Here is a 109,475-nt window from a genome sequence, read left to right as displayed (position 1 = left end):
CCCCATTCGTCGAGAAAACACCTATTACTTGCAGGAGTTGAGCTATGTCTCTGTCGCGTGAGCAGCATGACCGGTCTGCCGTCACCGTCATCGGGCTGGGGCCGATGGGGCGGGCCCTGGCGGGCGCGTTCCTCGATGCCGGGCTGCGTACCACCGTATGGAACCGGACGCCGGGGCGGGACCGGGAGCTGGTCGTACGCGGGGCGGTCAGCGCCCCTTCGGCCGAGGAGGCCGTTGCCGCCAGTGCGCTGACCGTCGTGTGCGTCGTGAACTACGACGCCGTGGACGCGATCCTGCGGCCCGACGCGGTCGCCGGTGCGCTCAGGGGGCGCACGGTGGTCAACCTGACGGCCGACACCCCGCACCGGGCCCGGGACGCGGCGGCGTGGGCAGCCGGGCACGGCGTCCGGTACCTGGACGGGGCGATCATGACGCCGACCGTGACCATCGGGACCCCGGACGCCGTCCTCATCTACAGCGGACCCGAGGACCTCTACCGCGAACACCGGCCCGTACTCGACGCGTTGGGCGGCACCCACACCCACCTCGGCGAGAAGATCTGCCGGGCGGCGGCCTACGACATCGCGCTGCTGGACATCTTCTGGACCGCGATGTCCGGCTTCAACCACGCCTTGGCGGTGGCCCGGGCCGAAGGGATCACGGCCCGGGAGCTGGCGCCCTTCGCCGCCGGGATCGGCGCCATCCTTCCGGCGATCTTCACGGAGGCCGCGGAGGAGGTGGACCGGGGGACGTTCTCCGGCGAGGGCAACCCGCTCACCTCGGCGGCGTCCACCATGGCCCACGTCATCCATGCCTCCGAGACCCACGGCATCGACGCGGGCGTCATGCGCGCCGCCGAGGGCCTCGCCCGGCAGGCCATCGGGCTCGGTCATGGGGAGGAAGGGTTCCACCGGGTTGCCGAGCTGCTGGGGCGGCGGGGGTGAGCCGCCGCCCTCCGGGGGTCGAGTTGGACAAGTCCCGCCAGGAGTAGGCCACTTGGTGTTCGTACGAGAGCCGCGTCGCCGTTCATACGAATGACAAGCGGCCTTCACACCCGTACGGAATGCCGGGCCCGCCGACGCCCGTTGGTATCCGTATGGCTATCGGAGTAGCACTCAACGCGCGTGACGCCGACAACGAGATCGACTCCACCGTGGAGCTCGCCCGCGAGGCGGCGGCCGCCGGGCTGCGGTCCGCGTGGTTCGGGCAGCGTTTCGGCGTGGACTCGCCCGCGCTCGCGGGCATCGTCGGGCGGGAGGTGCCCGGCCTCCAGGTGGGGACGTCCGCCGTCCCCATCTTCGGCCGGCACCCCCTCCTGGTGTCCAGCCAGGCCCAGACCGCCCAGGCCGCCACCCACGGCCGCTACCACCTCGGTCTGGCCCTCGGCGCCAGACACCTGGTCGAGGGCGGGTTCGGGATCCCCTTCGAGCGGCCCATCGCCCGGCTGCGGGAATTCCTCACCGCTCTACGGCAGTTGACCGAGACCGGCGCCGCCGACTTCCACGGCGAGCTGCTCACCGCGACCACCCCGATCCCCGCGCGCGTCCCTGGTGCCGAGGGCGGGGTGCCCCTGCTCGTCGCCGCCATGGGGCCCCAGGCCCTGCGGGTCAGCGGGGAGCTGGCGGACGGAATCCTGCCCTATCTGGCCGGGCCCCGCGCCCTGGCCGAGCACATCGTCCCGGCCGTCAACGCGGCGGCCGAGGCGGCCGGGCGGCCCGCGCCCCGGATCGTCGCGCTGGTGAACGGTGTCGTGACCGACGACGTCGACGCCGTACGGGAGCGGGTCGCCGAGCAGCTGGCGTTCTACGAGAAGATCCCGTCCTACACCCGCGCCATCGAACTCTCCGGCGGCAGGCGGGCCGTCGATGTGGCGGTGATCGGCGACGAGAAGACGGTCGCCGCGGAGGTGCGGCGCTACCGGGACGCCGGGGCCACCGAGGTGGTCTTCGCGGGGACGGAGGTGGCCGGGGACGCCGATCGGCGCCGCACCTGGGCGTTCCTCGGGGAGCTGGCCGGCTGACACGTCACGGGTGACGGGGTGGCGTCGCCGCTGCCGCGTAGCGGGTGGCCAAGTGCCCGAACGCTGCCGCAAGTTCGGGTGGGCCGATCACCTCGATGTCCGCGCCGAACCTGCCGATCGCGGCGGCCAGCCCGAGCCACGACCAGGAACCGAGGACGAGGCGGCAGCGGTCCGGGCCGAGTTCCTCGACGATCCCTTCGCGGGTGTGGCGCAGGACGTCGGCGGCGGGGAGGCCGAGGATCACCTCTCCTCGGCAGGGCCAGCCGCCGACGCCGTCCTCGGTGGCCGCGGTGGCGCCCCGGAACCGGGCTGTGACGAAGGCCGCCACACTGCCGCCGGGCAGCTCACGCGGGGTGAAGCGGGGGCCGGTGGGGGTGCGCGGGGCGATCCGGTCGGCGCGAAAGGTCCGCCAGTCGGCCCGTTCGAGGTCCCAGGCCACGAGGTACCAGCGCCGGCCCCAGGTGACGAGGTGGTGCGGCTCCACCCGGCGGGGCGGGGGCGGCTGTTCCGGTACCGCGCCCTGCTCCGACATCGGGCTGTAGTCGAAGCGCAGCACCTCGCGCGCGTGGACGGCCGCCCCGAGCGCCATCAGCACGCCGCCGTCCACCTGGGGTTCCGGGCGGGTCGCCGGGCGGTCCACGGCCGTGACCTGGAGCGTGTCGACGCGGTGGCGCAGCCGGGCGGGCAGGACCTGGCGGACCGTGTGCAGCGCGCGGGCCGCCGCCTCCTCGATGCCCGCGCCCGTGGTGGTGGCGATCCGGAGGGCCACCGCCAGGGCCACGGCCTGCTCGTCGTCGAAGAGGAGCGGGGGCAGCTCCGTACCCGCGTCGAGGCGGTAACCGCCGTCCGGGCCCTTCATGGCCACCACCGGATAGCCGAGCTCCCGCAGCCGGTCCACATCGCGGCGTACGGTACGCGGGCTGACGTCCAGCCGTTCGGCCAGCAGCGCCCCCGGCCAGTCCCGGCGCGCCTGGAGCAGGGAGAGCAGCGACAGCAGCCGCGCTGAAGTTTTCGGCATGGCATCCATGGTGCACGGAGTAGCGGACACAACCTGTCCGCTTCTCTTGGGATGGTGGATCCGTGCCCGAGAACGCGTACGAACCGAAAGGCCCGATGACCATGACCTCCTCCCCGTCCACCTCCTCCGCCCCCTCCCCCGCCCTCGACGGCGAGCGCGCCGACCTCCTCGCCGAGCTGGCCGAGGCCCGTGCCGCCCTGATCCGTACGGTGCGGGGGCTCGGCGACGAGCAGATCGCCGAGCGGCCGACCGTGAGCGCGCTCTGCCTCGGCGGGCTGGTCAAGCACGTCGCCTCCACCGAGGAGAGCTGGCTGCGCTTCGTCGTCGAGGGCCCCTCCGCGATGGCCTTCGACCTGCCCGAGGGCGTGACCTGGGAGGACTTCGCGGCCGGGACCGCGAGCGCGTACCCGCAGTGGGCCATCGACCGCCGGAACGACTTCCAGGTGCTGCCCGGGGAGACCCTGGCCGGCATTCTCGCCCGGTACGAGGAGGTCGCCGCCCGCACGGAGAAGGCCGTCGCCGACCTCCCCGACCTGTCGGTCACGCACCCGCTGCCCGACGTCCCCTGGAACGAGCCCGGGGCCGTACGCAGCGCCCGCCGCGTGCTGATCCACGTCATCGCCGAGACCACCCAGCACGCCGGGCACGCGGACATCCTGCGCGAGGCGGTCGACGGGCAGACCTCGACGTGACCCGTCATCCTGTGCCCCGTCATCCCGTGACCCGTACGCCCACCAGACGCCAGAACGCGGGCCGTTCGCCCGTTCTCGGCGTCCGTGCGCTCAACCGGGCAACGCTGGCACGGCAGTTGCTGCTCGGCCGGGCCGACGTACCGCCCCTGGACGCCGTCGCGCACCTCTGCGGGTTGCAGGCGCAGGAACCCCAGGAGCCGTTCACCGGCCTCTGGTCGCGGCTGCGGGGGCTCCAACCAGGCGCGCTGGACGACCTGTTGACCGGCCGGTACGTCGTACGCACCCATCTCATGCGCCGCACCGTCCACCTCGTCACCGCCGAGGACGTCCTCGCCTGGCGGGCCCGCCACAACGCCATGCTGCGGCAGCGCGTGCTCGGGGTCTACCGTCGCGAGCTCACCGGGGTCGACCTCGACGAACTCGCGGCGGCCGGGCGGGCGGTGCTGGCCGACGGCGAGCCCCGCTCCATGGCCCAGCTCGCCCGCGCGGTCGCCGACCGCTGGCCGGAGCCGGGGACGCGGCCGCTCGGCGAGATGCTCGTCGCCGGTGTCCTGCCGATGGTGCAGCTGCCGCCGCGCGGGGTGTGGCGGACGAAGGCGGGGGTGCGCAACGCGCTGGTCTCCGCCTGGCTGGGGCGCGAGATCGACCCGCTGCCCGCGGAGGACGGCTCGGACCCGGTGGGGCAGGAGCTGGTACGTCGCTATCTCGCCGCGTACGGGCCCGCCGCCACCGCCGACGTACGCGCCTGGTCCGGCCTCGCCGGGCTGCCGGGCGCGGTCGCCGCCCTCCGCGGGGAGCTGGTCACCTTCCGCGACGAGCGCGGCCGGGAGCTGCTGGACCTCCCCGACGCGCCGCGCCCGGACCCCGAAACCCCGGCGCCCGTACGGTTCCTGCCCGCGTTCGACAACGCGATCCTCGGCTACGACGACCGCACCCGGATCATCGACGACGCCGACCGGGGCCTGTCGGTCGCCGGTGCCCGGGTCGTCCTGGTCGACGGCCGGGTCTCCGCGACCTGGGACGTGGAGGGGGACATGGGCACTGTGGTGGTGACGCCGCTGCGGGCGTTCTCCCGGGCCGAACGGGACGAAGTCGGCGAGGAGGGCGAGGAGTTGGCGGTGTTCCTCTCCGACGGGGAGAGTCGGCGGGTACGGGTCGCCTCATCGTCGTGAGGGGCCCCGGGCGGCCGGGGCAGGGTGGGCCAGCTCTCAGCCGGGTCTTCCCGTCGCCTCGGCGACGCCCGGGTGGTCCGGTTCGAGGAGCAGTCCCAGCAGGGACCGCAGTTCGCCCTCGCCGCCGGGGCCGAGCAGCTCCGCGGTCTCCGCGGCCAGCAGCCCGACCGCCTCCGCGACCCGCTCCAGCTGGGCGTGCCCGAACTCGGTGAGCTCCAGGGCGTGCCGGCGCCGGTCGTGCGGGTCGCGCCCGCGGTGCACCATCCCGCCCGCGACGAGCTCGTCCACCAGCTGGGAGGCGGCGGGCCCGGTGATGGCCAGCTCCCGGGCGAGGCGCTGCTGCGGGCAGGGGCCGGAGGTGGCGAGGAGGGAGAGCGGGCCGTAGTGGCGGACCCGCAGGCCGGTCCCGGCCAGCTTCTCGTCGCCCAGCCTGCGCAGCCGGTGCTGGGCCTGCGCCACCAGGTGTTCGGTGCTCCGGACGAGGTCCTGGGTGGCCGGCGGGAGCAGCCGCGCGAGCAGGGTGTTGAGGCGGGAGACCTGCTCGGGGGTGAGGGCGGCGGTGAGCCGCGCGTCCCGCTCGGCGACCGCTCGGCGGCCCGCCGCCACGGCGGAGCGGCCCTCGTCGGTCAGGGAGAGGATGTACTGGCGGCGGTTGTCCGGGTTACGGGTGCGGAGCACTTGGCCCCGGGCCTCCAGGCGGTCGACGACGCCGACCATGAGGGTGCGGTTGATGCCGAGGCGTTCGGCCAGGTCCAGTTGGGAGGCCCAGTCGCCGCCGGTCAGCGCGTCCAGGACAAGGAACTCCCGGGAGCCGTCCTCCGGGCCGCCCGAGCAGGCCGCGAACCGGGCGTACACCCGGCGCAGGAGATAGCCGACGAAAGCGGTGAGCGCTTCCGGCAGAGCGCCGGGGACCTCGGCCGTGGCCTCGGTGTCCGGCACGGGGGCTCGCGCCCCGCCGTCGGCTTCGACTCGCACGATCGTCATCTCCCCGCTTGGAACCGGGAGGCCGATTATACGGAGGGCGGCGCGGGCGGCGCGGGCAGCCGGGGCCCTGGACCGGCTGACCGGCTGCCCCCCCTTGCCCCCCCTGCGGCCCAGCCGGTTCAAGCGGGCCACCAAGCCCAGGCAGATCAGCCGCTTCAGACGAGCCCGCCGCTTCAGGCCCCCAGCGCCGCAAGCTCCGCGTTGGCGCGCTCGGTGACCAGGGCGAGGACGCGACCGGCGGCGGCCAGGTCCTCGGTGGGTATCCCGCCCCAGATGCGGGCCGTGATGGGGGCGGTCTCCGCGCCGACGGCCGCGATGAGCTCGCGCCCCGCGTCCGTGGGGCGAAGGTGCACACCGTCGGCGACCAGCAGCCGCTCGGCCAGCAGCTCGTCGAGTACGGCGCGGAGGTCGGCCGGATCCGCCTTGAGGGACCCCTGGACCTGGGCGATGAGGTCGTCCGGCGTCTGCGGGGCCCCGGAGGTGACGGCGGCGCGCAGGGCGATCTGCTGCTGGAACGTGGCACCGTGCCGGGCCAGGACGCTCTCCAGGACGCCGCGGGCGGCGTAATGGGCCAGGCCGAGGCCACGGGCGTCGGCGGGGGGTGCGGCGGAGGCGGCGGCGGTGGTGGTGTATGCGGTCGCGTTCATGGTCTTCTCCCTCTCCGGGCACACACGTCCGGCCGTCGGCAGGCGGCCGGCTCAAGAGGAAGCTATCGTCAACTTGCTTAACCATCAAGAAGATAACCATCAACTCCCCAAGCATTCATCACCCCCGGGCGCCGTCCTCTGCGACCTCGACAACGTGATCCGCTTCTACGACACCGCTCCCCTCGCCGCACTGGAGCAGGCGGCCGGACTGCCGGTGGGCACGACCATGGACATCGCCTACGCCCCCGAGATCGACCTCCCCCTCCTCCTCGGCCGGATCACCCCCGACGCCTGGGTCGACGCCATCACCGACCAGCTCGCCGGCCGCCTCGGCGGGGACACGGACCTGGCCCGCACGCTCGGGCGGGCGCTCGCCTCGGCGCCGTTCCGCGCCGACGCGGAGGTGGTCACCCTGCTGCGGCGGGCGCGCACCCACGTCCCGCTGGTGCTCGTCACCAACGCGACCCTCCAACTGGAGGACGACCTGGCCCTGTTGGGGCTCACGGACCTGGCCGACGCGGTGGTGAGCAGCGCGGTGGAGCGGGTGGCCAAGCCGGACCCGGCCATCTACCGCATCGCCGCCGAGCGGGCCGGCGTACCGGCGGAGCGGTGCCTGTTCGTGGACGACCGGCAGGAGAACATCGACGCGGCCGTCGCCCTCGGCATGACGGGCGCCCTGCACCGCGAACCGGCGGACCTGCGGCGGGCGCTGGGACCGTACGCGTACGAGACCGCGGCGACGGCACCGTAACCCCGGCTAGGCCAGGGCCCGCCCCTCCGGCTCCAGCCCCCTGCGCAGCTGTACGAACGCCTCCTCGGCGGCCTGCACCGCGCCCGCGTACACCGCGTCCGCGCTCTCCCCCGCGTCGATCCGGCGCCAGTTCTCCTCGGCCAGGATCCGCAGGACGGCGATGATCTGTCCGGCCGCCAGCCGTGCGGTCACCCCGCCGCCGAGGGTGCGGGCGAGGGCGGCCTCGAAGCGGCCCTGGTACGCGTACAGGCGGGCCACCAGCGCCGGTGTCCCGTACAACAGGCGGTGGAACGCCAGCACTTGGGGGCGGTCGCAGAGCCCGGTCACCGGGTCGCGGCGGTCCAGGCCGGCCAGGAAGTGGCGGCGCAGCGCGCCCAGCGGGCTCTCGCCGGGCCACCGGCCGGCGACCACCCGGGCCGCCTCGTCCTCGTGGTCGGCGAACCGGTGCAGCGCCAGGTCCTCCTTGGCGGGGAAGTACCGGAACAGCGTCGGCTTGGAGATGTCCGCCGCGGCCGCCACCTCCGCCACGGAGACCTTGTCGAAGCCCCGTTCCAGGAACATGGCGATCGCCGCATCGGAGATCGCCCGGTACGTCAGCTCCTTCTTCCGCTCCCGCAGGCTGACCCGGGGCGGGGCCACCTGATCCGGCTGCTCCCGCCCCACCACCCCGGCGACGCTTCCGCTTCCGTTCCCGCCGACGGCCTTCTCTCCGCTCATGACCATGAAGCGTACGCCCTTGACCTGGACCGGACTTGATGTCGCGAGCACGACAGTACGGGCAGGTCAGCCGCCCCGGCAGGGCACGTCAGGGCGGCCGTCGGGCCAGCCGTCGGGGCGGCTCAGAAGATGTCCGGGCACCAAGGCCGCCGCCCCGTACGGAAGATGGCGTCCGCCGTGCCCGCCGCCCCGGTCCGCAGCTCCTCGGCCCGTCCCAGGTCCGCCAGCCGCCGCGCCGACTCGTCGCCGAGATACAGGGCCGCCAACTCCCCGGCGCCCAGCGCCAGATCGGCGCTCCGGGTGGTCGGGGTGCAGCGCGCGCCCTCGGGCGAGACATCCAGCAGGAAGCGCCCCTGCGCCACGCCCCCTTCGTCCCGGACATCCAGCACGAGCGACGCCTCGCTCTCGTACGTACGGGCCTCCAACGCGCGCTCCACGTCGAGGATCCGCAGCCAGAGCCAGTCCGCGTGCGTGACCGTCCTGGCGGCCCGGGGGTCCGGGAGGAGCTGGGGGAGCAGGTCGTCGGGGGCGCGGTAGCCGGAGCGGACCGTGGTGATCCAGTCGACCGAGCAGAGGAAGTGCCACAGCGCCCGCTCGGCGGCCGGGGTCACCGCGATCAGGTCCCGTACGGTCGCGGTGTTCAGGGGCTGCTTGGCGTCGCCCCACTTGTCGTCGGTGCCGTAGACCAGGAGGCCGTCGACCTCACCGTCGGCGTCGCGGTGGATGACGTAGAACGGTTCCGTCCACTTCTCGTGGGCCGGGATGACGGTCGTGCCCGTGTGCCGCCTCCACCAGCGCTCGCTGCGGCTGACGACGCCGGGGCGCAGCGCCGCCAGCCGGGCGTGCAGCTCGGGGCCGTACTTGCGGACGTCGGCGCCGTCCACCATCTCGATCCGGCCGCCGTCCTCCGGCTGCCCCGACCGGCGCGGGTCGAGGCCGGCGCGGTGGACGGAGACCTCCCACTCGGCGGTCCAGGTGGCGGGGCCGAAGCCGAACCGCCCGTAGATCGGGTACTCGGCGGCGATCAGCGTGGCGACCACCTCGCCCCGCTCCCTGGCCGCCGCCAGGTCCGTGGCCATCATCCGGCTGAGCAGCCCGCGACGGCGGTGCGTCGGCGCCACCGTCACCCCGGTGATCGCGTCGGCCGGGACGGTGGCGCCGCCCACCACGGTCAGCCGCTGGGCGAACGAGCGGAACGTCGCCACGCACCGCCCGGCGTCGAACGCGCCCTGGAGGCGGGTGAGATCGGTGGCGGCCAGCCGGTCCGCGACATCGTCCTCCGCCGGTGAACCGGCGGTGAGGAATCCGTTCTGCACCGCCCGCAGCCAGTCGGGGTAGTCGGACGCGGTCACCGTACGGACGTCGAGGCTCATCCCCCCACGCTAAGCAGGCACGACTCAGAATGTCGCGCGAATTTCCCCGACCTCGACCGCCCCGCCGAGCAGCGGTGCGCGCCCGATCCGGGCGACCACCGGGGCGTCGACGCCGAGCAGTTCCAGCGCCCGGGCCAGGACCGGTCCGAGGGCCCGGGTCGCCCCGTCGTCGATCTTGAAGGCGAGGGCCCGGCCGTCGGCCAGCGCGACCGCCTGCACGGCCTCGGCGCCCATCTTGGAGAGGGTTCCCGGGACCTCGCTCATCAGCCAGGTGTCCGGGCGCCGGGTGCCCGCGACGTACTCCGGGTGGGCGCGCATCGCGTCCGCGACCCGGCGCTCGGCGCTGCCCGGCTCGGCCAGCACGAACGAGCGGAACGCGCGGGCCAGACCTGTCAGCCCGATCGCCATCAGCGGGGCCCCGCAGCCGTCGGTGCCGAGCGAGGCGACCGGCTCGCCCGCCGCCTCGGCCACGACCTGGCCGACGAGGAGCTGGAGCGGGTGGGCGGGGTCCAGGTAGCTCGCGGTGTCCCAGCCGTTGCGGACGCAGACGGCGAGCATCGCGGCGTGCTTGCCGGAGCAGTTCATGGTGATGCGCTCGCGTACGTTCCCGGCGGCGAGGTAGGCCTCGGCGGCGACCGGGTCCAGCGGCAGGTCGGGCGGGGTCTGGAGGTCGTCGGTGGACAGCCCGTGCTCGGCGAGCATCTTGCGTACGAGATCGAGGTGGAACGGTTCCCCGGAGTGGCTCGCGGCGGCCAGTGCCAGCCGCTCCCCCGACAGCTCCAGGCCCGCCCGGAGGATCGCGGCGGCCTGCATCGGCTTGTTGGAGGAGCGGGGGAAGACCGGGGCGGCGGGGTCGCCGAGCGCGAGTTCCACGCTCCCGTCGGCGGCGAGCAGGACCAGCGAGCCGCGGTGGTGGCCCTCGGTGAACCCGGACCGTACGACCTCGGCCAGCACGGGCGGGGCGGGGGCTATCGCGGCAGGGGCGTCGGTGGACGTCATGGTGGCCTTCCGGAGACGGTCGGGACGGGTCGGTACGGTCGATACAGACAGCTGTGTGGAGACCCGGCGCCCGGAAAGACCCGGAGAGATCGGAAGGATCGGCCGGACGGGCGGGGTGCGGGACCCGCCGTCCGGAAGGGTCGCTTCAGGCGAGCAGGTCGTCCACTTGGGCTTCCCCGTCACGGTACCTGCGGGCGATCTCCGCGCTGCAATCGTCGGTCGTGCGCTGGAGCTCGTGACGGCGCCGGGAGACCTGCTGCTCGTAGCGGACCAGGCGGCCCATCGCGTCGTGCAGCTCCTCGTCCGTACGGGCGGCCAGGTCGGAGAGCTCCACCTCGGCCAGGTTCTCGGCGGCGAGCTGCCGGAACTCGTCACCGCGCGGCGTCGTCAGCGTGACGTGCCGGGCGGAGGTGCGGTGCCGGGACGGGGCGTCGGCCAGGATCTCCGAGAGCCGGTCCACCACCGGGGTCTCCGGCACCGGCGCCTGCGGGTCCCGCCTGCGGGCCAGCTCGGCGCGGAGGATGTCGATCCGGCCCTGGACCAGCCGGCGTACGTAACTGAGGTCGGCCTCGTCCCGCTGCGCGTCCCGCCGCAGCGTCCGCAGCTCGGGCAGCCGCAGCCCGCCGAACCCGGCCTCGCCGCCGCCCTGCTCCGGCACGGACGCGAGCCCGGGCAGCAGGGGCCGTACGGGTGAGTGCAGGGTGCTGGTACGGGCGCTGCCGCCGGTGGGTGCGCCCGGTACGGGCCCGGGAGATTGTCCGGCTCCATAGGTACTCATGCTGTTCCGTCCCCTCGACCGGTGCGTCGGCACACCGCCATCGTGCATCGTGCCACCCTGCAAGGTGCCCCCGCCCACACTCTGTACCCGTTCAGCCCAAGATAGGTTGGTCTGTATGCGTGCAGTGGTACAGCGAGTGGACGGCGCGAGCGTCTCGGTGGCCGGGACGGGCGACGATCCGTCCGCGACCGGCGTGGTCGGCGAGATCATCGGCGAAGGCCTGTGTGTGCTGGTCGGAGTCACCCATGGGGACACCCCGGAGAAGGCGGCCCAGCTGGCCCGCAAGCTCTGGTCGGTCCGCATCCTGGAGGGCGAGAAGTCCTGTTCGGATGTGAATGCCCCCCTCCTGGTGATTTCGCAGTTCACTCTCTACGGGGACGCCCGCAAGGGCCGCCGCCCCACCTGGAACGCCGCGGCACCCGGCGAGGTCGCCGAGCCGCTGGTGGACGAGGTGGTGGCCCAGCTGAGGGCGCTGGGCGCGGAGGTGGCGACGGGCCGGTTCGGAGCGGACATGCGGGTCTCGCTCACGAACCACGGCCCGTTCACGGTGATCATCGAGGTGTGAGGCCGTACGGCTCCGGGGGCTACGGGGTTCCTGGGGCTACGGGCTCCGGGGGCTACGGTTCGACCACCGTCTCCTGGGCCGCCGCCGTGTCCCCGGCGATCAGCTCCGCGTCCACCGCCACGTTCCGCTTGACCAGGGCCAGGGCGATCGGGCCCAGCTCGTGGTGGCGGGCCGAGGTGGTGATGAAGCCGAGCTGGCGGCCCTCCTCGCCGTCGGCCGCCAGCCGTACCGGCGTGCCGTGGCCGGGCAGGTGCACCTCGCTGCCGTCCAGGTGCAGGAAGACCAGCCGGCGCGGCGGCTTCCCCAGGTTGTGGACGCGGGCGACGGTCTCCTGGCCCCGGTAGCACCCCTTCTGGAGGTGGACGGCGGTGCCGATCCAGCCCAGCTCGTGCGGGATGGTGCGGTGGTCGGTCTCGAAGCCGACGCGCGGCCGGTGCGCCTCGATGCGCAGCGCCTCGTACGCCAGGATCCCGACGGCCGGGCCGTTGGCGGCGGCGTACGACTCCAGGTCGGCGCGCGGCAGGAACACGTCCCGGCCCTGCGCGGTCTCCCGTACGGCCACACCCTCCGGGACCTGGGCGATGGACCCGGCCGGGAGGTGCACGACGGCGGTGTCCTCGGTGCGGTCGGCGACCTCGACCCGGTAGAAGAACTTCATCGACTCCAGGTAGGCGATGAGGTCGCCCTGCGTGCCGGGTTCGACGTGCATCCACACCGTCGTCCCGTCGTCGACGAGGTACATGGCGTGTTCGATGTGCCCGTTGGCGGAGAGGATCAGGGCCTCGGTGGCCTGGTGCGGGGCGAGGTCGCTGACGTGCTGGGTGAGCAGCAGGTGCAGCCAGCTCAGCCGGTCGTCGCCGGTGACGGTGACGACACCGCGGTGGGAGAGGTCGACGAGGCCGTTGCCGTCGGCGAGGGCGCGTTGCTCGCGGAACAGGTCGCCGTAGTGTCCGGCGACTCCTTCGTCGCGGCCCTCGGCGGCGACGGCGCCGGGCAGGGACAGCAGGGGGCTCTTCATGGAGCCCAGCCTACGACTTGGGCCCGCCGGTCCCCGAGTCGTCCCTCGCGGCCGTGCACGCCTCGCACCGGCCGAAGATCGCGAAGTGCTTCATATCGGTCGCGAAGCCGAAGTCGGCGCGGAGCTTCTCGGTGAACTCGGCGACGACGGAGAGGTCCGCCTCGATGACGTCCTTGCAGTCCCGGCAGACCAGGTGGATGTGGTGGTGCCGGTCGGCCAGGTGGTACGTCGGGGCGCCGTGGCCCAGATGGGCGTGGCTCACCAGCCCGAGCTCCTCCAGGAGCTCCAGGGTCCGGTACACCGTGGAGATGTTCACCCCGGACGCGGTCTTGCGGACCTCGCACAGGATGTCGTCCGGGGTCGCGTGCTCCAGGGCGTCCACGGCCTCCAGGACGAGCTGGCGCTGGGGCGTCAGCCGGTAGCCACGCTGCCGAAGATCGGTCTTCCAGTCGGTGCTCACCACAGGCCCAGTGTAGGACGGGTGAGCACCGGCCAGGGGGCTCGTGCCGTACGGGACCCTCTACTTGAAGAACGCGATGCCGTCGTCGGGCATGTCCTCGAGGTTCCGCGCCATCTCGGCGACCTCCTCGGGGGTGACGACCTTCTTCAGGTGCGCCGACATGTACGGGCGCAGTTCGACCTCGGGGGTCGCCTTCTCGCCGACCCACATGAGGTCGCTCTTCACATACCCGTAGAGGCGCTTTCCGCCGGTGTACGGGCCGGAGGCCGCGGTCCGGGCCACGGCGTCGGTGACCAGGTCGATCTGCGGCTTCTGGTCGGCCAGCTCGCCGTACCAGATCTCGACGACGCCCTGGTCGCGGACCATGACGACCTCGACCTTGCGGTCCTTGTCGATGCGCCAGTAGCCGGACTCCGACTCCAGCGGGCGGACCTGGTTGCCGTCGGCGTCCAGGACCCAGGTGTGGGAGACGTACTCCAGGAAGTCACGGCCGTCGTGGCTGAACGTGACCTCCTGGCCGAAGTTGCACTTCTCGGCGCCGGGGAAGTCGGAAACGCCCGCGCCCGCCCACTTGCCGATGAGGAAGGCCAGCGGGACGAGGTCCGGGTTGAGGTCGGACGGAATCTCGATCATGAGCGGCTCAGACGATCTGTGAGGGGGCGGAACGATCGGGCACGGCGAGGGTCAGCGCTGGCCCTGGTACAGCTTCTTCACGGCGACGGCGGTGAAGGCGAGCACGCCGACGCAGACCAGGATGAGCAGGGCGGTGAAGAATGCCTCAAGCACGGGGGCTCCTCGGAATGAGCGGTATGGCGGCAGTACAGGGCCGGGTCCCAGCCTAATGGGTGGGGGCCCGGCCTTCTCGTCCAGGTAGGGGCCGAACGGCGTGACCACCGCCGCCCGGCCCACCCGTCCCGGACGCGGTCTCGGCCGAGGAGCTGGTTCTGGAGGATCACGGTCCGCTGGAACGGGATCCGCGCCGCCTCCGCCCTGCCCGGCCGCTCGTGGACGATCAGGGCGAGCGTGTCACCGGCCAGGCTGTACGCGTGCCGTGTGCGTGCGTCGCCGTGGGGCGCCTTCTCGGTCAGGACGTACGACGAGATCCCCTCCACCGCCCGCGAGGACTTCCAGGCCGCGTCGAACTCGACCTCTTCCACCCCGGCCGGCGTCCAGGGCATCGACACCCCGATGCCCAGCTCGTCCCGCAGGTGGGTGGCGAAGGCGGCCGAGTTGAACTGGGCCTGGATGCCGTGGCCGACGGCGGTAGCGAGTTCGACGTGCGTGCGGCGCGTCTGCGCGCACAGGTGACTCGCAGGTCGGAGGGGGTGCCCGCCGGAGGATTACAGTTCGGTGTATGCAGAAGAAGCTTGTGATCAAGGTGACCGCCGGGCCCGAAGCCGCCGAGCGCTGCTCGCAGGCCTTCACCGTGGCGGCGGTGGCCGTGGCCAGTGGGGTGGAGGTCTCGCTCTGGCTGACCGGGGAGTCCTCGTGGTTCGCGCTGCCGGGCCGGGCCGCCGAGTTCGAGCTGCCGCACGCCGCCCCGCTGCCCGATCTGATCGACTCGATCCTGGCGGGCGGCCGGGTCACCCTCTGCACGCAGTGCGCGGCCCGGCGCGAGATCACGGAGAAGGACGTGCTGGAGGGCGTACGGATCGCGGGGGCGCAGGTCTTCGTCCAGGAGGCCATGGCGGACGGCACGCAGGCGCTCGTCTACTGAGCCCGGTCCCGTACAGCGGTCAGTACCGCTTCTTCCCGTCCAGCTCGTCCCACCACTCGTCGGACTTCGGGTCGCCGGAGGGGTCGTCCCACCACCGGTCCTCCGGCCCCCGCCGGTTGGCGAACACGGCGGCGACGGGCGGGATCACCATCGCGACCAGGCACATCGCGATGGCCGCGGGCATCGACCACAGGCGTACGAAGGCCCAGGCGGAGACGAAGAGGACGACGCATCCGCCCATCAGGAGGAAGTAGTTCCGCCGGCGTCGGGCGTACATGCCTCCAGCGTAGAACCGCCCAGGGACCTGGCACAGCACGGCGCGAAGGGCCGCACCCCGCGTCAGGTGGCGTCCAACCCCCTGGGGTGCGGCCCTCCGGCCGTTCTGTGCCGTCGTTCGAGCGGCCATGCCGTGGATCAGACGGCGATCGCGACCTCGGAGAGTCCACCGGTCTGCGCGACGACCGTGCGGTCGGCGCTGCCGCCCGGCACCAGGGCGCGGAGCGTCCAGGTGCCCTCGGCCGCGTAGAAGCGGAACTGCCCGGTCGCCGAGGTCGGGACCTCGGCGGTGAACTCGCCGGTCGAGTCCAGCAGACGCACGTAACCGGTGACGGGCTCGCCGTCGCGGGTCACGCTGCCCTGGATGGTGGTCTCACCGGGCTTGATCGTCGAAGCGTCGGGGCCGCCGGCCTGTGCTCCACACATGGGGTTCTGTCCTTCTGGTCGGGTCGTGCGGGTCGGTCGGGTTACTTGTTGGCGCCGAGCTCGATCGGCACGCCGACGAGGGAGCCGTACTCGGTCCAGGAACCGTCGTAGTTCTTGACGTTCTCCTGGCCCAGCAGCTCGTGCAGCACGAACCAGGTGAGCGCGGAGCGCTCACCGATGCGGCAGTACGCGATGGTGTCCTTCGACAGGTCGACCTGCTCGTCCTCGTAGAGGGCCTTGAGCTCGTCGTCCGACTTGAAGGTGCCGTCGTCGTTGGCGTTCTTCGACCACGGGATGTTGCGGGCGCTCGGCACGTGGCCGGGGCGCTGCGACTGCTCCTGCGGGAGGTGGGCCGGGGCGAGCAGCTTGCCGCTGAACTCGTCGGGCGAGCGCACGTCGACCAGGTTCTGGCTGCCGATGGCCGCCACGACGTCGTCGCGGTAGGCGCGGATCGACTCGTCCTGCGGCTTGGCCTTGTACTGGGTGGCCGGGCGCGTCGGGACGGCGTCGGTCAGGTCGCGGGAGTCCAGCTCCCACTTCTTGCGGCCGCCGTCGAGGAGCTTGACGTTCTCGTGGCCGTACAGCTTGAAGTACCAGTAGGCGTAGGACGCGAACCAGTTGTTGTTGCCGCCGTAGAGGACGACCAGCGTGTCGTTGCCGATGCCCTTCTCGCTGAGCAGCTTCTCGAAGCCGGCCTGGTCCACGAAGTCACGGCGGACCGGGTCCTGGAGGTCCTTGGTCCAGTCGATCCGGATCGCGTTCTTGATGTGGTTCTTCTCGTACGCCGAGGTGTCCTCGTCGACCTCGACGATGGCGACCTGCGGGTCATCGATGTGGGCCTCGACCCAGTCGGCGTCTACCAGGACGTCGCTGCGGCTCATGTTGTTCTCCTCCGGGGCAGTCTGCGGCGGGTGGTGCGAGATGCGGAGTGATCGTGCGGGGGTGCGGGTATACACGCGGACGGACGGAGCGTGGCGCGTACGGGGCACGGGGCCGGCCCTGACGGTGGTCGAAGGGCCGAGGGGAGGCGGGACGGAACGAACGCCCCGCTCAGGAGGTGCGACAGAGCATGGCGGCGACGCGGCACAGGTCTACTGCCCGCCGCTTCGTGAGATCCGCCTGTCGCTTCATGGGTCCGATCGTAGGGAGGTACGGGCGGAGATGTCACCGTCGTGTCGCATGGTGAGACGCGATCATCCATGATGCGAGACGACGAGCGGGGAGGCGCGCCGTCCGGCCGGTCCCCCGTCGCCCTTCGGCCGCCGCGCATCTACGGACCGGACGTCGGCGTCTCACTATCCGGATCGTGGGGAAAGGAGCCGGGTTGCGGGCAAGGGGTGGTGGGGGGTCAGCCCGTCAGCGACACGTCCGAGCCGTTCAGCGCGATCTCCAGGCCGTTCTCCGTCACCTGGATCTTCTGGAGCTCCAGGCCCTTCGGCAGACCGTCGATGTCCCCCTGGAAGTCCGTCTTCGTCCGCACCAGCTGCTCCACCCCCGGGATGCCCTCGCCCGGCACCTCGTCCGCGCGCACCTTGATCGTGTGGCCGTCGACCCGGGTCACGGTGGAGACCACGCTGCGGGAGATCGGGCGGCCGAGGATCTCGACCGTGCCGGTGACCTTCACCTTGCCGTCGCCGCCGTACGCCACGGTGACGCCGTCCTCCGCCGCCGCCGTCAGGTCCTCGTACGAGACGACGGCCGTGCCGGTGGCGCGGGCCGCGGTGGCGGTGGTGTAGCCGGAGCCGAGCTTCACGTCGTGGAGCTGCGCCCGCACCTCGCCGACCCGTATCGCGCGGCCCGCGGCCTCGGTCTTCATGCCCTTGAGCGTGACATCGACCCGGTCGAGTTTCGACGCGGCCAGCTGGGTCAGGAAGGGGAAGCCCTTGATCGAGATGTCGGTCGTCCCCCCGCTGCCACCGCTGATGCTGACCCGGTCCTCGGCCTCCGACTCGGCGAAGTGGAGCGCCAGCCGGTCGGCGGCGACGAAGAGGCCGCCGAGCACCACCAGCAGGACCAGCAGTATTCGCAGTGCGCGCATGTGTGTCGTTTCCCCCGCCTCGGCCGTACGGTCAGTGCCCCCAAGTGATCGACGAGTGGCACCACCTCATCGGTTCCCGGGGGCGTGTACCGGCGTTGAGTGGGCGTCAGGCCCGTGGACGCCGGGTGAGGCGCGTCAGACGAGTGCGCGGCCGATCAGGTACACCGCCGGTGCCGCGGCGGTGAGCGGCAGCGCCACCCCGGCCGTCATGTGGACGAAGCGGGACGGGTAGTCGTAGCTCGCCACCCGCAGCCCGATCAGGGCGGCGACACCCGCCGCGAGGCCGAGGAGCGCCCCCTGGCTGCCGTAATCCGTGAAGCCGCCCACCGCGACACCGGCGCCCGCGCCCGCGAGCAGCGCCACCACGACGGACGCGGCACCCGGCAGCGGCAGCGCACGGGCGAGCACGGCGGCCGCGACCGCCACCCCGCCGACCGCCACCGCGTCCCCGGCCGCCGCGAGGTGCCCGGCGGCGAGGACCGCGAGGGCCGCCGAGACGACGGTGGCCATCAGGCCGTACATCCGCTCGTCGGCGCCCGCGTGGCTGCGGAGCTGGAGGACCACGGTGAGCAGCACCCAGACGCCCAGGGTGCCCAGGAGCGCGGCCGGCCCGTGCTCCCGGCCCGCGGCGAGAAGGGCCGCATCGGCGACGAGGCCGCCCGCGAAGGCGAGCGCGATGCCCTGGCGGGCCGGCCACATGCCGTTGAGCCGGAACCAGCCGGCGGCCGTCAGCGCCTGGAGCAGGACGAGCGGGACGAGCAGGGCGTACGGGCCGATGGCCGCGCCGCCCGCGAGGAGCAGGCCGAGCCCGGCGGTGAGCGCGGCGGGCTGCATCCCGGGCGCGATGATCGGCGACCGCCCTTCGGCCCGGGCCCGCTGGGCGTCGGTGATCCGGGCGTTGCCGAGGGTGGTGGGGGCGCTGTAGCCGGTGTCGTCGAGGCCCGGCTGCGGAGGCTGCTGCGTGGCAGGGGGTACGGGGGTGGGTGCGGCGGCGGCCGGGGCCGTCGGTACCTCGGGCGGCAGCGGGAGGGAGCCGGAGGCGCCCTGCGGGGGGAGGTAGGCGGTCTCGGCGGGGGCGGGACGGGGCTGGGGCTGGGGCTGCTGGTAGGGCTGCTGCGCGTGGTGGGGCTGCGACGGCTGGGGCTCCTGGTACCGAGGAGGCTCCTGGTACGGCTGCTGCGCGCGCTGAGGCTCCTGGTGCCGAGGAGGCTGGTGCGCGTGCTGAGGCTGCTGCGGCTGCTGGTGCCCAGGAGGCTGGTGCTGCGGCTGCTGGTACCGGGGCTCCTGATGCTGCGGCTGCGATGTCCCGTACGGGTCCGGCTGCCCGGCCCCGTAGACGCCCGGCTGCCCGAACCCGTACGCGTCAGACTGCGGCTGCCCGACCCCGTAGACGTCCGGCTGCGGCTGCCCGACCCCGTAGACGTCCGGCTGCGGCTGCCCGGCTCCGTAGGCATCCGGCTGCGGCTGCCCGGCCCCGTACGCGTCCGGCTGCTGCCCGTAGGCCCGCGCGTGTCCCTGGTGCTGGTCCTGGCGCTGGTCCCGCTGGATCGTCGGCTGGTACTGCGTGTCCCAGGTCGGCGCCTGCCACGTCTGCGTCGCGCCCTGGTCGTAGCCGCCCGGCTCCTGGGGCAGCGCGGACTGCCCGGCCGTCCCGTCGGGCCAGTGCTGCTGGGGCTGGGGCTGGGGCTGGGGGTCGTACGGGTACGGGTACTGCTGATCGCTGCTGCTCATGGCCTGCGGTTCACCCTCCTGCGAACGGCGGGAGCACCTCGACCGTGCCGCCCTCGGCAAGGCGTACGGTCTCATGCCCACGGGTACCGACGGGGTTGCCGTCGATGAGGAACGAGCACCGCTGGAGCACGCGGCTCAGCTCGCCGGGGTGCCGTTCGCGTACCGCTTCGAGCGCCTCGGCGAGGGTCGCCGCCGCGTACGGCTCCTCCGCGGTGCCCGCGGCGGCCTTGGCCGCAGCCCAGTAGCGGATCGTCCCCGCTGCCATGGCGCCACTCCTTCGGTCGGTTCGTGCGTCAGCTCTCCATGATGGGTCACGCCGACAGCGCGCCCGACGCCCAGTCGGCGATCCGGGCCAGCAGGGCGTCGTCCGCCGCGTTCTCCGCGTGCCCCATCCCCCGCTCCAGCCACAGCTCCGCACCGCCCTCCCCCGCCGCGTCGGCCAGCATGCGCGGGTGGTCCAGCGGGAAGTACGGGTCCCGGTCGCCGTGCACGAGCAGCAGCGGGGCCGGGGCGATGAGCGGGACGGCGGCGACCGGGGAGAGCGGGACGGGGTCCCAGTCCTCGGTGGCGATCCGGGTACGGAATCCGTACCGCCCGACGAGGCGGCCCGAGGGCCGGGTCACCACCCAGTGCAGGCGGCGCATCGGGGCCGTACCCCGGTAGTACCAGCGGGCGGGAGAGCTGACCGCCACCACCGCATCGGCATGCGCGCCGAAGTGCGCCCCCAAGTGCTCCCCCGTGCGCCGTTCGCGCACCGGTACACGGACGGACGTATCCCGTGCCTCGGTTTCTTCCGTATACAGAGCGCCGTGGCGGAGCACCACCGAGCCGCCCATGGAGAACCCGACCGTAACGACCTCGGAGTGCCCCAGGGTCCGCGCCCACGCCACCGCGGCGGCCAGATCCAGCACCTCGCGGTCGCCCACCGTGGAGCGCCCGCCGGACCGTCCGTGCCCCCGGAACGAGAACGTGATCACGGCCGCACGCTGGGAGAACACCCGCGCGGCACGGCGTACGGCGGGGCGGTCGACCGAGCCCGTGAACCCGTGCGCCACCACGATCACGGGGATGTCGGCCACCGCTTCCGGCCCCGCCCCGACACGGGCGTCGAAACCTGCCGTACACGGCTCGTACACCGCCTCGACCGGGACCCCGTCATCGGTCAGCAATGTGGCGAATCGTGGGACCCGCGTGAGCAAGGGAACAGAAGAACTCAGGAATCGACCCTCGGACGCGGAACTCATGTGGGCTATTCTGCTGCGAAGAGGATCCGGGCAATGCAGCCCCCGGGTCCTTTTGTGCTTCCCGGGCGTTGTTACGGAGACGTTTCAACAAGCTCAGCGGTCCCAGGGCGCGGGACCGCACCGTAAAACCTGTATGACGAACGCCGCAGCGTGATCGCGGGGTCATCGCCGTACAGCCGTACGAAGCAGTGCCGCATACTCCCCCGGGTCCGACCCGGGAGTGCCCCTCTCGCAGGGAACGAGGAGGACCGACGTAATGGGCGAGCGAACCGTGCAACACGATCGACCGAACCAGGCAGGTGGGCGGCGATGAGTTCACTGCTGCTGTTGACGAACGCACTCCAGCCGTCGACGGAGGTGCTTCCCGCCCTCGGCCTCCTGCTGCACAGCGTGCGGGTCGCCCCCGCCGAGGGCCCGGCCCTGGTGGACACCCCGGGCGCCGATGTGATCCTCATCGACGGGCGCCGCGACCTCCCGCAGGTCCGCTCGCTCTGTCAGCTGCTGCGGTCCACCGGACCGGGCTGTCCGCTGATCCTCGTCGTCACCGAGGGCGGCCTCGCGGCCGTCACCGCCGACTGGGGCATCGACGACGTCCTGCTGGACACGGCGGGGCCGGCGGAGGTCGAGGCGCGGCTGCGGCTGGCCACCGGCCGGCAGCAGATCACCTCCGACGACTCCCCGATGGAGATCCGCAACGGCGACCTCTCCGTCGACGAGGCGACGTACAGCGCGAAGCTCAAGGGCCGGGTCCTGGACCTGACCTTCAAGGAATTCGAACTGCTGAAATACCTGGCCCAGCACCCGGGCCGGGTCTTCACCCGCGCCCAGCTCCTCCAGGAGGTCTGGGGGTACGACTACTTCGGCGGTACGCGGACGGTCGACGTCCACGTCCGGCGGCTGCGCGCCAAGCTCGGCCCCGAGCACGAGTCACTGATCGGGACCGTACGCAACGTCGGCTACCGCTTCGTCACCCCGGAGAAGGTGGAGCGCGCGGCCGAGGAGGCGAAGGAGCGGCAGGCCGCCCAGCAGAAGCAGCAGAAGGCCGGCGAACCCGTCGCCCGTTCGGAGCAGTCGTCTTCGGCCACGGCGGCGGAAGAAGCCCCGGTAGAGGCTGCCAAGAGGTAGTTCCATCCGCGTAGACTGCCGCGCGTGGCCAAGGTGACGCGGGACGATGTGGCGAGACTGGCGGGGACGTCGACCGCGGTCGTCAGCTACGTCATCAACAACGGACCCCGGCCGGTCGCCCCGGCCACGCGCGAGCGGGTGCTCGCCGCGATCAAGCAGCTGGGCTACCGGCCCGACCGGGTCGCCCAGGCCATGGCCTCGCGGCGGACCGACCTCATAGGAATGATCGTCCCCGACGCCCGGCAGCCCTTCTTCGCGGAGATGGCGCACGCGGTCGAACAGGCCGCCGCCGAGCGCGGGAAAATGGTGCTCGTCGGCAACTCCGACTACCGCGACGAGCGCGAGGTCCACTATCTGCGGGCCTTCCTCGGCATGCGCGTCTCCGGGCTGATCCTGGTCAGCCAGGGCCCCAGCGAGCGGGCGGCGGCGGAGATAGAGGCGTGGGACGCCCGGGTCGTGCTGCTGCACGAGCGCCCCGAGGCGATCGACGACGTCGCGGTCGTCACGGACGACGTCGGCGGCGCGCAGCTGGCCACCCGCCACCTCTTGGAGCACGGTCACGCGTACGTGGCCTGCCTCGGCGGTACGGAGGAGACCCCGGCCGTCGGTGACCCGGTCGCCGACCACGTCGAGGGGTGGCGCCGGGCGATGCACGAGTCCGGCCGCTCCACGGAGGGCCGGCTCTTCCAGGCCCCGTACAACCGGTACGACGCCTATCAGGTGGCCCTCGGGCTGCTCGCCGGCCCGGACCGGCCCCCGGCGATCTTCTGCGCCACCGACGACCAGGCCATCGGGGTGCTGCGGGCGGCGCGCGAGCTGCGCATCGACGTGCCGGGTGAGCTGGCGGTGGCGGGCTTCGACGACGTGAAGGAGGCCGGGCTCACCGATCCGCCGCTGACCACGGTCTTCTCCGACCGCCCGGCGATGGCGCGGGCCGCGGTCGACCTGGTGCTGGACGACTCGCTCCGGGTCGTGGGCTCGCGGCGGGAGCGGCTGAAGCAGTTCCCCTCGGCGCTGGTGATCCGGCGCTCGTGCGGCTGCGGGGAGCCGAACGCTTCGGCGTAACCGCCGGCTCGCGGGCCTTTACAGCGGGCATACGCGGTTCTTCCGGGCTTCTCAGGGCGTACTCAGGCTGCTCTCATGTTCGGTGGCCAGCCTGATGGACATGACGGAGAACCTTCGCCCGAGCGGCGCGCACTCGACGGACCAGGACCCGGCCTCGTACCCCTACGGCAGTACGGCGTACGACGGCGGCAGCACGGCGCACGAAGGCGCGGCGGGCGGTTACCCGCCCCCGCCCCCGTACGCCCCCACCCCCTCCGCGTACGCCACCGAGCCCCCCGCCCCCGGGCACCGCGAGCGCCGGGCGAAGCGGCCGGTGGCGCTGCTGGCGGCCGTAGCCCTCGCCGCGGCCGTGATCGGCGGCGGCAGCGCGGCGCTGGTCGGGCAGCTCACCGACGGCGGGGCCACCGCCACCGGCTCCACCGGCGTGGTCAAGGGCACCACCGTGGCCCAGAGCAGCAAGGGCACGGTCTCGGGCGTCGCGGAGGCGGTCTCCCCGGCCATCGTCGAGATCGGCGCGGCCTCCTCGGCGGGCAAGTCCACCGGGTCCGGGGTCGTGATCACCGACGACGGCGAGATCGTCACCAACAACCACGTCATCTCGGGCGCCCAGCAGATCGAGGTCACGCTCTCCACCGGCAAGACGTACACCGCCGATGTCGTGGGCACCGACCCCGACAAGGACCTCGCGCTCATCAAGCTGCGCGGCGCGAGCGGGCTGAAGACGGCCACGCTCGGCGACTCCTCGCAGGTCAAGGTGGGCGACCAGGTCGTGGCGATCGGCTCGCCGGAGGGGCTGACCGGGACGGTCACCAGCGGGATCATCTCCGCGCTGGACCGGGATGTGACGGTGGCCAAGGACGACTCCGGCAGCTCGGGCCAGGACCAGGGGCAGGGCGGCAGCGGACAGCAGTGGCCGTTCGAGTTCGGCGGGCAGCAGTTCAACGGCGACACGGGCGAGAAGACGACCACGTACAAGGCGCTCCAGACCGACGCCTCGCTCAACCCCGGCAACTCCGGTGGCGCGCTGATCAACATGGACGGTGAGATCATCGGCATCAACTCCGCGATGTACGCGCCCAGTTCCTCGGCGGCGGGCAGCGGTTCGACGGCGGGCAGCGTGGGCCTCGGCTTCGCGATCCCGGTGAACACGCTCAAGGCCGACCTGGACACCCTGCGCGCGGGGAACAACTCCTGACCGTGCGAGGCTGAGACACTCCCGCAGACCGGGCAGACCGGACCGGGACGAGAAGAGAACGAGAAAGAGGACGACACAGCGATGAGCCCCGCCGAAGACGATCCCCAGCGCATCCTGATCGTCGACGACGAACCGGCCGTACGGGAGGCGCTCCAGCGCAGCCTCGCCTTCGAGGGGTACGGCACCCAGGTGGCGGTCGACGGGTACGACGCCCTGGCGATGGCCGAGGCGTACACCCCCGACCTCATCGTCCTGGACATCCAGATGCCGCGCATGGACGGCCTCACCGCCGCCCGCCGCATCCGCGCCACCGGCTCCACCACGCCCATCCTCATGCTCACCGCCCGCGACACCGTCGGGGACCGGGTCACCGGCCTCGACGCGGGCGCGGACGACTACCTGGTCAAGCCGTTCGAGCTGGACGAGCTGTTCGCCCGTATCCGGGCCCTGCTGCGCCGCAGCTCGTACGCGGCGTCGGCGGCGGGCGCGGAGGCCCCGGACGACGACGTGCTCTCCTTCGCCGATCTGCGGATGGACCTGGCGACCCGCGAGGTCACCCGGGGGGAGCGGCGGGTGGAGCTGACCCGTACCGAGTTCACGCTGCTGGAGATGTTCCTGGCCCACCCGCGCCAGGTGCTGACCCGGGAGCAGATCCTCAAGGCGGTGTGGGGCTTCGACTTCGAGCCGAGCTCCAACTCCCTGGACGTGTACGTGATGTACCTGCGCCGCAAGACGGAGGCGGGCGGCGAACCGCGCCTGGTCCACACCGTACGCGGGGTGGGCTACGCGCTCCGTACGGGCGGGAGCGGCGAGGCGTGAGCACGGTGCAGCCCCCGACGGGCGGGGCGCGACCCCCCGCAGGCACCGCGCGGCCCCCGGCGGGCGAGGCGGCTCCCGCCGGGGCCGAGTCGGCTCCCGCCCGTAAAGGGCTCGTACGCCGCTTCCGCACCCTGCCGCTGCGCTCCCGGCTCGCGATGCTGGTGGCCACGGCGGTCGCGGTGGCGGTCGCGGCGGTGGCGGTGGCGTGCTGGTTCGTGACCCGGGCGCAGCTGGAGGACCAGCTGGACGACTCGCTGCGCAACGCGAAGATGGACAACGAGCCGATGCGCGATCTGCTGAGCTCGTGCCTGAGCGGCGGGCAGCTGCCGGCCCAGGAGTTCCCGGGCCAGTACACGGTGCAGATCGTCGCGGCGAACGGCAGCTACTGCACGGCCCCGAACACGACGCCCGTCCCCGCCCAGCCGAGCGATGTCGCCGTGGCGGCCGGCCGGCAGGGCGACGCCCTGCACACGACGGCGAACGACGACGGCAAGGACATGCGGGTCTACACCCGCAAGCTGCCGCCGGTGGTCAGCTCCGGCCAGCAGAACAACCAGCTGGCGGTCTCGGTGGCCCGCCCGCTGAGCGAGATCGACGCACCGCTCTCCACGCTCGCCTGGGTCCTCGCCCTGGTCGGCGGCATCGGCGTGGTCGGCGCGGGTGCGGCCGGGCTGTGGGTGGCGAGGTCGGGGCTGCGCCCGGTGGACGAGCTGACCGAGGCCGTCGAACACGTGGCACGTACGGAGGACCTGACCGTACGCATCCCGGTCGACGGCGAGGACGAGATCGCCCGCCTGTCGCACTCCTTCAACTCCATGGCCGCCCAGCTCGCCTCGTCCCGCGACCGCCAGGCCCAGCTGATCGCGGACGCGGGCCATGAGCTGCGCACCCCGCTGACCTCGCTGCGGACCAACGTGGAGCTGCTGGCGCGCAGCGACGAGACGGGCCGGGTGATCCCGCCGGAGGACCGCAAGGCGCTGATGGCCTCGGTGAAGGCGCAGATGACGGAGCTGGCGGCCCTCATCGGCGACCTCCAGGAACTGGCCCGCCCCGACGCCGCCCAGCCCGGCCCGCTCCAGGTGGTGGCCCTGCACGACATCACCCGCACCGCCCTGCAACGCGCCCGCCTGCGCGGCCCCGAGCTGACGATCACCGCCGACCTGGCCCCCTGGTACGTACGGGCCGAACCGGCGGCCCTGGAGCGGGCGATCGTCAACGTCCTGGACAACGCGGTGAAGTTCAGCCCGCCCCGCGCCACGATCGACGTGCACCTGCACCGGGGCGAGCTGACGGTACGGGACCGGGGCCCCGGCATCCCCGCCGAGGAACTCCCCCACGTCTTCGAACGCTTCTGGCGCTCCCCCTCCGCCCGCCAGCTCCCCGGCTCGGGCCTGGGCCTCTCCATCGTGGCCCGCACGATCCAGCAGGCAGGCGGCGAAATCACCCTCCGCCCGGCCCCGGACGAGGGCCCGGGCACGGTGGCGACGATCAGGATGCCGGGGGCGCCTACGCCGCCGCCGGGGATGTGAGGGGCGCATGACGGACTTGGCCGCACGCCGGTGAAGTGAGCCCAGCCCCGGAAGCCCCGCCCGTCACCCCACCGGGTTGTGCCGGATCAGCGACTCCACCAGCCCGCCCCGCTGGTTCGGGTAGTCCAGCGGGACGATGCCGAGCCCGGTCCACCCGGCGGTCTCGGAGCGCTCCAGGAAGGAGTGCACCTGCGGGTTGAGGCGGTCGGCGTTCCAGCGGGGCGGCATCAGGGCGGCGGTGGAGACGTAGTTCATGTAGAACTTGCCCGGCTGCTGGGCCGCCTTGCGGAACTGGGCCTCGATCTTCGGGTACTTGGCGAACGGCTCCGCCATGTAGTCGTCCTGGATGTCGAAGACGGCCGGATCGCCGTAACGCACCCCGGGCAGCCCGCCGTTGTCGGCCAGCAGCACCACCTTGCCCCGCGCCTGCCCGAGCGAGGGCAGGGCCGGGTCCAGCCGGAACAGCGACCGCCACCCCCGCCCGTCGAGGTAGTCGTCGAAGACCGCCCGGAACGCGGCGTCGCTCTCGGACGAATACTCCTGCTTCACCCGCATCAGCACGGTCTCGCTGGGCCGCTCGGCGAGGAAGTCCCGGCAGGCGATGAGGACATCGCCGAACATCATGTTCTGGAACGCGGCCCCGTGATGGATCGCGAACGACCCCCCGGTGATGCGACACCGTACGTCCAGGAAGCGCACCCCACTGGTCAACTGCTGGGCGATCGTGGTGTTCTGGCACTCCGACCACGGCCCGCCGAACCGCGCCCCCGAGTCGTGCGTACCCGGGATCGTGAGCCGCTGGAGCGCCGTGCCGTCGGGCAGGCCGCCCATCCAGTCCTGCGTCCCCCGGACCGCCTTTCGCGTGGCGGCGACGGCGGGGGCGGCCCCGATGACGGCGGTGGCGGAGACGGCGAGGGCGCCGGCCAGGAAGCCGCGGCGCGTGCTCAGGAGACCTGACGTCGCCGGGGAGTCAGGGGTGGTGGACATGGGGGCGCCTCCGGGGGCCGTGGGGGGCAGGCGGGCCCTAGGATTCTGACGCGCACACGTCATATCGGGAAGAGGGCCGCCCCCTCGGCCTCACCCCGCGTGCTGGTACGCCGGATACGTGACGTACCCCGTGTCACCCCCCTGGAAGTAGGTCTCCGGGTCCTCCGCGGCGAGCGGCAGCCCCGCACGCAGCCGTTCGACCAGATCGGGGTTGGCGATGAAGGCCCGCCCGAAGCTGATGAGATCCGCGCCGAGGCCCAGCCACCGGTCCGCGTCCGGGCGTTCGGCCCGCCGCGCCCCCATGGGCAGCACCGGGTTCATGATGAGAGCGCCCGGCCACGCACGCCGCAGGGCCACCAGGATCTCGTCCTCGGCGGTCGCCTCCAGGTGCACGTACGCGGGCTCCAGCCGCGCCAGCTCCCCCAGCAGTACGGCGTAGAGCTCGGGTACGTCCTTCTCCTCGACGCCCCAGAACGTCCCGCCCGGCGAGAGCCGGATCCCGGTCCGCGCCGCACCCACGGCATCGATGGTCGCCTCCACCGCCTCGACGGCGAACCGTACGCGGTTGGCGACGGAACCCCCGTAACGGTCGGTCCGCAGGTTGGCGTTGGAGGAAAGGAACTGGGAGATCAAGTAGCCGTTGGCGCCGTGGAGTTCGACCCCGTCGAAGCCTGCCTCGACGGCCCGGCGGGCGGCCGCCGCGTACGACTGCGCGTGCTCGGGCACCTCGGCGGTCTCCAGGGCGCGCGGCATCGGTGCGGTCTGGGGCCCGCTCGGCGTGAAGACCTCGCCGACGGCCGGTACGGCGGACGGCCCGACCGGTACGAGACCGTTCGTGTCGGGATGCGAGACCCGCCCGCCGTGCATGATCTGCGCGAAGATCCGCCCCCCGTTCGCGTGGACGGCGGCGGTGACCGGCCGCCACGAGGCGACCTGCTCATCGGTGTGCAGCCCCGGCGTGCCCGGGTTCGACTGCCCGATCAGGCTCGGCTGCACACCCTCGCTCACGATGAGCCCGGCGGTGGCCCGCTGGGCGTAGTACGTCGCCATCGACGGGGTCGCGAGCCCACCGGCGGCGGCCCGGACGCGGCTCATGGGGGCCATCACGACCCGGTTGGGAAGGGCGAGGTCACCGAGCCGGTACCCGGTGAAAAGGGTGTCGGACCGGCTGTCGGACTGGGTGTCGGAGTGGGTCTCGAAATCGCTGTCGACAAGGGTCATACCGAACGTCCTCCTCGTTCCGTGGCGCCCGTGAACCGGACACTGCGGCTACGCTAAAACCTGACATCAATGTCAGAGGCAAGCCCGAAGAGGACGAAGACGAGAAGGACGGACAGCATGCGCATCGGGGAGCTCGCGAAGGCGGCCGGCGTCAGCGTCCGGTCCCTGCGCTACTACGAGGAGCAGGGCCTGCTCACCAGTACGCGCAGCCACAGCGGACAGCGCCACTTCCGGGAAGCCGACATCGACCGGGTCGGCTTCATCCAGCGGCTCTACGCCGCCGGCCTGTCCAGCCGCACCGTCATGGAGCTGCTGCCCTGCGTGGACGCCCCGAGCGAGGCGACGTCCGACGCCGCCATGGAACGGATGGAGCAGGAGCGGGAACGGCTCTCCGCCCACATCGAGGAGCTGATCCGCACCCGGGACGCCCTGGACGTGCTGATGGCCACGAACCGGGCCCACCGCAAGACCCTGCGGCGGACCCCGGCCGTGGCTCAGCCCAGCCGTGAGGTGGCGTAGGCCTCGATGGCGTCACGCTGGTACGCGGCCAGGCCCGGCGCGATGGCCTCGTACGCACCGCGCCACCGCTCGTTGTCCACGCAGCACCGTCCGATCGGGCGGAAGACGGTTCCGGCCAGGGCATCAAGCCGGTCCCGCTCGGCGACCAGCCGCCGGTGGTGCCCGCGCAGGGCCTCCACCTCGTCGACCTGCTCGGCCAGGATGCGGCCTATCTCGGGCAGCCCGACGCCCAACTCCCTTAGAACAAGCATCTGTTGCAGGAGCAGGAGCTGGCGCTCCTCGTAGCGGCGGTGGCCGTTGGCCCCGATCCGGGCGGGCGGCAGGCCGATCTCCTCATACCTTCCGCACGAACGCGTTTCCAGGACCGGCTGTCCCGGCCCTGGTCACGACGGTAGGAGCTGCCGCAACGGCAACTGCAAGCACAGACGCTCCCGCGCTTCAGGCGCGTCAGGCACGTCAGGCGCTCATCATCGAGATGCCGAGCATCCGGGCCCCGGTCTCCGTACGCGGCCGGTGCTCGCTCCCCGGCGCGAACACGACGTACGACCCCGGGCCGTGCCGTTCACCGCCGTCGATCACCTCGCCGCTGATGACGAAGTACCGCTCCTCGGTGGGGTGTTCATCGACCTCGGGCCACTCGGTGCCCGCGGCGAAGTCGATCAGCCAGCCCCGGGCGTAGTCGGTGGCGGGCAGCTTGCGGCGCAGGATTCCGGGGGCCACCTCGTGCGGTTCCACGTCCTCGACATGGATGACGGTCTTGAGGGTGTTCTCCGTGCCGGTACTGGCAGATGTCTCGTTGCTCATGACCCCACCCTGTCGCGGAAGGTGGTGTCCGGGCGAGCCTCACACGCGGCACGGGGCCGGGATGTCCGGCGGTCAACGGCCCTGTCGGCAGAGCGCGCACACGCCGCACGGCGCGTCCTCCGCCGACAGCTCCGCCGCCAGGGCCTCCGGTTCGGCGGGCAGCACGAGGTGCGGGCGGACCACCCACTCGCTCCACCCGTCCCCGTGCCGCAACGAGAACCCGCAGGTCCGGCCTCCGTACAGGGCCCCGAGAGCCCGGACCCGGCCCACTCCCTCGGCCCACCCCAGCGCCGGGCGCTGCCCCTCCGGTAACTCGGCGAGCAGGGCCCGCGCCTCGTCGCGGATGCGCTGGATCGCCAGCTCGGGCGTGGCGGCGGAGTACCGCGCGAAGCAGTCGGGCTCGTCCAGGTCCTCCGATGCGTAGGTGGACCGCTCGCACCAGTAGGCGTACGAGGGTGAGTTGGCGGGTTCCGGGACGTGTTCGAGCATGGCGCGGCCTCCTGGGCAGGACACCAGGGGCGCCCCCTGACCACCGCCGGCGTGACGAGCTGCGGAGAGGGGGCGCCCTGGCTCACGGCTCCCCCAACGGGCGCAGACGAAAGGGGAGTTGACCGCCTCGTGGAGGGGCGGCACATCAGGAAGCTAGCGTGTCGTGCGGACGCGTATCAAGTGTTTGACGTCTAACGAGTGATTCTTGTCGAACCAACAAGTGATACAAAAAAGCGAGCGGCCCCCACCTGCGCCGGTGGGAACCGCTCGCCGCCTGAGCGCGAAGGCTCAGGCGAAGTCGTCGAACTCGCCTTCCTTCGCGCCACCCAGGAACGCCCGGAGCTTGGCCCGGGTCGTGCGGACGATCACGTCGGGGTTGTCGCTCTCACGCAGCAGGATCTCGCCGCCGTGCTCGGCCAGCTCCAGGCAGGCGTTACCCTCGGCGTTCGACGACTTCGACGACTTGCGCCACTGAATTTCCACGTGCTTCACGCCTCACACTTGTTGTGCGACCTCACGAATGAAGTCTCTTGACTTGCGCGGATCAAGAGACAGCCCCTCGACCCGATCCATCGCCGCGCGATAGTTCGCCAGACGCGTCTCGGCGTCCAGGAACGCAGGCCCGGCTGCTGTGTCCGTCAGCACGGTATCCAACTGCGGAACGGGTCCGTAGACATACTGCGTCGAGCTTCCGGTCTCCGGAAAGCCGCCGGCGGCGAAGGGGACCACCCGAACGGTGACATTGTCGCGCTCCGACTCGCGCAGCAAGTAGTCCAACTGGCCGCGCGCGACGCCGGAGTCGCCGTACGTCATCCGCAGCGCCGCCTCATGGATGAGGAACGTGCAGGTCGGCGGGTTCTCCCGGTCGAGGACATCCCGGCGCTTGAGCCGATGGGAGAGATGGCGCCTCTGTCGCGCCGGGGCCGGGGGCGGAACGGTCTCCGCGAGCACCGCACGGGCGTAGTCCTCGGTCTGGAGCAGCCCCGGCAGGTGCATGATCTGCACCGCCCTGATACCCACCGCATGATGCTCCAGCTCGGCCAGATCCATCGCCCCGCTGATGAGGTCGTTGCGGTAGTCCTCCCACCAGCCCCGGCCCCGCTCCTCCGCCATCGCGGCGAGTGCTTCCACGTACGCCTCATCAGGGCACGCATAGCCGCCCGCCCAGTTACGGACCCGATCGCCGCTCACACCGAAGCGCCCCGACTCCGTGTTGCTGATGGTGGTGCGCTCCGTACTGAGCAGGGCGGCGGCCTCAGCAAGCGCCAGTCCCGCGCTCTGCCGCATCTTGCGTAGCTCGGCACCTACGCGACGCTGCCGCGCAGTGGGCGCCTTCCTCGGTGGCATCGGCCCCTCCTCTTGTCGCCTCACAGTGTGACCGGCGCCCTCACGGTAATCCATTCGGTCACTTAAGTTGCCATCTGGGTACGACAATTGCGACCCGCCGCTATGGTCGTGCCCAGCACCGCGCCTCACCTCGGCGAATCGAAGTGGGGCTGCACCGGCGCGCGTTGAAGCGTGCACCCGTACAGCCTCACCACGAGCGAGAGACCGCGCACCAGTTCGCAGAACCGGACCGCATGGGGAGACCGACATGCCCGCTGCAACCCCAACTCCCGTACAGCCGAACCCCCTCGGCGGCGAGAGCTACCGCCTCACCCTGCCGAACACCGCCGCCGCGCCCAGAATCGCGCGCGACTTCCTCACCTCGCTGCTGGGTGTCAGCCGCCACCCCTGCCTCGTCGATGACGCCCGCCTCTGCGTCACCGAGCTGGTCACCAACGCCCACTGCCACACCCGTACGCCCCTGATCCGGGTCCACGTGGCCGTCAACCGGAAGCGGGTCACCGTCGCCGTAACGGATGACGGCGGGCCGGTGCACGAGGCGTTCGGCGTGCTCGGGCCCCGCACGGCTGGGCCGGATCAGGAGCACGGCCGGGGGCTCGCCCTCGTGCAGAGCCTGGCGCTGGCGTGGGGGACGGGCAGCGGGGGCGAGCGGCACCCCGGGCGTACGGTCGTCTGGTTCACGCTGGGGCGGCCGGAGTTGACGGCGTGAGCACGGCGGTGCGGCAGGCGCCGGGTTCAGCCGCCGAGCACCGCCGTCGCGGCGGATCGGCGAGCGGCAGGGACAGGCGCAGGGGCAAGGGCAGGGGCAAGGGCAGGCGTCACGCGTCCCGCTCCGAGCCGGTCATCAAGGCCAGCAGGCTGTGGGGCGCGTGGTCGTCGATCATGATCGTGTAGAAGCCGTCGTCGTCCGCCTCCACCGCTGCGGCCCGGGCGAACATCGCCCGCTCGTGGGCGGCGAGGGCGGCCTCCCTGTCGCCGGGGTGCGCGGCGAGGGCCCGGCCGAGTTCGGCGCCGTCCTGCATGGCCAGGTTGGCGCCCTCGCCGTTCGGCGGCCGGAGGTGAGCGGCGTCGCCGAGCAGGGTCACGCCCGGTGTGCGGTCCCAGTGGTGCCCGGCCGGTAGCGAGAAGATGGGACGCAGGGCCGGCGGGGTGTCGCTTTCGCCGACCAGTGCGGTGAGTTCGGGAGCCCAGCCGTCGAACTCCTCCGCGACCCGCGCGGTGAGGGCTGCGGCATCGGCGGCGTCGAGACCGGTGAACCAGTCCTGGTCCTTCCTCAACTGCGCGTACGTATGCAGGGTTCCGGCGCCCTCCCGGTGGGCCAGCAGTCCCCTGCCCGGTGCGAGCGCGAACAGCGATCCGTCCCCGACCGCTGCCGCGGAGGCGGGATGGCGGGTTTCCGCGTCGAAGAGGAACGTCTCCACGCTGCATACGCCGAAATACTCCGGGGTCGCCCCGGACAGCAGCGGCCGCACCCGCGACCACGCGCCGTCGGCCCCGACGAGCAGGTCGGCCTCGGCGGTGGAGCCGTCCGCGAAGTCCACCCGGTGGCGGCCCGCGCCGAGGGACCGTACCGCCGTGACCTTGCGGCCCCAGCGGACGGTGCCGTGGGGCAGGGAGTCGAGGAGGAGACGCCGCAGTTCGCCGCGCGGCACCTCGGGGCGTTCGCCGGTGCCGTCGTCGGGGAGGTCGAGCAGCACGTTCCCGGCCCGGTCCATGACCCGGTACGCCTCGCGGCCCGGCAGGACGAGCTTGCGGAAGTCTTCGTACAGACCGGCGGCCTTCAGTGCCGCCTGCCCGTTGTGGGGGTGGAGGTCCAGCAGCCCGCCCTGGCGACGGGCGTCCGGCGCGGGCTCCGCCTCGTATACCGTGGCCGCGATGCCGTGGACGTGCAGCACGCGGGCCAGCGTCAGGCCGCCCAGACCCGCTCCGATGATGGTGACCGGTGTCATCATGCTTCCTCCTCGCCCCCTTTCGGGGGTGTTCGGACACTTATTGGATTGTCACTCCAATCACGCTAGCACGGAATTGGATCGTCACTCCAACCGTGCGATGATGAAGCCATGGCAAAGAAGGCGGCGACTGGATCCGCGCGAGCCCCACGGCGGAAGGACGGCCTGTCGAGGGAGCGGATCGCACGCGCGGCGATCGAGATCCTGGACTCCGGCGGTGAGAAGGCGCTCACGCTGCGCGAACTGACCGTGCGCCTGGGCACCGGTTACGGCGCGATCTACCACCACGTCGCGGACAAGAGCGACCTGCTCGCGACGGCCACGGACGACGTCATCGCCCGCGTGATGTCCGGCGTCGTCTCCGACGCGGACCCGCGCACCGCCCTGCGCGGCCTCGCCCTGGGCCTGTTCGACGCGGTCGACGCCCACCCCTGGGTCGGGGCGGAACTCTCCCGCCAGCCGTGGCGGCCCGCGCTGCTGGACTTCTACGAGAGCGTCGGGCGCCTCGTGGCCGCCCTGGACGTCCCCGAGAAGGCCCGCTTCGACGCGGCCGGCACGCTCGTGAACTACGTCCTCGGCGTCGCCGCGCAGAACGCCGCGAACGCACGGCTCCTCGCGGGCGGCGACACGGACCGGGAAGCCTTCCTGGAGGACGCCGCCACGCAGTGGGCGCAGATCGACCCCGGCCGCTACCCGTTCGTGCACGCGGCGGCGGAGCAGTTGGGGGAGCATGACGACCGCGAGCAGTTCCTCGTCGGGGTCGACATCTTCCTCGCCGGGATCTCAGCCCTGCGCTAGAGGGACACGGCGATCGGCGTCAGTCGCCGATGGCGGTTGTGCCGGTGGCTTCCCCCCGGCCACCCGGCCGCACAGCCCCCGGCTCCGTACCGTCCGGGGCCTGCGTCACGGCACCGGCCCCGGCCCCGCCCTCCCCGGCCCCGGATCGGCTCCCCGCCGCCCTCAGCGTCACCGCGGCCGCCGCCCCCGCCAGCAGCCCGAACGTCAGAGCAGCAGGGACACCACCCCCGATGCCTGCGGACAGCTGCACCAGCCCCCACCGCATGCCGGAATCGCTCGCGGTCAGGGCCATCTGCGCCAACTGGCTTGCCAGCAGCCCGAGTACGGTCGCGCAGACCGCGCCGAGTGCCATCGCCGGAACCGTGGTCCGGGTGAGCAGGACGGGCAGCCGCCGCAGCGCCCACCACACCACCACGAGCACCAGCGCGTCGGCCACGCGGTACAGGAACCAGTCCCCGGCCGGCCTGCCCGTCGGGCCCGCCCAGGAGCCCAGCAGCAGCCACTGGCGTAGGAGATCGCCCGGCTCGGCGAGCAGGCCGCTGCCCGGGAACGCCGTCTGGAGGGTGGCGGCCACGGGCTGGTACGAGAGGACGACCAGGGACACGGCGATCACCGCCGTCCCGACGGTGGCGGCCAGGCGGGCGGCCGCCGCCGGGGCCGGGGCCTGCGGGAGCGGGCCGGCGCCCTTGGCGGTGACCCGGGCCGCCAGCACGGCGGCCACCGCGGCGACGAGAGCGGCCAGTACCAGGATCTGCCGCCCGCCGGAGGCCATGCCCGCGAGCTGGGGCAGGAAGCGGTAACTGCCGCGCCCGTTCGCCGCGATGAGCCAGGGCGCGGAGACGGCGAGGGCCAGGGTCCCGGCCGCCACGCCCCAGGCCCAGACCGCGAGCAGCGTGGCGGGCACCCGGCCGTTCACCGGCGGGAGCCTGCGGATCAGCAGCAGCGCACCGGGAACGAAGAAGAGCAGGACCGCCACGAACCGGATCTGCATCCCCGTCGTATACAGCGACAGATAGCGGGAGTTGTCGACCGCCGCCCGGTCCTCGCCGATGCCGAACGTCTCGGCGCCGATCCGGACGGAGGCCGGCGGGTCGTACGACCACGGGGTGAGCCAGTATTCGAGTTCGGCGGCGGCCCGCCCACCGAGCACATCGGCGGTGCCCGGCAGGTGGAGCGCCTGGGTGCTCGCCCCCGCCCACCACAGCAGCGCCGTGAGCAGCAGCCCGCCCACCAGTGCCGGTATCGCCGCGCGCCGGTATTCCATGTACGACCCCCGTCTTTCCCGCCCGCACGCGCTCTCGTCCGCCGTGCATCCCCTGCCGGGGGAGACTACGGGGCGCTGATCACATACGGATCACTGTCTGTACATGGTCACGCAAGGCCGTTCAGAGGCTGCCGCTCGTTCCGGCCACGTTCTCGGTGGGCCCGCCGAAGGCCAGGAACAGGGCGCGCCTGCTGAGCAGCCAACGGCCTTCGGCCTTACGGAAGTTGTCCTCGTAGTGGCCCACCTGCGTCGGGGGCCTCGGCGGCAGCATTCCGCCGGAGTGGCCGTCGACGCGGTACGTCGTGAAGTAGGTGGTCGCCGTCGCCGTCGACGCGGAGGTCAGGGTCACCAGGATGTTGGTGCAGATGCGGCGCGACAGCCGGTCGGCGGGGCGGGCCCCGAAGTACCCGCGCAGCGCGTCGCGGCCTTCGATCCTGCGGTCACCCTCGGCCCACTCCCAGACCCCGTCCGGCGTGAACAGCTCGGCGACCCGGGCGGGTTCACCGAGGTCCAGCTCATGGACGAACTGAACGACCAGGCGTTCACAGGCCCGTTCGGCGGTCAGGCGGTCCAGGGGGTCGATCGGTTCATCAGCCATCGCCCCTTCCTATCCGCTCAACAACCCATGGTCGAACGCTTTTTGTCTACGGGCTGACGCTGCGGCCGCAGTCAGGAATCCCGTCGAGTTGCCCGGCCGTCCGGACGCCGTCCCGGGTCCAGTACGACCCCGGGGGCAGGGCAGCTCCCCGTACCTCCGCGATGTCGAACACTTCCGACGCCCCGTACTCGGGGCCGTGGTCGATGGTCACATCGAGGGCCTTGGGCAGCTCGGACGGCTGCCCCGCCGGGCTGGACGCGCGGTAGGCCTCCCCGCCCCAGAGGGGGAGCAGGCCGCCCCGCCCCTCCTCGGTCAGCGGCTGGTCACCACGCCAGACGAGCCGCTCCGCGTCACCGTCCCAGACCTCGACCCGTCGCACCCGGTCCTGCGGGCACTGGCCGACCTTGACGGTGACCGCGTCCCCGTCGATCCGCATCCCCACGAGTCCGGGGCCGGCGGGATCGGAGAGGGCGTGGACGAAGAACGCCCAGAACCCGAGAGCCATCAGAACGACGAGGGCGGACGCGACCGCCAACGCGGTGACGACGACGGTGCGTTCACGCCGCCGCACCGTGTAGTTACGCAGCTCCGTGGCCTCCAGCGGAGGCATGGGCGGCACTTCCCTTCGTCGCATCCGGCGCGCCACCCTCCTCGCACAGGCCACGGGGCGGGCCTTGCCCACAGTTTCGCCACATCGACGACGCCGCGCACGGTGATGTACGTCACCGAAGCGGTCCTGGGGGTCGGGGCTCGGGGGCCGGGGCTCCGGGTCCGGGGCTCGGGGGCCGAGGCTGGGGGCCGGGGGCTCGGAGGCGGGGGCCGGGGGTCGGGGGCCGAGGCTGGGGGCCGGGGGCTCGGAGGCGGGGGCCGGGGGTCGGGGCTCGGGGGTCGAGGGCTGGAGCTCGGAGGCCGAGGCCGGGGGCGGGGGAGGCCGGGACCCGAGCTTCGGTCCCGAGCTTCGGCCCCAGCTGCGGTCCCCAGCTGCGGAAGCGGGCTCCGTTCACGCTTTCGGATGTACGTCGACGGGGCCCGGGCCCGAAGCTCGGGGCTCAAGACCCGGGCGTCGGGACTCGGGCCCCGAGACCCGAGCGCCTTATTTAACCGGCGGGAATGAATGGGGGGTTGGGAAAACCTCCCCACCTGCCCACCCGGTCACAGCTGGGGAAGTATGACTAATCGTGACAGCTTGCGGCGCAGCGTCACGACTGCTTACGGTTCGAGAACCAAACGACCCCGACACGGTGTTCGTCGCACCAGCGCCGGGGTCTGACCGCAAGATCGTTCCCTAGAAAGCCGATCCCGTGGCTACCCAGCACCCTAGCCCCGCCCTGCACGCGCCCGCATCCTCACCCGCGTACCCGATGGCCAAGCCCGGTTACGGCAAACGCTCCGCCCCGGACCAACACCCCCGCACACGCGAGGACTTCGCCCTCCTGCCGACGCGCGAGCGGTACGTGGCCGGGTTCATCGACCACCTCCCCGAGGCGGCCGCGATGAGCGTGAAGGTCCTCGCCCAGCAGCTCCCGCTCTACGGCCAGCAGGCCATCGGCTCCGCCCTGAAGGCCCTGTCGGTCGCCGGACACCTGCGCCGCGTGCGGTGCGCGGTCGGCCGGGAGGGCCAGGTCCGCTGGGTCTCGCGCACGTTCTGGTCCCGCACCGCACGGGACAACGAGTGGTGGAACGCGTTCCTCGCCACCGAGCGGGCCAGTTTCACAGGCGGTACGTCACCCACCCCTGCACCCACGTCGGCGACCGCTCCCCCGCCATCGCCGTGGATGCCTGAGCCGACGCCCGGCCCCGGCCCCGGCCCCGAGCCTGTGCCCCATCGCGAGCCCGCCCCCGGGTCCACACCCGCACCCACCCCCGTACCGCAACAGCGAACCACCACTTCAGCGCCGCCCCCGCCCCCGCACCCGCCCCGGACCTCGCCCCCGGCCTCCTCCCCCGCCTACCTGGTCCTCGCCCAGCTCGGGCAGGTCGACCGCCGCGTCGGCCTCTCCGCCGAGGACTGTGACGCGCTCGAAGGACTCGCCGCCGCCTGGCTCGAACGGGGCGTCACCGCCGACTACGTCGTCCACGCCCTCACCGCCGGGCTACCCAGCACCGTCGATTCACCCGTCGGCTTCGTCCGCCGCCGCCTCGAAAACAAGATCCCGCCCCACCAGCCCACGACGGGCCCCACACAACCGCCGCCATCCGGCGTTCCGGCCCCCCGCCTCCTGGTCGAATGCACCGAGTGCGCCGCCCCCGGCCGCCCCGAGGCCCTGCCCGACGGCCTCTGCCGCCGATGCCGGTCCGGCACCGAGGCCACCGAGGGGCGCACCCGGGACGACGGAATCCCCGTGCAGCGCGACATCGGCACCTACGTCAGCGAGATCCGCGACCGCCTCAAGCTCCCCTGAGCAGCACCCCCTCGCCCCTCCGGCTGCCGGTGACTCGGAACACACTGCCTCGGGTTCACCGCTCGCGAGGAACGAGACCTCTGGGGGCGGGAGTTAGCCGTGGGCCTGCTCGTGGAAGACGTGAGGGGCGGCAGGCCACCGGCCCACCGCCCCTCACCCGCAGGAGACTTACTGCACGATCGTGATGCGGTCCGTCGCCGGCGGGGCCAGCGGGGACGCGGCCGTGGAGTGGGCCGCGAGGTAGGCGTTGAACAGGTCCAGGTCGGACGGGCCGACCAGCTTGTTCGTGCCCTGGCCGAGGGCCGGGAAGCCGTCGCCGCCGCCCGCGAGGAACTCGTTCATCGCGACGCGGTAGGTGCGGGCCGGGTCGATCGCGGCGCCGTTCAGCTTGATGGAGTCGGTGACCACGCGGGCCGCGCCGGTCTTCGTCAGGTCCAGGGTGTAGGTGAGGCCCTTGGAGACCTGGAGGATCTTCGGGCTGGCCTCGTTGGCGCCGCTGACCTGCTGCTGGAGTGCGGCGACCAGCTGGGCGCCGGTCAGGTCGACGACGTTCATCATGTTGGTGAACGGCTGGACGGTGAACGCCTCGCCGTACGTGACGACCCCGTCGCCCTCGCTGCCGGACGCCTTGTGGACCAGGTCCGCGCGGATACCGCCCGGGTTCATGAACGCGACTTCCGCGCCGCCCTTGTCGGCCGGGGCGAGGCCTTCGAGCTGGGCGTCGGCGATGACGTTGCCGAGGGGCTTCTCGGGGGCCGTGGAGCCGCGGCCGTTGATGTCGGCGCTGATCCAGCCCTGCGGCCGGTTGGCGATCGGGGCGGCGAGCTTGTTCCAGCGGTCGATCAGGCTCGTCATGTCGGCGGCCTTGGGCTGGTCCCGGGTCACGACGTGGTTGGCCGACTTCACCGACGTACGGGCGATGTCCTTGGTCCGCAGGTCGTAGGTGAGCGTGGTGTCCGTGTAGAGCTTGCCGAACGAGGCGGCCGAGGTGACCATGCGCGGCTTGCCCGCCGGGTCCGGGACCGTGCAGACGTACGCCTGGTGGGTGTGGCCCGTGACTAGGGCGTCCACCTTCGGCGTGATGCCCTTGGCGATGTCGACGATCGGGCCGGAGATGCCGTCGCCCGCACCGGGGCTGTCGCAGTCGTAGTTGTACGAGGTGGAGGCCGGGGCCCCGCCCTCGTGGATCAGGGCCACGATGGACTTGACGCCCTTGCGGTCCAGCTCACGCGCGTACTTGTTGATCGTCTCGACCTCGTCGTGGAACTTGAGGCCCTTGACCCCGTTCGCGGTGACGATGTCCGGGGTGCCCTCCAGGGTCACGCCGATGAAGCCGATCTTGACGCCGTTCTTCTTCCAGATCGTGTACGGCTTCAGCAGCGGCTTGCCGGTCTTCTCCTTGGTGACGTTGGCCGCCAGGTAGGGGAAGTCCGCGCCCTTGAACTTCTTGCCCTTCTCGTAACAGCCCTCGACCGGGTGACAGCCGCCGTTCTGGAGGCGGGCCAGCTCGGTGGCGCCCTCGTCGAACTCGTGGTTGCCGACCGCCGAGACGTCCAGCTTCAGCTTGTTGAGCGCCTCGATCGTCGGCTCGTCGTGGAAGAGGCCCGACAGCAGCGGACTCGCGCCGACCATGTCACCGCCGGCCGCCGTGACGGAGTACGGGTTGCCCTTGCGCGCGGTGCGCAGCGAGGTCGCCAGGTACTCGACGCCACCGGCCGGGATCGCCTCGACCGTGCCGTCCGCGTGCGTCTTGTTGACCGTACCGGCGGAACCGGCCGGGGGCTCCAGGTTGCCGTGCAGGTCGTTGAAGGACAGCAACTGGACATCTACGGTACGGGGCTTGTGGCCGTGCCCGTTGCCGTGACCGTGCCCGTGGCCCCGGTCATGGGCCCCGGCCGGCATCGCGGCGACGAGCGCACCCACGGTGGCCAGACCGGCCGCGGCGGCGAGCACCCGCCGGGACGCACGGTTCTTCTGCGGAGTCGCTGACATCGGTCCCCTTGTGTGTCAGTCAGTGGTGTCACTTCTGGAATCCTGCGTGCCGCAGCCTAGAGTCAACGCGCGTAGCGCAACAGGTGTTCGGGGTTACGACCTGGTTGCCATCCGGCCAAATGGACCCACCGGGGCGGTTCGAAGCCCTCCTGTCAGACGTACCCCGCCGCCCACAGCGCGGGCCGGACCGAGGCCGCCGCCGCGAGCACGATGTCGTACGCGCGGGGGCGGGAGAGGCGGGCGGCGAAGCGGCCCCACCGGCTGTCCGGGTCGGCCTCGTCGGCGCGGTCCAGCAACCGGTCCCGGCCGTGGTGGATGAGGAAGAGGCCGAGACAGAGGCCCATCGCCAGCAAGGAGACGAAGCCGAGAACGTCGAACACCGGGTGGACGTGGTCGGCGAGGAAGAGGCAGAGCGCGGCAAGAGCGATGCTCACCATGAGACCGCCGCCCCAGACCCCGCACGCAGCCGGGTACGCGACATCGAGGTCCTCGGAGTCGACCTCCTCACCACGGGGGACCCGGAGGCAGACCTCGCGCTCGTCCGCCCGCTCGTCGGGCGACGGGCGGTGACCGGTCAGCACGTTGAGGGGGAGCGCCCAGCGGGCGATGTACCAGGCGATGTCCATGCGATGCGTTCAGCCTTCTGGAGTGAGCGGAAAGAAAGCCGCCCGCGAGGGGACGATCAGCTCGGGCCAGCCGTGGGCCGCGCCCCGCGGCGCACGTTCCTGACCTCGACGGTACGTTTTCGCCGTCGCCGTCGGCCCCCTTCTCAACCGCCCGCTTCAACCGCGGGTTCTCCGGCGGGAGCGCCCCTTACGGGGACCAGGCCGCCATATGCTTGAGATCCACAGCCCGCCTACGATTCCGCCGAGGACGATGAGAAGGAACGGGACCCCATAAGCCTGCCAGCCGGGCGCCGTGACCACGAAGCCAACAAGGACAACGCCGGCAAGGCCTACCCCTGGTGTCGCGAGCACGACGGGTCGTCACACAGCACGTCATGCGCCAGAGCCGACACGATCGCGGCCTGTGTCCGCGTCTCCTGCCCGATCTTGCCCACGATGTTCGCGATGTGCGCCTTGACCGTCCTGTCCGCTATCCCCAGCTCCTGTGCCAACTGCCTGTTGCCCAGGCCCGTACCGAGCAGGAGAAGCACTTCCTTCTCCCGGTCGGTGAGGCTCTCCAGCCGCCATGCGGCGCTCCTGGGATCGTGCCCCGTACCCAGGTATGGACAAGGTGTTTCCACTACCTCGGACCGTGTGGTCATTCCGGCCCTCCCTGATCTCCGCTCCCTCCAGCAGACCCCCGTGGCCTGGTGACGCCAGAGATCGTTTTCTACCGTACCGCCCGCCTCTGACGTCGGCACGGGCCATTACGAGGGGCCCAACACCGCTTCACACACGCGGCATCACTCTTTCAGGAGGGGCTCTTCCGGAGGGGCGGCCCTGGCCCGGACAGTTGGGGAGTAACGCCCGAAGTCCGACCGGGCAACCACGTCGGCGATCTCCCCGTGCACCGCGCAACGGACGAGCACCGCCTTCTGGGCCAAGGCCACCTTCAGCGCCGCCCCGCACGCGGCCTCCGGCCCCTCCAACGCCCGGTCCGCAGCCGCCAGGGCCGCCAAATCCGCCGCGCCACCGGCCCGGTGACGTGCGGTCACGGCCTGCCCCAGCTCAAGCACGAGAGCGAACACCGCGCACAGGGTCACCGTGGTGACAGCCACCCACACCGTCGCCACCCCTCGGTCCCCTTCCCGAGGCCGCCCTCCATCCGGCCACCCACCCCGGGCCCGGACCCGGAGCCCAAGCCGGAACCGGTCCCAGACTTCCTCCCCGCGACGTTCCCAACGCCCGCAGGCCTCGGGGCTCATCGGCTTCACGGCACCGCACCTCCCACCGTGTCCTCGGCCAGGGCAGCCGCCTCGGCCCGCAGCGTCAGCGCCAGGGCCGCCGGGCCCGGAGTCGGCGCCTCCACCGTTACGCGCCACATCTCCCCGGCCCTCCCCACCGCGACCCGGGCCCCACCGGGCGCGGCATCGCGTGCGGCCGCCAGCACCGCCGCCTCCGGTTCCGAACGGGCCACGGCCCGGGCCCCCGCCCGCGCCGCGTCCACGCACCGGATCTGGGCCGAGGCCGCCGCCAACGCCCAGAGCAGCGCCATGGCGAAGGCCACCAGCACCGGAATGACCACGGCCGCCTCCGCCGTCACCGCCCCGCGATCCCGGAGCCCCCACGTTCTCCGGCGCCGGGCCCCGGCCTCGGAACCGCTGCTCCAATGCCGGACCCCTACCTCAGAACCGCTGCTCCGAGGGCGGACCCCGGTCTCAGGACCCCTGCTCCGGTGTCCGGCCTCGGTCTCAGAGCCCCCGCTCCGGTGTCCGGCCCTGGTCTCAGAACTTCGCATCGAGGGCGCTCTCGATCATGGACTGCATCGCCGACATCACCGGCCCACTGTTGACCACCTTGTAGAGCACCGCGGCGAAGGCGCACGCGGCGATGGTGCCCACCGCGTATTCGGAAGTGGTCATCCCGCAGTCGGACGACCGGCCCGGCCGTCCCGACCACCGTGCGAACCATGTGGCCGACCGACTCGGCAACCACTTCGGCAGCCGCCCACGGCGGAGCTCGCCCACCACGCCTCCTTCCTGTGCCATCTGCTCCGTCAGTTCTTCGAACTTCTTGTTCATGTCGTCCCCCGATGGGCGTCGATCGATAGCGAGCAGGCGTCCGAACGGAGCGCCCGTGAGTGAAAGCCGGGTCGGCTAACCCGTCGCCAGCAGTCCGCCGGCCAGGCCGATGATCACCGGCGCCACCCCTACCGCCAGGAAGGCGGGAAGGAAGCACAGCCCGACCGGCGCGGTGATCAGGACCCCGGCCCGCTGGGCACGGGCCACAGCGGCACCGGCCTGCTCGGCACGCATGGCCTCGGCCAGCCTGGAGACCGGCTCCGCCGCCGGGGCCCCGGTCGATCCGGCCCGATGCAGGCAGCGGGCCAGCGGTCCGGCGCCCGGTATCTCGCCGAGCCGGCCCCACGCCTCGGCGGGCTCCCCGCCGAGGCGGATCTCGGCAGCGGCCCCGGCCAGCCGGTCGCCGACCGGGCCACCGATGGACTCGCCGACCGCCTCCGCCGCCTCGCGGGGCCCGGCACCCACGGCCACGCAGGCCGCCAGCAGGTCGGCGGCCAGAGGAAGCTGCCCGGCGATCGCGGCCCGCGCCTCACGGCTCTCGCCCGGACCGGGCCGGGGTCGGGAACGCTGCCAGCGCCATGTCCCGTACGCCACGGCCGAGCCGACGGCAAACCCCATCAGACCGCCGATCAGGATCCACCCGGACAGCCAGGCCCCCGCCGGAGCAGCCCACCACATGACGTCGGCGCAAGCCCCAGCAGCGCCGACACTGCTCCTGGCACTGGTACCGGCACCGGCACTGCCACCGGCGCTGGCACTGCCCCTGGCGCCGGTACCGCTGACCGCCCCGACACCACCACGCGTTCGGACACCGCCACCCGGCCCAGCGCCCCCACCCGTCCGGACCCCGCCCCCGGTCCACGTGAGGCTGTCCGTCCAGGCCCGCACAACCGCCCTCCGGGACCACCAGCCGACCCCCACGGCCGGTGCAGCCTCCGGCAGCAGTGCGCCCCGGCCACGCACCGCTCGTCTCCGGCGCCCCGCGGCCACACCCAGTACCAGCTGCACCGCGACACCCGACAACGCCACCAGCATCCCCAGGCTGTGGAGAACTTCTCCCGACACGCTCATGGAGCCTCCCCTCCCCGCACGATCCGGCAGGCCCAGAAGAGTCCTGCCGCTTCCAGAAATCCCCCCACCGCCAGGCAGAACAGCCCGCCGGGCGTGTGCAGGAGCACCCGCAGCGGATCCGCTCCGAGCGCGGCGCCCAGTCCCAGCCCCGCCACCGGCAGCAGCGCCAGGACCACGACGGTCGACCAGGCCCCCGCCAACTGGGCTCGCAACTCCTCCCGTCTGCGCCGGTCAGCCCGCAACGCCCTCTCCAGGCGGTCCAGGCCGGCCGCGAGACCGGCCCCGCCGTCCACGGCCACCCGCCAGCACGCGGCCATCCCGGACAGGCCCGCCAGCCCCGGCCCGTCCGCCGCCTGCCGCAACGCGGCGGGCACATCGCCCCCGAAGCGCGCGGCCGCGAGCACGGCGGCCTCCGCGTCCCCGAGCCAAGAACCACCCCCGCCGCTCGGTCCGCCCCTGCCCCGTGGCTCCCCATCCGCCGCGCACTCCCGCAGCCCGGCCAACAGGGCCTGGCCCGGCTCCTGTCCGGCCCGCAGCTCCCCCACCACGGCCCCGCACAACGCAGCCACCATGTCCGCCGCCCGCTCGCACTGCCGCCGCCTGGCACGACCGCGCAGCCACCGGCGTACCAAAGGCACCGCCACGGCTCCGGCGGCCAGCGGCAGCACCGAGGCCCCCAGCACGGCCAGCAGCACCGCCACCGGAACGCACCACCACTCGCGCCGCTCCACGGCCAGCTCGCGGGCCTTGACCAGCCACGACCACCCGCGCCACGCCCGCCATGGCTCAACCGGCCCGTCCACGAACAGGACCCGAGCCCGCCGAACCCCGGGCTCCCGCATCGCAACCAGCCACACCGCCGCGCCCAGGCAGAGGGCCGCCGCATGCGCCGCATGACCCGCCGCCACCTCCGTCACAGCGCACCCCCGATCAGCGACTCCAGCCGTGCCCAGCCCCGCTCCGGGACGAACCCGTCGGCACCCCAGCTCAGGGCCGGCACCGTGAACACCAGACCGGCCGCGTCCCGCTCCAGCACGTGCACGTCGGCGATACGACGGCGTCCGGCCCGGTCCCGTACGAGATGGACCACCACCGAGAGCGCGGCCGCCAACTGGCTGTGCAGAGCGGTCCGGTCCAGCCCTGCGGCGGTCCCCAGAGCCTCCAGCCGGGCGGGAACATGCTCGGCGGCGTTCGCGTGGACCGTGCCGCAGCCACCTTCATGACCGGTGTTCAGGGCGGCCAGCAGTTCCGTCACTTCAACCCCTCTGACCTCACCCACCACCAGCCGGTCGGGCCGCATCCGCAGGGCCTGGCGCACCAGGTCGCGCAAGGTCACCCGCCCCGCGCCCTCCTGGTTGGCAGGGCGGGACTCCAGGCGCACCACGTGGGGGTGATCGGGGCGCAGTTCGGCGGAGTCCTCGGCGAGGACGATCCGTTCGTCCGCGCCGACGGCGCCCAGCAGGCTGGCGAGGAGGGTCGTCTTGCCCGCCCCGGTACCTCCGCTGATCAGGTAGGAGAGGCGGGCCTCCACCATGGCCCGCAGGACCCGGTCGCCACCCGGCGGCACCGTCCCGGCCGCCACCAGCTCCGCCAGCGAGAAGGCGCGCGGGCGCACCACCCGCAGGGAGAGGCAGGTCGAACCGACGGAGACCGGGGGCAGCACGGCGTGCATACGCGTGCCGTCCGGCAGCCGCGCGTCCACCCACGGCCGGGCGTCGTCCAGCCGCCTGCCCGCGACGGCGGCGAGCCGCTGGGCCAGCCGCCGCACCGCCGCCGCGTCCGGGAAGGTGATCCCCGTCAGCTGGAGCCCGCCGCCCCGGTCCACCCACACCCGATCGGGCGCCGACACCAGCACATCGGTCACCTCGGGGTCCGCGAGCAGCGGCTCCAGGACGCCCGTCCCGACGAGCTCACCGCGCAGCTCGGCCGCGGCCCCGAGCACCTCGGTGTCGCCCAGCAGCCGCCCCTGGGCCCGGAGTGCTGCCGCCACTCCGGCAGGTGTGGGCGCGTCACCGCTGCGCGCCAGCCGTTGACGTACGGCATCCAGCAGCGCATCGGTCATGGTGCGCCTCCCCCGGCCGGAGCCGCGGCGGAGCCCGGATCCCCCGTTGCCGCGGCCGCCTGCTCCCAGAACTCCGCGCAGAAGCGGGCCAGCGGGCTGCGGGCGCTGCCGCCGGGCGGCGCTCCGGTGTCCTGGGCGGCCAGGAGGCCGGGTTCCTGGGGCAGTTCGCCGACGAGCGGCAGGCCGATGGCCTGGGCGACCCAGCTCTCGTCCAGACCCGCCGCGTACGGCCCCCGGGCCACCACCCGCACGTCGTCCAGCACCATGCGAACCGTGGACGCCACGCGCTTGGCCGCCGCGACCGCCCTCAGCTCGCCCGGCACCACGAGCAGGCCGAGGTCGATCTGGGCCAGGGCTTCCGCGACGCCCTCGTCCATCCGGCGCGGCAGATCCACGACCGCCACCCCGCCGAGCCGGCGCGCGGCGGCCAGGACCGCCTGCACGGCCTGCGGCGCGATGGCCACCTCGTCGTCACGGCCCCAGCTCAGCACCCGCAGTCCGTGGAGCGCGGGCAGGGAGTCCTCCAGAGCCCCACCACCGAGGCGGCCCTTCGAGTGGGCGAAATCCGGCCACCGCATGCCCTCGGCCCGTTCCCCGCCGAGCAGGACGTCGATTCCTCCGCCCAGCGGGTCCGCGTCGATCAGCATCGTCCGCCGGCCGGACCTCGCCGCGCTGACGGCGAGGGCGCAGGCCAGCGTCGATGCGCCGGAGCCGCCCCTCCCGCCGATCACCCCGACGGTGAGCGCCGGCCTGCCGACGCCTTCGGCCGCATTGGCGATCTGGTCGACGAGCCAGCCCTCCGAGTCCGGCAGCCGCAGCACGTATTCGGCCCCGATCTCGACGGCCCGCCGCCAGACGTCCGGGTCGTCCTGGTCCCGCCCGACCAGCATCACCCCCCGCCTGCGGGTGGCCCCGCGGCACCGCGCGGCCGCGTCGTCGCCCACCAGGACCATCGGAGCCTGCTCCCAGCCGCCCCGTCGCCCGGGCGGCCCGTGATGCACCTCCGGCTCCGCCCCGGCCGCCGCGCAGAGCCGCAGCAGGTCATCCAGCAGCTCCACGTCCTCCGTCACGATCAGCGGTCCGCCACGTCGCCCTTCGGCAACCGTCAGCCCTTCCCGCGTGAGGGATCCAGCCACGATCTCCGCCCCCTTCTCACTGCCCCTTCAGTGCGGTTCGCGGCGATCTCGGAGCGTTTCCGAGATGCGCGATTCCGGTACCCGCGGACTTCGCGGGAGGAATCAACGTGCAGCACCTCGGAAAAACATGTGGATCTTGCTCGAAAACTGTGGACAACTTCGGCGTTGTGAATATCTCCGTCACCCGAACCAGCGACTTCCGGAGCGCAGCCTCGCTGCTACACACTGTGACGAGACGGGGGTCGCGTCGACACCTCGCACGAACGGGCCCCACGGGGCCGGGGAGGGAGGGAAGCGCTGGGCCCGGGCGTCAGAAATGCATCCGGACATGCGACGACCCCCGCCGGGGGGGAGAGCGGGGGTCGTCCCCACGGCCGACTCGGGGGGGAGGAGCCGGACCGGGGTTAGCACGGTCGCGAACGATCCGTGACTTCCATGGTGTACCCGAGGGCCTTCTCAGGCAAACCCACGCGCCGGATTTTACGCCGAATGGCGGCCCCCTATGCTCAACGTTGTGGAAAACTGCTTCTCGCCGCGCACAGCAGCCTTCTTTGACCTGGACAAGACGGTCATTGCGAAGTCATCAACGCTGACCTTCAGCAAGTCCTTCTACCAAGGCGGGCTGATCAACCGCCGCGCCGTACTGCGCACCGCGTACACACAGTTCGTGTTCCTGGCCGGGGGCGCCGATCACGAGCAGATGGAGAAGATGCGTGCCTACCTCTCCGCCCTCTGCAAGGGATGGAACGTCCAGCAGGTCAAGGAGATCGTCGCCGAGACCCTGCACGACCTGATCGACCCGATCATCTACGACGAGGCGGCCACCCTCATCGAGGAACACCACACGGCCGGCCGCGACGTGGTCATCGTCTCGACCTCCGGCGCGGAGGTCGTCGAACCGATCGGCGAGCTGCTGGGCGCCGACCGTGTCGTCGCCACGCGCATGGTCGTCGGCGACGACGGGTGCTTCACGGGAGAAATCGAGTACTACGCCTACGGGCCGACCAAGGCGGAGGCGGTGAGGGCGCTCGCCGTCTCGGAGGGGTACGACCTTTCGCGCTGCTACGCCTACAGCGACTCGGCGACCGACGTACCGATGCTGGAAGCGGTCGGCCACCCGCACGCGGTCAACCCCGATCGCGCGCTGCGCCGCGAAGCCACCCTTCGCGAGTGGCCGATTCTCGTCTTCAACCGTCCGGTCCGGCTGAAGCAGCGGCTGCCCGCCTTCTCGATGCCGCCGCGTCCGGCACTCGTGGCCGCCGCCGCGGTCGGAGCCGCAGCCGTCACCGCCGGACTCGTCTGGTACGCCAGCCGTCGGCGCGCTGCCGGGGCGGCACTGCCCGGCTGAGCCGCCCCGCGGCCTGAGCCGAGCCGCGACCGAGGGGGACGGGGTGCACCCGAGCCGAGGCGGGTGCACCCACGACACCTCACCCATGGATGCCACCGCACCCACGGATACCGGCGCCCGATTCGCCCATGATTGAACATAAAAGTAAAGAAGTGGGGCCAGGGCTTTCCCTTCCCTTGGACCTGGAGTACAAAGGAGTCAACGGCCCGCGAGACCAAGGACATCCGTGAGGATGACCTGTAACGCAGTGACGGCCCCACGGACCGCGCACGAAAGCCGAGCACCCACGCGACGTCGACCCGTCGATTACGGGCCAGCCGCACCAGGTGACGGGCAAAGTACCCGACCTGATGGGCAATTTACGAGGACGCTTGGTAACTGGGCGGACGTGCCAGCGGCGGTACCGCATTCCGGTACCGCCGCAACTCTTTTCCCCGGCCTGCCGTCACCCGCCCGGACTGCCGTCACCCGCTCCGGGGCATCGCCCCCTAAGCCGCGCCGCGCTGAAGGGCCTCGCAGACCGCCGTCGACTCGCGCACTCCCAGTTCGACGGAGCGCCCGCAGTGCGCGATCCATGCGGCCACGCCTTCGGGGGTCCCCGACGTGTACCCCTCGAACGCCGCGACGTACGCCGCCCGCCCCTGTTCCGCATGGCCCACCTCGGCCGGGCAGATGGACTTCGGGTCCAGCCCGCTGCCGATCAGCACGATGCGCTCGGCGGTCCGCGCCACCAAGCCGTTGTGCGAGCCGAAGGGGCGCAGCGCCAGCAGTTCGCCGTGCACCACCGCGGCCGTCACCAGAGCGGGTGCCGCGGTGCCCGCGATGATCAGCTGCGACAGCCCTTCGAGCCGCCCGGCCACCTCGTCGGCGTCGGGGAGCGGCGCTTCGATCAGCGGTTCGTCGACCGGTTCCCCGGCCAGCCGCGGCCGCCCGACCGCGTCGTCGGGCGCGGCCCCGCCGGCCGCCACCAGATGCAGCCGCGCCAGCACCCGAAGCGGCGACTGCCGCCAGATGGAGAGCAGTTGACCGGCCTCCGCGGTGAGCCTGAGCGCGGCCCCGACCACGCGCGCCTCGTCCTCACCGCTGAAGTCGGTGCGCCGGCGCACCTCCTCCAGGTTCCAGTCGGCACCGGCGAGCGCCGCCGAGCCCCGGGAGCCCCGCAGCGCGGCCTCGGCCGTGATCTCGTTGCTGCGGCGGCGCATGACGCGGTGACCGTAGACGCGGTCGACGGCCTTGCGTACGGAGTCCACGGCACAGGGCACCCCGGGCAGGGAACCGAGCGTGGCGAGCGGGTCAGAGGCAGTCGTACTCATAAGTAGCGAGGCTACGCGCCCCCTACACCCGGACCGCCCCCAAGTGGCCATCTTCACGAACATCGACAGCGCAGTGCGATCGACCCACTACCCTAGGTGAACATGAAGATCGCTTTCGTCGGGAAGGGCGGCAGCGGAAAGACCACGCTGTCCTCGCTCTTCATCCGCCACCTCGCCGCCAATGAAGCCCACGTCATCGCCATCGACGCCGACATCAACCAGCACCTCGGGGCCGCCCTCGGCCTCGAGGAGGCGGGGGCAGCCGCGCTGCCCGCCATGGGTGCGCACCTGCCCCTCATCAAGGACCATCTGCGGGGCACCAACCCCCGTATCGCCTCCGCCGAGACGATGATCAAGACGACTCCGCCCGGCGAGGGCTCACGGCTGCTGCGGGTCCGCGAGGACAACCCGATCTTCGACGCCTGCGCGCGTACGGTCCGGCTGGACGACGGAGACATCCGGCTGATGGCCACCGGCCCGTTCACGGAGTCCGACCTCGGGGTGGCCTGCTACCACTCCAAGGTCGGGGCCGTGGAGCTCTGCCTCAACCATCTGGTCGACGGCCCGGACGAGTACGTCGTGGTGGACATGACGGCGGGGTCGGACTCGTTCGCCTCGGGGATGTTCACGCGCTTCGACATGACGTTCCTGGTGGCGGAGCCGACCCGGAAGGGGGTGTCGGTGTACCGCCAGTACAAGGAGTACGCACGGGACTTCGGCGTCGCGCTGAAGGTCGTCGGCAACAAGGTGCAGGGCCCGGACGACCTGGACTTCCTGCGCGCCGAGGTCGGCGACGACCTGCTGATCGGGGTGGGCCACTCCGACTGGGTGCGGTCCATGGAGAAGGGGAGGCCGTCCCGGTTCGAACTGCTGGAGGCGGACAACCGGATGGCCCTGCAATCCCTCCAGGACGCCGCCGAGGACTCGTACGAGCTGCGCGACTGGGAGCGCTACACCCGGCAGATGGTGCACTTCCACCTGAAGAACGCGGAGAGCTGGGGCAACGAGAAGACGGGCGCCGACCTGGCCGCCCAGGTGGACCCGTCCTTCGTGCTCGGCGAGCAGCTCGCGGAAGCGACCGTTCCGGCACCCGCCTGACCCGCGGGCCGCCTCACCCGCCTCGCCCCCGGCCGCCGTCCCGTCACGCCACGCCCTCCCGTCACCCCGGCAACGTACAGACGTACAACCGGGGTGACGGAGAGGCCGCGACCAAGCCGCGTTCCGGGGTGACGGGGAAGGCGGCGACCAGCCCGCGTTCCGAGGTGCCGGGAGGGCGGCGGCTAGCCCGCGTTCCGGGGCGCCGGCTCTCCGGCCTCCGGACCGGCCGCCTTGCCCTTCTCGCCCTTGGGGGCCGCGGCGGCCTGGGCGCCGAGGTAGGTCTTCCACCCCTCCTTGGGCGCCTCACCGACGCCGAGGGTGGCGAGCTTGGCCAGCGCCTGCGGGTCCTGCGCGTCCAGCCAGTCCGCGAGCTGCCGGAAGGAGACGCAGCGGACCTCCTCCTTGGTGCACACCTTCGCGATGGTCTCCTCGATGGCGCGCATGTAGGTGCCGCCGTTCCAGGACTCGAAGTGGTTGCCGATGATCAGCGGCGCCCGGTTGCCGTTGTACGAGCGGTCGAAGGCCTGGAGCAGGCCGTCGCGCATCTGGTTGCCCCAGTAGGTGTGCTGGGAGGGGTCGCCCTGGGTCTTCGTACCGGACTGGTTCACCATGAAGTTGTAGTCCATGGAGAGGGTCTCGAAGGCACGGCCGGGCATCGGGACGAGCTGGAGCGGGATGTCCCAGACGCCGGCCTTCTTCTTGGGCCAGACCTGGTTGCCGACGCCGCTGGAGTCGTAGCGGAAGCCCATGTCGCGGGCCGCGGCGACCATGTTCTTCTGCCCTTCGAGGCAGGGGGTGCGGGCGCCGATCAGCTCCTGGTCGTAGTCGAAGGGGAGCGGGGCCTCGCCCTTCAGCTCCGGAGCATTGGTCTTCCAGTTCTTGACGAAAGCTTTCGCCTGGCTGATCTCGCTCTTCCACTCCTCGACGGACCAGGTGCCCACACCGCCGTCCGGGCCGCAGAAGTGGCCGTTGAAGTGGGTGCCGATCTCGTTGCCGTCCTTCCAGGCGGCGCGCACCTCGGCGAGGGTGTTGCGGATGCCCTCGGTGTCGTTGAAGCCGATGTCGGAACGGCCCGCCGAGTGCTGCGGCGGAGCGTAGAGGGATCGTTTCTCCTCAGGCAGGAGATACACACCGCTGAGGAAGTACGTCATGTTGGCGTTGTACTTCTTGGCGACGCCGCGGAAGTGCGAGAAGAGCTTCTGGCTGTCCTCCCCGGCGCCGTCCCAGGAGAACACCACGAACTGCGGGGGCTTCTGACCCGGCGCCAGGCGTTGGGCGGCCGGCATCTTCGGCTGGGCGCCGGTGAAGGCGGTGGAGCCGTCCCCGATGAGCTTGACGGCGTTCTTCGGGGCGGCCTCCGGAGCGTTCTCCTTCGCGCCGTGAGCCCCCTTCTCCGCGCCCGCACCGGCCCCGCCGGGCGCGGAACCCCCGGATCCCGAGCCCGAACAGCCCGCGAGTACGGCGACCAGCGCCGTGGTCATGACGCCCAGGGCGATCCTCTTCGTGGCGGCCATCATCCGCCCACCCTCTTCCTTGCAGGTTATTTGCGTTGAGTGCCGACACGGCGCGGCCAAACTCGCACGCGGCCCTGCGGGAAGGAGAGCGACATACCGAATGAAAAGCTGCCTATTCACTTGAATGAGTGATGTGCTGACCCAAATGACCCGAATGCGAAGCGCTGAACTTTACTCTCCATTACCATTCATTTACCGAGAGTTGAGAAATCCCGCCGCTGCACGCCGTGACCCACGGCCGCGTCCCTTTACGTCCTCGCGACCGCGCTGCCTCCGGAGGAGACGGGAACATGTCCGCCTGCGCCCCCACTCGTCATGACCCCACGCCCCGCCGTCCGCGCGCCCGCCGCGCCTCGGGGGCGAAGAGTCCTCACAGCCCGCCGCCGACCGGCGGCCGCCGCCTGCGGATCGCGGGCGCGGATGTGTCCGCCTCGATCACCGTGTTCCTCATCGCCGTCCCGATGTCGCTGGGCCTGGCGCTCGCCGTGGGCGCCCCGCTGGAGGCCGGGCTGGTGGCCGCGGCCGTCGGCGGCATCGTCGCCGGGCTGTTCGGCGGCACCCCGCTCCAGGTCAGCGGCCCTTCCGCCGGACTGACCGTCGTCACGGCCGAGCTGATCCAGGTCTACGGATGGCGCACCACCTGCGCCATCACCGTCGGCGCCGGACTGCTCCAGATCCTCCTCGGCACCGTGAGAGCCGCGCGCAACGCGCTCGCCGTCAGCCCGGCGATCGTGCACGGGACGCTCGCCGGCATCGGTGTGGCGATCGCGCTCGCCCAGCTCCACATCATGCTGGGCGGGTCGCCCCAGAGCTCCGTCGTGGCCAACGCCCTGGCTCTGCCGGAGCAGTTGGCCGGGATCGGTGCGGCGGCCCCGCTGATCGGGGCGCTCACCATCGCCGTGCTGCTGCTGTGGCCCCGGCTGCCGGGGCGGGTCGGCCGGACGGTGGGGAGGATCCCGGCCGCGCTCGCCTCCGTGGTGATCGCGACCGCGGTGGCGGCCGTGGCGACGCCGGGCCTCGCCCGGGTCGACCTCCCGTCCTGGCGGTCGCACGCCCTGCCGGAGCTGCCCCAGGGGCCCGTTCTCGCCCTGGCCACCGCGGTGTTCACCGTGATGCTGGTGGCCAGTCTGGAATCGCTGCTCGCCGCGGTGGCCGTGGACAAGCTGGCCGCCGACCGCGCCGGAGAGCCGACGCCCGCACCCACCGCTCCCCCCACCGCGGCCCCCGCCTCCCCCGCCGCCGTCCCGCCCCAGCGGTCCGACCTGGACCGCGAGTTGCGCGGTCAGGGTGTCGCCAACACGGTGACCGGCCTGCTGGGCGGACTCCCGGTGGCCGGGGGCGTGGTGCGGGGCTCGGCCAATGTGCGGGCCGGGGCGACCGGCCGCGCCTCCACCGTGCTGCACGGGGTCTGGGTGCTCATCGCGGCGGGCCTGCTGGTCACGGTGTTCGAGTGGATCCCGCTGGCCGCGCTCGCCGCCCTGGTGATGGTGGTCGGGATCCAGATGGTGAGCTTCGCGCACATCCGTAACGTCCATAAGTACCGGGAGTTCCCCGTCTACGCGGCCACGGTCGCCGGTGTCGTCGCCTTCGGCGCACTGGCGGGCGTCGCGCTCGGGGTGGCCGTGGCCGTGATCGTCTCGCTGCACCGGCTGGGCCGCACGAAGATCACCGTGACCGAGCAGGACGGGCGCCATGTGGTGACCGTCCACGGCCAGTTGACCTTCCTGGCCGTCCCCCGGCTCACCCGGACCCTGGGGCAGCTGCCGCCGGGCGTCGACGCGACCGTCGAGTTGGACGGCTTCTTCATGGACCACGCCGCCTATGAGGCGATTCAGTCCTGGCGCGGCGCCCAACTCGCCCAGGGCGGCCGGATCGCCTTCACCGGCCGGTCCGGCAGCCGCATCGCCGAGCCCGCCGCCGCGGCCCACTCCTGCTGCCGCCCCTGGACCCCGTGGCGCAACCACCGCTGCCACGACCGCCCCGCGGACCACGTCGGCGCCACCACCGACACGCTCACCAGCAGCGATTCCGGCGCCTCCCCCGTCCCAGGGGCCGGCCGGAAGGCCGGCGCCCATCGGCTGCTGAGCGGCCTGAGCTCGTTCCAGCGGAACACCGCGCCCCTGGTCCGCGACGAGCTGGCCCGGCTCGCCTCCGAGGGCCAGGCCCCCTCCCAGCTCTTCATCACCTGCGCCGACTCCCGCCTCGTCACCAGCATGATCACCTCCAGCGGGCCGGGCGACCTCTTCACCGTGCGCAACGTCGGCAACCTGGTGCCCCCGCCCGGCACCGTGTCGGCCGAGAGCGGAGACGACTCGGTGGCCGCGGCGATCGAGTACGCGGTGGAGGTGCTGCGCGTCGAGTCCATCACCGTCTGCGGGCACTCCGGCTGCGGCGCCATGCAGGCGCTGCTCAAGGGCGAGCCGGAGTCCGGTCCCCAGAAGCCGCGGACCCCCCTGTGGCGCTGGCTGCGCCACGGTCTGCCGAGCCTGGAGCGGATGGCGTCGCGCCGCCACTCCTGGGCGCGGATCTCCGGCAGACTGCCCGCCGACGAGGTGGAGCAGCTCTGTCTCACCAACGTGGTCCAGCAGTTGGAGCACCTGCGGGCGCACGAGGCGGTGGCCCGGCGGCTCGCCGAGGGGACGCTCCAGCTGCACGGCATGTACTTCCACGTCGGCGAGGCGCAGGCGTATCTGCTCACCGAGGAGTCCAGCTCCGGGACGGGCCCCGACGAGGTCTTCGACCGGGTCGGCACGGGAGAACGGGAGCGCACCGGCGTCTGACACGAGAGCAGCCGCACCAGGGCACCTGAACCGGACAGCCCCCGGGTCCGTGAGACCTGATGACCCCGCTCCGCGCCGTACGGCAGGAAGAGCAGTCGTACGGCAGGAAAGCAGCACAGAGCGCCAGAACCGGCAGGGCGACTTTGCGCCACACGTCGTGAAGACGCGTCGTAAAGCCGTCCTGACCAGCGGAGCGGGATCATGCTTCCATACACGAAGACACAGGTCTAAACCAATTCCCGGCAGACACTTGTCACCCGGCTCCGCGCCTGATGAGCTATGCCCCGGGACACAACGGACACCCTGGGACTGGGAGAAGTCGTGAGCAACGAGAGCCTGTCCAACCTGCTTCGGGAAGAGCGGAAGTTCGCTCCACCTGCTGCTCTGGCCGCCAACGCCAACGTCACCGCAGAGGCGTACGAGCAGGCCGCGGCGGATCGGCTGGGCTTCTGGGCCGAGCAGGCCCGCCGCCTGACGTGGGCCACCGAGCCGACCGAGACCCTCGACTGGAGCAACCCGCCCTTCGCGAAGTGGTTCGCGGACGGCAAGCTGAACGTCGCGTACAACTGCGTGGACCGCCACGTCGAGGCGGGCAACGGCGACCGGGTCGCCATCCACTTCGAGGGCGAGCCCGGCGACAGCCGCGCCATCACCTACGCCGAGCTGAAGGAAGAGGTCTCCCGCGCCGCCAACGCACTGACCGAGCTGGGCGTCAGCAAGGGCGACCGGGTCGCCGTCTACCTGCCGATGATCCCCGAGGCCGCCGTCGCGATGCTGGCCTGTGCCCGCATCGGCGCCACGCACTCGGTGGTCTTCGGCGGCTTCTCCGCCGACGCGATCGCCACCCGTATCCAGGACGCGGACGCCAAGGTCGTCATCACTGCCGACGGCGGCTACCGCCGCGGCAAGCCCTCCGCGCTCAAGCCCGCGGTCGACGACGCCGTCTCCCGTATCGACAGCGTCGAACACGTCCTCGTGGTCCGCCGCACCGGTGAGGACACCGCGTGGACCGAGGGCCGCGACGTCTGGTGGCACGAGATCACCGCCCGGCAGTCCGCCGAGCACACCCCCGAGGCCTTCGAGGCGGAGCAGCCGCTCTTCATCCTCTACACCTCGGGCACCACGGGTAAGCCGAAGGGCATCCTGCACACCTCCGGCGGCTACCTCACCCAGGCGGCGTACACGCACCACGCGGTCTTCGACCTCAAGCCGGAGACCGACGTCTACTGGTGCACCGCCGACGTCGGCTGGGTCACCGGCCACTCGTACATCGTCTACGGGCCGCTGGCCAACGGTGCGACCCAGGTCATGTACGAGGGCACGCCCGACACCCCGCACCAGGGCCGCTTCTGGGAGATCGTGCAGAAGTACGGCGTCACGATCCTCTACACCGCGCCGACCGCGATCCGTACGTTCATGAAGTGGGGTGACGACATCCCCGCCAAGTTCGACCTGAGCAGCCTCCGGGTCCTCGGTTCGGTCGGTGAGCCGATCAACCCCGAGGCGTGGATGTGGTACCGGAAGAACATCGGCGCCGACAAGTGCCCGATCGTGGACACCTGGTGGCAGACCGAGACCGGCGCGATGATGATCTCGCCGCTGCCGGGCGTCACCGAGACCAAGCCGGGATCCGCCCAGCGCGCCCTGCCCGGGATCGCGGCCACCGTCGTGGACGACGAGGCCAACGAGGTGCCCAACGGCGGGGGCGGCTACCTCGTGCTCACCGAGCCGTGGCCCTCCATGCTCCGCACCATCTGGGGCGACGACCAGCGGTTCCTCGACACCTACTGGTCGCGCTTCGAGGGCAAGTACTTCGCGGGCGACGGCGCCAAGAAGGACGAGGACGGCGACGTCTGGCTGCTCGGCCGGGTCGACGACGTCATGCTCGTGTCGGGCCACAACATCTCGACCACCGAGGTCGAGTCCGCGCTCGTCTCCCACCCGTCGGTCGCCGAGGCGGCCGTGGTCGGGGCGAACGACGAGACGACGGGCCAGGCCATCGTCGCGTTCGTGATCCTGCGGGGCACGGCGACCGCCTCGGACGAGCTGGTGGCGGAGCTGCGCAACCACGTCGGCACGACGCTCGGCCCGATCGCCAAACCCAAGCGCGTGCTCCCGGTGGCCGAGCTGCCCAAGACCCGCTCCGGCAAGATCATGCGCCGCCTGCTGCGCGATGTCGCCGAGAACCGCGAGCTGGGCGACGTCACCACGCTCACCGACTCCTCGGTGATGGACCTGATCACCACCCAGCTGCCGTCCTCGTCCTCCGAGGACTGAGCAGGCCTTCCCGAACGACCGATAAAGAACTCTTTGTACGGCTCCGATGGGCATCCGGCACCGCGCCGGATGCCCATCGGTGCTCCCGTACAGTGAAGGACGTGCTGCCGGCGACGTCGTCGCGGCACGACACCGCCGTAGTGGCGGAGTGACGGAAAAAATCTTCACAGGGGCGCCGGGAAGTCTGGTCGGCACGGTCATCAGCCATGGCATCATGCCGTTCCCCACCCGGAGGTTCCCCCTCGTGGCACCGCCCACCCCTGCCCCGCCCCGCCGCACCCTGCTCGGCAGGCTGCCCCTCCCCGAGCGCACCTATCTGGCCGACGCGCTCCGCACCGAGACCGTCGGCGGCCTGATCCTGCTGGCCGCCGCCGTCACCGCCCTGATCTGGGCGAACACCTTCGACGGCTCGTACGCCGACGTCAGCGGCTTCCACTTCGGCCCGGCCTCGCTCGGCCTGGATCTCTCCGTGGCGCACTGGGCTGCGGACGGGCTCCTCGCGGTCTTCTTCTTCGTCGTGGGCGCCGAGCTCAAGCGGGAGCTGGTCGCGGGCCAGCTCCGCGATCCCCGGGCGGCCGCCCTCCCGATCGTGGCGGCCCTGTGCGGCATGGCGGTGCCCGCGCTCGTCTACACGCTCACCAACGTCGTGGGCGGCGGTTCCCTGGCCGGCTGGGCCGTGCCCACGGCCACCGACATCGCCTTCGCGCTCGCCGTCCTCGCGGTGATCGGCACCTCGCTGCCCGCCGCCCTGCGGGCCTTCCTGCTCACGCTCGCCGTCGTCGACGACCTCTTCGCCATCCTGATCATCGCGGTGTTCTTCACCGACGACCTGAATTTCCTGGCGCTCGGCGGGACCGTCCTCGGCCTGGCGCTCTTCCACCTGCTCCTGCGCTTCGGCGTCCGGGGCTGGTACGTCTACGTACCGCTCGCCCTGGTCATCTGGGGCCTGATGTACAACAGCGGCATCCACGCCACGATCGCCGGTGTCGCCATGGGGCTGATGCTGCGCTGCACCCGGCGCGAGGGCGAGGAGCACTCCCCCGGTGAGCGCATCGAACACCTGGTCCGCCCGCTGTCGGCGGGTGTCGCCGTACCGCTCTTCGCCCTGTTCGCCGCCGGGGTCTCCCTCAGGGGCGACGCGCTGGCGGGTGTCTTCACCCGGCCGGAGACCCTCGGGGTGCTCCTCGGGCTCGTCGTCGGCAAGACCGTGGGCATCTTCGGCGGTACCTACCTCACCGCCCGGTTCACCAAGGCGGAGCTGAACAAGGACCTGGCCTGGGCGGATGTCTTCGCGGTCGCCTCGCTGGCCGGTATCGGGTTCACCGTCTCGCTGCTCATCGGCGAGCTGTCCTTCGTCGGCGACGCGGACACGGTCAACGAGATCAAGGCCGCCGTACTGCTGGGATCGCTGACCGCGGCCGTACTCTCCTGCGTACTGCTCAGGCTCCGGGTCCGCAGGCACCGCGAGCTGTACGAGGCCGAGGAGCGGGACGAGGACGGATCCGGGGTGCCCGACGTCTATGAACAGGACGATCCGGGGTACCACCAGCGGATGGCCGCGATCCATGAGGAGAAGGCGGCCGAACACCGCCGTCGCGCCGAACAGGCGGGGGCAGCGCGCAACAAGCCGGACAGTCCGGCATGATCTGACATCGGATGTGTCGAAGACGGAGAGGGAGTCAGGGATGAGCGACCCCGGCAACTACGTGGGCAGCGCGGACCGCAGCATCGGGCAGCTGGTCGCCTCGGCGACGGCCGAGATGTCCGCGCTGGTGCACGACGAGATCGCCCTGGCGAAGGCGGAGGTGCGCCAGGACGTCAAGCGCGGGGTGATCGGCAGCGTCGCGTTCATCGTGGCGGGCGTGCTGCTCCTGTTCACGATGCCGATGCTGAGCTTCGCCGCCGCGTACGGCATTCACAACCTGGGCCTCGGCCTGGCCTGGTCGTTCCTGATCGTGGCCGGCGGATTCGTCCTTCTGGCGGCACTGCTCGGGCTGGTCGGCTGGCTGAAGTTCAAGAAGGTCAAGCCGCCGGAGAAGTCCATCGCCTCCGCCAAGCAGACCGCCGCCGTCCTGCAGAAGGTGAAGCCGCACCCGCGCCCGGCCATCGAGGCCGACGCGATCCTCAAGCGCTCCGGCTCCAGCCTCGCGGCCGGTACGGGCGTCGAGAGCCTCCCCGGTAAGGACAAGGCCGCCGCTGTGGCACGCTCGTCCACATGACGGTTCCCGATTCCAGCGCATTCGGCCCGGCGGGGTCGGCGAGCCCGCAGGGTTCGGCCGGCCCGGCGGGCTCATCGACGAGCCCGGCCGGCTCCGGAGGCCCCGTACGACTCGACGGCCCCTGGACCCACCGTGACGTGGCGGCCAACGGGGCACGGTTCCACATCGCCGAGATGGGCGAGGGGCCGCTGGTCCTGCTGCTGCACGGGTTCCCGCAGTTCTGGTGGACCTGGCGCCACCAGCTGCCCGCGCTCGCCGAGGCGGGTTTCCGGGCCGTCGCGATGGACCTGCGCGGGGTGGGCGGCAGCGACCGGACGCCGCGCGGTTACGACCCCGCCAACCTGGCCCTCGACGTCACCGGGGTGATCCGCTCCCTCGGCGAGCCGGACGCGGCGCTGGTCGGCCACGACCTGGGCGGCTATCTCGCCTGGACGGCCGCCGTGATGCGGCCCAAGCTGGTGCGCCGGCTCGCCGTCTCGTCGATGCCGCACCCGCGCCGCTGGCGCTCCTCGATGCTGTCCGACTTCGCGCAGTCGCGGGCGGGTTCGTACATCTGGGGCTTCCAGCGCCCCTGGCTGCCGGAGCGTCAGCTCGTCGCGGACGACGCCGCCCTGGTGGGCCGGCTGGTCCAGGAGTGGGCCGGGCCGCGCACGCCGGAGTTCCCCGACGAGGAGACCCTGGCCGTCTACCGGCGGGCCATGAGCATCCCCTCGACGGCGCACTGCTCCATCGAGCCGTACCGCTGGATGGTCCGGTCGATGGCGCGTCCGGACGGGGTCCAGTTCAACCGCCGGATGAAGCGGCCCGTGCGCGTGCCCACGCTGCACCTGCACGGATCACTCGATCCGGCGGTCCGCACCCGGAGTTCGGCGGGGTCCGGCGAGTATGTCGAGGCGCCCTACCGGTGGCGACTTTTCGACGGTGTCGGTCACTTCCCCCACGAGGAGGATCCGATCGCCTTCTCCACCGAACTCATCAACTGGCTCAAGGATCCTGAGCCCGACCGGTAGCCGAGCACCCGCCCGGGGCACACCTGTCCGACGAACAGCCACTTGCCTGCCGCATAAGCCAATTGGCTGACTCGCGCACGATTACCGACCTTGGGTCACGGGCAGAGGTCGGGGTATGGGCTGGACGCACGACTTCACTGACGAAGCACGCAACCGCCGCTCCACCGCGACAGCAGGTGCGAGCACTCATGAGGGGGGCGGCCCCCTGGGCCGGGTGCACGATGTGCAGGACCTTCATCATCACCGGCTCGGGAATCACCGGCTCGGGATCTCGCGCATCCTCCGCCGCCGGGCCCGCTGGGTCTCGGCGCGGCTGCGCCACCCCCGTAGCTGATCTCTCCTGACAAGCCGTCCCCCGCCGATCCGCCTGTGTGCTGATCGGCGGGGGTTTTCAGGGCTTCACCCGCTTCAGGGCTTCAGCCGCTTCGGGGCTCCACCCGCCTCAGAGGGCGCAGCCCTGGCTGTCGACCTGCTGGTTGGCCGAACGGCCGATCTCGATGTCCTCGCGGATCTCGTCGGCCGTCAGCGCGTAGCCGGTGTCCGGGTCGTCGAGTGACTTGGCGAACACCACTCCGTACACCTTGCCGTCCGGGGTGAGCAGCGGGCCGCCCGAGTTGCCCTGGCGCACGGTCGCGTAGAGGGAGTAGACATCGCGCAGGACGGTGCCCCGCTGGTAGATGTCGGGGCCGTTGGCGTCGATACGGGCGCGGACGCGGGCGGAGCGCACGTCGTACGCGCCGTTCTCCGGGAAGCCCGCGACGATCGCGCTGTCGCCGCTCCGCGCGTCGTCGTCCGTGCCGGTGAACTCCAGGGGCGTGGCCTTGAGGTCGGGGACGTCCAGGACCGCGATGTCGCGCTGCCAGTCGTAGAGGACCACCTTCGCGTCGTACAGCCGGCCTTCGCCGCCGATCTGGACGGTCGGCTCCTCGACGCCGCCGACGACATGGGCGTTGGTCATCACCCGGCGGTCGGAGAAGACGAAGCCGGTGCCTTCGAGGACCTTGCCGCAGCTCGGAGCCGTACCGACGACCTTGACGATGGACTTCTTGGCGCGGGCGGCGACCGGGCTGCCCACCAGCGCCGGGTCCGGGGGCTTGACCTCGGTGATCGGCTCGTTGGCGAAGGGGCTGAAGACCTGCGGGAAGCCGTTCTGCGCGAGGACGGAGGAGAAGTCCCGGAACCACGGCGGCGCCTGTTGGGGCATCACCCGGGAGATCCCGAGCAGGACCGAGGAGTTGCGGACCTCCTTGCCGAGGGTCGGCAGCGAGGTACGGGCCAGCGGCAGGGCGATCAGCCAGGCGACCAGCAGCATGGCCACCACGTTGACCAGGGCGCCGCCGGTCGCGTCCAGCGCGCGGGCGGGCGACCACGTGATGTACCTGCGGAGCTTGTTGCCCAGGTGGGTGGTGAAGGCCTGGCCGACCGAGGCGCAGATGATCACGACGACGACCGCGCCGATGGCGGTCGCGGTGGAGACCTCCGCCCCCTCGGTCACCCGGTCCCAGATGATCGGCAGCAGGTAGACGGCGACGAGACCGCCTCCGAGGAAGCCGGTCACCGAGAGGATGCCGACGACGAAACCCTGTCGGTAGCCGATGACCGCGAACCACACGGCGGCGAGCAGCAGCAGGATGTCCAGCACGTTCACCGTCAATAGCCTCGCAGTTTCGTCACCTGGCCCGTCGGGGGTGACGGGGTCCGGGCCCGGCCCGGTACAGCGCAGCAGGACAGCCAGCGTGTCATGTGCGCCAGTCGAGCGGCACCTGTCTGGCCCGGTCCCACGGGCGTTCCCAGCCCGAGTAGTGCAGGATCCGGTCGATCACACCGGCCGTGAAACCCCAGACCAGGGCCGATTCGACCAGGAATGCCGGGCCGCTGTGGCCGCTCGGGTGGACGGCCGTGGCCCGGTTGGCCGGGTCCGTGAGATCCGCCACGGGAACGGTGAAGACCCTGGCCGTCTCGGCCGGATCGACCACTCCGACCGGGCTGGGCGCACGCCACCAGCCGAGGACGGGCGTCACGACGAAGCTGCTGACGGGGATGTAGAGCCGGGGCAGCACGCCGAAGAGCTGGACGCCCCGGGGGTCGAGGCCGGTCTCCTCCTCGGCCTCGCGCAACGCGGCCCGCAGCGGCCCCGTGGTGGCCTGGTCGCCGTCGTCGGGGTCGAGGGAGCCGCCGGGGAAGGACGGCTGGCCGGGGTGCGAGCGCAGGGTGCCCGCGCGCTCCATCAGCAGCAGCTCGGGACCGCGCGCCCCTTCACCGAAGAGGATCAGGACGGCGGACTGCCTGCCCGCCCCGCTCTCGGGCGGCAGGAAGCGGCTGAGCTGCTGCGGGCGGACGCTGCGGGCGGCCTGGGCCACGGGGTCCAGCCAGGCGGGCAGGCCTGTGGTGGTCACGTCGACGGCCGGGCGGGTGTCGGCGTCCGCGTGTGTGTCCGTGTGCATGTGCGTGTGCGTCATCGGCACCCCCCTCGTTGCCCTGGTTTCACAACGCCTGTCGTCGGCCATTTCGTTCCGAGCCATTTCGTGGTTCGTCGGGAGGGCGCTCGGTGCGGCGTCCCCTCATGCGGCTCCCAGTGCGGGAGCGGGCTTGCCCGGGAAGTCGGCGGGCGGGCTGAGCCGCTGGCCCGGGTAGCCGCCCATCTCGTACTTCAGCAGCTTCCTGGCCTTCTCCGGGTCGGTCTCCCCTTCACCGTACGAAGGACAGAGCGGGGCGATGGGGCAGGCGCCGCAGGCCGGTTTCCGGGAGTGGCAGATGCGGCGGCCGTGGAAGATCACCCGGTGCGACAGCATCGTCCACTCGCTCTTCGGGAAGATGTCGGCGATCACCGCCTCGACCTTCACCGGGTCCTCCTCGTCCGTCCACTTCCAGCGCCGGACCAAGCGGCCGAAGTGCGTGTCCACGGTGATGCCGGGGACCCCGAAGGCGTTGCCCAGCACGACGTTGGCGGTCTTGCGGCCGACGCCGGGCAGCTTGACCAGGTCCTCCAGACGGCCCGGGACCTCGCCGCCGAAGTCGTCCCGCAGGGCGGCGGAGAGGCCCAGGAGCGACTTGGTCTTGGCCCGGAAGAAGCCGGTCGGCCGGATCAGCTCCTCCATCTCCTCCGGAACGGCCGCCGCCATGTCCTCGGGCGTCGGGTAGGCGGCGAAGAGCGCGGGGGTGGTCTGGTTGACCCTCAGGTCGGTGGTCTGGGCGGAGAGGACCGTGGCGACGAGCAGCTCGAAGGGGTTGCGGAAGTCCAGCTCGGGATGGGCGTACGGATAGACCTCGGCGAGCTCCCGGTTGATCCGGCGGGCGCGGCGGACCAGCGCGAGGTGCGACTCGGCCTTGGGGATCTTCGGCGCCTTGGGCGCTTTGGGCGCCTTGGGTGCGGTTCCGGTCTTCGACGATGTCACTGCGGGCCTCCTGGCCGTCTCACGGACCGCTTTGCCGGTCCCTCCAGGGAGCCATTTGCGGCACTCTCCGGGCGAACCGGGGGGTGTTCGCCCACAGCGGAAACACGCTTCGCCGACACCCCATCAGCCCCCTCGGCCCGTGTACTCCCCGGCATTCTGGACACCCGGCCAGCCTAGAGCCAGCCACTGACAACCGCCCCGGTCACCGCATATCCACCCCCGATCGGCCCCCTGCCGTAGGGACCGGCACGCCCGTGCGTCAAACTGGTTTGTGATTGATCGCACTGTTTTACCGTCCGGCATGATGGGGACCACGGTTCCCTGAACAGGCCGACAAGGAGAGAACTCGTGGACGACGTTCTGCGGCGCGCCCCGCTTTTCGCGGCGCTCGATGACGAGCAGGCCGCGGAGCTCCGCGCCTCGATGAGTGAGGTGACCCTCGCGCGCGGCGACGCGCTTTTCCACGAGGGCGACCAGGGTGACCGCCTTTACGTGGTCACCGAGGGCAAGGTGAAGCTCCACCGCACCTCGCCCGACGGGCGCGAGAACATGCTGGCCGTGCTCGGCCCCGGCGAGCTGATCGGTGAGCTCTCGCTCTTCGACCCCGGCCCGCGTACGGCGACCGCCTCCGCGCTGACCGAGGTCAAGCTCCTCGGCCTCGGCCACGGCGACCTTCAGCCCTGGCTCAACGCCCGGCCCGAGGTCGCCACCGCGCTGCTGCGCGCGGTCGCCCGGCGCCTGCGCAAGACCAACGACCAGATGTCCGACCTGGTCTTCTCCGATGTGCCGGGCCGTGTCGCCCGCGCCCTCCTGGACCTGTCGCGCCGCTTCGGCGTGCAGTCGGAGGAAGGCATCCACGTCGTGCACGACCTCACCCAGGAGGAGCTGGCCCAGCTGGTCGGCGCCTCCCGCGAGACGGTCAACAAGGCCCTCGCGGACTTCGCGGGCCGCGGCTGGCTGCGCCTGGAGGCCCGCGCGGTCATCCTGCTGGACGTGGAGCGGCTGGCGAAGCGCTCGCGCTGACCCGTCGGGTGATGTGACCTGCTGAACGGAAGGGCCCCGCGCCGACCGGACGTACTCCGGCGGACGCGGGGCCTTCCTGTTCACGCAGGGCCTTCCCGTTCACGCGTGGCCCTTCCGTTCACGCGGGGCCTTCCTGTTCACGCAGGGCCCTTCAGTTCACGCGGCTCCCTGTACGTTCACGCGGGCGCTCAGGACGAGCTAGATGAGCCCGTGCCCCGCGAGGTACTCCAGCTGCGCCCGTACCGACAGCTCGGCGGCCGGCCACAGGGAGCGGTCCACATCGGCGTAGACCCGGGCCACCACCTCCGACGGCGTACGGTGACCGGCCTCGACCGCCGTCTCGACCTGGGCCAGCCGGTGCGCACGGTGGGCCAGATAGAACTCCACGGCCCCCTGGGCGTCCTCCAGGACGGGCCCGTGGCCCGGCAGCACCGTGTGCACGCCGTCGTCCACCGTCAGCGAGCGCAGCCGCCTCAGCGTGTCCAGGTAGTCGCCGAGCCGCCCGTCCGGGTGCGCGACCACCGTCGTACCGCGGCCCAGGATCGTGTCGCCGGTCAGCACCGCCCGGTCGGCGGGCAGATGGAACGAGAGCGAGTCGGCGGTGTGGCCCGGCGTCGGGACCACCCGCAGTTCCAGGCCGCCGGTGGTGATCACATCGCCCGCCCCGAGGCCCTCGTCCCCCAGTCGCAGCGCCGGGTCCAGGGCCCGTACCTTCGTCCGCGTCAGCTCGGCGAACCGCCCGGCGCCCTCCGCGTGATCAGGGTGGCCGTGCGTCAGCAAAGTAAGGGCCACGCGACGCCCCGACCGCTCCACCGCGTCGATCACGGCCCTCAGGTGTCCGTCGTCGAGGGGCCCCGGGTCGATGACGACCGCGAGATCGGAGCCGGGCTCGGCGACGATCCAGGTGTTCGTGCCGTCGAGTGTCATCGCGGACGGGTTCGGTGCGAGGACGTTGACCGTACGGGCGGTCGCGGGCCCGGAGGCCACGGTCCCGCGCGGCTGTCCCGGCAGGGCGGCTGCGTCGCTCACGCCGCGCCCCCGTCCCCGCCGGGCGCGGGTTCCCCGCCCGCCGTCGGTACGTGCTTGGTGAACTCGTCGTGCCCCGGCCAGCTCAGCACCAGCTCATCCCCCTCCAGACGGGCCTGCGCGAGTACGGGAGTCAGGTCCTGGACGTCCGCCGCCCCGAGCGCCTCGGCGGCCGTCCTGAACGGCGTCAGGGCCCGCAGCGTCGACACGGTGGGCGGCATCATCAGCAGCTCGCCCAGGTCGTAGCGGCGGGCCGCCTCCGCCGGGGCGATCCACACCGTGCGGTCCGCCTCCGTGGAGACGGCCCTGGTGCGCTGCCCTTCGGGGAGGGCGGCGACGAAGAACCAGGTGTCGTACCGCCTCGGCTCGAACTCCGGGGTGATCCAGCGCGCCCAGGCGCCCAGCAGGTCCGAACGGAGCAGGAGCCCGCGCCGGTCCAGGAACTCCGCGAAGGACAGATCGCGGGCGACCAGCGCCTCACGGTCGGCCTCCCACTCGGCCCCGGTCGTATCGCTGACCACCGTCCCGGCGGTCGGACCGGCCAGCAGGACACCCGACTCCTCGAAGGTCTCGCGCACCGCCGCACAGACGATGGCCTGCGCCTCGGTGACCGTCGCCACGCCGAGCCGGACGGCCCAGTGCTCCAGGGAGGGCCCGGCCCACCCGATCAGCCGGTCGTCGTCGCGCGGATCCACTCCGCCACCCGGATAGGCGTACGCGCCTCCGGCGAACGCCATGGAGGTCCGCCGGCGCAGCATGTGCACCACGGGGCCGGGCGTCGCGGCCTGAGGCCCCGGATCGCGGAGCAGCATCACGGTGGCCGCCCGCCGGGGTGTCACGGCCGTCAGCTCACCGGCGGCGAGCGCCCGGATCCGGTCGGGCCATTCCGGGGGGTACCACTGACCTTGGGACATGGCCGGAGGCTATCCGGAACCGCGCCGATGTTCGAGAGGCTCCGTGATCATCACAGCTCCCCGACATGCCCCGTACACACCCGGTCCGGCGCCGTACACAGCCGATGCCACCCCTCACGCACACGATCCCGCCCGGTCGCGGGGACCGGACGGGATCGGGAGGAACATCGAGATGGTTGGTACGGCGTACGGCTTACGGCTCAGGCGTCGACGAGTTCGACCTGGACCTCGACCTCGACCGGGGCGTCCAGCGGCAGCACGGCGACGCCCACGGCGCTGCGTGCGTGCACGCCCTTGTCGCCCAGGACCGCGCCCAGCAGCTCGCTCGCACCGTTGATCACGGCGGGCTGCCCGGTGAAGTCGGTGGCCGAGGCGACGAAGCCCACGACCTTCACGACGCGCTTGATCCGGTCCAGGTCACCGGCGACCGACTTCACGGCGGCCAGGGCGTTGAGCGCGCAGGTCTTCGCGAGCTCCTTCGCCTCGTCCGGCGTCACCTCGGCGCCGACCTTGCCGGTGACGGCGAGCTTGCCGTCCACCATCGGCAGCTGGCCCGAGGTGTACACGTACACCCCGGACTGCACGGCCGGCTGGTACGAGGCCAGCGGCGGCACGACGGCGGGCAGGGTCAGGCCGAGCTCGGCGAGCTGGGCCTCGACAGCGCCCGCCACTAGCCCTTCTCCCGCTTCAGGTAGGCCACGAGCTGCTCGGGGTTGTTCGGGCCGGGAACGACCTGGACCAGCTCCCAGCCGTCCTCGCCCCAGGTGTCCAGAATCTGCTTGGTCGCGTGCACGAGAAGGGGCACGGTCGCGTATTCCCACTTGGTCATGGGCCTGACTGTAACGCCTGGCACGTACGGTCCCGTGCGTAGCCCGGGGCCGGACTGGTTAGGCTCGAATACGTGAGCAGGTTCCAGGTCGTCAGCGGCAAGGGCGGTACCGGTAAGACCACGGTCGCCGCCGCCCTCGCGCTCGCCCTCGCGACCGAGGGCAGGCGCACCCTCCTCGTCGAGGTCGAGGGCAGACAGGGCATCGCCCAGCTCTTCGATTCCGACGCGCTCCCCTATGAGGAGCGCAAAATCGCCGTCGCGCCCGGCGGCGGTGAGGTGCACGCGCTGGCGATCGACGCCGAGCAGGCGCTCCTCGACTACCTCCAGATGTTCTACAAGCTCGGCGGCGCCGGGCGGGCGCTGAAGAAGCTCGGCGCGATCGACTTCGCCACCACCATCGCGCCCGGGGTCCGGGACGTCCTGCTGACCGGCAAGGCGTGCGAAGCCGTACGCCGCAAGGACAAGCAGGGCCGCTTCGTCTACGACTACGTGATCATGGACGCCCCGCCGACCGGCCGCATCACACGCTTCCTGAACGTCAACGACGAGGTGGCGGGGCTGGCCAGGATCGGCCCGATACACAACCAGGCCCAGGCCGTGATGCGGCTCCTGAAGTCCCCGCAGACCGCGGTCCACCTGGTGACCCTCCTGGAGGAGATGCCGGTCCAGGAGACCGCGGACGGCATCGCCGAACTGCGAGCCGCCGACCTTCCCGTGGGCCGCGTCATCGTGAACATGGTGCGTCCGCACCTGGTCGACGAGGAGACACTGCGGACCGCCGCGACCGGCCGCCGCAAGGAGATCGCCAAGACGCTGACCCGCGCCGGGGTGACCGGCTCCGCCGCCCTAGTACGGCCTCTGATCGCGCAGGCCGCCGAGCATGCCCAGCGGGTCGGCCTGGAGCGTGAGCAGCGCGCCGTCCTGGCCGGGCTCGGCCTGCCGACGGCCGAGCTGCCGCTGATCGGCGACGGGGTGGACCTGGCCGCGCTGCACGACCTGGCCACGGAGCTCCGTAAACAGGGCGTAGGGGAAGAGGCGGACGCATGACGCAGGCCACGGACACCCCGGAGCCGGACCTCGGGACGGCCCCCGGGCTGGACACCGACGCGCTGCTGGACGACCCGGGCATCCGGATCGTCGTCTGCTGCGGCTCCGGCGGCGTCGGCAAGACCACGACGGCCGCCGCCCTGGGCGTACGGGCCGCCGAGCGCGGCCGGAAGGCCGTCGTCCTCACCATCGACCCGGCCCGCCGGCTCGCGCAGTCCATGGGCATCGACCAGCTGGACAACGTCCCGCGCCGGGTCGAGGGCATCGCGGGCGAGGGCGAACTGCACGCCATGATGCTGGACATGAAGCGCACCTTCGACGAGACCGTGGAGGCGCACGCGGACGCGGAGAGGGCCCGCGCGATCCTGGAGAACCCCTTTTACCAATCCCTGTCGGCCGGTTTCGCCGGTACGCAGGAGTACATGGCGATGGAGAAGCTGGGGCAGCTGCGGGCGCGCGACGAGTGGGACCTGATCATCGTCGACACCCCGCCCTCACGCTCCGCGCTGGACTTCCTGGACGCGCCGAAGCGGCTCGGCTCGTTCCTGGACGGGAAGTTCATCCGGCTGCTGATGGCGCCCGCGAAGGTGGGCGGCCGGGCCGGGATGAAGTTCCTCAATGTCGGTATGTCGATGATGACCGGGACGCTGGGCAAGCTGCTGGGCGGTCAGTTCCTGCGGGACGTACAGACGTTCGTCGCCGCGATGGACACCATGTTCGGCGGCTTCCGCAGCCGCGCGGACGCCACGTACAAGCTGCTCCAGGCCCCCGGTACGGCCTTCCTCGTGGTCGCGACGCCGGAGCGGGACGCGCTGCGCGAGGCCGCGTACTTCGTGGAGCGGCTGGCGGCCGAGGACATGCCGCTGGCCGGTCTCGTCCTCAACCGGGCGCACGGCAGCGAGGCCGCCAGGCTCTCCGCCGAGCAGGCGCTCGCCGCCGCAGAAAATCTTGACGACGCCCGCATTGTGGATCAGGGGGCCGGGAAGGCTGGCCTTGGTGACCGGGAGGCCCCCGACCCGGCGGTCACCCACCCCGGAGCCACCGCGCCGCCGCTCTCCCCCGAGCCGGAGCACACTCAGCACAAGAACGCCGAAGAACACGACCACAGCCACGATGACAAGCACGAGCCGCATGCGAAGAACACGACGGACGGCACCGCCGAAACCCCTGTGGACATCGACGAACTGACGGCCGATCTGCTGCGCCTGCACGCCGAACGCATGCAGGTCGTCGCACGCGAACAGCACACACGCGACCGCTTCACCGAGCTGCACCCCGAGGTCCTGGTGACCGAGGTGGCCGCACTGCCCGGCGATGTGCACGACCTGGACGGCCTGCGGGCCATCGGCGACCGCCTGGCGTCCGGTTCCGACCCGGCTCCGGCCGGAGCTGCGTAGCCCCCCACAGCTCCCTGCCCGAGCGACCCGGCCCGCCTCAGGGGCCTAGCCCACAGCGGCGTACGTCTCGTGCAGTTCGTCGTCCTCCAGCCCGATCACCGCGGGCAGCATGCCGGTGGACCGCTCGTACTCACTGCGTGCGGTCTCCAGCAGGCGGCGCCAGGACGTGACGGTGGGACGACGGCGCAGCAGTGCGCGGCGCTCCCGCTCCGTCATTCCGCCCCACACGCCGAACTCGACGCGATTGTCCAGCGCGTCGGCCAGGCACTCGGTCCGCACCGGGCATCCGGTGCACACCGCCTTGGCCCTGTTCTGCGCTGCCCCTTGTACGAACAGTTCATCCGGATCGGTAGTGCGGCAGGCTGCCTGCGCACTCCAGTCGGTTACCCAGCCCATGCCGGCGCCGTCCTCTCCCGAATCGAGGCTCCCCCACGGCGGTAGCGGCATATTCACCGCTGCCAGTTGAGGACGTTACGGAAGGTGGGGACAGCACAACACCCCCTTCGGGCCCAATCTTGAATGGTCCGAACGGACTATGCGTATGCGGCAGATCACCCAGGGGAGTGAGGGGAAGACATGCGTGACTAACTCCGCGAAAACGGGACAGTACACCCGAATGGCAACGGACGTTCAGTGACACACGGGGCGATTTCGGGGGCGCCGTGATGTGCGATTCACCTGTGCGTCGGCCGGGAGAAGAATGACCAGAAGAGGTGCATGGGGCGGCAGGGGGGTTGATACGGAACCGGACTGCTGTGACAGTTGAGAGCAGCTTAGGCCAAGGCCTGCACGCCTGTCCGGCGAATGAGAAGGTAGGCGCCTGACGTGCGCCTGCCGGCCTGTGCACCCGTCTGGGTATCCGTATGCGCACCCGTCTGTGCACCGCGGCCCGTGGTCGTATCCGTCTGTGCACCGCGGCCCGTGGGCCCGCCATATCCGGTGTGCCGTCCGCATCCGGTGTGCCATCCGTATCCGGTGTGACGTCTTTTGCCCCGGGTCCGCCCCGCGGCCACGCCCTCGCTCCGACCTGCACCCTCACCCGGATGTCACGGTCTGGTACTCGAACGCTCCGAGAGGCCCCTGCTCCTACAGAACGCTCATAACTACGGATTAGGCTGCCCTCATGCCAAAGAAGCGCTCGGGCGGGGGTCTCACCACGACCCAGCAGGCCGCCAAGTTCCTCGGTGTCGCCGCGCTCTCCGGAGCTGTCCTGGCAGGCATCGCGCTGCCCGCAGCCGGAGCGTTGGGGCTCGCCGCCAAGGGGACGGTCGAAGGATTCGACGAGATCCCCTCCAACCTGAAGACTCCGCCGCTCAGCCAGCGGACCACGATCCTGGACCGCGACGGCGGACCGATCGCGACGGTCTACTCGCGCGACCGCACCGTGGTCCCGCTCAAGGACATCTCCCCGTACATGCAGGACGCGATCATCGCGATCGAGGACTCCCGCTTCTACGAGCACGGGGCGGTCGACCTCAAGGGCATCCTGCGCGCGATGAACCGCAACGTACAGACGGGCGGGACCGCGCAGGGCGCGTCGACCCTCACCCAGCAGTACGTGAAGAACGTGTTCGTCGAGGAGGCGGGCGACGACCAGGAGAAGGTCGCGCAGGCCACCCAGCAGACGCTCGGCCGCAAGGTCCGTGAGCTGAAGTACGCGATCCAGGTCGAGGAGGAGCTCGGCAAGAAGAAGATCCTGGAGAACTACCTCAACATCACCTTCTTCGGCCAGCAGGCGTACGGCGTCGAGGCCGCGTCCCAGCGGTACTTCTCCAAGCACGCCAAGGACCTGAAGGTGGAGGAGGCCGCGCTGCTCGCCGGCATCGTCCAGTCGCCGACCCGCTACGACCCGGTCAACGACACGGAGGAGGCCACCAAGCGCCGTAACACCGTGCTGACCCGGATGGCCGCCACCCGCGCCATCTCGCAGGCCGAGGCCGACAAGGCCATGGAGACCCCGATCAAGCTGAAGGTCAGCAAGCCGAAGAACGGCTGCATCACGGCCGTCAGCGGTTCCGGGTTCTTCTGCGACTACGTACGCAAGACGATCCTGACCGACCCGGCATTCGGCGAGACCGAGGAGGAGCGCTCCAAGCTCTGGAACCTCGGCGGGCTCACCATCAAGACCACCCTCGACCCGCGCGCCCAGAAGGCCGCCAACGAGGCCGCGACCGCGAAGGTCAACAAGGACGACAAGTTCGCGGCCTCCGTGGTGCAGGTGCAGCCGGGCAGCGGCAAGATCCTCTCGATGGGCCAGTCCCGCCCGTACGGCTTGGACCAGAAGCAGAACGAGACTGTGCTGAACCTCGCCGTCAGCAACAAGATGGGCGGCAGCACGTACGGCTTCCAGGTCGGCTCCACGTTCAAGCCGTTCACCGCGGCAGCGGCGCTGGAGAAGGGCATCACCCCTGCGACGTCGTTCTCGACGGACTGGAAGATGACCCTCAAGGAGCAGGACTTCCGCAACTGCACCGGCTCCCCGGCGGGCTACGCGGACTGGCCCTTGCAGAACGAGCTGGAGTCCGAGAAGGGCTCCTGGGACATGACCAGCGCGCTCGGCAAGTCCATCAACACCTACTTCGCGCTGCTGGAGCAGAAGGCCGGCCTCTGCGAGACCGTGGAGATGGCGAAGAAGGTCGGTTACGAGCGCGGTGACGGCAAGAAGATCGTCGAGAACCCGTCGATCACCCTGGGCAGTGAGGTGAGCACCCCGCTCTCCATGGCCGGCGCGTACGCCGCGTTCGCCAACCGGGGCACGTACTGCACGCCCATCGCCATCGAGTCGATCACCGACCCGAACGGCAAGAAGGTCAAGGTCCCGAAGTCGAAGTGCTCGCGTGCGATGAGCGAGAACACCGCGGACACCATCAACCAGATGCTCAAGGGCGTCGTCGAGGACGGCACCGGTACGCAGGCCGGGCTGAGCGACCGCGACAACGCGGGCAAGACCGGTACGACGAACGACCGCAAGGACGCCTGGTTCGTCGGGTACACGCCGAACCTCTCCACCGCGGTGTGGGTCGGTGACGACGTCGGCGAGAAGAGCTCGATGTTCAACGTCACCATCGGCGGCCAGTACTACGACAAGGTCTGCGGTGGCTGCCTCCCAGGACCGATCTGGCGGATCGCCATGACCGGCGCACTCGACGCCTCCGAGACTCCGCAGTTCAACCACGTCTCCGTCCCCCGGGCGAAGGAGAAGGAGGACAAGGAGAAGGAGGACGGTGGCCGCGGCGGCGACGAGGACCGCGAGGACGGCAAGCCCGGCCGCAACCGGCCCGGCGGCATCCAGCTCCCGCCCGGCCTGATCGGCGGCACCGGCACCGGCGGCGATGACGACCAGCGGGGCGGCGGCAGGTCAGGCCCCTGATCTGCCCGTACGAAGGGGGGCGCCCCGGTCCGTCGACCGGGACGCCCCCCTTTTTTTCACATACGTACGGTCTCAGCCCGCGAGGAGCTTCTTCACCGCGGCGGCGACCCGGCCGCCCTCGGCGAGACCGGCCACCTTGGGGTTGACGATCTTCATGACGGCGCCCATGGCGCGCGGCCCCTCGGCTCCGGCGGCCTTGGCCTCCTCGACGGCGGACGCCACGATCGCGTTCAGCTCGTCGTCGGTGAGCTGCTTGGGGAGGTAGCCGTCCAGCAGCTCGCCCTCCGCTTTCTCCCGCTCGGCCTGCTCGGTCCGGCCGCCCTGGGCGAACGCCTCGGCCGCCTCGCGGCGCTTCTTCGCCTCCTTGGCGATCACCTTCTGCACCTCGTCGTCGGAGAGCTCGCGCGCCGACTTGCCGCTGACCTCTTCCTTGGTGATCGCGGTGAGGGTGAGCCGAAGGGTGGACGAGGTCAGCTCGTCACGCGCCTTCATGGCCGTGTGGAGGTCTTCCTTGAGCTTGGACTTGAGCGTGGTCATGCCGTGATTGTGACAGGTGCGGAGTGTCCGCCGCCCTCCGGTTTTCCGCTCGCAGCACCGTGTCTGCGACGATGGACACATGCGCGCACGCTACGGAGTACCCCTGAAAGTCACGGCAGTCGGTGCGGCGGTCGGCGCTGCCGGCCTCGCCTACGCCGCCGGATTCGAGGCCCGCTCGTTCCGCCTGCGGCGGGTGACCGTCCCCGTACTCCCGCACGGCGCCCGTCCGTTGCGCGTCCTCCAGGTGTCCGACATCCACATGGTGAGCGGTCAGCGCAAGAAGCGCGCCTGGCTCCAGTCGCTGGCGGGCCTGCGCCCCGACTTCGTCGTGAACACGGGCGACAACCTCTCCGACCCGGAGGCCGTGCCCGAGGTGCTGGACGCGCTCGGCCCGCTGATGGAGTTCCCGGGGGTGTACGTCTTCGGCTCCAACGACTACTACGGGCCGAAGCTGCGCAACCCCGGCCGCTACCTCCTGGAGAAGGTCCAGGGCAAGCACGGCCTCAACGGCAACGAGCCCGCGGTCGGCGTCGTGCACAACCCGTGGGAGCCGATGCGGGACGCCTTCGACGAGGCGGGCTGGCTGAACCTGACGAACACCCGGGGCCGGCTCAAGCTGGACGGCACGGAGATCGCGTTCACGGGCCTGGACGACCCGCACATCAAGCGCGACCGTTACGCCGAGGTCCAGGGCGGCCCCGAGACCGGCGTGGACCTCTCCATCGGCGTGGTCCACGCCCCGTACCTGCGCTCCCTGGACGCCTTCACGGCCGACGGCTACCCCCTGATCCTGGCGGGCCACACCCACGGCGGCCAGCTGTGCATCCCCTTCTACGGGGCCCTGGTCACCAACTGCGACCTGGACACGGACCGGGTCAAGGGCCTCTCCACCCACACGGCGGGCGCCCACCGCGCCTACCTCCACGTCTCCGCAGGCTGCGGCACCAACCGCTACACCCCGGTCCGCTTCGCCTGCCCGCCCGAGGTCACGCTGCTGACGCTGGTGGGGCGGGACTGAGGGGCGGGGGCCAGGGCCGAAGAAAGCGGATTTCGCCTCCGGCCGCAGGTGGGCTAAAGTAATCGATGTCGCCGGGAGACCGGTGGGCATCGGGGTGTAGCGCAGCTTGGCAGCGCGCTTCGTTCGGGACGAAGAGGTCGTGGGTTCAAATCCCGCCACCCCGACAGCTGAGCAGCAGGTCAGAGGGCCGGTACTGAAATCAGTACCGGCCCTCGACTTTGTGTGCGCTTGCGTGTCTGCGTGACTACTACTCCAGGTAACTACTGCTCCGGGGCGCATCCAGGCCGTCCGCCGATGCGATCACCACACAACGGAGAGCTGTCACAGGCCCCCCACCACCACCAAGGCACCGGGCACATCGCGCCCCGCATTCCGCCCCGGCTCGCAGTGCAGTGGAGGCCGCGCCGCGATCACGTCGAGTGGAGGGCGGCCTGATTGAGCCGTTCGGTTGGACTTGGGGGCCGGGAGGGGGCTCCAGCGGGCCTGCGTCCGGGCCGAATCGCCGTCGGGTAGGGGCGTTCGGGTACACAACATTTTCTTGAACTTGGCTGGTTCGACACGGAGTTGGGGGTTTATCTACGCGCGGAGCATCGGGCTCCGCGCGATCATCCGGGCATATCAGACGACTTCTTGCGTGGGCATTACCGGTGGGTACCGCGAGCTGCTAGAAACTGCATCGCTCCTTCAACCCCCCACCCGCCCCCCACACTTCGAAGGTCGGCAGCCATGTCCGTACGTAGGTTCTGGGCATCCCTATCCACTCTCGCACTCGCCGCCGTGGCCACTCTCGGTGTTGCCGGGGCCGCCGTCGCGGCGGACTCCGAGGCGGCCGGCGGTTATGTCGCGCTCGGTGACTCCTACTCCTCCGGTGTCGGTGCCGGGGACTACCTCCCTGACAGTGGTGACTGCCGTCGCAGCGCCAACGCCTATCCACAGCTGTGGGCGGCGGCGAACTCCCCCACCTCGTTCGCCTTCGTCGCCTGCTCGGGTGCTACCACCGCTTCCGTCGCCAGTGGTCAGCTCGGGGCGTTGGACGCGTCCACCACGCTGGTCAGCGTTACGGCCGGAGGCAACGATGTCGGGTTCGCCGATGTCATGCAGGACTGCGTGCTGGGGAGCGAGGCCACCTGCATCAGCCGCGTCAACGCCGCGGTCGCCGAGATGAACAGCTCCCTGCCCGGCAGCCTCGATTCGCTGTACAGCAGCATCCGCGCCGGGGCTCCCGCCGCCCAGGTCGTCGTCCTCGGGTATCCGCGCTTCTACCAGCTGTCGGGCAGCTGCATCGCCGGGCTCACCGAGGCCGAGCGGGCCGCGATCAACGACGCTTCGGACGTGCTGAACGGGGTCCTCGCCAAGCGGGCCGCCGATGCCGGGTTCACCTTCTCCAGCGTCGTCGACGAGTTCACCGGGCATGAGCTGTGCTCCGGTGACGCCTGGCTCCACAGTGTGACCGTGCCTGTCTACAACTCGTACCACCCGACCGCGGCCGGACAGTCGGGCGGGTATCTGCCTGCCTTCCGGTCGGCCGTTTAGCCAACGCACCGCCCGCTTGCAGGGAGGCGGTTCGCCGGTGGGTCCGGTGGGCCGCCTTCGCGTGTTGCGGAGCGCGGGCGGATCAGTACCTCTCCACCAAGTGCTCCCGGCCCGCCGGGGGTTCGTACGCCTCCGGCCAGAAGTCCGTCACTCCGGTGATCAGGCCCCGGGCGTCGAAGGTGAAGAAGTGGATGGCGTGCATCTCCTCCGGGCCGACCGTGAACTCGGTCCGCGCGGCGGCCTGCCGGCCCTCCGCGTCCGCGACGATCCGTTCGATCCGGACATGCCAGTCGCCCGGGTACTCCTGGTTGAAGCGGACGTAGCGGTCCTTGCCGTGGATGCGTTCCCTGGTCTGCGGAAGCTCGTACACCACCTCGTCCGCCAGGGTCGCCGCGAAGGCGTCCCAGTCTCGGGCGTCGGCCGTCGCCCAGTACGTCTCCACTGCTGTGCGCAGGCCTGCTGTGGTGATGATTCTGCTGGTGTCGTCCGTCATGGGAGGAGTGTGGCCCGTGGCACTGACAATCGCCCCCGGAGACACTGCTGAGCTGCTGTTATGCCCGGGATGGCTGGGGTTTTGCGGCCTTGATCGAGTACATCAGCGGGATCCGCGGGCGGTCCGCCGGGAAGCGGTAGTGGCCGTCCGCGTGGCGCTCCAGCGTGCCGAAGCGCGGGAAGAGCGTGGCCTCGTGTTCGTGGAGGAACTCGATCCGCAGGCCGGTCGCCGCCAACGCCGTCACCACCTCGCCCAGCGGGTGCTGCCACTCGACGCTGCGGTTGTGCACGGTCGGCGCGTCGAAGTCCGCGTACGTCCCGGGGGTCTCGTCCACCCAGGCCTCACGGCTGAAGTAGTCGTGGGTGACGACCGAGCCGGTCCCGTCGTCCAGCGTGTCCGTGAGGGGGTGGAACTCCGCCAGGTAGAGGAAGCCCCCGGGCGCGACCAGGGATGCGGCGGTCTCGGCCCAGCGCTCCATGTCGGGCAGCCAGTTCAGCGCGCCGGTGCCCGTGTAGACGATGTCGTACGAGGAGTCGGGGACGGCCGTCGCGGCGTCGTACACGTCGGCCGTCACGAACGCCGCGCGGTCCGGGCCCAGGCCCAGCGATTCCGCGAGGCCGCGGGCGGTCTCCACGGCGGGCTCGGAGAAGTCCAGGCCCACCACCTGCGCGGCGCCGTGCCGCGCCCAGGACAAGGTGTCCAGGCCGATGTGGCACTGGAGGTGCAGCAGGGTCTTTCCCGTCACCTCGCCGACCTCCGCCAGCTCGAACGGGCGCAGCACGTCCTTGCCCGCCCGGAACGCCTCCAGGTCGTAGAAGTCGCTCACCACATGGATCGGCACGCGCTCGTCCCAGCGTGCGCGGTTGGCGTCCTGCCAGTCGTGCGGAGTCGGGGAGTACATATCCGGAAAGCTACCCATGGGGTGGGAAGGGCGCGAGCCGTTATCCACAGGCGGGCAAGGTCGGGCCGATCATCACACCGGGGTTGTGGACAGGTTTCTCCAGCCGGACGGGCGATCGGGTTGGATGGAGGGCATGAGCGAATCAGAGAACGTCTCGACCATGCCGGAGTGGGAGCAGCGGTTCCGCGCGCCCAGGGTGTCCCTGCCCGACTGGGCCGAGGACGCGCCTGACCGTTCCCTCTTCGTCTCCAACGCCACCGGGACCTACGAGCTGTACGCGTGGGACCGGGCGAGCGGGCGACAGCGCCAGGTGACCGACCGGCCCAACGGGACCACCGACGGCGTGCTGACGCCGGACGGTGAAGCCATCTGGTGGTTCAGCGACACCGACGGCGACGAGTTCGGCGTGTGGATGCGCCAGCCCTTCGGCGGCGGGGAAGACGAGCCCGCCGCCCCGGGCCTCGCGCCCTCTTACCCGGCGGGCCTCGCCATCGGGCGCGACGGGTCCGCGGTGATCGGCCGTTCCACCGATGAGGACGGGACGACCATCCATCTCGTCCCGCCCCCGGGCCGCGGCGACGGGAGTGGTGGCGAAGCCATCGAGATCTACCGGCACCGCGAGTCCGCCGGGGTCGGGGACCTGTCCTACGACGGCACGCTCATCGCGCTGGAGCACACCGAGCACGGCGACGCCATGCACTCCGCCCTCCGCGTGGTGCGCCCCGACGGCTCCACGGTGGCCGAGCTGGACGACACCGAGGGCGGCACCAAGGAGCTCGGGCTTGCCGTGCTGGGCTTCGCGCCGGTGGCCGGTGACACCCGGCTTCTCGTCGGGCACCAGCGCCGGGGCCGCTGGGAGCCGATGATCTGGGACCCGGTCGCCGGTACGGAGACCGCGCTCCCCGTCGACCTGCCCGGTGACGTGGGCGCCGAGTGGTATCCGGACGGCTCCGCCCTGCTCATCGATCACAGCTTCGAGGCCCGCAGCGAGCTGTGGCGGTACGAGCCGGGGGCTCCGGAGCCCGTGCGCGTGGAGACGCCCGCCGGGACGGTGTCCGGTGCCACGGCCCGGCCGGACGGCACCGTGGAGTACCTGTGGTCCTCGGCCGCGCAGCCGCCCGTGGTGCGGTCGACGAGCGGCGCGGTGGTCCTGGACCCGCCGGGCGCCAAGGCCCCGGCCTCGGTCGCGGTCGAGGACGCGTGGGTGGAGGGGCCGGGCGGCCGGATCCACGCCCTCGTGCAGAAGCCGGCCGGGGAGGGGCCGTTCCCCACCGTCTTCGAGATCCACGGCGGGCCCACCTGGCACGACAGCGACGCCTTCGCCTCCGGGCCCGCCGCCTGGGTGGACCACGGGTTCGCCGTCGTCCGGGTCAACTACCGCGGCTCCACCGGATACGGCCGCGCCTGGACGGACGCGTTGAAGCACCGGGTCGGCCTGATCGAGTTGGAGGACATCGCGGCCGTACGGGAGTGGTCGGTGAAGTCCGGGCTCGCGGACCCGCAGCGCCTGGTCCTGGCCGGGGGCTCATGGGGCGGCTATCTGACCCTTCTCGGGCTCGGCACCCAGCCCGACGCCTGGGCGCTGGGGCTCGCCGCCGTGCCGGTCGCGGACTACGTCACGGCGTACCACGACGAGATGGAGGCCCTGAAGGCGATGGACCGCACACTGCTGGGCGGTACGCCGGAGGAGGTGCCCGAGCGGTTCGAGGCCTCGTCCCCGCTGACGTACGTCGACGCGGTGCGCGCTCCCGTCTACATCTCGGCGGGCGTCAACGATCCGCGCTGCCCCATCCGTCAGGTGGAGAACTACGTGGACCGGCTGGCGGCGCGCGGCGCGGTGCACGAGGTCTACCGGTACGACGCAGGTCACGGCTCGCTCGTGGTGGAGGAACGCATCAAGCAGGTCCGGCTGGAGCTGGAGTTCGCCCTGAAGCACCTGGGGGGTGGGAACGTCCTAGGGGCGTAAGGGGCGGATAAAGGGGCGACCCCGCTCCGTGAGGGCGGAGCGGGGAACCGTACCTTGGTGGGGTGTATCGGTTCCTGCTGACCCCGCGATGGTGGGGGATCAACCTCTTCGTCGTGCTGGCCATCCCGTTCTGCGTGTTCATGGGCACCTGGCAGCTCGGCCGCTTCGAGGACCGTGTGCAGTCGCACGAGCAGGCGGCGAAGCAGCCCGATCCGAGCACTCGGGCCGCCGAACCGCTGGACGAGCTGCTGCCCGTCGACAAGGTGACGTCCGGTCGGCCGGCCACGGCGACCGGGACGTACGCCGACCAGTTCCTGGTGCCCGGCCGTGAACTGGACGACCGCCAGGGCTTCTATGTCCTGACCCTCCTGCGTACGGACAGCGGCAAGGCTCTGCCGGTGGTACGAGGCTGGCTGCCCGGTTCCGCGAGCGAGGCCCGGGTGCCCGCCGCGCCGCAGGGCGAAGTCACCGTGACCGGGGACCTCCAGGCCTCCGAGAACATCCACAGCGACGGCGTCAACACCCGGGGCGGGCTCCCCGAGGGCCAGCTCGGCATGATCAGCGCCGCGTCCCTGGTGAACCTGGTCGACTACGACGTGTACGACGCCTGGGTGACGCTTCCGGAGACGGAGGCGGGCGGTGCGACCGGCCCGGACGACGCGATGAAGCCGGTGCCCGCCGCGGCTCCGCAGGGCAGCGGACTCGATCTGAAGGCGTTCCAGAACCTGGGGTACACGGGCGAGTGGTTCGTCTTCGCCGGCTTCGTGCTCTTCATGTGGTTCCGGCTGGTCCGCCGCGAGGCCGAAGCCGTCCGCGATGTCGCCCTCGGGCTGGTCCCGGAGGGCGGGGACGGTGGGGACGGTGGGGGCCATGGGGGCGGCGAGGGCGGCGGGGATGCTCCGGAGGCCGCCGGTGCTCCCGGTGCTCGGGAGGCCGCCGGTGCCGCCGGTGCTCCCGGTGCAGCCGAGGCCTCCGGTACTCCCGGTGCCGTTGGTGCCCCCGGTGCTGCCGGTGCCGCTGCTGCTCCCGGTGCCGCTGGTGCCCCTGGTGCTCCCGAGGCCCCCGGTGCTTCCAAGGCCGAGGCCTCTTCGTCGGCCGCGCAGGGGTCCTAGGCGGGGCAACCGCTGAATGGTCCCGGGGCGGGACGGCCACTGAGTGGGATTGTCGCCGTCCCGGGTTCGGCTGAGTTACGAGGTGGGCAGGACTCCCGTCCGGTAGATCGTGCCCGAGCAGGCGTTGTTGATCTTCGTCTCGGCCGTCGGTGCGCCCGTCTCCGGGGTGTGCGTCACGGCGATGCTGCCGTCCGCCGTGCCGCCGTCCTGGTGCAGCGACTGTGTGTCGGTGCCGGACTGGCCGGAGCTCTCGCCCGTCGATCCCCCGGTGCCGTCCGACGACGGGGTGGGGCTGGGTGAGGGGGGCACGGCCGGGCAGGTGTCGGCCGGCACCCAGGCGAACTGAACCTCGTAGGCCATGGAGGGCTTCAGCAGCACCGTGCCCGGCTCCTGCGAGGGGTCGGGCAGGCCGGGGGCCGCGTCGCCCGCCGTGTGCTGGACCACATTGATCTTGAGCGGGTCCGCCGCGCCGAGGGCGGTGAAGCCGACGGTGCCGTTGCTGCTGACCGTGCAGTCCGTACCGGAGACGTTCGCGATCCTGAAGCTGCCGTACACCGTGCCGTCGGCGCCCGGGGAGCCCGCCCCCGCGGAGGCGACGCCGAGCTGGCCCGGGTCGCAGACCGGCAGGGAGGCGAGGTCCACGTGCGGCGGCGCGGAGGCACCGCCCGTCGCTCCACCGCCCTCCGGGTCCTCGGCACGGTCCGACGAGGGGGAGCCGGAAGGGTCCGGTTCACCGTCGCCGCCCCGGCTCTCCTGGTCGGTGGGCTCCACGCTCCGGCCGCCGGGTGCCTGGGGGCCGGTCTCCTCCCCGTTGCCACCCTGCGCCTGCTCGCCGTGTCCGGCGATGGCGGGGAGCGCGGTGGAGGGGCCGTCCGAGTTCGCCACGTGTACGAAGGCGGGGACGGCGGTGCCGATCAGCAGCGCCGCCGCGGCCGCGCCGACGCCGGCCTGTCGTCGGCGGGCGCGCCGTGCGGGCACTGCGCGTTGCAGGTGCTCCAGGGTCCGGTCGGAGGGTTCGAGGCCTCCGACCGCTCCGTGCAGCATCCGGCGCAGGGCCACCTCGTCCAGCTCGCCGTCCATACCGCCGAGGCCGGGGCCGGGGCCGTCAGCGGTGCCGAGGCCGCCACCGGCGCTGAAGCCGGCACCGGCGCCACCACCGCTACCGCCACCGCGGCCGAAGCCGTCACCGCTCCCCGGGCCGTCACCGAGGCCGGCGCCACCACCTCTACCGAAGCCCTCACCGCTCCGCGGGCCGTCACCGAGGCCGAGGCCATCACCGCTCCCGGAGCCGTCACCGAGGCCGGAGCCACCACCGCTCCCGGAGCCGTCAGCGGATCCGCCTCGGCCGCCTCGGCCGCCTCGGATGCCCCTGCCGCCGCCGAAGAGGTCGGTGAGCGTACCTGCGGGGTCGCCGGAGTCGGCAGGGCCCGGACGATCCGCGTGCGCGCGGACCGCGTCGGCCGCTCGGAGCTCCCCGGCCCCATCAGCCCCGTCGCCGCCGCCGTCGGCACCGCCCACAGCACTGCCGCCGCCCTCAGCCCCATCGCCGCCGCCGTCAGCCGCGCCCCCAGCACTGCCGTCGGCATCGGCCCCGGCGCTGTCGCCGTCCCCGTCCGCTCTCGGCGGCACGGGTGACGGCCCGGGTTCCAGGCTCTCGTCCGGCTCGCTGGGGGCGCTCTCGTCCTGCGTACCGTCCGGGCCGTCCAGCCCGTCCGGTCGGTTGCCCGGACCGTCCGGTCGGTCCGGATCGGTGTGCGGAGTCTTCTCCGGCCCGTGGTTCACAATTCCGTTTCCCGTCGGGTCATTCTCGTGCCTGTGCTCGTGCCGGTGCTGCTCGGGCCCGCTCATGTCTGGGCCTCCATCACGACGCGCAGCGCCGCGATTCCGCGTGAGCCGTACGCCTTCACCGAGCCCAGCGAAATTCCCAGCGTCTCCGCGACCTGGGCCTCCGTCATATCCGCGAAGTACCGCAGCACCAGCACCTCGCGCTGGCGTCGCTGGAGCCCTTTCATGGCCTTGATCAGGGCGTCCCGCTCCAGCTGGTCGTAGGCGCCTTCCTCCGCGCTCGCCATGTCCGGCATCGGCTTGGAGAGCAGCTTGAGCCCGAGGATGCGGCGGCGCAGCGCGGAGCGCGAGAGGTTGACGACGGTCTGGCGGAGGTAGGCGAGGGTCTTCTCGGGCTCCCGGACGCGGTTGCGCGCGGAGTGCACGCGGATGAACGCCTCCTGCACCACGTCCTCGCAGGACGCGGTGTCGTCCAGCAGCAGGGCCGCGAGGCCGAGCAGCGAACGGTAGTGGGCGCGGTAGGTCTCGGTGAGGTGGTCGACCGTGGTTCCTGCTGCCACCGTCTCGTCAGCACCCCCGCGCTGCGAGGGCAGCTGGGCCGGGCGTGCAGCGGGCATGGGCGCGATCACCGGCATGCCGCCGGGCGCGCGGGGCCGCCGGAGCGGACGCACGGTCGCGCCTCGCAACGGGCCCACCACTGTGATGTCGAGAACCTCTGCCACGCCTGTTGGACACGCTGCCCCCCGTCAGGGTTGTACGCGTACGGCGCCACGTTCAGCGCTGTGCGACATGCCCTCATACGTACCTGCTCTTCCCCAAATGCCCCGTAAATGCGTCCCGTCACGCAAGAAGTCACGGCATAGACGCTGCCCGGCCGACGTGCGGTTGCAGAAGGCCGGGAGATCATCGTCGGATATGACAACGCCCCAGCTCAAGAGGTTCAGACCAGGTAATTGCTCATAGGGCGTTCACAGATCCTACAAAACAGGTTCGATCAATCCGCGGGGTGAGCAGGGCGGAACGGCTTTGCTCAGGCCACGGTGATTTCCGCAGCCACCGATTCCGCGATCTGTGCGACGTTCAAAGCCGCACCTTTACGGAGATTATCGCCGCAAATGAACATTTCCAGGGCCCGGGGGTCGTCCATCGAACGCCGTACCCGGCCGACCCAGGTGGGATCGGTGCCCACCACATCCGACGGGGTCGGGAAATCCCCGGACGCCGGGCTGTCGAAGAGGACGACGCCCGGTGCGGTCGCCAGGATCTCGTGGGCCCGGTCGACGGCTACCTCGTTCTCGAAGCGCGCGTGGACGGACATGGAGTGCGTCGCGATGACGGGGACGTACACGCAGGTCGCGGTGGTCTTCAGCCCCGGCAGGGCCAGCACCTTGCGGGTCTCCTCGCGGATCGCGAGCTCCTCGGAGGACCAGCCGCCCCCGGCGTCCGTACCGGCCCACGGCACGACGTTCAGGGCGACGGGCGCGGCGAACGGGCTGTCGGCCGTACCGGCGTCGTCGCCCAGGGCCCGGCGTACGTCACCGGGGTGGGTGCCCAGCTCCGTACCGGCCACCAGCGACAGCTGTTCGCGCAGGGCCCTGACGCCGTCGCGGCCCGCGGCGCTGACCGCCTGGTAGGAGGAGACGATCAGTTCGCGCAGCCCGAATTCCGCGTGCAGTGCGCCGACCGCGACGATCAGCGACAGCGTGGTGCAGTTCGGGGAGGCGACGATGCCACGGGGTCTGAGCCGGGCGGCGTGCGGGTTGATCTCCGGGACGACCAGCGGTACGTCGTCGTCCAGCCGGAAGGCCGCCGAGTCGTCGACGACCACGGCGCCCTTGGACGCGGCGATCGGTGCCCAGTGGGCGGACACGGCGTCCGGTACCAGGAAGAGGGCCACGTCCACGCCGTCGAACACGTCCTCGACGAGCGCGAGCACCTCGGTCTCCTCACCGCGCACGACCAGCTTCCGGCCGGCCGAGCGCGGTGAGGCGACGAGTCTGACCTCGCCCCAGACGTCCGCGTGCTGCGAGAGGATCCGGAGCATGACGCCGCCGATCGCCCCGGTCGCACCGACGACCGCGAGCGAAGGGCGGCGGGCGGTCATCGGCCGGTGCCCCCGTAGACGACGGCCTCGTCGGAGTCGCTGTCGAGGCCGAAGGCGGTGTGCACGGCGCGCACGGCCTCGTTGACGTCGTCGGCACGCGTGACCACCGAGATGCGGATCTCGGATGTCGAGATGAGTTCGATGTTCACGCCCGCGTCGGACAGCGCCTCGAAGAAGCCGGCGGTGACGCCCGGGTTGGTCTTCATACCGGCGCCGACCAGGGAGATCTTGGCGATCTGGTCGTCGTAGCGCAGCGACTCGAAGCCGATGGGGCCCTTGGCCCGCTCCAGGGCGTCGATGGCCTTGCGGCCCTCGGACTTGGGGAGGGTGAAGGAGATGTCCGTCAGGCCGGTCGACGCGGCGGAGACGTTCTGCACCACCATGTCGATGTTGACCTCGGCGTTGGCGATGGCGCGGAAGATCGCGGCCGCCTCGCCCGGCTTGTCCGGGACGCCGACGACGGTGACCTTGGCCTCCGAGACGTCGTGGGCGACTCCGGAGATGATCGCGTGCTCCACCTTCTGGTCCCCTTGCGGCTCGTTGCTGACCCAGGTTCCGCGCAGTCCGGAGAAGGACGAGCGGACGTGGATCGGGATGTTGTAACGGCGTGCGTACTCGACGCAGCGGTGCAGCAGCACCTTGGAGCCGGACGCGGCCAGCTCCAGCATGTCCTCGAAGGAGATCCAGTCGATCTTCTTCGCCTTCTTCACGACCCGGGGGTCCGCGGTGAAGACGCCGTCGACGTCCGTGTAGATCTCACAGACCTCGGCGTCCAGCGCGGCGGCCAGCGCGACGGCGGTCGTGTCCGACCCGCCGCGGCCGAGGGTGGTGATGTTCTTGCCCTCCTGGCTCACGCCCTGGAACCCGGCGACGATGGCGATGTTGCCCTCGTCGATCGAGGTCCGGATGCGGCCCGGCGTGACGTCGATGATGCGCGCTTTGTTGTGGACCGAGTCGGTGATGACACCGGCCTGGCTGCCCGTGAACGACTGGGCCTCGTGGCCCAGGTTTTTGATCGCCATCGCCAGCAGGGCCATGGAGATCCGCTCACCCGCGGTCAGCAGCATGTCGAATTCCCGGCCGGTAGGCATCGGAGACACCTGCTCGGCGAGATCTATCAACTCGTCCGTCGTGTCGCCCATCGCGGACACCACGACAACCACCTGGTTGCCGTTCCTCTTGGCGTCGACGACTCGCTTGGCGACCCGCTTGATGCCCTCGGCATCGGCTACGGAGGAGCCTCCGTACTTCTGCACGACAAGGCCCACGTGCGCTCCTCGCTCAGTCATTACTGCGGTCGGCTCAGTTTAACGAGCAGTCCGGAATCGACCCGTCCTTACCAGATGGTGAGATGTCCCGCTCACAACCCGGTACGGCGTGTCGACCCGAACTGCTCGTACGAGGCTGCTGCCCATCCCGGAGGACCGCACTCCCTTTTGTGTCCCAGCCCACACCTTCGGGGCGGAATGCGCGAGTCGACGGCGCCGGCCGGGGTACGCGGCTTGACTGCTCACCTCGCCGGGGAACTTGCGGGAGCGACTGCTCACCGCACCGGCCGGCGCTTGCGGGAGCGACCGCTCACGGCACCGGGTGGAGCTTGCGGAAGTACGTCCAGCTGGTCTCGTTGGGCTCGCTCCACTCCTCCGGGGCGTGGGCGAACTCCGGCTGGTGGTCCGCGATGTACGTACGGGTCCGCTCCGGGACTTCGTCGTACGAGCCCAGCTTGCGGCCCCGGCAGTGGAAGGTGAGCCCGCCGGGCCGCTGCCCCTGGGCCATCCACGGCAGCCACGGCGACATCCGCGACCACGACATGGTGGCCGGGACGCTGGGCGCCGGTCCGGCCAGGTCCGCGCGGTCGGCGAAGAACTGGAAGAGCTCCAGCGCCTTGTAGGTGTCGCCGGCCGAGTGCTCCGGGTACTGGGCCACCGGCAGCGGCGACGGGTAGGCGAGCGGGATCTCCAGGCTGAAGCAGACCTGGCCGCCGAGCTCGGTCGTGGGGATCGGGAAGGGGCGCCACTTCTGGTTGGCCGGGTCGTTCCAGACGTGCACCACCGGCCGGTCCTGCCAGGTCTCCAGGATCTCGCGGGTGGTGGGGTCCAGGTAGAACGCGGCTTCCCGGGTGAGCAGTTGGTACGCGTCCGGCCCGGCCTCGACGTCCTGGACCAGGCGGGCGACGTTGAGCCCCTCGAAGCCGAAGAGGCGCTGGTAGGGCTCGTCGGGGGCCCAGGAGTACACGTCCCCCGACCACCAGTACGTGACCTCCTCGCCGTCCAGCGAGGCGCGGGTGCGGGCGAAGGAGCGGAGCAGCTCGGCGGGGGTCGGCTGCGTGGGTGGCGTCGTCATACGCACCACTGTGCGCCACCGCCGCCCCGGCACGGGTCCCGGGGCGGCGGTGGCCTTCAAGAGCGGCAACGGTCGGCCACGCGCAGAAGGCGCCCTAGCCCGCAACGGGGGGGTGACGGCCACCAGTACCGTGCCCGGCGCCGCCGACAACGCCCGGGGGGGGCACGCCTCACCCCGCTGCCAGTGTCTCCGGGTCGATGACCGAGGTGTTCTGCGCGGCCGCGATCCGCCAGACGCCGTCGTCCTTCGCCAGGACGTAGGTCGGGGTGCCGGGGACCGACTCGGGGTGGGCGGCGACGAGTTCGGAGGGGTCCTCCTGGCCGTGGAAGATCTCGTCCAGGTACTCCCCTCCGTCGCGGGTTACCGGGCGCTGGCGGATCTTGACCGCCGCCACGTCGGGGCGGATGAAGAGGATGAGGTCGACGGTGTACGTCGCGACCACCGGGGAATCTGCCTGCGGCGGGAGCACCTTGCGGGTGAAGGCGCCGATCTCCGGCAGCCCGGTCAGCCTCTTCCCGTGGGCCGTGGTCCAGATGGCGTCCTCGCGGAAGCCGCTGAGGAACGCTTCGGGGTCCGCGCTCTGCTGGGCGTCCTGCACTGCCGCCACGAACGCGACGATCGCGTCCACGTCCTCCTGCTGGGCGGGTACGCCGAGGACGGTGGGGGTTCCGGTGCCCATGAGGGTCTCCTGCCGTGCGGTGCCGCGCTGCGCCGGTCGGTCCGGGCAGGACGAGCTTCACGCCTCAAGCGCGGTTGAGGTCAAGGGGGACAACCTCGCAGGTGGACCCGTACCGCCTACTTCACCGGCCGCAGCCCCAGCGGGCCCGCGATCTCCTGGAGCATGACGCGGCCCGCCTCCTCGGCCAGGTCGTCCTCGCCCGGGTCCTGGTCGGTGTCCAGGCCGTCCAGTTCTTCCAGGGGCTGGCCGAGGCGGATGTGGGCGACCAGGGACTGGAGGGCGCGGAGGGTGGCGGAGGCGGTGGAGCCCCAGTTGGAGAAGTAGGAGAACTGCCACCACCACAGCGCCTCGGCCGTGCGGTCCGCCTCGTAGTGGGCGAGGCCGTGGCCCAGGTCGGTGACCAGGTCCGCGAGGTCGTCGGAGATGCGGTGCGGGACCGGGGCCTTGCGGGGCTCGTACGGGTCGAAGACCTCGGAGTAGACGTCGATCGGCTCCAGCAGGGCCGCGAACCGCTCGCGCAGGCCGTCCGCGTCCGGCTCGGGGCCGAGGTCCGGCTCGTACCGCTCGTCGGGGAGGACGTCCTCGTACGCGCCGAGGCGGCCGCCCGCGAGCAGGAGCTGCGAGACCTGGAGCAGCAGGACCGGAACGGCCTCCTCCGGCTCCTCGACCTTGGAGACCTCGGTGACCGCGACGATGAACGTCTTGATCTGGTCCGCGATCTGGACGGCGAAGTCGCCCGGGTCCTGCGTGACGGAGTTCAGCGTGGCGTCAGACATCGAGGGGACCTCCCGTGGGCGCGGTCACAGACGGGGAAGCGGAGTGGGGTGCGGGGCAGAGGTGGGTGCGTGCCGCCTCGGTCTCAGACATCCAGCAGCCGCCTCCCCTCGAACGCGCGGCCCAGGGTGACCTCGTCGGCGTACTCCAGGTCGCCGCCGACCGGCAGGCCGCTGGCCAGCCGGGTCACCCTGAGGCCCATCGGCTTGACCATCCGCGCCAGGTACGTCGCGGTGGCCTCGCCCTCCAGGTTGGGATCGGTCGCCAGGATCAGCTCCGTGATGGAGCCGTCCGCGAGCCGGGCCAGCAGCTCACGGATGCGCAGGTCGTCCGGGCCGACGCCCTCGATGGGGCTGATCGCCCCGCCCAGGACGTGGTACCGGCCGCGGAACTCCCGCGTCCGCTCGATCGCCACGACGTCCTTGGGCTCCTCGACCACGCAGATGACGCTCCGGTCGCGGCGCGGATCGCGGCAGATCCCGCACTCCTCCTGCTGGGCGACATTGCCGCACACGGCGCAGAACCGGACCTTGTCCTTGACCTCGAGGAGGGCATGGGCGAGACGGCGTACGTCGGTGGGCTCGGCCTGGAGGATGTGGAAGGCGATCCGCTGCGCGCTCTTGGGACCGACGCCGGGCAGCCTGCCCAGTTCGTCGATGAGGTCCTGAACAACGCCTTCGTACAACGGAACGCCTCTCTTCGCTTCCTGCTCCGTACCGTAGTGGGTACGGGTCGGTACCAGTAGGCCCCCGGGCCCGATCGGAGGGGCTGGGTCAGAACGGCAGGCCCGGGATGGAGCCGCCGCCGCCCAGGCCCTGGGCCAGCGGGCCGAGCTTCTCCTGCTGGAGCGCCTGCGCGTTCTCGTTGGCCGCCTGGACGGCCGCCACCACGAGGTCGGCGAGCGTCTCGGTGTCCTCCGGGTCCACGGCCTTGGGGTCGATCACCAGGGACCGCAGCTCGCCGGAGCCGGTCACGGTGGCCCTCACGAGGCCTCCGCCCGCCTGTCCGTCGACCTCGGTCCTCGCCAGTTCCTCCTGGGCCGCGGCGAGGTCCTGCTGCATCTTCTGGGCCTGCTGGAGCAACTGCTGCATATTGGGCTGGCCACCACCGGGAATCACGGTCACTCCTGGCATTTCGACGACAAATGTTTCGGTAAGCCGAGCCTACGTGCTCCCCGGTCACCGCGCTCCACCCGCCGGGGACCAACTCTTTCGGGTGAGTTTCGTCAACCGCCGTGAAGGCTCCTATACCTGACCAGGGGCCCTGTGCAGGCGGGAATCCCGCGATTTCGACTCCGCGGCCCACCATTCGGCGGTAGGAAGGGCATGCACATCGGTACGCCTGCGCGCATGCGTGGTGACGCAGAGTTACCCGCGTCACCCGCGAGGAAGCCCCGAGCGTCCGTTCCGTTTGTCAGAGTGCGAAGGAGTGCCCCGGTGAGTCAGCCGGAGATGCAGCCCGAAGGGCCGCCCCGCAAGGAGTCCGATGCGGGTTCCGGTGAGAGCGGAGTGGAGTGTTCCGCTTCTGGCTCCCGCGCCGGTGGAGTCGGTGGAACCGGTGGAACCGGAGGGAGCAGCGGGGGGCGTGGGGTGGGCAGCGGTGGAGTCGGCGGCTCCGGGGGGCGTGACGGGTCGGGGGGCGGCGGGGCCGGTCCCGGGGCCGGGAGCGGTGGTGGTGCCCCTCGGGCCGGTGGGGCCTGGGGCGGGGGGTCCGGGGCCGGCGGGCGCGATCTGACCGGGCGGCCCTTCCCCCTCGGGGACTGGGGCGAGCCCGCCGAGCGCCTCGACGAGCTGTACCGCTGGGTCGAGTCCGGGGCCCTCGCGACGGCCGACTGGTATCTGAACGACCGCGTCTGGAAGCGCCGGGGCGCCCGGGCCCTGCGGTGGGGCACCGCCGCCGGGGTCGTCGCGGGGGCCGCGCTGCCGCTGCTGGACCTGACGGGGACGTTGAGCGGGTCGGCGGGGTGGGGGTATCTGTCGCTGCTGCTGGGGGCCGCCTGCATGGCCTGCGACCGGTACTTCGGGCTCACCTCCGGCTGGATAAGGAACCTCGCCACCGCGCAGGCCGTGCAGCGGCGGCTCCAGGTGCTCCAGTTCGACTGGGCGTCGGAGTGCGTACGGGAGATGCTCGGCCCGACCGAGGGGACCGCCAGTGAGGCGGCCGAGCGGTGCCTGGGGGTGCTGCGGCGGTTCTCCGAGGACGTGACGGAGCTGGTGCGGTCGGAGACGGCGGACTGGATGGTGGAGTTCCGGGCGGGGCCCGCGCCCATGGGGACGCAGGCGCTGGTGTCGGGGAGCGCGGGGGGGCGGGCCGAGCCGGGGGGTGTGCCGGGGCGGTTCTCGATGCCGTCCGTGGCCGCTCGGCCGAACATGCCTCGGCAGCGGCCTCCGGAGGCGCCGCGGTAGGTGGCCTGGGGGTGGGTGTCCTCAAGCGCCGGACGGGCTGGGGTTGGTTGCACGGCCGGCGCTGGGTGCCCCCCTGCGAGGGGGCCGTCCGGCTCGGGAGCCCTCCCGCGAGGGTTCCGTCCTCAAACGCCGGACGGGCTGGGCATGCCCGTCCGGCTCGGGAGCCACCCCGTGACGGTTCCGTCCTCAAGCGCCGGACGGGCTGGGCATGCCCGTCCGGCTCGAAAGCCACGCCGCGAGGGGTCCCGTCCTCTCGCGTCGGACAGGCTGGAAATGCCCGTCCGGCTCGGGGCCCGCCGCAACGGTTCCGTCCTCAAGCGCCGGACGGGCTGGGGTTGCACGGGCTGGAGATAGTGCAAGCAGGACCAGGTGCCGTGGTCAGCTGAAGATGATCATGGAGCCTTGGGCCAGGGAGCGGGTTGCTGCTGCGTGGAGGCCCAGCCAGACGTGGCGTTCCCTCGCGAAGGGGCTGTCGTCGTACGGGACCGGGGTCGCCGGTTCCTCCAGGGTCGTGGGGCCCGGGGGCGGCTGCGGGGCGGCCGGGGGGTTGGCCGGGTCGATGCCGATGGACGGGGCCACGTACTCCAGCTCGCGCAGCAGGCCGTGCGAGGAGCCCAGCGGGCCGCCGCCCTCCAGCAGGGCGTCGTTGGAGAGGGGGTGCGGGAAGTCGACCGGGACGTACGCCCCGGCGTGGTCGTAGTGCCAGACCAGGTGCGACTGCTGCGCGGTCTGCTCGAACATCTCCAGCAGCTGCTCGTAGTCCCCGCCCAGGCCCTCGACCGGGGTGACCGCCAGACCGCTCAGCTGGAGCAGGTAGGCGCGGCGCAGGAAGTGCAGGGCGTCGTAGTCGAAGCCCGCCACCGGGGCGACGTCTCCGTTGAGGCCCGGCATGTAGGCGAAGACGGGGACGGGCGGCAGGCCCGCGTCGTTCAGCGCCCGGTCGTAGACGGCGATCTCTTCGGCGAACGGATTGTCGGGGCTGTGGCACAGCACATCGACGAGGGGGACCAGCCACAGGTCACAGGCCACGAAGTCTCGCTCTCCAACGGGGTTCGGCGATCGTCGGAACAGCGTAATGCGAGGTGAACCCCGCGGACAGTGCGTGGGTTCCCGGACAGTGCGCGGGTTCCTACTCTTGCGGGCGCTCCCGGGTCTCCCGTGCCTCCTGGGCCTCCAAGTGGTCCGCCCAGGCCAGCGCGTGCGCGTAGAACTCCTGCATCACCGCGAGCACCCGCTCCCGGTCGCCCGCCGCGATGGCCTCGACCAGCTCCTCGTGGCCGAACCACAGCACCTGCTCGTCCGCGTGCTCCCCGCGCAGCCGGTGGACGGCGAACACCCAGGCCTGGACGCGGAGTTTGGCGAGGAAGGCGGTGATGTACGGGTTGACGACGAAGGCCCCGAGCTCCCGCCAGAAGCGGAGGTCGTAGCCGATCAGTACGTCGAGATCGCCGCCCTTCGCCGCGCGGACGGCCTCCGAGGCCCGGCGCCGGATCGGGGCGAGCGCCTCGGGCCGGACGGCCACCTGGTCGGCGGGGGAGCGGAAGATGCCCTCGACGACGAGGGAGCGGGCCTCCACCATCGCCCGGTAGTCCGCGATCGTGAACTCGTGGACCTGGAAGCCGCGGTGCTGGTCGGAGGCGAGCAGCCCCTGCGCGGAGAGGTCGAAGAGCGCCTCGCGGACGGGGGTCGCGGAGACCCCGTACTGTTCCGCGATCTGCTTGACGGTGAACTCCCGGCCCGGACGCAGCCGCCCGGCCAGCACCTCGTCGCGCAGCGCGTCGGCGATCTGCTGGCGCAGCGTACTGCGGGTCACGCCTCCGCTCGGACCCATGGGCGACCCTTCCCGTTCGTCAGCCGTATGCCGGCGGCCGTATTCAGCCGTGGTCCGGCTTCAGCCGTCTTTCGGCTCGGGTCACCTTAAGCCAGGGGCCCGCCGTGCCCGATTTCGGGCACGGCGGGCGGCGGTGGAGTGCGTGAGAGTGGTCGGGCGCTTACACCGTGTGCTCGTCGGCCACCGCGAGCGCGATGTCCAGCGCCGCGAGACCTTCCTTGGCCTCGGCCTCGGTGACGTTGCACGCGGGAACGGCGTGGGTGCGGTTCATGTTGATGAACGGCCACAGGCCCTGCTTCTTCGCCGCCGCCCCGAAGGCCGCCATCGGGGCGTTGGCCTCGCCGGACGCGTTGTACGGGACGAGGGGTTCGCGGGTCTCCCGGTTGCGGACCAGGTCCAGCGCCCAGAACGCGCCGAGGCCGCGCACCTCGCCGACCGAGGGGTGGCGTTCGGCGAGTTCGCGCAGGCCGGGACCGAGGACGGTCTCGCCGATCCGGGCCGCGTTCTCGATGACCTTCTCGTCCTCCATCACGCCGATGGTGGCGACGGCGGCCGCGCAGGCCAGCGGGTGGCCGGAGTAGGTGAGGCCGCCGGGGTAGGGGCGGGTCTCGAAGGTCGCGGCGATCTCGGCGCTGATGGCGACGCCGCCGAGCGGTACGTAACCGGAGTTGACGCCCTTCGCGAAGGTCAGCAGGTCCGGTACGACGTCGAAGTGGTCGGCGGCGAACCAGGCGCCGGTGCGCCCGAATCCGGCCATGACCTCGTCGAGGACGAAGACGATCCCGTACCGGTCGCAGATCTCGCGGACGCCCGCGAGGTAGCCCGGCGGCGGGGTCATGATCCCGGCCGTGCCCGGGATGGTCTCCAGGATGATCGCGGCGATGGTGGCCGGGCCCTCGAAGGCGAGGGTGTCCTCCAGGTGCTGGAGGGCCCGGGCGCACTCCTCGGCCTCGGTCCCGGCGTAGAACGGCGAGCGGTAGAGGAACGGCGCCCAGAAACGTACGACGCCCGCCGAGCCGTTGTCGGAGGGCCAGCGGCGCGGGTCGCCGGTGAGGTTGATCGCGGTGGAGGTGGCGCCGTGGTACGAGCGATAGGCGGAGAGCACCTTCGTACGGCCGGTGTGCAGCCGGGCCATGCGGATGGCGTTCTCGACGGCCTCGGCGCCGCCGTTGGTGAAGAAGATCTTGTCCAGGTCGCCGGGGGTGCGCTCGGCGATGAGCCGTGCGGCCTCGGAGCGCGCCTCGATCGCGAACGCGGGCGCGAACGTGGCGAGTTTGCCCGCCTGCTCCTGGATCGCGGCGACCACGGTGGGGTGCTGGTAGCCGATGTTGGTGTAGACGAGTCCGCTGGTGAAGTCGAGGTAGCGGTTGCCGTCGTAGTCCCAGAAGTAGGACCCCTCGGCGCCAGCGACGGCGAGCGGGTCGATGAGGCCCTGGGCGGACCAGGAGTGGAACACGTGCGCGCGGTCCGCGGCCTTCACGGCCGCACCGGCCGCGGGGTCGGCGTACGGGGCATGAGGGGCATGAGGGGTCATGCGGGGAGCGTAGGTGCTGGTGGGGGGTGGTCTCCATGGCCATGTTGTACGGCGTGGGGCGCGGGGGTCGGCAGGGTGTCGGGTCCGGGGCACGGTCGCTCCCTTTGACAGCATGCTGTCCTCATGACAGGATTCTGTCATCTACTCCGGGAGGTCGTCATGACCAGCACGAGCAGCAGAGCGGTCGTCCATCTCGCCGTGTACGACACCCTTGCCGACTGGGAGACCGGGTACACCACCGCCTTCCTCGCCCAGAACGGCTACAAGGTGCGGACCGTGGGGCCCGAGCGGGAGGCGGTCACCACCATGGGCGGGCTGCGCATCCAGCCCGATCTGGCCCTCGCCGAGCTGCGGCCCGAGGACAGCGCGCTCCTCGTCCTCCCCGGGGCCGGGCTCTGGGACGCGGGCGACGACCTGGCGCCGTTCGCCCGCGCGGCCCGCGCCTTCCTCGACGCGGAGGTGCCGGTCGCGGCGATCTGCGGGGCGACGGCGGGGCTGGCCCGCGAGGGGCTCCTCGACGACCGGGCGCACACGAGCGCGGTCTCCTTCTACCTGGCGGCGACGGGGTACGGAGGTGGCGCGCGGTACGTGGAGGCCGACGCGGTGACGGACCGCGGGCTGGTCACGGCCGGGCCGACGGAGCCGGTGGCGCTGGCGCGGGAGGTGTTCGGGCTGCTGGGGGTGTACGGGCCGGAGAAGCTGGGGGCCTGGTACCGGCTGTTCCATGACTCGGACCCGAGTGCGTACGAGGTGCTGGAGGGTGAGTGAGCGGGCGGGCGGCGCCTCTTCGGAAGATGCTGCGGAAGTCCCGTCCCAGCAGGAGTTGTTGAGCCGGGCGGCGCTGACGGTGTTCCGGCTGAACGGGCAGTTCCTGGGCGTGGCGGAGGAGTTGGCCAGGCCGGGCGGGCTGACGGCGGCGTGGTGGCAGGTGCTGGGGGCGGTGCTGCCGGGGCCGTTGCCGGTGGCGGGGATCGCGCGCGAGATGGGGATCACCCGGCAGAGCGTGCAGCGGATCGCGGACCTGCTGGTGGGGCGGGGGCTCGCGGAGTACGTCGAGAACCCGGCCCACCGCCGCGCGAAGCTGTTGCGGGTGACGGCTGCGGGGCGGGATGCGGTGTCCCGGATCAACCCGCCGCACGCGGAGTTCGCGGCGCGGCTGGCGGGGGAGCTGGGGGCGGAGGGGTTCGCGGAGGTGGTGGGGGCGCTGGAGCGGTTGACGGGGGCGCTGGAGCGGTTGACGGGGGCGGTGGAGTCGGTGACGTCGGGGGGCGGCCACCCCAGCCCGTCCGGGGGCGGCCAACCCAGCCCGTCGGAGGGCGGCCACCCCAGCCCGTCCGGCGTTTGAGGACGGAACCCTCGCCTTGGTGGGGGCGCACCCTCAATACTCGGCTCCCCGGAGCACCGCTGACATCTGCGCACCGAACCCGCGCTCCCCGGTTCCGTCCTCAAACGCCGGACGGGCTGGAAGTGGGCCCCGCCCTCAAAGGCCAGCGGGCCAAGGGCAGCCGGACGGGCTGGAAGTGGCCGCCCACGACGGGCTGGGGGCGCCCGACCACGACGGGCCGGAGGTGGGCGGAACCGGCAGTGCGGGAGGCGTGTCGTAGACGGCGGGGGCCGGGGCGGCGGCGCCCCCACCCCGGCGGGGCTATTCTCGTGCGGGCCGCAGGGGAGGAAGCGCACATGGACAAGCTCGGGCCCGACGACCCGCACCGCATAGGTGCGTACCGCCTCCTCGCCCGCCTGGGAGAAGGCGGCATGGGCCAGGTCTTCCTCGCCCGCTCCGACCGAGGCCGCACCGTCGCCCTCAAGCTCGTCCGCCGCGAACTCGCCGAGCAGCCCGAGTTCCGCGCCCGCTTCCGCCAGGAGGTCCGCGCCGCGCACCAGGTCGGCGGCGCCTGGACCGCCCCGGTCCTGGACTCCGACACCGAGGCCCCGATCCCCTGGGTCGCCACCGGCTACGTCGCCGGCCCCTCCCTCCACCGCATCGTCTCCGGCCGCCCCGGCGCCCCGCTCACCGACTCGGGGGCGTACGGCCCGCTGCCGCTCCGCTCCGTCCAGCTCCTCGGCTCCGGGCTCGCCCACGCCCTCCAGCACATCCACCGCGCCGGGCTCATCCACCGCGACCTGAAGCCGTCCAACGTGCTGCTCACCATCGACGGCCCCCGGGTCATCGACTTCGGCATCGCCCGCGCCCTGGAGTCCCTGGCCGACGGCGACCTGACCCGCACGGGCGCGATGATCGGCTCGCCGGGGTTCATGGCCCCGGAGCAGGTGCGCGGCGAGCGCGTGACACCGGCGTGCGATGTGTTCTGCCTGGGCTCCGTGCTCGCGTACGCGGCGACCGGCCGCCTCCCCTTCGGCGCGGCCGAGAGCGGCGGGGTGCACGCCCTGATGTTCCGGATCACCCAGGAGGACCCGGACCTGACCGGCGTCCCGGCGGAGCTGGCCGAGGTCGTACGGGACTGCCTGGCGAAGGACCCGGCCGCCCGGCCCTCCACCGACGAGATCCTGGCCCGGCTGGGCGAGGCGGAGGCGGACGAGCCCTGGCTCCCCGCCACCCTCATCGCCCAACTCGGCCGCCACGCGGTGGGACTGCTGGACGCGGAGGACCCGGAAGGCCCGGAGAACCCGGAGCCCCGGCAAGGGCAGCCGCAGACCCCGCAGCAGCCGACCACCCCGGCCCGCCCGACAGACGCCCAGCACCCTCAGCGCCCCGCCACACCCCCCGCCTCGGTCCACGCCCTGCCCACCCAGGTCGCCGCCGGAGGCCCCGCCACACCCCCTCCGGCCCCGGCCCCACCCCCGTACGCCCAACAGCCCCAGCACCAGCACCAGCACCACCCCTCGTACAGCCAGACCCACCACCAGGCCCACCAGAGCTACGCCCCCAACCCCGGCCCCACGTACAACACCCCCCTCCCACCCGCCTACTTCACTCCCGCCCCGGCCCCCGCCCCCGCGCGCCGCTCCGCCGGGGCGACCATCGCGCTCGTCGCCGTCGCGCTCGTCGTGGCGATAGGCGCGGGCGGATCCGTGTACGCGTTCATGAACAACAAGGGCGGCGACACCCCCACCCCCGGCCCCTCCACCTCCGCGTCCGGCAGCACCGCGGGGACCGACGAGGGCGGCATACCGGGTGACTACCTCGGCACCTGGACCGCCTCCATCCCCGGCGACCGGGGCGCGTCCACCCGGAAGCTGACCATCCGCCAGGGCGACGTCGGCGACCAGGTCCTCTCCCTCACCGCCGAAGGCCCCCTCGCCCTGGGCGCCACGTACCACTGCGAGTTCACCGCCCCGCTGGCCGCCCGTCCCGGCGACGGCGAACCGGTCCTGATCGGCCCCTCCACCGTCTCCGTGGGCCGCCCGGCCGCCTCCTGCTCCCCCGGCAAGGCCACCCAGCTGACGCTCCTCCCGGACGGCACCCTGCGCCGGGCGACGACCGGTTCGGGCGAGAGCCTGATCTACACCAAGTCGGAGTGAGCGGACGGCACTTCGGACACCGGGGAGGCCGGCCGCCGCCGTAGTGCCCCCGTGATCAGCGCCGCGCCCCCCAGCAGCACCAGCACCACGATCATCGCCGCGCGCAGCCCCACGTGGTCGGCCAGGAAGCCCAGCGAGGGCGGGCCGACCAGGAACGCCGCGTACCCGGCCGTCGAGACCGCCGCGACCCGGGCCGAAGCCTCCCGCTCCCCCTTGCCCTCCCCCGCCGCCGAGACCGTGACCGGGAACCCCAGCGAGGCGCCGAGCCCCCAGAGCACGACCGCCGCCCCCGCGAGCAGCGCGCTGGACGAGAACACCACCAGCGCCACACCCGCCGCCGCCACGAGCGCGCTCGCCCGCACCACGGCCGCGGGCCCGTACCGCACCAGCAGGGGCCCGCCCGCGAACCGGCCCGTCGTCATCGCGACGGCGAACAGCATGAACGTCAGCGAACCGGCCGTCGCGCTCGTCCCGTGGCCGTCCACCATCAGCAGCGGCAGCCAGTCGTTGGCCGAGCCCTCCGCGAACGCCATGGCCAGCACGATCAGCCCGATCAGCACCAGCCGCCGGTCCCGCCAGACCTCCACCTGCGCCCGCCACCCGCCGCCCCCGGCCCGCTCCCCGCCACCGGACTCCGCGTCCTCGCGACCCGTGCCCGCCGGAACCGCCCGTACGGTCCACACCCCGGCCGCCGCGACCGCCACGGCCACCGCCGCCAGGTGCCAGCCGACCGGGAACCGCAGAGCCGTCAGCCCCATCCCGAGCAGCGCGCCGGCCACCGTCCCGAGGCTGAAGCAGCCGTGCAGTACGGGAAGCACCGGGCGCCCCACGGTCCGCTCCACGGCGGCGCCCTCGATGTTGAACGCCACCTCCGCGAGCCCCATCCCGGCCCCGAACAGCGCCAGTCCGCCGAAGACCCCGCCGGACACCTCCAGCGCCGCGCCCCCGGCGACCACCAGCAGCCCGGCGACGAGCAGCGCCGCGCCGAGCGTGATCACCGCCCGTCCGCCGTGCTTGCGCACGAGCCCGCCGGAGACCAGCACGCCCGCCATGGAGCCGATCGAGAGCCCGAACAGCACCAGGCCCATCGCCCCCGTGGTCACGTCCAGCGCGTCCCGTACGGCGGGGGTCCTGGCCACCCAGGAGGCCATGCTCACCCCGGTGGCGAGCATGAAGAGGAAGAGCGCGGCGCGCCAGCGGCGGGTGCGGGCGTCGATGACCGGCGTGGCCTTCATGAGCAGGGTGCCTCGGCAGACGGGGAGGGGGCGGGGACGTGGAGTGTACGAGCGTACGCCTGAAGCGTACGTTCGTACACACCCCGCCTCACGCTCCCGTCGTGGAGCCGGGGCGGATGATCATCAGGACGGTCACCGTGGCCCACAGCAGGTTGAACACGCCCGTGAGCATGGCCAGTCGACCGGCGACCCGGAGGACGGACCCTTGGGCCTCCGCTTCCGCCTCCGCCTCCGGGGGACCCACAGTGGTGAGCGCGCGGTCCTGGGCCGGGAGGATCAGCAGGGCCAGTACGGCGGCGGCCGCGGCGGTCAGGACGATCGAGACGATCAGCCAGGCGCTGCCGAGCACTCCGAGACTGCTCGCCGTGGCGAACCCGAAAACCGGTACGGCGGCGCCGACACCCGCGTAGACCCGGCAGATCCGGTGCAGCAGCCGCAGGGCCGCGTACGCCTCCCGGTCCCCCGGTGCCGCGTGCGCGCGGCGCAGGGCCTTGGGGAACATGCTGGCGGCGACGGTGACCGGGCCGATGGCCAGGACGGCGGCGATGACGTGCAGGGAGAGGAAGAACTTCGTCACGGCCGGGACCCCGGAACCGTCTCCGCCGCCCGCCCGGTACGCCGCACACCGCTGACCCGGGAGGCCGGGAGCCGCCCGGCCCGGGAGGTGCCCGCGAGGGTGTCGCCGGTGCCTCCCGGGCCGACGCCCACCTCCTCCTCGCTGTCGCCGGGCGGATCGTCATCTGGTGCGGTGTACGGCTGGAACGCGCGCGGGAAGGCCCCGCCTCGAAAGGGGTGGGCCCGCCACCGCAGCAGGTCCGTCGGCAGCCGGACGGGCTCACCAACGCCGAGATCCTCCGCAAGCTGGACCGCCCCTCCGGCTGGACCTGCCGGGGCCAACAGATGGCTGCCGGACCGACGGCCCCTCTGCGTCGGCGTGACCGAGACCAACGGGAAAGTGCAGCTCAAGGTGGCGCTCAGCCACCTCATCCACTGGCCGCGCGGCCCCACCCCGCGCTCTATGCTGCGAGAGCCGAGGAGAGACCAGGCCGAACGAGGAGGCGCCGGGTGGCGACAGGGCGCACCGACCCCGACCGGCGGGACCGCATCATCGACGCGGCCCTCGACGTCATCGCCGACGAGGGTGTCGCGGGTATGTCGCACCGGAAGGTGGCCGCCCGTGCCGGGGTTCCGCTCGGGTCGATGACGTACCACTTCACGAGCATGGACGAGCTGCTCCACGAGGCGTTCACCCGGTTCTCCGGCACGATCGTCGCCGTCTTCGAGGACCGCCTCGGCGCCGCCGACACCCCCGACGAGGCCCGCGAGGCCGTCGCCGACCTGGTCCACCACCTCTCCGGCGGCAACCAGCGCGAGCTGATCCTCACCCACGAGCTGTACACCCTCGCCGCCCGCAAGCCCGCCTACCGCGAGCTGACCCGCACCTGGATGAGCCGCAGCCGGCGCGCCCTGGAATGGCACTTCGACCCCGCCACCGCCCGCCAGCTGGACGCGCTCATCGAGGGGCTGTCCATCCACCGCGCCCTGGAGACCGAGCCGCACGACCGCGCCCTGACGGTCGAGGCGATCGCCCGGATCACCAGGTCCGGGCCGGTCACCGGTCGCCCCTGAAGAGGTCGTCGAGTTCGTCGGTGCAGTCCGTGCGGTCGCGGGAGAACGCCACGATTCCGCCTTCCCCGTCGCTGTAGCTCTTGGCTGCCTGCATCCGGCCTTCGATCTCCGCGATGTACTCGCGGCACTCGGCCTTGACGGGTCTCTCGGGCCGCGCCTGGAGCCAGGAGGTGGCGGTGAGGCCGGCCACGCAGAGCACCGCCCAGGCGAGAAGCCATGCGCGACGGCTCATCCGTCGTGGACGGCGTGGAGGGCGTGGAGGGCGTGGATTCGGCACTCCGGCACCCTACGAGCACCACGGCACCCACGCCTAGAGAGCCGCCGCCGGAACCCCGACCACCCCCGGCCCGAACCCAGTTGCGGGGCGCTCCCGCACCCCCAAGGATCGGCGCCATGACCCACGCCCTCCTGCGCCCGTACCGCCCCGCCGACCGCGACGCCCTCTTCGACATCTGCGTACGCACCGGGCACGAAGGCGGCGACTCCCGCCACCTCTACCCCGACCCGGAGCTCCTGCCGAACATCTTCGCCGCGCCCTACGTCGTCCTCGAACCCGAGCTGGCCTTCGTCGTCGAGGACGGCGGGCGGGCCGTCGGCTACATCGTCGGTACGGCGGACACCGCGTCCTTCGTCGCCCGCTACCGCACCGAGTGGCTCCCGGGCTTGACGGACCGCCACCCCGCCCCCGTACGGCCGCACTCCCCGCCCACCCCCACCGAGATGATGACCGGGCTCCTGTACGACCCCGAGCGCATGGTCCTGCCGGAGCTGGACGCTTATCCGGCCCACCTCCACATCGACCTGCTGCCCAGCCACCAGCGGTACGGGTACGGGCGCCGGCTCATGGAGACCTTCCTCGGCGCCCTCCGAGCCCGGGGCGTCCCGGCCGTCCACCTCTCCATGGTCACCGCCAACACCTCCGCCCGCGCCTTCTACGACCGCGTCGGCTTCCACGAGATCGCCGTCCCCGATCCGGGGCCCGTCACCTATCTCGGCCGTAGTACAGCAGCGACTCCGCCGCGTTGATCAGGATCAGCGTGTGGACGAAGCGGCCCGGAGCCGTCGGCGGGTACCGCCACGACAGCGGCCACGTCCCGCCCCCCAGCGCCGGGACCGGTACGTAACTCACGCGGTTCCTCGTCGAGTTCAGAATCGTCACCTCACGCGGCCAGCAGCGGTGCGCCGTCGAACCCGGCGGTACGAAGAAGTAGACCCCGCGCCTCCCGTTCGCCTCGGTCACCACCGGGCCCGGTTCACCGCCGACCAACTCCTCCATCAGGTCGGCCAGCCGTCGCCCGATCTCGCCGTCCACGCGGACCGCGTCGAATTGCACGCCTGCCTTGCGGAGTTGGAATCCCGAGTCCGGGACCCACTCGATATTGCGCTCACCATTCAGTGCATTCACAGGGCGATTGTGACCCCGATCACCTAGCGTTCTCTACGACTGGCGAGGGGCGTCGCACAGCCGTTGACCTGCGCGAACTTCGCTGTTGGGCAGTTGATTTCAGCCACATCGCGTAGTGACCGGTTGAGTTCGGTTGAGTCGAAAAGAGATCACGTCATGGCAAGTGCGGAGAACAAGGAAACGGCCAGTCCGGCGGCGAAGCTGGTGGCCAAAGTGACGCGCATGCTGCGCATCCAGCGTGACTGGTCGCAGGACCGGCTCGGCGACGAACTCGGCTACTCGGCCGCTGCGGTCAGCGCCATGGAGACGTGCGCACAGCCCGCCAGTGACGCGATGCTGGTGGCGCTGAAGCGGGTCCTCACCGAAGGCAGCGACGTCTTCGAGACGGCCCGGCTGTACATGCGGATGGAACGGCTGCCGGAGCAGTTTCAGGACTACGCGCTGCTGGAGCAGGCCGCCATCAGCCTCCAACTGTTCGCCGCCAACGTCATCCACGGGCTCTTCCAGACGGAGGCGTACGCGCGGGCGCTCATCGGTGGCGGATATCCGCCGCTCTCCGACGAGCGCGTCGAGGAGCTGGTGCAGCTGCGGATGGCGCGCAAGGCCCTCTTCGACCGCGACCCGCTCCCGATGATCGAGATCATCATCGACGAGTCCGTCCTGCGCCGGGTCATCGGCAGCGAAGAGATCATGCGGGAGCAGCTGCTCTATCTCGTGGAGTGCGCCCGGCGGCGCAATGTCACGCTGCTGGTGCTGCCATTGGATGCCGGGAAGTATGGGGAGTACGCGGGTGCTCGCGGCGAAATGGACCTGATGGAGACCTCGACGCATGAACATCTCGTCTATCTGGAGCCGCAGGACGAGAGCCTGCTGATCAGTGACCCGGCGAAGGTGAGCATCTACGCTCAGCGCTATGCGAAGATCCGGTCACAGGCCCTGGGTCCTCGCGAATCGCTGGACCTCATCATGCGGTTGGCAGGAGTGAAGGAATGAGCAGCACCCTCCGGTGGTTCACGTCGAGCTACAGCAGCGATAGCGGCGGCAACTGCATCGAGGTCGCCTTCGACTGGCGTACCTCCTCCTACAGCAGCGGCAGCGGCGGCAACTGCGTCGAGGTCGCCGCCTGCCTTCACTCCGTCCACGTCCGTGACTCCAAGGTCACCGACGGACCCGCCTTCGCCGTCGCGCCCGACGCCTGGTCCGCCTTCGTCACCTGGGCGGAGTGAACCGTGCCCGCTCGGCCCGCCCTCGTCTACGACGGTGACTGCGCCTTCTGCACGACCTCGGTGAACTTCCTGACGCGGTACGTGCGTCCGCAATGCACCGTCACGCCCTGGCAGTTCGCCGACCTGGATGGCCTCGGTGTCACCCAGGAGCGGGCCGAGCACGAGGTGCTGTGGGTCTCGCCGCTCGGGACGGTGTACGGGGGCGCGCAGGCCGTCGCCAAGTTGCTGCTGAGCGCCGGTGGGGGCTGGGCCTGGCTGGGCGGGCTGCTCACCCTGCCCCCGGTGCGGTGGATCGCCCACGGCGTCTACCGGCTCGTCGCCGCCAACCGCACCCGCCTCCCCGGCGGCTCCCCGGCCTGCGCACTGCCGGCGGACCGCAGGCCGGGGTCGGGAGCGGGACCGGGCGTACGGTCCGCGCCCTAAGGACGATCGTGTACGGGGGTGGCGCGGCCGCCCTGCTTCGGCACCGCGCCACGCGGTGCCTCCGGCGCTTCTGCCCGTACCGGCTTCGGCTCTTCCGTACGTCCCAGCGCCCGCCGGGCCAGCCTCCCGGCCGCGATCCAGAAGCGGTCCGGCAGGAACACCGCGTCCGCGATGATCATCGCGCCCGAGAACAGCGGCAGGCCCATGAGCACCGCGATGCCGAGGTGCATCCCGAGCAGCATCGTCAGCACCGGGTACTTGAGCCTGCCGAACAGCACGAACGGGAACGCCACCTGGAGGAGCACCGTCAGGTAGCCGACCACCGCGATGGCGAGCACCTGGCTGTCCGCCCAGTGGGAGAGCGCGGGCCAGGGCTGGAAGAGGTCGAGGTTCAGGACGTAGTGCAGGGCCGTTCCGGCTCCCCAGGTGCCGCCCTGGACCTTGTAGAGGCCTGCGGCGCCGTAGAGGAAGCAGACCTGGATGCCGATCACCAGGAGTCCGCAGTTGTGGAGCGTGGTGACCAACGCGCTTCTTGCCGCGGCCAGTTGGGGTGGCAGTACGGGTGCGCGAGGGGCCCTTCTCGCGTCCAGGGACCAGCGGCGGCCGGACGCCGTGAGGACGAGGTAGAGCGCCATCAGCAGGACGAGGTTGTCGCCGCCGTCCGTCATGAAGATCGACCGCGCGTGGAACGAGGCCACGACCACCGCGAAGAGCACGGAGACCGCGCGGGTCCGCCAGCCCAGCAGGAACAGGAGGCTGACGACGAGCGCGGCGGCGTAACAGAGTTCGAAGTAGAGGCGGCTGTCGGAGAGCGTCAGCACACTGGCCCAGCCGGTCTGGTCGAAGAGCTGCCGGGCCAGGTCCGGGGTCCATGGGGAGCCGGGGCCCCAGATCGCGTCGCGGTGTGGGAACTCCCGTAGCAGGAAGACCAGATAGAGCAGGCCGTAGCCGATGCGCAGGACCGACACCGCGTAGAGGGAGAGGGGGCGGTCGGTCAGCAGCGCCCATGCGTGGCGCGCGGCTCCCGTGACCCGTACCAGCGGGCGGGGCGCGGCGTCGGCCTGCCCAGGAACCCGGAGCGCGGCGTCGGCCTGCCCCGGCACACGGAGCGCGTTGTCCGCCTGCCCGGGCGTACCGGGCGCGTTGTCGGTCGGCTCAGGCATCCGTTGTCACCTTCCACCAGGGCAGCAGCCGCGTATCGGCGTTCTTCGCGGCGGCCGTACGGCGGTCGTCGTCGTCCGCGCTGCCCTGGGCGGGCACGGGGACGGTCACCACCCGCAGCTGGATGTTCTCGAACGGCTTGCCGTCCCGTTCGGCCATGCGGTCCGCGGCGATGTTGCGCAGGTAGCGCTGCATCATCACGGCCCGGTCCGAGCGCGAGAGGTCGTCGCCGCCGTGGAGTTCGGCGTACGACGTCCAGGACCGGCGCAGCATGTTCTGCGCGGTGTGGCTCGGGAGGGGGTGGTGCTTGATCGCGGCGGTGTCCACCGCCGTCAGGTCCACCCAGTCGCTGACCTCGATGGAGCCGTCCGGGGCCGTGTGCGCGGTCCGCGCGAGGATCTGGCGGTTGACGGAGTCCGGGTCGGGCGCGAACAGCCGCCAGTTCTGCTCGAAGAGGGGGTAGACCCAGGCGTCCACCTGGGAGTTGAAGCGCTGCGACACCACGTTCGACGGTGCCACGTGCAGGAAGACCAGGCCGACGTGGGCCAGGGCCGTGGTCAGGCAGAGCGCCACGGCGGTGTTGAGGACTCTTCTGCGGACGTGTCCGCGTACGTGTCCGCGTTCGTGTTCCGTCGTGACTCCACCCAGCACGTGCCCCAGCCCCGCCCTGTTCTCGTTCGTCGCTACTTGTCGTCGTACGTCGTGTGGAAGCGTGCGGCGGGGCCGGAGGACATGCCCCGCCGCACGCCGGTCATCGGGCAGCGCGGGGGCCGCGCCGCCGGTCAGCCCTCGTGGTGGCCGGGGCCCTCGGGCTTGTCGCCGTAGCCGCCGTGCTGCTCGCCGTGGCCGGGGCCGTGGTCGCCGGGGCGTCCGTCGCCGTAGCCGTAGCCGCCGTCGTGGCCGCCGGAGTGGCCGCCGGTGCCGCCGCCCTTGTTGCCGCCGGTGTGACCGCCCTTGCCGCCGCCCTTGCCGCCGCCGATGACACCGCCCTTGCCGCCGCCCGTGTTGCCGGCGATGTTCCCGGAGGTGTTGCCGACGGTGTTGCCCGTGGTCGTCCCGGTGGTGGAGCCGCCCGGGGTGCCTCCGGTGGTGCCGCCCGTCAGGACGCCGCCGAGGACCCCGCCCAGAACGCCGCCGGTGCCACCGGTCGTACCGCCGGTCAGGACGCCGCCGAGCACCCCGCCCAGAACGCCGCCCGTGGTGCCGGTGGTGGTGCCCGTCGTGGTCCCGGTCGTCGTGCCCACCGTGGTCCCGGTCGTCGTGCCCGTGGTCGTGCCGGACGTGGTGCCGCCCGAGCAGGTGGAGCGGGTGATGCGGTTGTTGTCCAGGGTGACCGAGCCGTTACGGGCCAGCGCCCGGCCCTCGATGGTCGCGCCGGTGGTCACGCTGATCGAGGTCAGCGCCAGGATGTTGCCGATGAAGGTCGAGTCCGTACCGAGCGTGGCCGAACTGCCGATCTGCCAGAAGACGTTGCACGGCTGGGCGCCGTTGATGAGGTTGACGCGGCTCGCGGACGCCGTCGTCAGACCCGAGCCGACCTGGAAGACCCACACCGCGTTGGGGTCGCCCTCGGCGTCGAGGGTGAGCGTGCCGGTGAGGCCGAGCGTCGAGGAGGCCGTGTAGACGCCGGGCACCAGCGTCAGGCCCCCGGCGTCCGGCGGCAGCGCGGCGTCCGTGGCCTGGCCCGCCGCGTTGTTGTACGCCACCACCAGGTCCGACTTGGCCTGGAGCGCGACCGCGTCCGCCGAGTGCTGGACCCCGTTGACGAGGCCGGGCGGGAATCCGCTGATGGCCGTACCCGGGCTGACGCCGACGTCGCCGGTGATCACGGTGGGCCCGGTGTTGGTGACCGACTCCCCCGCCAGCACCGCGAAACTGTCCGCCGTCCCGAGCGGTACGGGCGTGGCGATGGCGAAGGCCGGGGCCGTCGTCACGGCCACCATGGCGGCGGCGACCGTCGCGGTGACCGCGGCGGTGAGCCAGGAGGAGACAAGGCGCCGTACTGCAAGATGAGGAGTTCTGAGCTTCATCAGAAACCGTTTTTCTGTGCGAGGCGGCGGCTTCCGAGCCGTTTCACGGTTTCCCGGAAGCCCTCGTGTTCCGGCAGCACATTACGCACAGAAGCACCCAAAAAGTCCGGCGAAATGGGACCAAACACGCCCCCTTTTTCTCATCGGAAAATGGGAAACGGTTTCTTCGGAGCGCAGAATGCTTTCATCGAATGGAGGTGCCCCGCCGCCGGTGAACGAATAAAGAATTAATGCACCAGGTGTTCCCCTGCCGGGCGCGGAGGCCCCGGTACGCGGGGCGCGCGGCTGCTCCGAGGGGCGCGAAAAGTGCGCTCCCTTGTCGGTGGCATGGCTTATTCTGCGATCCGGGCCGCGCCCCTTCGCTTCTCTCATCCCGGGTGACGCGCGGCCCCTTCATACCGTGGGGGTATCAGTAACTGTGCGCACGCGCAGAATTTCGACCGCGACGGCGTTCGCGGTCCTCTTCAGTTCCGTGGTGCTGGTCGGCGGGACGGCGAACCCGGCCGCGGCCGACAGCAGCAGAATCCTTCCCGCAGCCTCGCTCGGCGACATCGTCGCCGACGGTGTGCACCAGCGGGTGTTCATCAGCGACCCGCAGTCCGGCCAGATCCTCGCCACGGACTACTCCGGCCAGGTCGTCCGCGTCCTGGGCGAACTGCCCGGGGTGACCGGTCTGGAGCTGTCCGCCGACTCCGGCACGCTGTACGCGGGTGTGGCGGCCTCCGACCACATCGTGGCCATCGACACCGCCACCCTGACCGAGTCCGCGCGCTACGACATCGGCCTGGGCACCCGGCCGACCCACCCGGCCCTGGCGGGCGGGAAGCTCTGGTTCGGCTACGGGGCGGCGGCCGAGGGCAACATCGGTTCGCTGGACCTGTCCGGCGAGGAGCCGGTGGTCACGCTGGACCAGGACACGGACCGTACGTGGTACTCCGCGCCGGTCCTCGCATCCTCGCCCGGCGCACCGGACAAGCTGGCCGCGGCGCAGGAGGGCCTGAGCCCGTCCGAGCTGGCCGTCTACGACGTGGCGTCGGGCACCGCCGAGCGGACCGCCCGCCTCCGGGCGGACGCGAGCAACCTGCGCGACATCGCGGTGAGCCCGGACGGGGCCCAGCTCGTCGTCGCCAGCGGTGCGCCCTACTTCCACCAGGTGTACCGGACGTCCGACCTGCGGGCGGAGCAGGGCTACACCTCGAAGCACTACCCCAATGCCGTGGACATCGCCCCCAACGGGACGGTGGCGGCCGGGATCGACGGTGCCTACGACCCGGACGTCTACATCTACCCGAAGGGCGCGTCCAAGACCGTCCCGGTGCGGACGTACGACTTCCCCAACACCGGTGCGTACAGCGGATCGGACAGCCTGGAGCCGGCCGGTCTGGCCTGGGCGCCCGACGGCAGCCGGCTGTTCGCCGTCTCGGCCAACAGCCACGGGACCCGTTCCCTCCGGGTGCTCACCGATCCGACGCGGTCCGTCGCCACCCTGAGCATCAGCGCCCCCGCCAAGGCGACGCGCGCCAAGGCGCTCACCGTCAAGGGCTCCGTCAAGGCCTCCGTGGCGCTCCCGGCCGGCACGCCCGTCACCGTGACCCGTACGGACGTCGAGTCCCCCAAGGGCAAG

Annotated in this window: 112 protein-coding genes, 1 tRNA gene and 1 pseudogene (1 of these 114 cut by a window edge); 44 read left to right on the top strand and 70 right to left on the bottom strand. The window is 71.8% G+C overall.

Annotated elements, in window-relative coordinates:
* Nucleotides 1-44: 44 nt before the first annotated feature.
* Together GTY67_RS18625 and GTY67_RS18620 are read left to right on the top strand one after the other, a co-directional pair.
* Entirely contained in the window at nt 45-944 is a 900-nt protein-coding gene (locus tag GTY67_RS18625; protein ID WP_161279401.1) for an NAD(P)-binding domain-containing protein, read from the top strand.
* Nucleotides 945-1,096: 152 nt separating this feature from the next.
* Complete coding sequence (locus GTY67_RS18620; RefSeq protein ID WP_161279400.1) at nt 1,097-2,020, top strand: LLM class F420-dependent oxidoreductase; 924 nt, start codon at nt 1,097-1,099, stop codon at nt 2,018-2,020.
* A gap of 4 nt (nt 2,021-2,024) precedes the next feature.
* On the opposite strand, the gene GTY67_RS18615 is transcribed toward GTY67_RS18620, so the two are convergent.
* A complete protein-coding gene (locus tag GTY67_RS18615; RefSeq protein WP_161279399.1) occupies nt 2,025-3,038 on the bottom strand; it encodes a WYL domain-containing protein in 1,014 nt (337 codons plus the stop codon).
* A gap of 95 nt (nt 3,039-3,133) precedes the next feature.
* Here GTY67_RS18615 and GTY67_RS18610 point away from each other — a divergent pair, with 95 nt between their 5' ends.
* Nucleotides 3,134-3,730, top strand: a complete 597-nt coding sequence (locus GTY67_RS18610; protein ID WP_161280163.1) for a DinB family protein — start codon at nt 3,134-3,136, stop codon at nt 3,728-3,730.
* Nucleotides 3,731-3,756: 26 nt separating this feature from the next.
* Complete coding sequence (locus GTY67_RS18605) at nt 3,757-4,902, top strand: winged helix DNA-binding domain-containing protein (protein ID WP_343238707.1); 1,146 nt, start codon at nt 3,757-3,759, stop codon at nt 4,900-4,902.
* Nucleotides 4,903-4,938: 36 nt separating this feature from the next.
* Here GTY67_RS18605 and GTY67_RS18600 read toward each other — a convergent pair whose 3' ends face one another.
* Together GTY67_RS18600 and GTY67_RS18595 are read right to left on the bottom strand one after the other, a co-directional pair.
* Nucleotides 4,939-5,886 (bottom strand): MarR family winged helix-turn-helix transcriptional regulator, encoded by a 948-nt coding sequence (locus GTY67_RS18600; protein ID WP_161279398.1) that lies wholly within the window; start codon nt 5,884-5,886, stop codon nt 4,939-4,941.
* 173 nt (nt 5,887-6,059) lie between these two features.
* Nucleotides 6,060-6,533 (bottom strand): MarR family transcriptional regulator, encoded by a 474-nt coding sequence (locus GTY67_RS18595; protein ID WP_161279397.1) that lies wholly within the window; start codon nt 6,531-6,533, stop codon nt 6,060-6,062.
* Between the two features lie 154 nt (nt 6,534-6,687).
* Between GTY67_RS18595 and GTY67_RS18590 the strand changes: the two genes are divergently transcribed.
* Nucleotides 6,688-7,284: an HAD-IA family hydrolase gene (locus GTY67_RS18590; RefSeq protein WP_343238706.1), complete on the top strand. Its 597-nt coding sequence runs from the start codon at nt 6,688-6,690 to the stop codon at nt 7,282-7,284.
* Nucleotides 7,285-7,290: 6 nt separating this feature from the next.
* Here the strand turns inward: GTY67_RS18590 and GTY67_RS18585 are convergent, their stop codons facing one another.
* From GTY67_RS18585 to GTY67_RS18570, 4 genes are all read right to left on the bottom strand, one after another.
* On the bottom strand, nt 7,291-8,007 hold the full coding sequence (locus GTY67_RS18585) for a TetR family transcriptional regulator (RefSeq protein WP_202462152.1): 717 nt from the start codon (nt 8,005-8,007) through the stop codon (nt 7,291-7,293).
* Nucleotides 8,008-8,123: 116 nt separating this feature from the next.
* Nucleotides 8,124-9,374 carry a GNAT family N-acetyltransferase gene (locus GTY67_RS18580; RefSeq protein ID WP_161279396.1) on the bottom strand — a complete coding sequence of 417 codons (1,251 nt, stop codon included), beginning with the start codon at nt 9,372-9,374 and terminating at the stop codon, nt 8,124-8,126.
* Between the two features lie 24 nt (nt 9,375-9,398).
* A complete protein-coding gene (locus GTY67_RS18575) occupies nt 9,399-10,373 on the bottom strand; it encodes an asparaginase (protein ID WP_093691066.1) in 975 nt (324 codons plus the stop codon).
* Nucleotides 10,374-10,518: 145 nt separating this feature from the next.
* Nucleotides 10,519-11,031: an ABC transporter substrate-binding protein gene (locus GTY67_RS18570; protein WP_093691094.1), complete on the bottom strand. Its 513-nt coding sequence runs from the start codon at nt 11,029-11,031 to the stop codon at nt 10,519-10,521.
* A gap of 235 nt (nt 11,032-11,266) precedes the next feature.
* Here GTY67_RS18570 and dtd point away from each other — a divergent pair, with 235 nt between their 5' ends.
* A complete protein-coding gene (gene dtd / locus GTY67_RS18565; protein ID WP_093691064.1) occupies nt 11,267-11,716 on the top strand; it encodes a D-aminoacyl-tRNA deacylase in 450 nt (149 codons plus the stop codon).
* A gap of 52 nt (nt 11,717-11,768) precedes the next feature.
* On the opposite strand, the gene GTY67_RS18560 is transcribed toward dtd, so the two are convergent.
* Genes GTY67_RS18560 through GTY67_RS18550 form a run of 3 tightly spaced genes read right to left on the bottom strand, consistent with a single transcriptional unit; the run spans nt 11,769 to nt 13,827 of the window.
* Nucleotides 11,769-12,734 (bottom strand): glycine cleavage T C-terminal barrel domain-containing protein, encoded by a 966-nt coding sequence (locus tag GTY67_RS18560; RefSeq protein ID WP_093691062.1) that lies wholly within the window; start codon nt 12,732-12,734, stop codon nt 11,769-11,771.
* A 10-nt stretch (nt 12,735-12,744) separates the two neighbouring features.
* Nucleotides 12,745-13,197, bottom strand: a complete 453-nt coding sequence (locus tag GTY67_RS18555) for a transcriptional repressor (RefSeq protein ID WP_093691060.1) — start codon at nt 13,195-13,197, stop codon at nt 12,745-12,747.
* A 57-nt stretch (nt 13,198-13,254) separates the two neighbouring features.
* Nucleotides 13,255-13,827, bottom strand: a complete 573-nt coding sequence (locus tag GTY67_RS18550; protein WP_093691058.1) for an FABP family protein — start codon at nt 13,825-13,827, stop codon at nt 13,255-13,257.
* A 420-nt stretch (nt 13,828-14,247) separates the two neighbouring features.
* Between GTY67_RS18550 and GTY67_RS18545 the strand changes: the two genes are divergently transcribed.
* Nucleotides 14,248-14,502, top strand: a complete 255-nt coding sequence (locus tag GTY67_RS18545) for a hypothetical protein (protein ID WP_161279395.1) — start codon at nt 14,248-14,250, stop codon at nt 14,500-14,502.
* Between the two features lie 46 nt (nt 14,503-14,548).
* Nucleotides 14,549-14,911, top strand: coding sequence for a DsrE family protein (locus tag GTY67_RS18540; RefSeq protein WP_093691054.1), 363 nt, complete (start codon nt 14,549-14,551; stop codon nt 14,909-14,911).
* A 19-nt stretch (nt 14,912-14,930) separates the two neighbouring features.
* Here GTY67_RS18540 and GTY67_RS18535 read toward each other — a convergent pair whose 3' ends face one another.
* From GTY67_RS18535 to GTY67_RS18505, 7 genes are all read right to left on the bottom strand, one after another.
* Nucleotides 14,931-15,188, bottom strand: coding sequence for a DUF3099 domain-containing protein (locus tag GTY67_RS18535; protein WP_093691052.1), 258 nt, complete (start codon nt 15,186-15,188; stop codon nt 14,931-14,933).
* Between the two features lie 137 nt (nt 15,189-15,325).
* Nucleotides 15,326-15,613 (bottom strand): DUF1416 domain-containing protein, encoded by a 288-nt coding sequence (locus GTY67_RS18530; protein WP_003968135.1) that lies wholly within the window; start codon nt 15,611-15,613, stop codon nt 15,326-15,328.
* 41 nt (nt 15,614-15,654) lie between these two features.
* Entirely contained in the window at nt 15,655-16,494 is an 840-nt protein-coding gene (locus tag GTY67_RS18525) for a sulfurtransferase (RefSeq protein WP_093691050.1), read from the bottom strand.
* 467 nt (nt 16,495-16,961) lie between these two features.
* Nucleotides 16,962-17,651: a DUF2993 domain-containing protein gene (locus GTY67_RS18520; RefSeq protein WP_093691048.1), complete on the bottom strand. Its 690-nt coding sequence runs from the start codon at nt 17,649-17,651 to the stop codon at nt 16,962-16,964.
* A 135-nt stretch (nt 17,652-17,786) separates the two neighbouring features.
* Nucleotides 17,787-19,382 carry a hypothetical protein gene (locus tag GTY67_RS18515; protein WP_161279394.1) on the bottom strand — a complete coding sequence of 532 codons (1,596 nt, stop codon included), beginning with the start codon at nt 19,380-19,382 and terminating at the stop codon, nt 17,787-17,789.
* Between the two features lie 10 nt (nt 19,383-19,392).
* Nucleotides 19,393-19,647 carry a MoaD/ThiS family protein gene (locus GTY67_RS18510; protein WP_093691044.1) on the bottom strand — a complete coding sequence of 85 codons (255 nt, stop codon included), beginning with the start codon at nt 19,645-19,647 and terminating at the stop codon, nt 19,393-19,395.
* 46 nt (nt 19,648-19,693) lie between these two features.
* Nucleotides 19,694-20,626, bottom strand: coding sequence for an alpha/beta fold hydrolase (locus GTY67_RS18505; RefSeq protein WP_202461488.1), 933 nt, complete (start codon nt 20,624-20,626; stop codon nt 19,694-19,696).
* Between the two features lie 309 nt (nt 20,627-20,935).
* On the opposite strand from GTY67_RS18505, the gene GTY67_RS18500 reads away from it, so the two are divergent.
* The 5 genes from GTY67_RS18500 (at nt 20,936) to GTY67_RS18480 (ending at nt 26,359) form a co-directional block, all read left to right on the top strand.
* The gene (locus GTY67_RS18500) at nt 20,936-21,751 is read left to right on the top strand and encodes a response regulator transcription factor (RefSeq protein WP_093691040.1); all 816 of its coding nucleotides are present in this window, start codon (nt 20,936-20,938) and stop codon (nt 21,749-21,751) included.
* A gap of 24 nt (nt 21,752-21,775) precedes the next feature.
* A complete protein-coding gene (locus GTY67_RS18495; protein ID WP_161279393.1) occupies nt 21,776-22,816 on the top strand; it encodes a LacI family DNA-binding transcriptional regulator in 1,041 nt (346 codons plus the stop codon).
* 94 nt (nt 22,817-22,910) lie between these two features.
* Complete coding sequence (locus GTY67_RS18490; RefSeq protein WP_202462149.1) at nt 22,911-24,011, top strand: trypsin-like peptidase domain-containing protein; 1,101 nt, start codon at nt 22,911-22,913, stop codon at nt 24,009-24,011.
* Nucleotides 24,012-24,092: 81 nt separating this feature from the next.
* The gene (locus GTY67_RS18485; RefSeq protein WP_161279391.1) at nt 24,093-24,830 is read left to right on the top strand and encodes a response regulator transcription factor; all 738 of its coding nucleotides are present in this window, start codon (nt 24,093-24,095) and stop codon (nt 24,828-24,830) included.
* A gap of 155 nt (nt 24,831-24,985) precedes the next feature.
* Nucleotides 24,986-26,359, top strand: a complete 1,374-nt coding sequence (locus GTY67_RS18480) for a HAMP domain-containing sensor histidine kinase (RefSeq protein ID WP_237502824.1) — start codon at nt 24,986-24,988, stop codon at nt 26,357-26,359.
* A gap of 63 nt (nt 26,360-26,422) precedes the next feature.
* Here the strand turns inward: GTY67_RS18480 and GTY67_RS18475 are convergent, their stop codons facing one another.
* Nucleotides 26,423-27,346: a phosphatidylinositol-specific phospholipase C gene (locus tag GTY67_RS18475; RefSeq protein WP_093691032.1), complete on the bottom strand. Its 924-nt coding sequence runs from the start codon at nt 27,344-27,346 to the stop codon at nt 26,423-26,425.
* A 90-nt stretch (nt 27,347-27,436) separates the two neighbouring features.
* Nucleotides 27,437-28,567 (bottom strand): alkene reductase, encoded by a 1,131-nt coding sequence (locus GTY67_RS18470; protein WP_093691030.1) that lies wholly within the window; start codon nt 28,565-28,567, stop codon nt 27,437-27,439.
* A 117-nt stretch (nt 28,568-28,684) separates the two neighbouring features.
* On the opposite strand from GTY67_RS18470, the gene GTY67_RS18465 reads away from it, so the two are divergent.
* Entirely contained in the window at nt 28,685-29,086 is a 402-nt protein-coding gene (locus GTY67_RS18465) for a MerR family transcriptional regulator (RefSeq protein WP_093691028.1), read from the top strand.
* Here the strand turns inward: GTY67_RS18465 and GTY67_RS18460 are convergent.
* From GTY67_RS18460 to GTY67_RS18440, 5 genes and pseudogenes are all read right to left on the bottom strand, one after another.
* A pseudogene (locus tag GTY67_RS18460) lies at nt 29,062-29,424 on the bottom strand (MerR family transcriptional regulator); the annotation flags it as partial. The gene GTY67_RS18465 and the pseudogene GTY67_RS18460 sit on opposite strands and share 25 nt — an antisense overlap.
* A gap of 118 nt (nt 29,425-29,542) precedes the next feature.
* The gene (locus GTY67_RS18455) at nt 29,543-29,890 is read right to left on the bottom strand and encodes a cupin domain-containing protein (RefSeq protein ID WP_161279389.1); all 348 of its coding nucleotides are present in this window, start codon (nt 29,888-29,890) and stop codon (nt 29,543-29,545) included.
* A 72-nt stretch (nt 29,891-29,962) separates the two neighbouring features.
* A complete protein-coding gene (locus GTY67_RS18450; protein WP_237502650.1) occupies nt 29,963-30,379 on the bottom strand; it encodes a hypothetical protein in 417 nt (138 codons plus the stop codon).
* Nucleotides 30,380-30,667: 288 nt separating this feature from the next.
* Nucleotides 30,668-30,862, bottom strand: a complete 195-nt coding sequence (locus tag GTY67_RS18445; RefSeq protein ID WP_161280157.1) for a DUF397 domain-containing protein — start codon at nt 30,860-30,862, stop codon at nt 30,668-30,670.
* Between the two features lie 12 nt (nt 30,863-30,874).
* Complete coding sequence (locus GTY67_RS18440) at nt 30,875-31,726, bottom strand: DUF5753 domain-containing protein (protein WP_161279388.1); 852 nt, start codon at nt 31,724-31,726, stop codon at nt 30,875-30,877.
* Nucleotides 31,727-31,973: 247 nt separating this feature from the next.
* Between GTY67_RS18440 and GTY67_RS18435 the strand changes: the two genes are divergently transcribed.
* Nucleotides 31,974-32,435 (top strand): ATP-binding protein, encoded by a 462-nt coding sequence (locus GTY67_RS18435; protein ID WP_161279387.1) that lies wholly within the window; start codon nt 31,974-31,976, stop codon nt 32,433-32,435.
* A gap of 109 nt (nt 32,436-32,544) precedes the next feature.
* Here the strand turns inward: GTY67_RS18435 and GTY67_RS18430 are convergent, their stop codons facing one another.
* On the bottom strand, nt 32,545-33,678 hold the full coding sequence (locus GTY67_RS18430) for an NAD(P)/FAD-dependent oxidoreductase (protein ID WP_202461487.1): 1,134 nt from the start codon (nt 33,676-33,678) through the stop codon (nt 32,545-32,547).
* Between the two features lie 108 nt (nt 33,679-33,786).
* Here GTY67_RS18430 and GTY67_RS18425 point away from each other — a divergent pair, with 108 nt between their 5' ends.
* Entirely contained in the window at nt 33,787-34,473 is a 687-nt protein-coding gene (locus GTY67_RS18425) for a TetR/AcrR family transcriptional regulator C-terminal domain-containing protein (protein ID WP_093691014.1), read from the top strand.
* Between the two features lie 19 nt (nt 34,474-34,492).
* Here the strand turns inward: GTY67_RS18425 and GTY67_RS18420 are convergent, their stop codons facing one another.
* The 3 genes from GTY67_RS18420 to GTY67_RS18410 form a co-directional block, all read right to left on the bottom strand.
* The gene (locus GTY67_RS18420) at nt 34,493-35,737 is read right to left on the bottom strand and encodes a hypothetical protein (RefSeq protein ID WP_237502649.1); all 1,245 of its coding nucleotides are present in this window, start codon (nt 35,735-35,737) and stop codon (nt 34,493-34,495) included.
* 121 nt (nt 35,738-35,858) lie between these two features.
* Nucleotides 35,859-36,335, bottom strand: a complete 477-nt coding sequence (locus GTY67_RS18415; RefSeq protein WP_161279386.1) for a nuclear transport factor 2 family protein — start codon at nt 36,333-36,335, stop codon at nt 35,859-35,861.
* Between the two features lie 46 nt (nt 36,336-36,381).
* Nucleotides 36,382-36,945: a hypothetical protein gene (locus GTY67_RS18410; protein ID WP_161279385.1), complete on the bottom strand. Its 564-nt coding sequence runs from the start codon at nt 36,943-36,945 to the stop codon at nt 36,382-36,384.
* Between the two features lie 691 nt (nt 36,946-37,636).
* On the opposite strand from GTY67_RS18410, the gene GTY67_RS18405 reads away from it, so the two are divergent.
* Nucleotides 37,637-38,737, top strand: a complete 1,101-nt coding sequence (locus GTY67_RS18405) for a MarR family transcriptional regulator (RefSeq protein ID WP_161279384.1) — start codon at nt 37,637-37,639, stop codon at nt 38,735-38,737.
* A gap of 168 nt (nt 38,738-38,905) precedes the next feature.
* On the opposite strand, the gene GTY67_RS18400 is transcribed toward GTY67_RS18405, so the two are convergent.
* The 10 genes from GTY67_RS18400 to ssd all read right to left on the bottom strand — a co-directional run bounded on the left by GTY67_RS18400 (nt 38,906) and on the right by ssd (nt 47,684).
* Nucleotides 38,906-40,729: a bifunctional metallophosphatase/5'-nucleotidase gene (locus GTY67_RS18400; protein ID WP_161279383.1), complete on the bottom strand. Its 1,824-nt coding sequence runs from the start codon at nt 40,727-40,729 to the stop codon at nt 38,906-38,908.
* A 152-nt stretch (nt 40,730-40,881) separates the two neighbouring features.
* Nucleotides 40,882-41,355 carry a hypothetical protein gene (locus tag GTY67_RS18395; protein WP_161279382.1) on the bottom strand — a complete coding sequence of 158 codons (474 nt, stop codon included), beginning with the start codon at nt 41,353-41,355 and terminating at the stop codon, nt 40,882-40,884.
* A gap of 329 nt (nt 41,356-41,684) precedes the next feature.
* Entirely contained in the window at nt 41,685-41,996 is a 312-nt protein-coding gene (locus tag GTY67_RS18390; RefSeq protein WP_161279381.1) for a helix-turn-helix transcriptional regulator, read from the bottom strand.
* 141 nt (nt 41,997-42,137) lie between these two features.
* Nucleotides 42,138-42,467 (bottom strand): Rv3654c family TadE-like protein, encoded by a 330-nt coding sequence (locus tag GTY67_RS35035; RefSeq protein ID WP_343238705.1) that lies wholly within the window; start codon nt 42,465-42,467, stop codon nt 42,138-42,140.
* Nucleotides 42,468-42,604: 137 nt separating this feature from the next.
* Nucleotides 42,605-42,937, bottom strand: a complete 333-nt coding sequence (locus GTY67_RS18380; protein ID WP_093690209.1) for a TadE family type IV pilus minor pilin — start codon at nt 42,935-42,937, stop codon at nt 42,605-42,607.
* A gap of 181 nt (nt 42,938-43,118) precedes the next feature.
* Entirely contained in the window at nt 43,119-43,382 is a 264-nt protein-coding gene (locus GTY67_RS18375; RefSeq protein WP_161280154.1) for a DUF4244 domain-containing protein, read from the bottom strand.
* 108 nt (nt 43,383-43,490) lie between these two features.
* Nucleotides 43,491-44,486: a type II secretion system F family protein gene (locus GTY67_RS18370; protein WP_161279380.1), complete on the bottom strand. Its 996-nt coding sequence runs from the start codon at nt 44,484-44,486 to the stop codon at nt 43,491-43,493.
* Nucleotides 44,483-45,403 carry a type II secretion system F family protein gene (locus tag GTY67_RS18365; protein WP_161279379.1) on the bottom strand — a complete coding sequence of 307 codons (921 nt, stop codon included), beginning with the start codon at nt 45,401-45,403 and terminating at the stop codon, nt 44,483-44,485. The genes GTY67_RS18370 and GTY67_RS18365 overlap by 4 nt, the downstream gene beginning before the upstream one ends.
* Entirely contained in the window at nt 45,400-46,548 is a 1,149-nt protein-coding gene (locus tag GTY67_RS18360) for a TadA family conjugal transfer-associated ATPase (protein WP_161279378.1), read from the bottom strand. Before GTY67_RS18360 ends, GTY67_RS18365 begins: the two co-directional genes overlap by 4 nt.
* Nucleotides 46,545-47,684, bottom strand: a complete 1,140-nt coding sequence (ssd, locus tag GTY67_RS18355) for a septum site-determining protein Ssd (RefSeq protein ID WP_161279377.1) — start codon at nt 47,682-47,684, stop codon at nt 46,545-46,547. Before ssd ends, GTY67_RS18360 begins: the two co-directional genes overlap by 4 nt.
* Nucleotides 47,685-48,186: 502 nt before the next feature.
* On the opposite strand from ssd, the gene GTY67_RS18350 reads away from it, so the two are divergent.
* Nucleotides 48,187-49,032 carry an HAD family hydrolase gene (locus tag GTY67_RS18350; protein ID WP_161279376.1) on the top strand — a complete coding sequence of 282 codons (846 nt, stop codon included), beginning with the start codon at nt 48,187-48,189 and terminating at the stop codon, nt 49,030-49,032.
* Between the two features lie 488 nt (nt 49,033-49,520).
* Here GTY67_RS18350 and GTY67_RS18345 read toward each other — a convergent pair whose 3' ends face one another.
* Nucleotides 49,521-50,345 (bottom strand): oxidoreductase, encoded by an 825-nt coding sequence (locus GTY67_RS18345; protein ID WP_161279375.1) that lies wholly within the window; start codon nt 50,343-50,345, stop codon nt 49,521-49,523.
* Nucleotides 50,346-50,447: 102 nt separating this feature from the next.
* Between GTY67_RS18345 and GTY67_RS18340 the strand changes: the two genes are divergently transcribed.
* Nucleotides 50,448-51,443 carry an ATP-binding protein gene (locus tag GTY67_RS18340; RefSeq protein ID WP_161279374.1) on the top strand — a complete coding sequence of 332 codons (996 nt, stop codon included), beginning with the start codon at nt 50,448-50,450 and terminating at the stop codon, nt 51,441-51,443.
* Nucleotides 51,444-51,625: 182 nt separating this feature from the next.
* Here GTY67_RS18340 and GTY67_RS18335 read toward each other — a convergent pair whose 3' ends face one another.
* Nucleotides 51,626-52,960, bottom strand: a complete 1,335-nt coding sequence (locus GTY67_RS18335; RefSeq protein WP_161279373.1) for a hypothetical protein — start codon at nt 52,958-52,960, stop codon at nt 51,626-51,628.
* A 287-nt stretch (nt 52,961-53,247) separates the two neighbouring features.
* Here GTY67_RS18335 and GTY67_RS18330 point away from each other — a divergent pair, with 287 nt between their 5' ends.
* The 6 genes from GTY67_RS18330 (at nt 53,248) to GTY67_RS35030 (ending at nt 61,577) form a co-directional block, all read left to right on the top strand.
* On the top strand, nt 53,248-55,737 hold the full coding sequence (locus GTY67_RS18330; RefSeq protein ID WP_161279372.1) for a SulP family inorganic anion transporter: 2,490 nt from the start codon (nt 53,248-53,250) through the stop codon (nt 55,735-55,737).
* Nucleotides 55,738-56,016: 279 nt separating this feature from the next.
* On the top strand, nt 56,017-58,014 hold the full coding sequence (gene acs, locus GTY67_RS18325) for an acetate--CoA ligase (RefSeq protein ID WP_161279371.1): 1,998 nt from the start codon (nt 56,017-56,019) through the stop codon (nt 58,012-58,014).
* 214 nt (nt 58,015-58,228) lie between these two features.
* On the top strand, nt 58,229-59,659 hold the full coding sequence (nhaA, locus tag GTY67_RS18320; protein WP_202461486.1) for a Na+/H+ antiporter NhaA: 1,431 nt from the start codon (nt 58,229-58,231) through the stop codon (nt 59,657-59,659).
* 40 nt (nt 59,660-59,699) lie between these two features.
* The gene (locus tag GTY67_RS18315) at nt 59,700-60,233 is read left to right on the top strand and encodes a phage holin family protein (RefSeq protein WP_093690189.1); all 534 of its coding nucleotides are present in this window, start codon (nt 59,700-59,702) and stop codon (nt 60,231-60,233) included.
* Nucleotides 60,230-61,243: an alpha/beta hydrolase gene (locus GTY67_RS18310; RefSeq protein WP_161279369.1), complete on the top strand. Its 1,014-nt coding sequence runs from the start codon at nt 60,230-60,232 to the stop codon at nt 61,241-61,243. The genes GTY67_RS18315 and GTY67_RS18310 overlap by 4 nt, the downstream gene beginning before the upstream one ends.
* A gap of 115 nt (nt 61,244-61,358) precedes the next feature.
* A complete protein-coding gene (locus GTY67_RS35030) occupies nt 61,359-61,577 on the top strand; it encodes a hypothetical protein (protein WP_073874567.1) in 219 nt (72 codons plus the stop codon).
* Nucleotides 61,578-61,685: 108 nt separating this feature from the next.
* Here the strand turns inward: GTY67_RS35030 and GTY67_RS18300 are convergent, their stop codons facing one another.
* From GTY67_RS18300 to nth, 3 genes are all read right to left on the bottom strand, one after another.
* Nucleotides 61,686-62,891 (bottom strand): MarP family serine protease, encoded by a 1,206-nt coding sequence (locus GTY67_RS18300; protein WP_161279368.1) that lies wholly within the window; start codon nt 62,889-62,891, stop codon nt 61,686-61,688.
* A gap of 91 nt (nt 62,892-62,982) precedes the next feature.
* Nucleotides 62,983-63,702, bottom strand: a complete 720-nt coding sequence (locus GTY67_RS18295; protein ID WP_161279367.1) for a CoA pyrophosphatase — start codon at nt 63,700-63,702, stop codon at nt 62,983-62,985.
* A gap of 102 nt (nt 63,703-63,804) precedes the next feature.
* Complete coding sequence (gene nth / locus GTY67_RS18290; RefSeq protein WP_256062266.1) at nt 63,805-64,578, bottom strand: endonuclease III; 774 nt, start codon at nt 64,576-64,578, stop codon at nt 63,805-63,807.
* A gap of 408 nt (nt 64,579-64,986) precedes the next feature.
* Here nth and GTY67_RS18285 point away from each other — a divergent pair, with 408 nt between their 5' ends.
* Entirely contained in the window at nt 64,987-65,661 is a 675-nt protein-coding gene (locus tag GTY67_RS18285) for a Crp/Fnr family transcriptional regulator (RefSeq protein WP_003967450.1), read from the top strand.
* A gap of 198 nt (nt 65,662-65,859) precedes the next feature.
* Here GTY67_RS18285 and GTY67_RS18280 read toward each other — a convergent pair whose 3' ends face one another.
* From GTY67_RS18280 to GTY67_RS18265, 4 genes are all read right to left on the bottom strand, one after another.
* The gene (locus GTY67_RS18280; protein ID WP_161279366.1) at nt 65,860-66,690 is read right to left on the bottom strand and encodes an MBL fold metallo-hydrolase; all 831 of its coding nucleotides are present in this window, start codon (nt 66,688-66,690) and stop codon (nt 65,860-65,862) included.
* On the bottom strand, nt 66,687-67,601 hold the full coding sequence (locus tag GTY67_RS18275) for an NUDIX hydrolase (protein ID WP_161279365.1): 915 nt from the start codon (nt 67,599-67,601) through the stop codon (nt 66,687-66,689). Before GTY67_RS18275 ends, GTY67_RS18280 begins: the two co-directional genes overlap by 4 nt.
* A 200-nt stretch (nt 67,602-67,801) precedes the next feature.
* Nucleotides 67,802-68,272: a RidA family protein gene (locus tag GTY67_RS18270; protein ID WP_161279364.1), complete on the bottom strand. Its 471-nt coding sequence runs from the start codon at nt 68,270-68,272 to the stop codon at nt 67,802-67,804.
* On the bottom strand, nt 68,272-68,430 hold the full coding sequence (locus GTY67_RS18265) for a DUF4177 domain-containing protein (RefSeq protein ID WP_019888269.1): 159 nt from the start codon (nt 68,428-68,430) through the stop codon (nt 68,272-68,274). Before GTY67_RS18265 ends, GTY67_RS18270 begins: the two co-directional genes overlap by 1 nt.
* A 72-nt stretch (nt 68,431-68,502) precedes the next feature.
* On the opposite strand from GTY67_RS18265, the gene GTY67_RS18260 reads away from it, so the two are divergent.
* A complete protein-coding gene (locus GTY67_RS18260; protein WP_161279363.1) occupies nt 68,503-69,477 on the top strand; it encodes an ArsA-related P-loop ATPase in 975 nt (324 codons plus the stop codon).
* Entirely contained in the window at nt 69,474-70,874 is a 1,401-nt protein-coding gene (locus tag GTY67_RS18255) for an ArsA family ATPase (protein WP_161279362.1), read from the top strand. Before GTY67_RS18260 ends, GTY67_RS18255 begins: the two co-directional genes overlap by 4 nt.
* 45 nt (nt 70,875-70,919) lie before the next feature.
* Here GTY67_RS18255 and GTY67_RS18250 read toward each other — a convergent pair whose 3' ends face one another.
* The gene (locus GTY67_RS18250) at nt 70,920-71,270 is read right to left on the bottom strand and encodes a WhiB family transcriptional regulator (protein WP_176727463.1); all 351 of its coding nucleotides are present in this window, start codon (nt 71,268-71,270) and stop codon (nt 70,920-70,922) included.
* Nucleotides 71,271-71,997: 727 nt separating this feature from the next.
* Here GTY67_RS18250 and GTY67_RS18240 point away from each other — a divergent pair.
* A complete protein-coding gene (locus GTY67_RS18240) occupies nt 71,998-74,244 on the top strand; it encodes a transglycosylase domain-containing protein (protein WP_161279361.1) in 2,247 nt (748 codons plus the stop codon).
* Between the two features lie 72 nt (nt 74,245-74,316).
* Here GTY67_RS18240 and GTY67_RS18235 read toward each other — a convergent pair whose 3' ends face one another.
* Nucleotides 74,317-74,781 (bottom strand): GatB/YqeY domain-containing protein, encoded by a 465-nt coding sequence (locus GTY67_RS18235; RefSeq protein WP_093690171.1) that lies wholly within the window; start codon nt 74,779-74,781, stop codon nt 74,317-74,319.
* Between the two features lie 79 nt (nt 74,782-74,860).
* Here GTY67_RS18235 and GTY67_RS18230 point away from each other — a divergent pair, with 79 nt between their 5' ends.
* The 3 genes from GTY67_RS18230 (at nt 74,861) to GTY67_RS18220 (ending at nt 77,332) form a co-directional block, all read left to right on the top strand.
* Nucleotides 74,861-75,799, top strand: a complete 939-nt coding sequence (locus GTY67_RS18230) for a metallophosphoesterase (protein ID WP_161279360.1) — start codon at nt 74,861-74,863, stop codon at nt 75,797-75,799.
* Nucleotides 75,800-75,889: 90 nt separating this feature from the next.
* Nucleotides 75,890-75,963: transfer RNA gene (locus tag GTY67_RS18225), tRNA-Pro, on the top strand.
* A gap of 562 nt (nt 75,964-76,525) precedes the next feature.
* Nucleotides 76,526-77,332 (top strand): SGNH/GDSL hydrolase family protein, encoded by an 807-nt coding sequence (locus GTY67_RS18220; RefSeq protein WP_161279359.1) that lies wholly within the window; start codon nt 76,526-76,528, stop codon nt 77,330-77,332.
* 82 nt (nt 77,333-77,414) lie between these two features.
* Here GTY67_RS18220 and GTY67_RS18215 read toward each other — a convergent pair whose 3' ends face one another.
* Entirely contained in the window at nt 77,415-77,825 is a 411-nt protein-coding gene (locus GTY67_RS18215; protein ID WP_202461484.1) for a nuclear transport factor 2 family protein, read from the bottom strand.
* 58 nt (nt 77,826-77,883) lie between these two features.
* Complete coding sequence (locus GTY67_RS18210) at nt 77,884-78,726, bottom strand: class I SAM-dependent methyltransferase (protein ID WP_161279358.1); 843 nt, start codon at nt 78,724-78,726, stop codon at nt 77,884-77,886.
* A gap of 124 nt (nt 78,727-78,850) precedes the next feature.
* Here GTY67_RS18210 and GTY67_RS18205 point away from each other — a divergent pair, with 124 nt between their 5' ends.
* Both GTY67_RS18205 and GTY67_RS18200 read left to right on the top strand, forming a co-directional pair.
* A complete protein-coding gene (locus tag GTY67_RS18205; protein WP_161279357.1) occupies nt 78,851-80,692 on the top strand; it encodes a prolyl oligopeptidase family serine peptidase in 1,842 nt (613 codons plus the stop codon).
* A gap of 62 nt (nt 80,693-80,754) precedes the next feature.
* Nucleotides 80,755-81,804 carry an SURF1 family protein gene (locus GTY67_RS18200; protein WP_343238704.1) on the top strand — a complete coding sequence of 350 codons (1,050 nt, stop codon included), beginning with the start codon at nt 80,755-80,757 and terminating at the stop codon, nt 81,802-81,804.
* Between the two features lie 75 nt (nt 81,805-81,879).
* Here GTY67_RS18200 and GTY67_RS18195 read toward each other — a convergent pair whose 3' ends face one another.
* The 9 genes from GTY67_RS18195 to GTY67_RS18155 form a co-directional block, all read right to left on the bottom strand.
* Complete coding sequence (locus GTY67_RS18195) at nt 81,880-83,652, bottom strand: hypothetical protein (RefSeq protein ID WP_161279356.1); 1,773 nt, start codon at nt 83,650-83,652, stop codon at nt 81,880-81,882.
* On the bottom strand, nt 83,649-84,206 hold the full coding sequence (locus GTY67_RS18190) for a SigE family RNA polymerase sigma factor (protein WP_093690451.1): 558 nt from the start codon (nt 84,204-84,206) through the stop codon (nt 83,649-83,651). Before GTY67_RS18190 ends, GTY67_RS18195 begins: the two co-directional genes overlap by 4 nt.
* Before the next feature lie 413 nt (nt 84,207-84,619).
* Nucleotides 84,620-85,693, bottom strand: a complete 1,074-nt coding sequence (locus tag GTY67_RS18185; protein WP_161279355.1) for an aspartate-semialdehyde dehydrogenase — start codon at nt 85,691-85,693, stop codon at nt 84,620-84,622.
* Nucleotides 85,690-86,961 carry an aspartate kinase gene (locus GTY67_RS18180; RefSeq protein ID WP_093690145.1) on the bottom strand — a complete coding sequence of 424 codons (1,272 nt, stop codon included), beginning with the start codon at nt 86,959-86,961 and terminating at the stop codon, nt 85,690-85,692. Before GTY67_RS18180 ends, GTY67_RS18185 begins: the two co-directional genes overlap by 4 nt.
* 310 nt (nt 86,962-87,271) lie before the next feature.
* Entirely contained in the window at nt 87,272-88,036 is a 765-nt protein-coding gene (locus tag GTY67_RS18175) for a DUF1838 family protein (protein ID WP_161279354.1), read from the bottom strand.
* 169 nt (nt 88,037-88,205) lie between these two features.
* Nucleotides 88,206-88,715, bottom strand: coding sequence for an SgcJ/EcaC family oxidoreductase (locus GTY67_RS18170; protein ID WP_161279353.1), 510 nt, complete (start codon nt 88,713-88,715; stop codon nt 88,206-88,208).
* A 116-nt stretch (nt 88,716-88,831) separates the two neighbouring features.
* A complete protein-coding gene (locus tag GTY67_RS18165) occupies nt 88,832-89,491 on the bottom strand; it encodes a DUF5063 domain-containing protein (protein WP_161279352.1) in 660 nt (219 codons plus the stop codon).
* A gap of 83 nt (nt 89,492-89,574) precedes the next feature.
* On the bottom strand, nt 89,575-90,174 hold the full coding sequence (gene recR, locus GTY67_RS18160; RefSeq protein ID WP_030565138.1) for a recombination mediator RecR: 600 nt from the start codon (nt 90,172-90,174) through the stop codon (nt 89,575-89,577).
* An 88-nt stretch (nt 90,175-90,262) separates the two neighbouring features.
* On the bottom strand, nt 90,263-90,607 hold the full coding sequence (locus tag GTY67_RS18155; RefSeq protein WP_093690135.1) for a YbaB/EbfC family nucleoid-associated protein: 345 nt from the start codon (nt 90,605-90,607) through the stop codon (nt 90,263-90,265).
* 318 nt (nt 90,608-90,925) lie between these two features.
* Here GTY67_RS18155 and GTY67_RS18150 point away from each other — a divergent pair, with 318 nt between their 5' ends.
* On the top strand, nt 90,926-91,894 hold the full coding sequence (locus GTY67_RS18150) for an SLATT domain-containing protein (RefSeq protein ID WP_343238703.1): 969 nt from the start codon (nt 90,926-90,928) through the stop codon (nt 91,892-91,894).
* 378 nt (nt 91,895-92,272) lie between these two features.
* Here the strand turns inward: GTY67_RS18150 and GTY67_RS18145 are convergent, their stop codons facing one another.
* From GTY67_RS18145 to GTY67_RS18135, 3 genes are all read right to left on the bottom strand, one after another.
* Nucleotides 92,273-92,923 carry a hypothetical protein gene (locus tag GTY67_RS18145; RefSeq protein WP_093690133.1) on the bottom strand — a complete coding sequence of 217 codons (651 nt, stop codon included), beginning with the start codon at nt 92,921-92,923 and terminating at the stop codon, nt 92,273-92,275.
* A 100-nt stretch (nt 92,924-93,023) separates the two neighbouring features.
* A complete protein-coding gene (locus GTY67_RS18140) occupies nt 93,024-93,725 on the bottom strand; it encodes a GntR family transcriptional regulator (protein WP_161279351.1) in 702 nt (233 codons plus the stop codon).
* A 160-nt stretch (nt 93,726-93,885) separates the two neighbouring features.
* Nucleotides 93,886-95,259: an aspartate aminotransferase family protein gene (locus GTY67_RS18135; RefSeq protein WP_093690129.1), complete on the bottom strand. Its 1,374-nt coding sequence runs from the start codon at nt 95,257-95,259 to the stop codon at nt 93,886-93,888.
* Between the two features lie 159 nt (nt 95,260-95,418).
* Here GTY67_RS18135 and GTY67_RS18130 point away from each other — a divergent pair, with 159 nt between their 5' ends.
* The 3 genes from GTY67_RS18130 to GTY67_RS18120 all read left to right on the top strand — a co-directional run bounded on the left by GTY67_RS18130 (nt 95,419) and on the right by GTY67_RS18120 (nt 98,742).
* Nucleotides 95,419-96,027: a DJ-1/PfpI family protein gene (locus GTY67_RS18130; protein WP_161279350.1), complete on the top strand. Its 609-nt coding sequence runs from the start codon at nt 95,419-95,421 to the stop codon at nt 96,025-96,027.
* Entirely contained in the window at nt 96,020-96,604 is a 585-nt protein-coding gene (locus GTY67_RS18125) for a MarR family winged helix-turn-helix transcriptional regulator (protein WP_343238702.1), read from the top strand. The genes GTY67_RS18130 and GTY67_RS18125 overlap by 8 nt, the downstream gene beginning before the upstream one ends.
* A 335-nt stretch (nt 96,605-96,939) precedes the next feature.
* Nucleotides 96,940-98,742 carry a serine/threonine-protein kinase gene (locus GTY67_RS18120; protein WP_161279348.1) on the top strand — a complete coding sequence of 601 codons (1,803 nt, stop codon included), beginning with the start codon at nt 96,940-96,942 and terminating at the stop codon, nt 98,740-98,742.
* Here GTY67_RS18120 and GTY67_RS18115 read toward each other — a convergent pair.
* Entirely contained in the window at nt 98,724-99,977 is a 1,254-nt protein-coding gene (locus GTY67_RS18115; protein WP_161279347.1) for an MFS transporter, read from the bottom strand. The genes GTY67_RS18120 and GTY67_RS18115 overlap by 19 nt on opposite strands.
* A gap of 88 nt (nt 99,978-100,065) precedes the next feature.
* Entirely contained in the window at nt 100,066-100,554 is a 489-nt protein-coding gene (locus tag GTY67_RS18110) for a hypothetical protein (RefSeq protein ID WP_161279346.1), read from the bottom strand.
* Between the two features lie 488 nt (nt 100,555-101,042).
* Here GTY67_RS18110 and GTY67_RS18105 point away from each other — a divergent pair, with 488 nt between their 5' ends.
* Complete coding sequence (locus GTY67_RS18105; protein WP_161279345.1) at nt 101,043-101,606, top strand: TetR family transcriptional regulator; 564 nt, start codon at nt 101,043-101,045, stop codon at nt 101,604-101,606.
* Here GTY67_RS18105 and GTY67_RS18100 read toward each other — a convergent pair.
* On the bottom strand, nt 101,590-101,838 hold the full coding sequence (locus GTY67_RS18100) for a hypothetical protein (protein WP_161279344.1): 249 nt from the start codon (nt 101,836-101,838) through the stop codon (nt 101,590-101,592). The genes GTY67_RS18105 and GTY67_RS18100 overlap by 17 nt on opposite strands.
* Before the next feature lie 161 nt (nt 101,839-101,999).
* Between GTY67_RS18100 and GTY67_RS18095 the strand changes: the two genes are divergently transcribed.
* A complete protein-coding gene (locus GTY67_RS18095; RefSeq protein ID WP_161279343.1) occupies nt 102,000-102,632 on the top strand; it encodes a GNAT family N-acetyltransferase in 633 nt (210 codons plus the stop codon).
* On the opposite strand, the gene GTY67_RS18090 is transcribed toward GTY67_RS18095, so the two are convergent.
* Entirely contained in the window at nt 102,589-103,011 is a 423-nt protein-coding gene (locus GTY67_RS18090) for a hypothetical protein (protein WP_093690101.1), read from the bottom strand. The two genes, GTY67_RS18095 and GTY67_RS18090, sit on opposite strands and share 44 nt — an antisense overlap.
* Before the next feature lie 156 nt (nt 103,012-103,167).
* Here GTY67_RS18090 and GTY67_RS18085 point away from each other — a divergent pair, with 156 nt between their 5' ends.
* Genes GTY67_RS18085 through GTY67_RS18075 form a run of 3 tightly spaced genes read left to right on the top strand, consistent with a single transcriptional unit; the run spans nt 103,168 to nt 104,660 of the window.
* Nucleotides 103,168-104,004, top strand: a complete 837-nt coding sequence (locus GTY67_RS18085) for a DUF5753 domain-containing protein (RefSeq protein ID WP_161279342.1) — start codon at nt 103,168-103,170, stop codon at nt 104,002-104,004.
* Nucleotides 104,001-104,237, top strand: a complete 237-nt coding sequence (locus GTY67_RS18080; RefSeq protein ID WP_161279341.1) for a DUF397 domain-containing protein — start codon at nt 104,001-104,003, stop codon at nt 104,235-104,237. The genes GTY67_RS18085 and GTY67_RS18080 overlap by 4 nt, the downstream gene beginning before the upstream one ends.
* 3 nt (nt 104,238-104,240) lie before the next feature.
* The gene (locus GTY67_RS18075) at nt 104,241-104,660 is read left to right on the top strand and encodes a DUF393 domain-containing protein (RefSeq protein WP_161279340.1); all 420 of its coding nucleotides are present in this window, start codon (nt 104,241-104,243) and stop codon (nt 104,658-104,660) included.
* Here GTY67_RS18075 and GTY67_RS18070 read toward each other — a convergent pair.
* The 3 genes from GTY67_RS18070 to GTY67_RS18060 form a co-directional block, all read right to left on the bottom strand.
* Nucleotides 104,657-105,823, bottom strand: a complete 1,167-nt coding sequence (locus GTY67_RS18070; RefSeq protein ID WP_237502648.1) for an HTTM domain-containing protein — start codon at nt 105,821-105,823, stop codon at nt 104,657-104,659. The genes GTY67_RS18075 and GTY67_RS18070 overlap by 4 nt on opposite strands.
* Nucleotides 105,816-106,472: a DUF5819 family protein gene (locus GTY67_RS18065; RefSeq protein WP_343238701.1), complete on the bottom strand. Its 657-nt coding sequence runs from the start codon at nt 106,470-106,472 to the stop codon at nt 105,816-105,818. The genes GTY67_RS18070 and GTY67_RS18065 overlap by 8 nt, the downstream gene beginning before the upstream one ends.
* Before the next feature lie 131 nt (nt 106,473-106,603).
* Entirely contained in the window at nt 106,604-107,851 is a 1,248-nt protein-coding gene (locus GTY67_RS18060; protein WP_161279339.1) for an ice-binding family protein, read from the bottom strand.
* Between the two features lie 418 nt (nt 107,852-108,269).
* On the opposite strand from GTY67_RS18060, the gene GTY67_RS18055 reads away from it, so the two are divergent.
* On the top strand, nt 108,270-109,475 hold the 5' portion of the coding sequence (locus GTY67_RS18055) for an Ig-like domain repeat protein (RefSeq protein ID WP_161279338.1). It continues 789 nt past the right edge of the window; 1,206 of the gene's 1,995 nt are visible here — the first part of the coding sequence; its start codon is at nt 108,270-108,272; the stop codon falls past the right edge of the window.

This window comes from Streptomyces sp. SID8374 (genome assembly GCF_009865135.1).
Taxonomy (GTDB): Bacteria; Actinomycetota; Actinomycetes; order Streptomycetales; family Streptomycetaceae; genus Streptomyces.
This window is presented reverse-complemented; position numbering and strand designations above follow the sequence as displayed.

Excerpts from the sequence above, each read along its gene's own strand:
- GTY67_RS18310 (WP_161279369.1), top strand. The coding sequence starts at position 60,230 with ATGACGGTTCCCGATTCCAGCGCATTCGGCCCGGCGGGGTCGGCGAGC.
- GTY67_RS18140 (WP_161279351.1), bottom strand. The coding sequence starts at position 93,725 with ATGGGTCCGAGCGGAGGCGTGACCCGCAGTACGCTGCGCCAGCAGATC.
- GTY67_RS18580 (WP_161279396.1), bottom strand. The coding sequence starts at position 9,374 with ATGAGCCTCGACGTCCGTACGGTGACCGCGTCCGACTACCCCGACTGG.
- GTY67_RS18615 (WP_161279399.1), bottom strand. The coding sequence starts at position 3,038 with ATGCCGAAAACTTCAGCGCGGCTGCTGTCGCTGCTCTCCCTGCTCCAG.
- GTY67_RS18120 (WP_161279348.1), top strand. The coding sequence starts at position 96,940 with ATGGACAAGCTCGGGCCCGACGACCCGCACCGCATAGGTGCGTACCGC.
- GTY67_RS18550 (WP_093691058.1), bottom strand. The coding sequence starts at position 13,827 with ATGATCGAGATTCCGTCCGACCTCAACCCGGACCTCGTCCCGCTGGCC.
- GTY67_RS18560 (WP_093691062.1), bottom strand. The coding sequence starts at position 12,734 with ATGAAGAGCCCCCTGCTGTCCCTGCCCGGCGCCGTCGCCGCCGAGGGC.
- GTY67_RS18440 (WP_161279388.1), bottom strand. The coding sequence starts at position 31,726 with ATGCCACCGAGGAAGGCGCCCACTGCGCGGCAGCGTCGCGTAGGTGCC.
- GTY67_RS18410 (WP_161279385.1), bottom strand. The coding sequence starts at position 36,945 with ATGCCTCCGCTGGAGGCCACGGAGCTGCGTAACTACACGGTGCGGCGG.
- GTY67_RS18500 (WP_093691040.1), top strand. The coding sequence starts at position 20,936 with ATGAGTTCACTGCTGCTGTTGACGAACGCACTCCAGCCGTCGACGGAG.
- GTY67_RS18210 (WP_161279358.1), bottom strand. The coding sequence starts at position 78,726 with ATGTACTCCCCGACTCCGCACGACTGGCAGGACGCCAACCGCGCACGC.
- GTY67_RS18490 (WP_202462149.1), top strand. The coding sequence starts at position 22,911 with ATGGACATGACGGAGAACCTTCGCCCGAGCGGCGCGCACTCGACGGAC.
- GTY67_RS18485 (WP_161279391.1), top strand. The coding sequence starts at position 24,093 with ATGAGCCCCGCCGAAGACGATCCCCAGCGCATCCTGATCGTCGACGAC.
- GTY67_RS18205 (WP_161279357.1), top strand. The coding sequence starts at position 78,851 with ATGGAGGGCATGAGCGAATCAGAGAACGTCTCGACCATGCCGGAGTGG.
- GTY67_RS18395 (WP_161279382.1), bottom strand. The coding sequence starts at position 41,355 with ATGGACATCGCCTGGTACATCGCCCGCTGGGCGCTCCCCCTCAACGTG.
- GTY67_RS18360 (WP_161279378.1), bottom strand. The coding sequence starts at position 46,548 with ATGACCGATGCGCTGCTGGATGCCGTACGTCAACGGCTGGCGCGCAGC.
- GTY67_RS18230 (WP_161279360.1), top strand. The coding sequence starts at position 74,861 with ATGCGCGCACGCTACGGAGTACCCCTGAAAGTCACGGCAGTCGGTGCG.
- GTY67_RS18060 (WP_161279339.1), bottom strand. The coding sequence starts at position 107,851 with ATGAAGCTCAGAACTCCTCATCTTGCAGTACGGCGCCTTGTCTCCTCC.
- GTY67_RS18415 (WP_161279386.1), bottom strand. The coding sequence starts at position 36,335 with ATGGCTGATGAACCGATCGACCCCCTGGACCGCCTGACCGCCGAACGG.
- GTY67_RS18070 (WP_237502648.1), bottom strand. The coding sequence starts at position 105,823 with ATGCCTGAGCCGACCGACAACGCGCCCGGTACGCCCGGGCAGGCGGAC.
- GTY67_RS18535 (WP_093691052.1), bottom strand. The coding sequence starts at position 15,188 with ATGTACGCCCGACGCCGGCGGAACTACTTCCTCCTGATGGGCGGATGC.
- GTY67_RS18595 (WP_161279397.1), bottom strand. The coding sequence starts at position 6,533 with ATGAACGCGACCGCATACACCACCACCGCCGCCGCCTCCGCCGCACCC.
- GTY67_RS18390 (WP_161279381.1), bottom strand. The coding sequence starts at position 41,996 with ATGACCACACGGTCCGAGGTAGTGGAAACACCTTGTCCATACCTGGGT.
- GTY67_RS18170 (WP_161279353.1), bottom strand. The coding sequence starts at position 88,715 with ATGGGCACCGGAACCCCCACCGTCCTCGGCGTACCCGCCCAGCAGGAG.
- GTY67_RS18220 (WP_161279359.1), top strand. The coding sequence starts at position 76,526 with ATGTCCGTACGTAGGTTCTGGGCATCCCTATCCACTCTCGCACTCGCC.
- GTY67_RS18515 (WP_161279394.1), bottom strand. The coding sequence starts at position 19,382 with ATGAGCAGCAGCGATCAGCAGTACCCGTACCCGTACGACCCCCAGCCC.
- GTY67_RS18215 (WP_202461484.1), bottom strand. The coding sequence starts at position 77,825 with ATGACGGACGACACCAGCAGAATCATCACCACAGCAGGCCTGCGCACA.
- GTY67_RS18610 (WP_161280163.1), top strand. The coding sequence starts at position 3,134 with ATGACCATGACCTCCTCCCCGTCCACCTCCTCCGCCCCCTCCCCCGCC.
- GTY67_RS18235 (WP_093690171.1), bottom strand. The coding sequence starts at position 74,781 with ATGACCACGCTCAAGTCCAAGCTCAAGGAAGACCTCCACACGGCCATG.
- GTY67_RS18575 (WP_093691066.1), bottom strand. The coding sequence starts at position 10,373 with ATGACGTCCACCGACGCCCCTGCCGCGATAGCCCCCGCCCCGCCCGTG.
- GTY67_RS18400 (WP_161279383.1), bottom strand. The coding sequence starts at position 40,729 with ATGTCAGCGACTCCGCAGAAGAACCGTGCGTCCCGGCGGGTGCTCGCC.
- GTY67_RS18345 (WP_161279375.1), bottom strand. The coding sequence starts at position 50,345 with ATGAGTACGACTGCCTCTGACCCGCTCGCCACGCTCGGTTCCCTGCCC.
- GTY67_RS18080 (WP_161279341.1), top strand. The coding sequence starts at position 104,001 with ATGAGCAGCACCCTCCGGTGGTTCACGTCGAGCTACAGCAGCGATAGC.
- GTY67_RS18375 (WP_161280154.1), bottom strand. The coding sequence starts at position 43,382 with ATGGCACAGGAAGGAGGCGTGGTGGGCGAGCTCCGCCGTGGGCGGCTG.
- GTY67_RS18195 (WP_161279356.1), bottom strand. The coding sequence starts at position 83,652 with ATGAGCGGGCCCGAGCAGCACCGGCACGAGCACAGGCACGAGAATGAC.
- GTY67_RS18275 (WP_161279365.1), bottom strand. The coding sequence starts at position 67,601 with ATGTCCCAAGGTCAGTGGTACCCCCCGGAATGGCCCGACCGGATCCGG.
- GTY67_RS18625 (WP_161279401.1), top strand. The coding sequence starts at position 45 with ATGTCTCTGTCGCGTGAGCAGCATGACCGGTCTGCCGTCACCGTCATC.
- GTY67_RS18185 (WP_161279355.1), bottom strand. The coding sequence starts at position 85,693 with ATGACCGCCCGCCGCCCTTCGCTCGCGGTCGTCGGTGCGACCGGGGCG.
- GTY67_RS18480 (WP_237502824.1), top strand. The coding sequence starts at position 24,986 with ATGCTGGTGGCCACGGCGGTCGCGGTGGCGGTCGCGGCGGTGGCGGTG.
- GTY67_RS18600 (WP_161279398.1), bottom strand. The coding sequence starts at position 5,886 with ATGACGATCGTGCGAGTCGAAGCCGACGGCGGGGCGCGAGCCCCCGTG.
- GTY67_RS18470 (WP_093691030.1), bottom strand. The coding sequence starts at position 28,567 with ATGACCCTTGTCGACAGCGATTTCGAGACCCACTCCGACACCCAGTCC.
- GTY67_RS35030 (WP_073874567.1), top strand. The coding sequence starts at position 61,359 with ATGGGCTGGACGCACGACTTCACTGACGAAGCACGCAACCGCCGCTCC.
- GTY67_RS18295 (WP_161279367.1), bottom strand. The coding sequence starts at position 63,702 with ATGACGCACACGCACATGCACACGGACACACACGCGGACGCCGACACC.
- GTY67_RS18255 (WP_161279362.1), top strand. The coding sequence starts at position 69,474 with ATGACGCAGGCCACGGACACCCCGGAGCCGGACCTCGGGACGGCCCCC.
- GTY67_RS18520 (WP_093691048.1), bottom strand. The coding sequence starts at position 17,651 with ATGCGCGCACTGCGAATACTGCTGGTCCTGCTGGTGGTGCTCGGCGGC.
- GTY67_RS18530 (WP_003968135.1), bottom strand. The coding sequence starts at position 15,613 with ATGTGTGGAGCACAGGCCGGCGGCCCCGACGCTTCGACGATCAAGCCC.
- GTY67_RS18250 (WP_176727463.1), bottom strand. The coding sequence starts at position 71,270 with ATGGGCTGGGTAACCGACTGGAGTGCGCAGGCAGCCTGCCGCACTACC.
- GTY67_RS18190 (WP_093690451.1), bottom strand. The coding sequence starts at position 84,206 with ATGCCCGCTGCACGCCCGGCCCAGCTGCCCTCGCAGCGCGGGGGTGCT.
- GTY67_RS18465 (WP_093691028.1), top strand. The coding sequence starts at position 28,685 with ATGCGCATCGGGGAGCTCGCGAAGGCGGCCGGCGTCAGCGTCCGGTCC.
- GTY67_RS18165 (WP_161279352.1), bottom strand. The coding sequence starts at position 89,491 with ATGTCTGACGCCACGCTGAACTCCGTCACGCAGGACCCGGGCGACTTC.
- GTY67_RS18240 (WP_161279361.1), top strand. The coding sequence starts at position 71,998 with ATGCCAAAGAAGCGCTCGGGCGGGGGTCTCACCACGACCCAGCAGGCC.
- GTY67_RS18510 (WP_093691044.1), bottom strand. The coding sequence starts at position 19,647 with ATGGCAGCGGGGACGATCCGCTACTGGGCTGCGGCCAAGGCCGCCGCG.
- GTY67_RS18095 (WP_161279343.1), top strand. The coding sequence starts at position 102,000 with ATGACCCACGCCCTCCTGCGCCCGTACCGCCCCGCCGACCGCGACGCC.
- GTY67_RS18585 (WP_202462152.1), bottom strand. The coding sequence starts at position 8,007 with ATGGTCATGAGCGGAGAGAAGGCCGTCGGCGGGAACGGAAGCGGAAGC.
- GTY67_RS18335 (WP_161279373.1), bottom strand. The coding sequence starts at position 52,960 with ATGATGGCCGCCACGAAGAGGATCGCCCTGGGCGTCATGACCACGGCG.
- acs (WP_161279371.1), top strand. The coding sequence starts at position 56,017 with ATGCCCCGGGACACAACGGACACCCTGGGACTGGGAGAAGTCGTGAGC.
- GTY67_RS18315 (WP_093690189.1), top strand. The coding sequence starts at position 59,700 with ATGAGCGACCCCGGCAACTACGTGGGCAGCGCGGACCGCAGCATCGGG.
- GTY67_RS18340 (WP_161279374.1), top strand. The coding sequence starts at position 50,448 with ATGAAGATCGCTTTCGTCGGGAAGGGCGGCAGCGGAAAGACCACGCTG.
- GTY67_RS18435 (WP_161279387.1), top strand. The coding sequence starts at position 31,974 with ATGCCCGCTGCAACCCCAACTCCCGTACAGCCGAACCCCCTCGGCGGC.
- GTY67_RS18135 (WP_093690129.1), bottom strand. The coding sequence starts at position 95,259 with ATGACCCCTCATGCCCCTCATGCCCCGTACGCCGACCCCGCGGCCGGT.
- GTY67_RS18420 (WP_237502649.1), bottom strand. The coding sequence starts at position 35,737 with ATGGAATACCGGCGCGCGGCGATACCGGCACTGGTGGGCGGGCTGCTG.
- GTY67_RS18370 (WP_161279380.1), bottom strand. The coding sequence starts at position 44,486 with ATGAGCGTGTCGGGAGAAGTTCTCCACAGCCTGGGGATGCTGGTGGCG.
- GTY67_RS18350 (WP_161279376.1), top strand. The coding sequence starts at position 48,187 with ATGCTCAACGTTGTGGAAAACTGCTTCTCGCCGCGCACAGCAGCCTTC.
- GTY67_RS18540 (WP_093691054.1), top strand. The coding sequence starts at position 14,549 with ATGCAGAAGAAGCTTGTGATCAAGGTGACCGCCGGGCCCGAAGCCGCC.
- GTY67_RS18450 (WP_237502650.1), bottom strand. The coding sequence starts at position 30,379 with ATGCTCGAACACGTCCCGGAACCCGCCAACTCACCCTCGTACGCCTAC.
- GTY67_RS18505 (WP_202461488.1), bottom strand. The coding sequence starts at position 20,626 with ATGAGTTCCGCGTCCGAGGGTCGATTCCTGAGTTCTTCTGTTCCCTTG.
- GTY67_RS18475 (WP_093691032.1), bottom strand. The coding sequence starts at position 27,346 with ATGTCCACCACCCCTGACTCCCCGGCGACGTCAGGTCTCCTGAGCACG.
- GTY67_RS18330 (WP_161279372.1), top strand. The coding sequence starts at position 53,248 with ATGTCCGCCTGCGCCCCCACTCGTCATGACCCCACGCCCCGCCGTCCG.
- GTY67_RS18425 (WP_093691014.1), top strand. The coding sequence starts at position 33,787 with ATGGCAAAGAAGGCGGCGACTGGATCCGCGCGAGCCCCACGGCGGAAG.
- dtd (WP_093691064.1), top strand. The coding sequence starts at position 11,267 with ATGCGTGCAGTGGTACAGCGAGTGGACGGCGCGAGCGTCTCGGTGGCC.
- GTY67_RS18175 (WP_161279354.1), bottom strand. The coding sequence starts at position 88,036 with ATGACGACGCCACCCACGCAGCCGACCCCCGCCGAGCTGCTCCGCTCC.
- GTY67_RS18265 (WP_019888269.1), bottom strand. The coding sequence starts at position 68,430 with ATGACCAAGTGGGAATACGCGACCGTGCCCCTTCTCGTGCACGCGACC.
- GTY67_RS18115 (WP_161279347.1), bottom strand. The coding sequence starts at position 99,977 with ATGAAGGCCACGCCGGTCATCGACGCCCGCACCCGCCGCTGGCGCGCC.
- GTY67_RS18085 (WP_161279342.1), top strand. The coding sequence starts at position 103,168 with ATGGCAAGTGCGGAGAACAAGGAAACGGCCAGTCCGGCGGCGAAGCTG.
- GTY67_RS18620 (WP_161279400.1), top strand. The coding sequence starts at position 1,097 with ATGGCTATCGGAGTAGCACTCAACGCGCGTGACGCCGACAACGAGATC.
- nhaA (WP_202461486.1), top strand. The coding sequence starts at position 58,229 with ATGCCGTTCCCCACCCGGAGGTTCCCCCTCGTGGCACCGCCCACCCCT.
- GTY67_RS18525 (WP_093691050.1), bottom strand. The coding sequence starts at position 16,494 with ATGAGCCGCAGCGACGTCCTGGTAGACGCCGACTGGGTCGAGGCCCAC.
- GTY67_RS18130 (WP_161279350.1), top strand. The coding sequence starts at position 95,419 with ATGACCAGCACGAGCAGCAGAGCGGTCGTCCATCTCGCCGTGTACGAC.
- GTY67_RS18430 (WP_202461487.1), bottom strand. The coding sequence starts at position 33,678 with ATGATGACACCGGTCACCATCATCGGAGCGGGTCTGGGCGGCCTGACG.
- GTY67_RS18100 (WP_161279344.1), bottom strand. The coding sequence starts at position 101,838 with ATGAGCCGTCGCGCATGGCTTCTCGCCTGGGCGGTGCTCTGCGTGGCC.
- GTY67_RS18455 (WP_161279389.1), bottom strand. The coding sequence starts at position 29,890 with ATGAGCAACGAGACATCTGCCAGTACCGGCACGGAGAACACCCTCAAG.